Below are 115343 nucleotides of genomic sequence, written 5' to 3' on the forward strand. Positions count from 1 at the left end.
ACTTAATGATCAGTATACTACATTAATTCAGGATATAAATAATTGTAATTCTAAAATACAAAATCTTATAGATGAGAATAGCGATTTAAAAAATAAGATTTTACATATTGAAAATCAAAATACAGAGTTGAATTTGAAAAATGGTAAATTAGAGGAAGAAATTGAGGCATACGATACATTGCTAAAAGAGGAAAAGGATTCTATATTCAATGATAATAATGAAATGATAGAATTGGAAAAGGAGATTGAAATCTTAAAAGATACAATAAAAAGGCTTAACGAAGAAAATTCAAAACTAAAAAACGAAATTGAAAATTTTATTAAATTTCCTCAAAACCCTTAAAAATTTTGTATGGGATGATATCATAGTACTATCTCTTGTTTACAAAAAAATTCAGATAAGGAGATGCGTTTTATGAAACTAGGTAACAGCAAGACGAAAGAAAACTTGATGAAAGCTTTTGCAGGTGAATGTCAAGCAAGAAGTAGATATGAATTTGGTGCTAAGATTGCAAAGAAGGAAGGATATCCCACCATTGAAAATACTTTTAAACTTATCGCTAGCCAAGAAGTTGCTCATTCCAAAATATTTTATAGATATTTATCTGAATTTTCGGGAAATCAAATATCTATAAGCGGTGCTTCTTATCCTGTAGATATATACAATTCCACCCTTGAGTACTTAAAGGTGTCTCATAAAAATGAGATGGAGGAGCATGACACTATTTATAAGAGTTTTGCAGATACAGCAAAAGAGGAAGGGTTTATCGAAATATATGATTCGTTTAGTATGATTGCCGAAATTGAAAAAACACATGCTGATAAATTTATGAAAATCCATGAGCAATTGAAGACAGGAAGTTTTCTTAAAAGACCACAGAAGGTTAAATGGTTTTGTACTAACTGTGGATATATCCATGAAGGAGAAGAAGCCCCAGAGGTTTGTCCCGTATGTAATCATCCTAAGGGATATTACTTACCATTTAGTGAATTTTTTTAAGAGCGTAATTCAGGGGAGTATGAGGATCGACATTCGTACTCCCTAAGGTTTTAAATTGCTAAATGTTATGAGTATGTGAGTATTTCTGATTTTAGAATTTATAATTTCTCTTATTTGCAATCTTATTTTATCCAATTCGTCTATAGAGAAATTTCCATCTAGGCTAACAGTTAAATATACTTCTGTAAATTTGCCTAATTTTGAAATGAAGATATCGTGAATTTTTAAATATGAAAGATGGTATTTAATAGATGTGGCAAGACTCTTTTCAGATTTATGATGAAGTCGTTTGTAGGATAAGATGTTTATCTGATTTATTAAAAGTTGTATTGGTTGGATAGCAAAAAATCCAGATAATAGAAGTACTAATATTGCATCCGATATGGGTAAGAGAGGAGTAAGAAATGGAATGGTTTTAAATAATACAAATGCTATGGCAGTTCCAGCACTTATTAAACAATCTAAAGTGGCTCCTACAGCTTCAGCTCGTAAAACATCTGAACAGTTTCCGATTTTCCTATTATAGATTTTGTATATTACAAATAGCATGAAACACGAAATAGTCATTATTATTCCATTGACCATTATAAAGTTTAGGTTTATTTCTGGAATCAAAGTTTGATCCTTCAAGAAAGATGCAATAGTATCTACTCCGGAGAATATGGACGCTACTAGTAATACTATTATGAGAATTGATCTAAACAATACATATAAAGTTTCTTTACTATATTGTCCCAATGGATATTGCTTTATTTTTGATTTTGATAAATCTTTCGAAATCTTTATTGCTATTATCGTAGATACAAATTGAATAAATGAGAATAGCCCGTCTATTAATACTGTTTTCGAATTTGAAAATACAAACATTACTATTCCTGCTATAGACATTACCAAATTGAAAATATTTCCTATTCTTAATGCCCTTTGCTCTATTAATAAGTCCACTTTATCACCTTAATTTTTACCTATAGTATAGGAAAATTATACCATATGGAATATATGCTCACAACAATACAAACTTAAAAAGTGTACTTAAGATTTAATTTTTGTGATAGAATATTTTGAGTATTAGGGATTTCAAAATGGAGGTAATTCATTGTTTGTTATTAAGGATAGAAATTTTTACAAAAAAGTTTTGACTATAGCTGTTCCTATTACAATTCAAAGTCTTATAACTTTTGCTATAAATGTGATGGATACAATAATGGTTGGTAGCTTAGGAGAGATTCCATTGTCTGCTTCATCGTTGTCTGGACAAATATTTTTCGTAACTACTGTTTTATGTTTTGGAGTTGGTGGAGGAGGGGCAGTTCTAACTTCACAATTTTGGGGAAAGAATGATGCTGAATCTATATCTAAAACTTTGTCTATTGTAATAAAATTAAATTTCATTATAGGATTGGTGTTTATGAGTTTATCCATATTTACACCAAAACAATTACTCATGTTTTACACGAATGATATCTCTGTAATAGAGTTGGGTACTCATTATCTCAGAACTGTTGCTATCATGTATCCATTATTTTGTATAACGACGTCTATATCTGTAATTTTTAGAACGATTTCACAGATAAAGATATCAGTTTTCGCAAATAGTGTTGCGTTTATATTAAATGTATTTTTTAATTGGATATTTATTTTTGGGAAATTGGGTGCTCCTGCTCTCGGATTAACTGGAGCTGCAATTGGAACAATCATTTCTAGATTTGTTGAGTGTTTGATAGTAGTTTCTTATTTGTTTTTGTTCGATAAAAAAATAAAATTTCGAATAAAAGATTTACTCTCTTTTGATAAAGACATATTCGGTAAATACGTAAAGAGTGGAATTAATGTTTTTATAAGTGATTCAATTTTAGTATTTGGTCTTACTGGATTAACGATGATCTTGGGAAGATTGGGACCAGAAATGATAGCAGCTAATAGTATTTGCAGTATCATAATTCAGCTAGCTACTATTTCAATTGCTGGAATTGCTAATTCAGGTCTTATTATAATAGGAAATACTATAGGAAGTGGAAAGTTAAATTTGGCTAAATTACAATCAAAAACATTTTTGTTAATTGCAGCAATTACGGGAATTGTATCAGCCATAATAATAGTTTTGGTAAAACCTATTGCTATAGATTTTTATAATGTTAGCCAATATACGAAGGATATTGCTTATCAACTTATGGATGGTGCAGCATTTATAATTATTTTTCAAGTTCCATCGACTATTCTTACAAAAGGTATTTTACGAGGTGGTGGAGATACTAAATTTCTATTATTTGCTGATGTAATCTTTTTGTGGATTTTGTCTATTCCACTTGGAATACTTGCAGCATTTGTATTGAAGCTTTCACCAGCGCTTATATATATATGTTTGAAATTTGATGAGATAGTTAAATATGTATTATGTGGATTTAGAATGTTCAGTGATAAATGGGTAAAAGATATAACAGTTTCTTAACATAGATTAAAAAAGAGGGTATACTTATGAAGATTATATGTGGGATATTTAAAAATTTTATTAAGATTGGTCTTATAATAAGTATTATATTTCTGATAAATAGTTTTTTAATTTATTCCAATGCCATCAGGGAAATATCCTTAAAAGAAAAAATTTCGGAGATAAAATCCAAAGATAGTTATGTTGAAGTAAATAATATTTCTGATCATATGAAGAAATATATTGTAAACGTTGAAGATAAGAGGTTTTATTCTCATAACGGAATCGATGTAATGTCGATTATTGCATCCATGATTAGTAATATAAATGTTGGATATTATAAATACGGAGGGAGTACTATAACTCAACAACTTGCGAAGAATATGTATTTCTCAAGTGATAAGAAGCTTACTCGAAAGATTGCCGAAATGTTTTTATCATTTAAACTAGAGAGAGAATATTCAAAGGATGATATACTTGAGTTGTATTTGAATATAATTTATTTTGGAAATGGTTATTATGGAATATCGAAAGCGAGTCAAGGATATTTTGGAGTTTCACCAAATGATTTAACTGAATATCAATCATCACTTCTTGCTGGAATTCCTCAAGCACCTAGCTTATATAATTTAAATGATAAAAATAACGAGTTTATGAAGCAAAGGTATAAAGACGTTTTAAGGATATTGCTTAGAAACGATGTTATTACTCAGATCCAAGTTGATGAATTTAATAAAATGTATTTAGCACCATAAATTTTTGTGGTGCTGCTTTTTTATAAAGAAGGAAAAGGAATTTGGATATAGAAGAAATAACACAAGTGATAAGGATAATTTTTACGACTTACATAAGGAGAAATGAAAAGATGAGTTTTAATAATTTGTATAAAATAAAATCTGGTGTTATTGTTGATGTTGATAATTATACAAATGAGCACTTAAGTGATCCAATCTTTGTTGAATATTTAATAAAGTTTTCCGAGAAAGGTGGTGCAAGTGCATTTCTATCTAAAAATTTCCAAAATCTCAACATTTTAAAGAAATGTACTTCTCTTCCTATATTTGCTGAAGTTGAAGAGAATTTCAACGATATTTTTATACGAAAAACATATGATGATTTTAAATCTATAATTGAATTGAAACCAAATTTTATTGTTGTTGAGCTATCAAACTTCGAAGAAGATTATGATGAATTAAGGAGTCTTTTATACAAAATAAAGTTTAGTTTTAGTGGTCAGATAGTTGGGAAAATTTTAAATAAGTCTCATGCTATACAAGCTTATAAATTAGGATTTGATGCTCTTATAATTGAAATATTTGGTGAATGTATAGATGATGAATTCATACATGAAATTTGTTCTGATGTAAATATTCCAACTATTGCGAGTCTAAATTCTGTTAGCCCTGATAAGGGAAAGAAGTTAATGGAATTGGGAATACATTCTTTCATATTAGGAGAAGATGTAACTAACCCAAGTAAAATAATAAAACAGTTAACAATGTAAATCAAAAAAAACTATACTTTAAAAACTTAAAGTATAGTTTTTAGTTTTTTATATAACACACAGTTAAAATCTTTAAAACCTTTTTTCTATAAATGTATTGCGTAATTCTATCTAATAGGTATATCATTTCATCGAATGATATATCCAAATTCATATGTATATTTGAATTTATTATTGGTTTAGATTTCCTAAAATCTAATTTATTATTTGAAAAATATGCATCTGATAAATTAATTTTAGAAATTATTTTGTTAAGGTCAATCATTTGTTCTGAATATATAAAATTTATAAATTTTGGGTAAAGATCAAATAGTGAAGGATTGTAAAAGACAAAATCATTTATCTTTATACCACAAAACTTTTTATATCCAAGAGTGTATTCGTCAGCTGGAATATTTTTGAAGTATACTTTTACTTCAGAATTTTTATTTAACTTTGCAGCAGAAAATATCATATTTTCAATTTCATTATTTTTGTGCAAGGATGTTTGGATACTTTTACAATTTTTAGTATTCTTTATAATTCGAAATTCTGATCGATCATTTTCCATGATAGAAATCTCCAAATTTAAAATTGCTCTATACATGTTTATTTTTGTTTATGAAAAGTATGTAATTAATAACTAATTTTTAGGATTAGACAATTCTATTATTTTGGAAATTATGAGGTCACAGAATATAAAATATAGACCATTACAATTTGTATTAAAATTTCTAAACATTTTTTGATTTTCTATATGTATAAAAATTGAACAGTTATCATGGATGTTTTTCGTAACATTGTCTGAAATTATTATAATAGTCTTATTTGGGAAGTTTTCAAATACATATTCGATATCTCCTCCATCGACTTGATAATCCAAGTACAGTATCAAGTTAAGTTCCTTATATCTAGAAATTTGTTTTGAGGAAGATGTACATTTACAATTGATATTTAAATTATCCAAATTTTGTAATAGATATTTTGCAACTAATCTTGATGATTGTGAAAATAGTACGAGTATATTTTGATATTTAAAAATTAATTTTGATATTTCTGAAATTTTATCTTCATCAAGTTTATTTATAGAATTTGTATAACTGTCCAAAGTATTTCTGAATAAGAAGTTTGATGATTTAGAATAGTTTCTTGATATTTCTTTAATTACAGAACTTAAATTTTCAAAATTATCAACGTTTAATTTTTTACAAAATTTATTAATTGAATATTCTGAAATCTTTAATTTTGAACTCAATTCCTTTATGTTTAGATCACATACAGAAGTTACATTTGAAGATATAAAATTGAATATAATCATCTCTTTATCAGATAAAGAATGTATAAAATCATTGAACATTTCCTTAAATAAGCTCAAGGGTATATCACTTCCTTAACATAACTGTTGTATAAAATGAATTTTAAAAAACTAAAAAGATATAATAAAATATTTAAAACTTACGATAAGTAAACCGAGCAGTTTGTTTTTGTACAAGTAGTTTATTCTTTGTATTATAGGAGATTTTTATTATGGATAAATTAGGTAAATCTAATAATAACATAGCTAAAAGCATAATTAGTGGTACTTTATTACTTACAGGAATTGCAGTTGGGTTACTTAGTGCAAGCATTGTGGTTCGGGCTGATGAATCATCTGATGCAAGGGATCAAAACAACGTTCGTAATGTATCAACAACTTCTTCAAATACTAGCAAAAACTCTTCACAAGATATTAATGAAATGATGATTCCACTAAGTGATATAGAGACAGAAGATGATTTAGTAAATTTGGTTACTGAAAATGGAACACAAGTTATACTTGATGAGTCAACTGGAAAAATGTATTTAGCATATCTAAACGAAGATAATTATATCGAAGTTGTTGAAATTAGTGAAGAGGAATTATCAAGTTTGGTTCAACAAGTTAATTTAATCTCTCATGAAGGTGAAGAAGTTGATGAACAAGATAGCATTGGGATTCCTCAAGAATATTGGAGAACAACTAATAAAGATCAAAATAAGAGTAATATCAAAAAGTTAGATAGCGAAGATGGAAGAAAGGCAGTAGAAGATGCTAGGGAGTACGTACGAAGTCAGAAGAAATAATATTGTTGTAAAAATTTTAGAAATACTTTAAAATGTTTTGTGAGGTTTGTGATTAACCACTTTTGATAGGTGGTTAATTTTGTTTTTGAAGAAAAGATTTCATAAGTATTGTTAATTCTCAGGGGACTTTATGAAAATTAAAATTAGGATTGAGAAAAATATCTATATTTGTATATAATTGACTCATTAATGGGAGTACTATTAAGAGCAATCTACAGGAGTGTGTTTGGTTAAATGAATTTAAAGGTTTTGGAAACTCTTGAATTTGATAAGGTTAAGCAAGGTATGTTCAAATATTCTATTACGCATAATTGTAAATCTATGATTCAAAAACTTGCTCCATTTACAACTGTTGATGATGTAAATCGAAATTTAAATGATACCGAAGAGGCAGTATATTTTGTGAAGGAATTTCAATTTCCAGATTTTACTGGATTGAGTGACGTATCATCGTTAATCCAAAAAATAAATAAGAGTGGGATGGTTACTACAAAAGAAATATATAAAATTGGTACAACTCTTAAATGTATTAGGGTTCTGAAAGATTATCTGAAAAGGGGAACACTGAATTATTTAAACTTCTATTTTGAAAATATACATACATTTAAAACGCTAGAAGACTCAATACTTAAAGTCGTAGAAGAAGATGGCGAGAGCGTAAGTGATTTTGCTAGTCAGGATTTGTTTAATATCAGAAAAGAGCTTAAGAGTAAAAGAGCGGAAATAAAAAGGAATCTTTCTGGAATTTTAAAAACTTATTCAAGTTATTTACAAGATAATGTTTTTACAGTTCGAGGGGATAGATATTGTATTCCTGTTAAAGCGGAATTTAAATCGCAAGTTAAGGGAATCGTACATAATCAAAGTTCATCGGGATCAACATACTTTATTGAACCTTTAGTTTTAGTCAATTTAAATAATGAGATAAATGAATTAATCGAAAATGAAAAAGATGAGATTCGAAGAATATTAAGGGTGCTTTGCTTGAAGATTAAAGATAATTTCGAATACATAGATGTAAGTTTGAAAAATGTTTATGAATTGGAATTTATATTTTGTAAGGCTGGTTATGCTACTGAAACTGAAAGTGTACGTCCAATTATAAGTGAAAGTAGCGATATTTGTTTAATATCTGCAAGGCATCCTTTAATTGAAAAATCTAAGGTCGTTCCTTTGACTCTAAATTTTTCAAATGATAGAGATGCTATAATTATAACTGGTCCCAATACTGGAGGTAAAACCGTAACTCTCAAAACGCTAGGTCTTGTACATGTGATGGCACTTAGTGGTATGTTTATTCCTGCATATGAAGGTAGTAAAGTTATGTTTTTGAATGAGATATTCGTAGATATTGGGGATGAGCAGAGTATCGAAAAGAGTTTGTCTACGTTTTCATCTCATATCAAAAACATGGTTAATATAATTGAAAATCTAAAACAGAAAAATCTGATTTTATTAGATGAGGTTGGTTCTGGAACTGATCCAGAGGAAGGTTCTGCTCTTGCGATTTCCATGATTGAGTATTTTATAAATATGAAATGTAAGGTTATGGGTACGACTCATTATAGTCAGCTTAAAACTTATGCAATAAATTCTAAAAACATAGAAAACGCTTCTATGGAATTTGATATTGATACTTTGAAGCCTACTTATAAACTGAATGTCGGAATCCCGGGTAAGTCTAATGCTTTTATAATTTCCAAGTCTTTGGGAATGAGAGCTGAGATTATAGATAATGCTAGTAATTATTTATCTGGAGACACTATAAAAATGGATGCAATTATTAAATCACTTGAGGAAAAAGCATCTGAGGCTTTGAAAAATAATAGAGAGATTGAAATTTTAAGAGAGGAAAATAAAATCTTAAATGAAAAGTTGAAGAAGCGTCTTGATAATATCGAAAAAGAGAAAATTAAGATTATCGATTCTGCTCGTTTAGAATCAGAAAAAATAGTTTCTGATGCGAAAAAACAAATAGACTATATTCTGAAAACTGTAAATGAGCTCGAGATAAATGGGATTAGCTCAAAAGGGATAAAGGATTTGGAGGCAGCAAGAAGAGAAATTAAGAGAAAAGCTGATGAAGACAATAGGATAAGAGAAGAAAAACGTAAGCTGAATTTAAATAAGAGCAATTCAAGACTTAGGGAAGGGAGTATCGCCTTTTTAGGTAGTATTGGGCAAAATGTTACCTTGTTGAATGATCCAGATTCAAAGGGGGAGGTTAGTATCCAGGCTGGAAATATAAAATTGAACATAAATGTAAATGAATTAAATTTGATAAGTGATGGAAAGGTAAATAAAATTTCTCGTGATAAAAAGGATATTAAACTAAGGATTAACTCAATGCCAATGTCTTTGGATTTGAGAGGATTAGACACTTTAGATGCAGTTGATAAGGTTGATAAATATCTTGATGATGCTTTTGTATATGGGATGGGAGAGGTTTCGATTATTCACGGCAAAGGAACAGGTGCATTGAGAAAGGCTGTATCGGATTTGTTAAGGACGCATGTACATGTAAAGTCGTATAGACTTGGAGAATATGGAGAAGGCGGTCATGGTGTAACGATTGTTAAAATTAAGTAAGTTTACGTAAATATTTGTTGAGTCGTTAAATTGTAATTTGGAAATTTTAAAATTACAAAAATAGGCACGGATCTAGCGATGATTCCATGCCTATTAAATGTTTAATCAATATTTATATACGCTCTTAAACTTATTAAAGCAATAGAAAGCTATAAGAACACTCAAAAACTCAGATACAGGTGTTGCTATCCAAACTCCAATTACTCCAAATAGGTTTGGGAATACGAGTAAAGATACCAATAGTAAACCTAGAGTTCTGAGAAACGAAAGTACTGCAGATATAATTCCATTATTTAATGCTGTAAACATTGCTGAGGCGAATATGTTTATTCCCATAAATAAAAATGCAAACGAAAAAACTGAAAAACCTCTATAAGCCAGATCGAACACGTCTGCATTGTCTTTAGCGAATATTCCAATTATAGGTTTTGAGAGAATAAAAGATGAGGCAAATATCAAAACTGATACCAATGCTATGGTACGCAGACTAATTTTATATATTTTCTTAAGGTTCTCTATATCTTCTTTCCCAAAATTAAAACTTATTATTGGAGAGACTCCTGTAGAATATCCAATGTATATCGATGCCAATATGGATTGAGTATAGGAGATTATTGTGGTTGCGGACACTCCATCTACACCGGCAATACGAATCACAATATTGTTCATAGCTATTGTTGCTATACTGAGCGACAACATTGTAACCATTTCTGAAACCCCGTTAGAAACAGTTTTTGTAATAACTTGAAGTTTGAACTTTGGTTTTGTAATATATAGAATTCCTTTACGATTTGAAAAGAAAAATATCAATCCGATCAGGGTTGGGAAAGAATATCCGATCCCTGTTGCAATTGCAGCTCCAGATAAACCAAGATTTAGTTTAGCGATCAAAATATAATCTAAAATTAAATTTATTATACCGCCTGAAAGGGAAGAAATCATACCAACTTTTGGTTTACCCTCAACGATGAAGAACATGTTGAATAATATTCCAAGCACACAAAATGGAATGATTATAAGTATCGGTATCGCATACGCTTCACAGAATTTATATATTACATCGTTTGCTCCTAGCATGTACAAAATAGGTTTTCTAAATATTAAGGATACAATAGATACGATGGAGGCTAAAATGATTGTGGTTAATATCAACAAGCTAAAATTCTCTTTTGCTTGTCTATGTTTTCCTTCTCCGATAGTTTTTGAAATTAATGCACTTCCCCCAGTTCCGAACATCGTTCCTACAGCAATGGATATCATTAAAAGTGGCATAACAATATTTACTGCTGATAGAGCGTTGGTTCCTACAAAGTTCGATACGAATATTCCATCAATTGTGGAGTATATACTCATGAAAACGTTTGATATAATAGTTGGCAATGTGAACTTAAGAAGTTTAGTGTAGCTAATTTTTATCTCCAACGATTTGTCCAAAATATACACCTCAAAATTTATTGTTATAGTGCACTATGATAACAGTATGATTTTGAAATGTCAAATTTTAAATGCGAAAAGTGTTGAAATTATAGAAAATAAATTATATAATGCTCGTAATAGGTTCTTTAATGTGATACAGAGATATCATAAGGATGTTGTTGATTGTCGATAGCTTGTATAGTTTTGGATTTATTGACTCCGTATCCTTGTGATATGGAGTTTTTGTTATTTAAAGGAGGAGATCATAGTTGAACGAATCTCAAATTCTTGATGAAAAGGCAATTTCACGAGGAATAACTCGTATAAGCCACGAGATAATAGAACGGAACAAAGGTGTTGAAGACATTGTTTTGATGGGAATAAGGACAAGAGGTATATATATTGCGAGAAGAATACGAAATGAAATTATAAAAATTGAAGGTAAGTCAATTGACATAGGGGAACTTGATATAAGTCTTTATCGGGATGACTTAGAAAGAGCAAACGATGAACCTGTTATAAGAAATCCAAAATTTGATTTTAACATAAAGGATAAAGTAGTAATTTTAGTAGATGATGTGTTGTATACGGGAAGGACATCTAGAGGAGCACTGGATGCTATAATGGATATTGATAGACCTAGAGCAATTCAATTGGCAGTATTAATTGATAGAGGGCACAGGGAGTTGCCGATACGAGCGGATTATGTTGGCAAAAATGTTCCTACCTCTAGGAATGAAATCGTATCTGTGAAATTATCCGAGGTAGATTCAGAAAATTCTGTTACCATAGTAAAAAAATGATTAATCTTAAACCTTTTAAGTCAGCACGGTGATGCTGAAAAAGGAGAAATTCGTTTCTCCTAAATTTCATAATTTTTAGGAGGAGTATATCTTTATGAAAAATATATTTTTGTCATTACAGCATCTGTTTGCCATGTTTGGAGCCACAGTTCTTGTTCCGATTCTTACGAACTTTGATCCATCTGTGGCTTTGTTTTGTGCAGGAGTCGGAACATTGATTTTCTACCTATGTACAAAAGGTAAAGTGCCGGTATTTTTAGGATCAAGCTTTGCATTTATACCAGTGGTTATCACTGCTACTAATAGTTCTAATGGAGATATTGGATTTGCTCAAGGTGGGATAATAGTTGCTGGAATTGTGTATGTGGTAATTTCATTTTTGGTAAAATACATTGGGGTGGACAGGATAATAAAATATTTTCCGCCTCACATAACTGGGTCTATGATTATAGTAATAGGTCTTAACTTAATGCCAACAGCATTTGATATGGCAAAGAATAATATCACAATAGCAAGTATAACACTTGCTACATTAATTTTGATTAATGTAATATTTAAAGGATTTACAAAGCAACTTGCGATTTTGATAGCTATAATTGTAGGATATGTATTGAGCTTAATCGTTGGACAAGTTAATCTAGATTCGATTGCGAATGCAAGCTTATTTCAAATGCCAAAATTCTCAATGCCTAAATTTAATTTGGAGTCTATACTTATAATTGTGCCGGTTGTTGTGGCAGTACTCATGGAGCATATAGGAGATATGACTACAAGCAGTGCTGTAGTTGGGAAAAATTTTATGTTAGATCCTGGATTAAATAGAACTTTATTGGGAGATGGATTAGCAACTATAGTATCTGGTCTTATAGGAGGACCTGCTAACACAACATATGGAGAAAATACTGCCGTTCTTGCAATTACCAAAAATTATAATCCTCATCTTCTGAGAATGACTGCTATGTATGCTATTCTGATTTCTTACATAGGAATATTTGGTGAATTTCTTCGAAGTATACCTCAATCCGTAATGGGAGGAATAAGCATTGCCATGTTTTCGATGATAATTTTTATAGGATTCAAAACTATAAAGAATAAAAATTGTACAATCAATGTGAAGAATATTGTAATGGCTGTGATTGTAATCTTGATTGGGGTGGGAAGTTCATATTTATCGAATAAAGGAATAAACATTGGAATTCCTATAACGCAAAATGTTTATATAACAGGACTTAGTTTATCTGCGGTTTTAGGAATTATTCTCAATAGGATATTGAATAAAGAAGATTTTAAAAAATGACAAAGTAGCAAGGAGTTATATCCTTGCTACTTATTTTTAGTTTTCAAATTTTTATAAACAGACAAGCCTTTTTTTAAAATACATATAGACTTTTTAATAACTTCTTCAGATACGCAATATGAAATCCTCACCTGCGATTTACCCAGAGTACTATCAAAATAAAATCCGTTAGCTGGGGCCATCATGATTGTTTCACCATTCAAGCTAAAATCCTTAAGTAACCATTTACAAAAATCCTCCGAGTCATCAACGGGTAAAGAAATAATTATATAGAAAGCACCTTCTGGCTTATGAAACTCTACGCCATCAATTGTATTTAGTAAATCGCAAACAACATCTCGTCTTTTTCTATACTCGTCTCTTAAGGAATTTATATATGATATTGGTAGTTTCAATAAATTTATTGCTGCATGTTGTTCTATAGATGAAATACTCAATCTTGCCTGACACAATTTTAAAATCTCTGACATCAATTCTTTATTTTTGGATGCGATCATACCTATCCTGGAACCACAAACGCTATACCTTTTAGATAAACTATCGATAAGAATTAGGTTATTTCTAATTTTTTCTATAGAAAATATTGATTTGTATTCTATATTATCATAAACGAGTTCTCTGTATACCTCATCTGAAATTACATAAATCTCATTTTCGTAAACGACCTCAGCAATCATTTCCAATTCTCTAAAAGAGTAAACTGCACCAGTAGGGTTCGAAGGATTCGAATATAGGATAGCTTTAGTTCTGCTAGTCACAGATTTCAAAATGGATTCTTTATTTTGAATGTGAAACCTGTTTTCAATTGAAGTTTCAAACGGCACCAATTTGACACCACATGAATTAGCAATTGTATTGTAGTTGCTATAATAAGGTTCTGGAACTATTATCTCATCGCCTTCATCACACACGGCTAAAAACACAAAGAACAGTGCCTCACTTCCACCGTTTGTTATTAGGATTTCGTCATAATCATAGTCAATATGGTGAGTTTTTAGAAAATATGAAAAAGCATATCTGAGCTCACTCACACCTTCAGAATTTTCATATGCTAGTATTTCTTTATCATAATTCTTGAGAGCATCGAAATACTTTTGGGGAGTTTTTATATCAGGTTGTCCAATATTTAAGTGATAGACTTTTATACCTTTTGTTTTTGCTTCATTTGCAAAAGGAGTTAATTTTCTTATTGAAGAGGTTTGAGTATTTTTAATTCTATCCGAAACTAACAAATTATCACATCCATTTTGAATTAATTATGTAGAAATTATAAAGCAAATAATCACAAATATCCATAATAAAAAAAGTAAAACCAGAATTATTAAAAATATTTAAAAAAAATTAAATTGATGGTAAAGTATTATTATACAATTTACGAAAAGTTAAAAAATCATTGTTTAAATTCTTTTAACGTTAAGAGGTGAAATAGTTGAAAAAGATTTTTAAAGCCCTATCTTTGGTATTGTGTTTTACCTTTTTCATGGTACCAACTTCTTATTCTGCACATGAGCATGGAGGATACTCTCATGATAGTAGCGTTGGATTAGATAGGAGCAATTGGATGTCTGGTTTAAAGGATACACTTACTATAAATGAGATATCTATACCAGGTACAGGTAATTCAATGTCTTATGGAGATTATACAGATTTTACTCTCACGCAAAGTATGAATTTAGAAACTCAGCTGGCTTCAGGTATTAGATTCATAGATTTGAATTTAAAACATACGGGAGATACTAATTTAGAAGTTTACGCAGGTTTGGTATATCTGGGCGTTAGTTTTATTGATGTAATGAAAAAGATTGATCAGTTCTTAGTGAAAAATCCAGAAGAAGTCGTACTTGTTAAAGTTTCTGAGCACAGTAGTGATTCAGGAAATTTTGGATACGCTGTTAAAACAAGTATTGAAGATGCTGGCTTAAGTGATAGAGTTTTTGACGGGACTAAAAGTAGTAATCCAACTTTGGGAGAGGCGAGAGGGAAGATAATTATTTTTTCTGATTATGATGGAACTAAGTGGAAAACTATACCTTATAGACAGAATTCTAAAATTCAGGATAGCAATTATTTAACTACAAATTGGGATTTGTATTCCAAGTGGGAAAAGGTTAAACAACATTTACAGAGCACCAATAAAAGCCATAGTAAAGGAACTAGGTATGTGAACTATTTGACAGGATCTGGTGGATCGTTTCCTTATTTTGTAGCAAGTGGTCATGTGAGTTCAGATACTGGAGCTAGTAGACTTGCAACTATTTTTACGGAGCCGGGGTTTTCAAATAAGTATCCTGATTTTCCGAGAGTAAATAGATTTGGAGTTTTCGCTACTATAGCATTCGAGGGTATAAATATATTGACTACAAATTATATTCTACAAAAAGAATTGGATTTTGTTGGAATTGTTGTTGCAGATTTTCCAGGTGCAGCTCTGATTCGAGGGATAATAGATCTTAACTTTAAACAAAAATCTGAAAGTTCTAACGGCAATAATACGAATTCTGGTTCGACTAATTCCGGATGGGGATTCACTTATGGAAGCTCATCTAATGGAATTGGTTCTTCATCAAGCTCATCAAATAAAAATGAAAATGGTCAAGTGACAGGAAGTGGATTTGGGTTTTCGTGGTCTAATTAATGAGTCTATGTTGTTTTACAAATTAGTTTCAAATAGAAGTGTGAGAAACCGCATGTATGGATTATACATTTTGTATTGTTCGTTATCTTGATTGAGTACATTGCTAGAAATAAAGAAATTATTTTAAGAATTCAATTATTTTATTGAGTTCTTTTTTTTTTTTTCTAGTCATAAGATTTTTAATAAATGTAATTTGAGGAGACCATTATGGGAAATTTTGTTGGGGCAATAAAGAATGTTATGATTGATAAATTAGATATGCCTAGAGAAATTATTAAGAATTCTTATAGGATCGTTATAGAAGGAGATGAATTTGTAACAATTGAAAATCATAGAGGGATTTTAAAGTTTGATGATAATCAGGTAGTCATTAAAATAGATGAAGGTATTCTCGTTATGGATGGTAGAAAATTCACTATAGTATATATATCTGGAAATACATTGAAGATAAAGGGAATATTTAGGGGGGTTAACTATGGACAATTATGATATTTCACCATTTATAAATGGGAAAATGAAATTGAGAATTGTGTGTAGAACTCCTGAACAATTATTGAATATTTTTTGGAAAAGAAATATAAAAGTGATTGATGTGAATCGGGAAAATTTATATAGTTTGCTTCTGGTTATCAATTCTGAATATTTTGAGGAGATAAAGAGAGTTTGTAATGAAACCGGTAGTAAATTGTCCGTAGTTAGCGTTGGTAAAATCCTAAAACTGTTTTCAAATATAAAGGTTTATTTAACTTTATTTATAGGTTTAGCATTATCATTCGGAATTATAGTTGGATTATCATTTTTCATTTGGAGGATAGAGATAAAAGGAGACAAGCATATATCTCCATATGAAATTAGGAAAATTATAACTGACATGGGAATAGCTAAGGGAACGTTGAAGTCCCAAATAGATGTAAATGAGCTTGAAGAACAAATCATAGAGAAAAACAAAAATGTATTGTGGTCTAAAGCAAGAATATATGGTTCAACTTTGAAAATTGAAGTTGTTGAAAGTTTTAAACCTCCAGTAATCGAAATTGATAGTTCTTTTGGTACTATCGTGGCATCGAAAGATGGTGAGGTAGTAAGGGTATATACTCAGTCTGGAACTGCAATTGTTGAAAAGGGAAAGATCGTAAAAAGAGGAGATGTTCTTATCGAGGGATACCAAGGAAAAGAGGGAAATATATACGAAGTTCCCCCTATCGGAAGCGTTATTGCAAAAACTTTTTTGGAATTTGAAGAAGTAGTTGAATTACAGGGGACAAAAAATGTAAATACTAAGAATAGAGTTGATGAATATTACCTAGAGATTTTTGGACGAAAATTATATTTAAAGAAATACAAGGACGAATTCCAAAATTTTGAAAGAATTAATTATGATGGTAAATTTATTAAAAAGAATATATACTATGAGGTGGATAAGTCACCGTATGTTCTCGACCCTGAAAGTGTTAAGAAGAACTTAGTAGATTATTATACGAAATATGTAAATCAGAATTTGAAGTATACAGATTCCATTGTAGGTGTTGTAGTAAAGGATGAAATTGTAGACAATAAATTGATTTTAAAACTTTCGTTTGCTATAGAAGAAGATATTGGAATTAAAATTAAGAAAGAAGATCAAATTAATTAAGGGTAAAGTTCTGATTGCTATAAATTTATATTTAGGAGTGATTTATTGAAATTAAAAAAAATTACTAATATTTTTTCAAGATATAAAAGTTATGGTTTGCTATTATTTATAATGCTTATTGTGATTATTACTGTCTTGTCTTCTACTCTTGAGAGAAAATATGATTTAAAGTTAGGGCAAATATCTCAGTACACCATAAAAGCTCCTAGAGAAACGCAAGATAAATTTTCTACAGAAAATAGAGTAAAGGCAGCTAGAGAGGAAGTTGCTGCACAGTTTAATCACAAAAGGGAAGTTCGTTATGAAGTTGCAGAGAGCATACAAAAATTGTTTAAAGAATTCTACGAACTTAAAGATTATTCTATAATTGCTGATTCTGTATTTTCGGATTTAAATAGAAATTATGGAATATCATTGGAGATAAGTGATTATAGGAAAATTCTATCCTTGGATAATGATACATTGATTTTGTATGAAAGGTATTTAATCAATGTAGTGAATAAGGTTTATGAACTTAAGATTGAAGAAGGAAATTTGAGCGATCTTGAAAATGTAAAGTCATTTGTTAAGGAAGAGGTAAGCAAGAATATAGAACAAGAAGGCTTTAGTAATATTTCCATGAATATTATTTTGCCCATGATAAAACCAAATTTCTTCTATGACCAAGAAAAGACGGAACAAAAACGTGAAGAGGCTGCGAAAAATGTTTCACCCGTTATAGTTAAGAAGGATCAAGTTATAATTGAGGCTGGAGATACGGTAACAGAGAGTCATATATCTATACTAGACAGTTTAGGGATCTTAAAAACGTCAAATACAAATTGGAAATTAAATTTTGCCATATTGTTACTTGTTATTCTAACATTTATAATTGAGTGGTTGTATTACAAGAGATACCAGAGAGAATGTGTGAGTAATATAAATCTTTTAAGTGTTGTTATGATTGTGAAATTCTTGATACTCATCTTATTTAGAGTTATAGGAGATGAGTATATATACATAGTACCATTCGCTCTAGGGCCATTGGCAGTAACGGCTCTGATAAATAATAAAGTATCTCTTATCACTAATCTTATGACTCTCATTTTAATTGGAATAATAATCAAGTTTAATACAGTTATAATATTCATATGTTTGTTTGATATAATTTTGGGAACGTTGTTCTTGAAAAGGCTAAAAAGTAGGATTCATTTCATAAAGTTATCTTTATGGTTCGGAGTAACCAATGTGGTAGTACTGATTACTACATCAGTTATAGTTGGGAATATAAATTCTCTTATGATTGTAAATATAATGAACTCTTTGTTAAGTGCTGTTTTATCTTCCATATTGGCGGCAGGTATACTTCCTGTTTTTGAAAATCTATTTAATATAGTAACCTCTATGAAATTATTAGAGATGATTAACCCAGAGCATCCTTTGCTTAAGAAACTTGTAGTTGAGGCACCAGGAACTTACAATCATAGTTTAATGGTTGCAAATTTAGCAGAAGCGGCTAGTGATGCGATAGGTGCGAATTCTTTGTTAACTAGGGTATCTGCTTATTATCATGACATTGGGAAAACTGGGAGGCCATATTTTTTTAGGGAGAATCAGGTAGGGGGTAAAAATCCTCATGATAGACTCGATCCTTTAACAAGTGCAAATATAATTTTTTCCCATGTTAAGTATGGGATTCAATTGGCTAGGGAATATAAATTGCCAAAATTTGTTGAACATGCTATAGAAGGTCATCATGCTAATACATTGGTAAAATATTTCTATTTGACTATGAAGAATAATTCTCCCAATCCAGATGAAGTTAATGAAAAACAGTTTAGGTATGGAGGAGAGTTACCTAAGACAAAAGAAGTAACCATACTCATGTTTGCTGATAGTGTGGAGGCTACAGTCAGGTCTTTGAGTGAGCCTACTCAGGAAAATATTAAAAAAGTTATAGAGAATATAGTTGATGATAAAATTAGGGATGGACAATTAAAAAATAGTCCTATATCATTTAGGGATATAGAAATTATAAAAGAGTCTTTTCTAAAAACGTTGAAGGGAATATATCATGAGCGTATAGAGTATCCGAAAGAAGAAAATAAAGGTGAGAGTTAAAAACAAAAGGTTTTATTATGGGTATTGTATTAGAGAATAATCAAAATATGATTTGTTTGTCTGATGATTTTATGGATTACATAATTAGTGTTGCTCAGAAGATTTTAAAAATTGAGCGTGTAGATGTAGATTATGAAGTTTTTATTTCTATGGTTGATAATTGCAGTATTAGGAAGATTAATTTTAAATATAGAGGGATAGATAGTGACACAGATTGTTTGTCTTTCCCGATTTTGGATTATTGTGAAGGTAAAGTTTTCAAAGAGCAATATTCAAACTTCCAATTTCCAGAACACTATTTGGAGGATGGGAAATTGATTTTAGGGGATATTATAATATCTCTTGAGAAAGCTAAATCTCAGAGTATAGAATTTAATCATAGTTTTAAAAGAGAAGTTATTTATTTAGTTATACATTCTTTGTTGCATTTATTAGGTTATGACCATGTAGATGATAAAGATAGATTTACTATGAGAGAAGCGGAGAAAAATATAATTAGAGAGATTGGGATATATAGAAGTAGCTAAGGGAGGGAGATATTATTAAGGTAAAAAAGATAGTTGATAGTTTTAACAATGCTATATCGGGTATTTTGTATTCTGTGAGAACTCAATTGAATATGAAGATACATTTAATTATTGCACTTTTAGTTATGGGGGCATCGTTATTTTATGATATAACTAAGGTAGAACTTATAATATTGTCTTTTACTATAGTCTTGGTGATATTTGCTGAACTTGTAAACACTGCAGTAGAAGTTTCCATTGATGCAACTACAAATTATTATCATCCCCTAGCTAAGATTGCAAAAAATATTTCAGCAGGAGCTGTTTTAGTTACAGCACTGAATGCGATTTTTATAGGATACTTGATCTTTTGGGATAAAATAAATAATCTCGGATTTCAGGTTATAACGAAAATAAAACAAAGTGATCCATATATGTCATTTATAATTTTGGTTATGGTAGGGATAGTTACTGTCATAATCAAGGCTATATATGGAGAAGGTACTCCCTTAAGGGGAGGTATGCCGAGTGGTCATAGTACAATTTCATTTTCAATAGCAACTATAATATCCTTTGTTGCAAGCGAGCCGATTGCTATTGGACTTAGTTTTTTGATGGCCATAATTGTTGCACAAAGTCGTGTTGATACAGGGGTACATAGTCTGAAGGAAGTTTTAGTAGGAGCGATTTTGGGAACAGGATTGACAGTTTTGATATTGAGGATTTTTTTATAAATTATTGATACGGGAGGTAGTTATGATGATAAACAGTGATTCTTTTGTTAATCTTATAAATGGTGCTATTGAGACAAGGAAGCAGTCTTATTCGCCTTATTCTAATTTTAAAGTTGGAGCTAGTATTTTGGTAGATGATGGTAAGATTTTTGTAGGATGTAATATAGAGAATGCGTCTTATGGTGCATCGAATTGTGCAGAAAGGACTGCGATATTTAAGGCAGTTTCTGAAGGATATAAATCTATTTATGCGATATGTGTTGTGGGTTCATTTGATGAATACACCTATCCTTGTGGTATCTGTAGACAAGTGATGTTAGAGTTTGCCAATCATAATGATATTCCTGTCATAATAGCTAAAGATAGAGAAAATTATTTAGTACATAAATTAAGTGAAATTATTCCATTTAGTTTTGGTAAAAAAGATTTATAATTGAGAGGTTATATAATGCATAGATCGGGTTTTGTAGGTATAATTGGTAGACCGAATGTTGGTAAATCTACTCTGCTGAATTCTTTTTTTAATCAGAAGTTAAGTATAGTTTCAAGCAAGCCTCAAACGACGAGAAGTAATATTATTGGTATTTTGGATGATGATGATTATCAATTAATTTTTACAGATACTCCTGGGTATCATAGACCAAGACATAAGCTTGGTGAATACATGATAAAATCAATTTCGGATGGATTGAAAGAAGTAGATGTTGTAGTGTTTGTTGCCGATTATAGAAAAGAGGTTTTGAATTCTGAAATTGAGATGTTTAAGAAAATACAAGGTAGAAAAGCTTCAAAGATATTTGTCCTTAACAAAATTGATGAAATGAGACCTGAGGACGTGTTCTTAGCCCTTAAGAAATATAGCAATATTATAAAATGTGATGAATACATACCGGTATCGGCTTTGAAAAGAAAGAATTTAGATAAATTATTGAAAATGATATTAAAATACGTACCTGAAGGACCCAAATATTATGAACAAAATCAAATTGCTGTTAACCATGAGAGGTTTTTTGTATCTGAGATTATAAGGGAGAAAATTTTAAAAATTATACGAGATGAAATACCTCACGGTATTGGTGTTGAAATCACTTCTATGAAATATGATGATCAAAAAAGGAAGTACAATATTGAGGGTAATATTTTTTGTGAAAAGGACAGTCATAAATTGATCATTATTGGTAAAGATGGACATATGTTAAAGAAAATCTCTACTTACTCTAGATATGATATTGAGAGATTCTTAAATAGTAGAGTGTATATAAGATTATGGGTAAAGGTTCGGAGAAATTGGAGAGATGATAATAATCATCTTAAGAGTTTGGGTTATAATTAGAGAGAAGCTTGTTAAGCTTCTCTTCTTTTATTGTTATTGTGAAATTTGGAGTTTGATTAATGAAAGATATTTTTTTAGATGTGAATAGATTATTTTTGGAATTTAGAGATAAAAATTATGCAGATTTTATGACTGGATATATGAAAAATAAATTTAAGTTTCTAGGAGTTAAAAGTTATAATAGAAGAAAGGTATTTAAACATATATTTCCTAGATTGGAAAATGATAATAAAATTTTTGTAGGATTTGTTTTAGAATCTTTCGAAATGTGTTTTAGAGAGTTTCATTATCTTGCTATTGATTATTTAATTAGAATGAAAAGATGTCTTGTTGAAGATGATATTACGTTTATAGAGAAGGTCATAATTCTAAAGCCTTGGTGGGATACTGTAGACTTATTAGCCAGTAATCTGGTAGGATATATTTGTGAAAAATATCCAAAGATTATTCCTAAACATATATCAAATTGGATCAATCATAAAAATATTTGGTTGAAGAGAAGTAGCATAATTTTTCAATTGAGATATAAGCAAAATACCGATTTAGAGTTTTTTGAGAAGGCGATAAAAGATAATTCTCAAAGTGAAGATTTTTTTATCAAAAAGGCTATTGGATGGGCTCTAAGAGAGTATGCAAAGACAGATGAAGATTGGGTTAGAAATTTTGTGAATAGGAATCATCTTAGTAATTTAAGTGTAAAAGAAGCAATGAAATACATAGGGAATGGGGTGAATTTTCATAAATAATTTTATGAAGATAGCATTTGGAGTTTATTAATGTAAAAGGTTTTGTTTTAAAAGAGCAAACTTACAAAGAAAATGACAAGATTGTATGGATTTTATGTGAAGATATAGGTAAGATATCAGTGATGGCTAAGAATTCAAAAAAAATTACAAATTCTTTATTTGCTATTACGCAACCATTCAGTCTCGTACAATTAAATCTTAAAAAAGGAAAAAATTTTTATTACATATTGGATGGTACTTTGATAAAGAGCTTGAATTTCATCGGTAATAGAGGTAGTATTTTTTATATTTCCTATTTCTTTGAATTGCTTGATATTGCATTTTATGAGAAGGATGCAATTAATGAAAAGTTTTTTGAATTTCTAGTTAAGATTTTTTTATCTTTGGAAGTAGAAAATGTTAATAAAGATTTGATTATGCGTGTTTTGGAATTACGAATTCTCAAAAATGTAGGTTGTAGTTTGGAGTTTAAGTATTGTTATCATTGTGGCGAGGCAATTACAGGAAGTGTAGTTTATTTTGATTTTTCGCTTCAAAGTGTGGTTTGTTGTTCCTGTAGGAAATTAAAGGAGTCTAAGATTGAAAACAGAATTATAAGTATAATGAGATTTTTATGTACAGTTAATATAATCGGTATTACAAAGTTAAAAATATCTGACGAAGATGTGGAGACTATATTTAAGATTAATAAGGTCCTGATTGAGCAAAATCTTATTAGGATACCGAATAGTATAAAAATTTTGGGGAGGTTATTAGATCTATGAGTGATAATGTGTTATTGCAAAATATTGAGATATTAAGGGAAAAATTTAAGATATCTTATAGGGAGGCTAAGGAAGCATTAGATGTTAATAATAATGATGTTATAGAGGCGTTGATATTTTTAGAAGACAAATATGGCGAGATAGGAAGTTGTCCATTTTCATTTTATATAAGTTGCGTGAAAAATAAATTGTGTAAATTATATGAGAAAGGCAGTAAATGTCGTATTTTGATAAGTATAAAGAAAAATGTAGTAGCTGATATTCCACTTACAGCCGCTGTAATTTCATCGTTTGCTATTATTATATATCCTATTTTTGCGTTGGTTGAAGTAGGGTTTATTTTGTTGCTCGATATAGATTTTAAGATAATTGATGAACGTGGAGAAATATATGATGTGAATAATACTGTGAAGAGCAAAATAGGTCAAGTCTTTACAATGTCTAAGGATAAAATAGGCAATGTTATATCAAATGATATGAAATTTAGTATAATCGATATGAAAGCCAGGGCAACAGAGTTTGGTAAAAAGGCTATTGACAACATTAATGATATCATTGAAAATAAAATATCAAAGAGCATAAGCAATAGGGTTTCTGATTATGCGAAGTTTGTGTATGATGTCGATAAGGATGAGGTTAATCAGGAATATAATTTTTATCATAATGGAGATTCAAATCTAACTGATGATGTTATCACAAAATCAGAAAATGAAATCACCAAGGAAGATCCTGTAAATGAGTTTAAAGATGACATAGCTGACTGAAGATTTAAGACTCTCTAAGTTTATTTGTATATCAATAAATTATTATAATTTATATACAATATTTGTGATATAATGTATAATTAGGTAGGTTTTAGTCAAACATTACAATTATGCGCAGCATTATAATTTTTATTTGTTAGGAATAAGAGGAGTGAGTTTAATGTCTAAAAAGTATGTGTACCTTTTTAGTGAAGGTGATTCTTCTATGAGGAATCTTCTTGGTGGTAAGGGCGTTAATCTTTGTGAAATGACAAAAATAGGCGTTCCTGTTCCTCAAGGGTTTATAGTCAGTACAGAAGCATGTAATCAATATTATGAAGATAACAAGAGATTGTCAGCTACTATTGAACAGCAAATTAATGAGACAATGTCTAAGCTAGAGTCTATAACTGGTAAACAGTTTGGTGGAAAGAAAAATCCTTTATTGGTTTCTGTTAGATCAGGTGCTAGGGTTTCTATGCCTGGTATGATGGATACAATTTTGAATTTGGGACTGAATGATGAAGTTGTAGAGACCATGTCTAGGGATACTAACAATGAAAGATTTGCATACGATTCTTACAGAAGGTTTATTCAGATGTTTTCTGACGTTGTTATGGGTATGGAAAAGAGAAGCTTTGAACATCTTCTTGAAAAGATGAAAGAAAAGAAGGGTGTAAAACTTGATACGGAATTGAATGCAAGTGACTTAAAAGAATTAGTTCGGCAATTTAAGGATCATTACAGAAAAGAAAAAGGAGAAGATTTTCCTAGTGATCCTAAAAAACAGTTAATTGAAGCAGTTGTTGCCGTATTTAGATCATGGAATAATCCAAGAGCTATAGTTTATAGAAGGATGAATGATTATCCTTCGAGTTGGGGAACAGCAGTTAACGTTCAAGAAATGGTGTTTGGGAATAAAGGTGATCAGTCAGGTACTGGTGTTGCTTTTTCAAGGAATCCATCTACGGGAGAAAATAAAATTTTTGCAGAATATTTGATGAATGCACAAGGTGAAGATGTCGTTGCAGGAATTAGAACTCCGGAACCTATTGAGACATTGGAACAACGAAATCCTGCTATTTATAAAGAGTTTATAGATATAGTAGAAAAACTAGAAAAACATTACAAAGATATGCAAGATATGGAGTTTACTATCGAAGAAGGTAAACTGTATTTTCTTCAAACCAGAAATGGTAAGAGAACTGCACAAGCAGCATTAAAGATTGCTGTTGATCTAGTAGATGAAAAGCTAATCGATAAAGAAGATGCAATTTTGAAAGTTGAGCCTAAGCAGTTAGATACATTATTACATCCCACTTTTGACCCTGAAGTTATTAAAAAATCTGTAGTTATAACAAAAGGTCTTCCAGCATCTCCTGGAGCGGCCACAGGTAGAATAGCTTTTACAGCTCATGAGGCAAAAGAAAGAGCTGCTTCTGGTGAACAGGTTGTTTTAGTAAGACTTGAGACTTCACCGGAAGATATTGAAGGAATGGTAGCAGCACAAGGTGTTCTTACAGTAAGGGGCGGTATGACATCACATGCGGCAGTTGTTGCAAGAGGTATGGGAACTTGTTGTGTTGCTGGGTGTGGAGATGTAAAAATAGATGAACAGTCTAAGATATTAGAAGTCGGAGGGAAAAAATATACTTCGAATGATTATATTTCAATAGATGGTTCTACAGGGAATGTTTATGGAGAACAAATAAAGACTGTTGCACCAGAGATAAGTGGATATTTTGAAACTTTTATGAAGTGGGCAGATGATGTTAGGAAACTTAAAGTTAGAACAAATGCAGATACACCTAAGGATGCAGAGCAAGCAATTAAATTTGGTGCTGAAGGTATAGGACTGTGTAGAACTGAGCACATGTTTTTTGAAGCTGACAGAATTTCTGTGGTTAGAGAAATGATTGTTTCTAAAACTGAAGAGCAAAGGAGAGCAGCTCTTGACAAGTTGTTGCCAATGCAAAGAAAGGACTTCGAAGGATTATATGAAGCTATGAAGGGTTATCCAGTTACAGTTAGATTTTTAGATCCTCCGCTTCATGAATTTTTACCACATAAAGATGAAGAAATAGAAGATCTTGCAAAGGACATGGGTATATCTTTTGAAGAGTTAAAAAATACGGTTGAGAGTTTGCATGAATTTAATCCAATGATGGGACATAGAGGTTGTAGGTTGAGTGTTTCATACCCTGAAATTGCTGAGATGCAAACACGTGCTGTTATAGAGGCTGCAATAAACGTAAATAAGAAAGGGTTTAAGGTAATTCCAGAAATAATGATACCTCTAGTAGGAGAAATAAAAGAGCTTAAGTATGTTAAGGAAGTTGTTACTAGGACAGCAGAGGAAGTTATGAAGGAAAAAGGGGTTATATTAAAGTATATGGTAGGTACTATGATTGAGATTCCTAGGGCGGCTCTTACTGCTGATGAAATTGCCAAAGAGGCTGAGTTTTTCTCGTTTGGTACGAATGATTTAACACAAATGACTTTTGGATTCTCACGTGATGATGCTTCTGGATTTTTGTCAGATTATTATGATAAGCAGATTTATGAATCGGATCCTTTTTCTAGAATTGATGAAAATGGTGTAGGTAAGTTAGTTGAAATTGCGGTTGAAAAGGGGAAAAGTACTAGAGAAGATATAAAACTTGGAATATGTGGGGAACATGGAGGAGATCCAGCATCAATAGAATTTTGTCATAATATAGGACTTGATTATGTTTCATGTTCACCGTTTAGGGTTCCAGTTGCAAGGCTTGCAGCAGCTCAGGCTCAAGTAAAAAATAGAAAATAATCATCTTTAAGGCTGACTTTATAAAAAGTCAGCTGTTTTAATTTTTTAAAATATGTTAAAAGTAGATATCAAATATTTTTCAAATTTATTTGAGAATACAAATTGACTATACATTGATATACATGTTTTAGATAAAAGATTTTCGCAAATTAATTTTTGATCTGGAGATAGAGAATCAATATTTTTAAAATAATACTGTGATACTTTCCAGAATTTTTGAGGGAACGAAAGGTATGAAATTAGATATAGAAAATCATCTATAGAAATGGGATTAAATTTATTGTAATATTTAATTAATTTGGTAAATAAGTCAAAGTTCCAATCTATATTAGATCTTCGTAAATATCTACGCATAAAATATCCCAAATCTGACATGGAAAAATTTACGCAAGATTTATCGAAATCTATTGGAATTATATTTTTTTCAGTCATTATTATATTTTTGTTTACATAATCTCCATGGCAAACACTAATGCTTAAATTGTTAAAATTTATTACTGATGAGTATTTTATAGATATATTTGAAAGACATTTTGCGATATTAAAATTTAAAAGAAAGATGTTTGAAAACTTATCATTTAGAGAATTTGCTTTATTTAACATTTTAATAAAGTTCTTATTGTGATTATTTAACTTTTGTTTTATATTCACGAAATTGTTTCTGGTTTTAGCCCCTTTGATTAATGATATTTTACTTGAGTATTTATGTATTCTTGAAAGTAGAATAACTGATTCTATACATTTACTTAAATTATTGTAATCGAGTTTTTTACCTTCAATCCATTTTGTTAATGTAAATAGTTTATTATAAAATTCTAAAAATGGATGATTTGTTTTGGACATTATAAATTGAGGTACTTTAAATCCATATATATTTAGCCATTTTAAATAAGAATAAATAAATAGTAATTCCTCGATTTTTAAATAACTTTGTTTTAAACAGAAAAAATTGTCGAATGAGCTTACTTTATACACTATTCGAGTATTTTTTGAAAATTTTTCCTTTATTTTGTAGATATTAAAATTTTTAATTCCAAAATTATGTAAAATATGTTTTAAATCTACACTTTCATACATAGTTAATACCTTCAAAAATTAAGTATATAATTAGAATATTTTAAAAATTATTATATTATACATTATTTTTTAAAATATAATTTAACTTAAGAAGGAAATTTAAGTTAAATATAGAATATTATCATGTGGATGTGTGGTATAAGTGTAATTTTTATGTAGAATTGTGAAAGAAAATCGGTTCTCATGGATTTTGTTAAAGTTATTAATAAGGTATAATATTGTTTAAAATTGGAAAAATTAAAAAACAATTTGTATTTTGTTGCGTATTAGGTGTTATTTTAAAAGGTGATCTATGGAAAATGAAAATTTCTGATGAGGTAGTAAAACAAGTTCGTGATAATAGCGATATAGTGGAAGTGTTGGATAGATATTTAACTTTAAAAAGAAGTGGAGATAATTATTTAGCTTTATGTCCATTCCACAGTGAGAAGACACCATCGTTTGTTGTGTCAAGTAAGAAGCAAATCTTTAAGTGTTTTGGGTGTGGAGAAAGTGGCAATGTTATATCCTTTGTTATGAAGTATAGAGGTCTTGATTTTGTGGAATCTATTAAATTTTTAGCCTCTGATTTAGGAATTGTGATTGCTGATGGTGAAAAATTTGATAATTTAAAGAAATATTATGATATCTTGGTTGATGCGGCTAGGTACTTTTATATAAATCTTAAGAAAAATGCAAATATCGTGAATTATTTAAAAAATAGAGGATTAGACCGATCTATTATAACTAAATTTGGTATTGGTTATTCTCTTGATTCTTTCAATTCTTTAAATAAATATTTGGTTGATAGAGGGTACAGAATCGAAGATTTACTTAATATTGGTTTGGTTGGAAGTAAAAAAGGAAGCTATTATGATAAATTTATGAATAGAGTGATGTTTCCAATTTTTAGTTATTCGGGGAAAGTTATTGGATTTGGTGCGAGAGTTATTGATAACAGGTTACCTAAATATTTGAATTCTAAGGATAGTATTGTTTTTAAGAAGGGTGACAATTTATACGCAATGAATTTTTTGCTGAAATCTAGTAATACTTTTGATAGTATAATAATTGTTGAAGGTTATATGGATTGTATATCTTTACATAGTAATGGATTTACAAACGTGGTTGCTTCTATGGGAACCGCACTTACTTTGGAACAAGTTAAGCTTTTGGTTAAGTATACGAATAGAGTTTATCTTTGTTTTGATAATGATGATGCTGGTAAGGAGGCTGTTGCAAGGAGTTTCAATGTATTAAAAGATTTTTTTAACGATGGATTAGAAGTTTATGTTGTTGAGCTCAATGATGCTAAAGACCCTGATGAATTCTTAAAGAAGTATGGGAAGCTTGAATTTTTATCTATGATTAATTCAAGCAAGATGTTAATAGAGTATTTATTAGAATTTTATAAGCAGAAAATTGGGATTGAGGATAATAGTCATAAAAAGAGATATTTAAAAGTTGCTATAGGTATAATTGAACAGTTAGATATAGTCGACAGGGAGTATTACATTAAATTATTAGCAAGTAATCTCAAGATTAGGGAAGATATTGTTATTAAGTATTTTGATAACGAATATTATAATCATACTAATCAAGGTAATTATTTTGAGTTAGAAGATAAATTTATTGAAAAAGCTCATATTAAAGCAGAAAAGCAGTTATTGAATTTAATGCTAAAAAGAGAATATTTAACATATATCTTAAATAGTAATGTAGACGAGAGTTTGTTTTCGCTAGATGTGCATAAAAGTGTTTTCAGAGCAATATTGGAATTTAATTCCGATGAAAGTCAAATTTTAACATATTTAGAAAAAAAACTAAATACTTATGAAGAGATTAAAGTAATAATATATTTTAAAGAAAGCAGCTTGATTTACGATAATAACAATATTACTGACCAAATTGATGACTTTATAAAAATTTTGAGGAAAAATGTAATAAGTGATTTTAAGGAAAGGATTACACATATAATTGAAAAATACGAATCTAATGCTGATGAAAATAAGTTTGTTGAATATTTAAGTATACTTAATACGGTTTCAAAATTGGAAATAGAAGAAAAATTATCTGAAGCTATGGATTTTATTAAAGTTTTGAGGTGTGATTGTAGGAAGGAGGACATTCTGTGAAGGATAATAGTTATGTTATGTCTGTCTTAAAAGGATTGTTAACCAAAGGTAAAGAGTCAGGCGGATTATTATCCAAGGATATAATGGATGAATTGGAGGATGTAGATTTAACTCCTGAGCATGTCGAAAAGTTATACATTACTCTTGATAAGATGGGGATAGAGGTTGTAGATAATTTTTCTAATGAGTTTGTTGAAGATTTAGATTTGAGTTCTGTGATACCTGAGGGTATTGTTATGGACGATCCTGTTAGGATGTACTTGAAAGAAATAGGTAGTGTTCAACTTCTTACGTCCGAGGAGGAAATAGTTTTAGCTAAGAAAATAAAACGTAATGATGGTACCTCTAAGGTTGCCAAGAGAAAATTGGCAGAAGCAAATTTAAGGTTAGTTGTTAGTATAGCTAAGAGATATGTGGGAAGAGGAATGCTTTTTTTGGATTTAATACAGGAGGGTAATCTAGGTTTAATTAAGGCAGTTGAGAAATTTGATCATACAAAAGGATTTAAATTTAGTACCTATGCGACGTGGTGGATAAGGCAGTCTATAACTAGGGCTATTGCTGATCAGGCAAGGACAATTAGGATACCTGTTCACATGGTTGAAACTATAAATAAATATACTAGAGTTTCACGACAGTTGCTTCAAGAATTAGGTAGAGATCCTCTACCAGAGGAAATTGCGAAAGAAATGAATATGTCGGAGAGTAAGGTTAGAGATATAAGGAAAATAGCACAAGAACCGGTATCTTTGGAGACTCCGATAGGTGAAGAGGAAGATAGCCATTTAGGTGATTTTATACCTGATGACGATGCACCGGCACCGGCAGAGGTTGCAACATTCACTTTGTTGAAAGAACAATTAATGAATGTTCTTGATACTCTTAGCATGCGAGAAAAAAATGTACTGAAGCTTAGATTTGGATTGGATGATGGTCGGGCAAGAACCTTAGAAGAAGTAGGGAAAGAATTTAAGGTAACTAGGGAAAGGATACGGCAAATTGAAGCAAAAGCCTTGAGAAAGCTTAGACATCCAAGCAGGAGCAAGAAGTTAAAGGATTATCTAGAGTAGCTGCCAGGGCTACTCTTTTGTGATTGGAGAGAATTAACCGATGAAATTAAGCAACAGAATAAAACACATAGTCAAAATGTGCAAATACAACGATATTATACTTGACATGTGCTGTGATCACGGATACATAGCAATAAGTTTGTTGAGGAAGAATAAATGTAAAAAATGCTATGCCGTTGATATAAACAAACTTCCACTAAATAAAGCTAAAACAAATATAAAAAACAACAACCTAGAGAATTACATAGAATGCGTTGAATCCAATGGTTTTGAATTTATAAAAAACAAAGAAGATGCTAATGATCTAGCAGCAGTTATAGCAGGTGTAGGAGGGGATACCATTACTAGTATTTTAGGGAATAAGCCAAATGTAATTAAAAACATGAACTACATATTAATACAACCAAACTCGTGTTCAAGGAATATACGCAGACATGTATACTCCATGAGTATACATGTTGAACAGGAGGATATCGTGTTTAGCAATGGAGCATACTACGAGTATATACTAATTTTTCCAAAACAACAAGGAATTTTGAGTGAAGAATATCAAAATTTTTTGTTAGAATTTGAATATGAAATCCCTGTATGTGTTATTGATAATACAGGGGGGATTTATAACGATTTTATAAATTGGAAAATAATGAGATATGAAAAGGCATTATTTCAAATGATAAATAGTGATTTTATGGGTTATAAAATTTCAAAATTTAAAAAAAAAATTTCTATGCTTAGAAGGTATATAAAATGATAGTTAAAGATTTTTTAGATAAGTTAAATACTTATATTCCTCGAGATTTATCCTTGTCTTTTGATAATGTTGGACTTCTGGTAGGTAATGAGGATAATTTTATAAATAAAATTTATGTTTGCCTAGATGTGACAGAAAAAATAATTGATAAAGCAATACATAGTAATATTGATACTATAATTACGCATCATCCTATTATATTTTCTCCTATTAAATCGATTACGAACAAAAATATAATTGGTAAGAAACTGATAAAATGTATTGAAAATAATATAACTGTTATATCGTATCACACGAATTTAGATGCTGTAACATTTGGAATGAATGAAAAATTAGTTGAAATTTTAGATTTAAAATATAAACGTGTTCATGTGCTTAATGTTAATGATGTAGATAAAAAAAGTGGTATAGGTAGGATTGTTTATTTGGAAGAAGAAATGTATATTTTACATATCATTGATAAAATAAAGAAGATATTTAATATTGAAATAGTTAGATTTGCTGATTGTGGTAAAGATATGGTGAAAAAGATATGTGTCATAAATGGTTCTGGAAATAGTTTAATTAAAGATTGTTATAATGAAAATATAGATTTAATAATAACGGGAGATACAACTTATCATACTGCGTTTGATTCTATAGAGAATGGTATTAGTATAATTGATCTTGGACATTTTAATTCCGAGAATTTAGTATATAAAGAGGTGATGAAGAGATTTTTGAAATTTGTAATTACAGACAAGATTGCTGTCCATTATGATTCATTATTAACAGATGTATATAAATATGTATAACATTTCAGGATATGTAGGAGAAAAGATAATGAAATTAAGAGTTAATAAGGTTTTTTATTTATCGGGTTCTATTTTAATAATTGTTTTAGCAGGGTTAATGATTTTTAATCTGAGCATATATAAGCCTAATTTTGATTTGGGTGCTTTGATTTCATATGAATCTCAATATTTAAATTTTAATGAAAGTTCAGGATATATTTTTATTGAGCCAAAAAGAAACTCAAATACAGATAAAGGTGTTGTTTTTTATCCTGGTGCTATGGTAGAAGAAAAATCATATATACCATTGTTGGTTGAGCTTTCTAAAGGTGGGTACGGGGTTTATATTGTGAAATCTTTATTCCATTTACCAATTTTAAACCAAAATGCTGCTGAAAGTATAATTGCAGAAGGTAGATTTGACGATTATATTTTAATTGGGCATTCCTTAGGAGGAGCATCGTTACTTAAGTACCTTTCTAAGGAAACGGAGCTTTCTAAAAAAATTAAAAATGTAGTTTTGTTGGCTTCTTATAGCGATGGAAGTCATGTTTTTGATAACGATATTAACGTATTATCTATGGTAGGTAGTAATGATAAAGTTATAAATATTGAGGAATATGAAAATGATAAGCAGAATTTACCTAGTGGAACTAAATATATTACCATAGATGGAGGTAACCATGCTTATTATGGTAACTATGGAAATCAAAGGAAAGATGGCGAAGCAACCATATCTATAGAACAGCAACAATATGTTGTGTTAAGTGAAATTGAAAAATTTATAAATGAATCTAGGTAAAACCTAGATTCATTTTTTTGTTTTCTATACAATATATTTTTAGACGAGCGTGTTTTTATTGGGAGAAAAAATTATGACCAGACAGTATGGTATCATAAAAATAATCGGATTAATAGGAACAGGAATCTTTATAAAAATTTTATTGGATGTGGTGAATATGAATTCAAATAACGAAGACAATAATGATTTAATTAGTAATGAAAATTTTGTTTCTGCTAGATCTGCTAGCGTTGCCAATAGAACTGAAATAAAAGATATTATATATAAAGTTTATAAAAATATACTAAATACTAATGTTAGTTCTAGTGTTTCAAACTCATGGGCTAATAAATTGTCAACTAAGCAATCAACTTTATATGATTTTCTAGTTTCTGTTATTACTCCTAAGATAAATCAACTAAATACGACTTCACTAGTTCAGTATCTATATCCAAGTATTTTGGGTAGAAGTGCTACTACAAGCGAATCCTCGAAACTTGTGTCTACTTTTAATGAGGAATTGAGAAAATATGGATCTAAGGAACGTGCTTTAAAAAAGATGATAACTTATTTTGTCAAGATGAGTTCTATTGTAAGTTACTGCAATAAATTGGATGTTAAGCCAATATAAATATTTGATTTAAATTAATTTATTTGTTAGAATATACTGGGAGTAGATCAGACAATCGCTGCTTAAGTTTATTAAGGAGAGGAAAGTCCGAGCTCCATAGGGCAGGGTGCTTGGTAACACCAAGTGGAGGCGACTCTAAGGAAAGTGCAACAGAAATAAACCGCCTATTTTATAGGTAAGGATGGAAAGGCGAGGTAAGAGCTCACCAGCAGTATGGTGACATACTGGCTATGTAAACCCCACCTGGAGCAAGACTGAATAGGATAGCGTTAAGGTTGCCCGCCTTGCTATCGGGTATGTCGCTTGAGTCCATTGGTGACAATGGACCTAGATAGATGATTGTCTAATACAGAACTCGGCTTATAGATTTACTCCTTAAGAATTTTGTTGTTTCTTATGAAAGAAAGGATACATTTGATTTGAAATGTATCCTTTTTTAGTAAGATAACTCTCTTTTATAAACCCTCAGAATTTCCTCTTTCTCATTTTCAAGTCTCGTCTTTATTCCGTTGTATAATGAAACTATGCCAGGATTTGAACTATTAGGAGAATACGATTTGGCAATTATCTTTAAACGTTCAGCGTAAACATTTTCTATGATTGTTTCTATATTTGTTGCTAATGGTATCTTTTTGAAAATGTTTATAGCTCCACCAGATCCATGTTGAACAGATGTGGACCATATCATGTTTGAGGTTGAGTTAAAATCTAGCAGTACACTTATATCCATATTGTTCTTCTTTGCTGAATTTAGAAATGCATCAAAGTAGCTGCGTTTTATAAAAATTCTTTGTAATTCATAAAAAGTGTTGTAATAATCTTGAGCTATTTGTTTCCATTTCTCTATGAAGTTATTTTCGAATTTGTTATTATCTTGCTTTTTTGCCTCCATTAGCATGGTATATATATCATTATTTTTATCTTTTATAAAATCTAAGAAATCATCAACACTTCCCATTTTGCTAGAAAGTTGCCAAACTCCAAATGATGCTCCACCTTTATCGTTTGGATTAAGTCCAACTGCTCCTGGGTTTCCATTAGATTCTTCACGAGCTGATATATAACCTAGCTGTGAGTTATTCATGTCATCTTGTATTATGTCTAGGTAACTTGGGACGTATCCAGTGAGGAGGGTATTACTATTCATGTAATATAAAACTTTATAAAAGCCGTTTACCAATTCAATAACTTCAATTAGAGTCCCATCCGGTATCATCGTTTCCGTTCTTGCACTCATCTTTGGATGACTTCTTAAATTCACAGCCGTTCTTGTAATTCCAATTATCTTTCTGAAATTCATGTTCTTATTGTATATAATATTTCCATTTTTAGAGATCACTATTGAATTATCAGTACTATGTGCTATTTTCACAGAATCACGAATGGTTTTGCCTTTTCCATAAAATTCATTATTTGAATATATAAAATAGTTTTGGTTATCCCAAATAACATCATCATGGAATTTAACAGTTCCTCCACTTTCAGCTGCTAAAGATATTGCACTTATTAAATTATTTTTTGTAAATGTACCGAGGAGTGAGTCATTTTTGTAAACAATTAAAACGTGTTCTTCAACTTCATTAGAGTCTATTCTTTTGGCAATTATACCCAAATCGATTATGTCAACTATTCCATCGTTATTTAGGTCGTATTCTTTTTCATCAGATCCGAAAAAAATAGATATCTTTTCTAAATCTAAAGAATTTATTACCCCATCATTGTTAATATCAAAATTTTGAGCATATGTAATATCAATTTTACAGAGAATCAAATTGAAAGCTATTATAAGTACAAATACTCTTTGCATCATATTTAGTAACATATTAACCCCCTTGGATATGAAAGACAATTACATACATTAACTTTATTATCTACAGAAAGTTAAAAAAAATTTAAATTATTATTACTAAAACATCAAAAAAATGTAAACAGATAAAAAATCTGTATTAGATGTAGCTTTCAGAGTGATTATTCAATAGAGATTGATTATTTTTCCATAGATCTTCAGACAGATCTACAAAGTATGTTTGTGGATTTTCAAGTCTTATTATTTCAGGCCAAAATCTTGATAATTCTCTATTTTTTATAGATTGTATTTCCATAACATTTGGAGAATTGTAAACACATATCCCTTTATCAAATATCTTTTTGTGAAGTTTAATAGCATAGAAGTCCTTCACAACTTTTTTCTTCCAAGTAAACGTTGGATCAAATAGAGTAAGAGGTTTCGTTTCATCAATCGTTTCATCAAAATTTGTTATAAGGTCAGCTATCGCAAAATTATTTGACGAATCAAAAATCCTAAAGACTGTTTTAAATCCTGAAATAGTTATTTTATCACTATTTTCACTAATTTTGATTTTAGGTATTACCGAATTATTTTCATCGTATATGGCAGAGAGTTTATATACTCCACCTAAAATAGGGGAACTTTTTGATGTTATAAGACGCTCGCCTACTCCAAAAATATCTACTTCAGCACCTTCAGATAACACGTTTGAGATTATGTACTCGTCTAGAGAATTTGAAACTATTATTTTTGATAATCCGAATCCTTCGCTTCTTAAAATCCTTCTGACCTCTTTTGTTAAATATGTAATGTCTCCACTGTCAATTCTTACCCCAACTTTTGACGGATCTAAGGAAAATTCTTTGAAGACTTTTATTGCATTTGGAAGACCTGATTTTAAAACGTTGTAAGTATCAATTAAGAATGTACAATTATTGGGCGAATGAGTAGTCCATGTCTTAAAAGCTTCGTATTCATTTTCAAACATTTGGACCCAGCTATGAGCCATTGTTCCAAAACAAGGAATCTTAAAATATTTTTCGACAAGAGTACAAGACGTACCCACGCAACCTCCTATTATTGAAGCTCTTGCACCGAATATAGCTCCATCATATCCTTGAGCTCTCCTTGCACCAAATTCAATAACATCTCTGCCATTTGCAGCAGTACAAATTCTACTTGCTTTGGTTGCTATTAAAATTTGGTGATTTAAAGTGAGAAGAAGCATAGTTTCTATTAATAAACATTGAACAATTGGTCCTCTAACAGTTAAAATAGGTTCTTTTGGGAATATAGGATATCCTTCTTCTATAGCAAATATATCGCATGAGAATTTAAAATTTTTTAAATAGTCTAAAAATTTTTCATCAAATAGGTTCTTCTCTTTTAGGAATCTTATATCATCTTCGTTAAAGTTTAGATTTTCTATGTATTCTATAACTTGTTCAAGTCCTGCCATTATACAATATCCACCATTATCAGGAATACTTCTAAAAAATACATCAAAACAAGCAATAGTATCGTTCTTATTATCAAGTATAAAACTATTAGACATTGTAAGCTCGTAGAAGTCAATTAAAAGAGAAAGATTTCTTTTATTCTTATAAAGCATAGAAAACACACTCCCTAAAATATCACAAGTAATATGGTAATTGTAATTATAAAAATTTTCAATAAAAAAGTATTATATTTATTAAAAAATGTTTAAAATTTGATATTTTTGGAATAATTTTAAAAAATATGAAAGTTAGAGGGTGGTAGAATGTTTGATGAATATCAGAATAGGGCTATTTTATGTAATGATGACAAAGTATTATTAATTGCATCTCCTGGCAGTGGGAAAACGACAGTTATTATACAGAGACTTATAAAATTAATCAATGATGGTGTAAGAGCAGATAATGTTCTATTAATAACATTCACTAAAAAGGCATGTCAAAACATGAAATTTAGATTTTCTAAGGAGAAAGATGCAAATGTTTTGCCACACTTTTATACTTTTCACGGTTTGTTTTACAGTATTTTTAAAGATAATATACGTAGCGATATAAATATTATAAATGATGAATTGGTAGAGGATTTTTTAAAGAAATATATGAAAAATTATATGGATACACTTAGTACACATAAGATTAGCCTTGTTATGAATGAAATAAGCAGATTTAATAGTAGTGGTAAATCTATAAATGATTTTGATAGTAGAGTACCCAAGGATTTTCTAAAGGGTGTAATTTGTGAGTACAAAGATTTTAAATCACAAAGTAAGTTAATTGATTTTGATGATTTGTCTTGTGAAGTATTGAAATTATTTGAAGAGAGAGAAGATATTCTTGATACATATAGGAAGAAATTTAAATATATTTTGGTAGATGAGTTCCAAGATTGTGATGATGTGCAGTTTGAAATATTGAAGATGCTTAGTCGTGAGTCGAAACTTTTTTGTGTAGGTGATGAAGATCAAAGTATTTATAAATTTAGGGGTGCTAACCCTAATATAATGTTGAATTTTTGTAATGAATTCGAGAATGGTAAGAAATATTATCTCAAATATAATTATAGGTCTAAGCATTCTATAGTTAGTTTTTCACGTAATGTAATTTCAAACAATAAAATAAGAAATGAAAAGCAATTTATTGGAAAAAAAATAGAAGAAGGTGAGGTTATTTGTAAGCGATTTTTAAAAGATACGGAGCAGGGAAATTATATAGTTGATGACATTAAATATATTATGAACAATGGTGGAGAATTGAGTGATTTTGCAGTACTTTATAGAAATCATAGCGATTCTTTTAGCGTATTAAGCGAATTTATAAAAGGAAATATAAAAATCAATTTTCTAGATAGGAATTTTAGTATATTTGATCAATTTTATATAAAAGATATGATAAATTTGCTTTTATTTATAGATGACCCTAGTATTGGTAATTTTGAAAAAATATATGACAAGATAGTATTTTTATTTAGTAGAAGAGTGTTTAATATTATAAATAAATATGATTATAATGCAAATATTTTTAGTGTTACTAATGCTAATATAGATAAATTATCCACTGGAGACAAGAGAAATATATATAATTTGGAGAAAGTCATATCCAAAATAAGAAGATATAGTTTAGAGAAGAAAATTAGAAAAGGTTTGGATAAATTAGGTTGGTTTATCTATATAAACAATGTTATTTCTTCCCAATCTCTTGATCCAAAGGAAGTAGAGTACTTCATTAGATATTTTTATAATTTAATGTTAAACTTTGATTCAATATCTCAGTTTAATAAAGACCTAAGTTCTATTGAATCAATTCATGGAGTGAACTTTGGTACAATTCATTCATCGAAAGGAATGGAATTTAAATGTGTGTATATGATAAATGCTCAAAACGTAGATGACAGTACAACTATAAGTAACATAAGTGTTTCTTATGATGAAGAGGAAGAGCGTAGGATATTTTATGTTGGAATAACGAGGGCTATAGATAAATTGAGAATTTTATCTCCTTATTTTATAAATGGTAAGTTCAATAGTGATCCATTAAAGTTTATAAATGAGGGATTATTGAATCCTGGCTATGGTAAATTTGAATTTAATGGTAAGAGTGAAACAAAGAGAGTTTTCAAAAATAAGATCTTATTTTATCGTGATGGCAAGAGGAAACGGATAAATATTAAAGAGTATTTAAATACAACTTAAAGTTTTTGGGAGGGCATTTAATTTATTAAAGTGCCTTTTTGTTTTTGAAAAAAATAGATAGTAAAAATTTTTTAAAAAAAGTGTTATAATTGTTGTTGAGATTTTGATGAGGATGTGTTTAATTAATGGACAAACTGATTGTTTATGTGGATGGTAAATATGTTAATGAGGATGAAGCTAAGATTTCGGTGTTCGACAGGGGAATACTTTATGGCGATGGTTTTTTTGAAGGAATAAGAATTTATAATGGTAAAGTATTTATGGGGAGTCAACATATAGATAGGTTTTTTTGTGCAGCTAAATATGTTATGATGCCTATGAGATATACTAAACAGGAAATTCTAGATATTATTAAATATCTTATAAAAGTAAATTCCATAAAAGATGGTTACATAAGGCTTGTTATGACTAGAGGTTCATACAATTTGGGAATTATGCCTCCAAACGAAAATGAGGCAAAACCCAAACTTATTTGTATAGCCTCTAATATCACTCTTTATAATAAGGAATTCTATGACGAAGGAATTAACGTTATAGTTTCTTCGTTTACTAGGGTTAGTCCATCTATGTTAGATCCACAGTGTAAGTCTGTAAACTATCTATTGAATGTTTTGGCTAAGATGGAGGCAGGTCAAAGAAATGCAGAGGAAGCTATATTCCTAAATAGTATGGGGATTGTTACCGAATGTACAGGAGATAATATTTTTATAATAAAGCACAATAAGGTATATACGCCACCAATTTCTGTTGGAATACTAAATGGGATTACTAAAATTTTAGTATTGGATATTTTGAGGAAATTAGGATACGAGGTTTATGAACAGGAATTTACACGCTTTAACGTTTATAATGCGGATGAATGTTTCTTAACAGGTACTGCAGCAGAGGTCATAGGAGTGCGTTCTGTGGATGAAAGACTGATAGGTAGTGGGAAAGTTGGAGATATGACTAAGATCTTGATGAAAGAATTTAAAAATTACATAAATGAAGTATGTCATTAGGAGAGATTAAAAAACGAAAAGGTTTTTATAAAATTATTCAAGTAAAGATCTTAAAAAATGATTCTCAAATTTTAGTTTGAGAATCATTTTATTAAATCACCTAATGTAGGTGATTTAATAATCGTGGTTTTATAATTATGTAAATTTTAACACAAACATGGTTTTATAATTAATTATTATTTAACGTATTAATTGTTAAAAATGCTATAACGCAGTCTACTACCAGGACCGAATGGTCCACCACCACTGCCACCTAATGAACCTAAAAATACTTGACCTGGACCTTGATTACTTGTCAATATAACAGGGTTTCCATTTTTTAATCCATCATGCAACTTTAATAACGTTGCAGCTGGTGATTGATTTGTTACATCTACACGTGTTGGTCTACCATTATTATTAGATCTAAGACCACTAACTACAGTTGGTCTAGGCGGCACGTTACCTAAAACTGCATACGACGTAACCGCGGGTGTAACCGCACCTAGTAGTGCAACAGTCGAAGTAATTTTCATTTTACTAAACCTAAATATCTCTCTTTCACCTCCTCCAATATTGACATACTAAAAATTGTATCAAAAAAAAAAAAAAATTCAAGAAAATTTTAAATTTTTCGAAAAAATTTATTTTTATCTTCTAAAGAAATATATTTAAAAAGTCTTGAAAATATATCATAATAACAATCGTTATACAAAAATATTTTGGAGGAATTTTTATGGACAACAAAGGCTCTGAAGTAATTTCGGAGTATGCTAAGAAGAAAAGTTTAGAGGAGTATTTGATACAGAATCAAAAATATTTATATAGAGTAGCTATCGTTTACGTTAAGAATAAGGACGATGCTTTTGAGGTTATACAAAATACAATTTACAAATCTCTATCTTCAATTAAGTCTCTTAAGGATTTTAATTCTTTGAAACCTTGGGTAACCAAAATACTCGTAAATAATTGTATTGATTTTATAAATCAAAGTAAGAGAAAGATGTATGACGATGAATTGCTAGAACAGGAAGATAACAAGACAAGCATCTTAGATAAAATTATTTTAAGACAAGCTCTAAACAAATTACCTCCAAATCTTAAAATCATTATTGTTTTAAGATTCTTTGAGGATTTTAAAATTAAGGATATTTCAAAAATTTTAGATATGAAGGAAAGTACGGTCAAAACTAATTTATATAAAGCTCTTAAGTTGCTAAAAATTAATCTTAAGGAGGATTTTTACAATGTATGATGATAAAGATCTGCAAGATTTAAAGCATGAATATTTACATCAAGATTATCCAGAAGATCTCAACAGTCATGTCATATCGTGTATAGTTAATTTTCAAGAATCAAATACCGTAAGAAAAATTAACAAAAATATGATTTATATAAACGTAGTTTTGGCTGCATGTTTAGTCTTCGGAATATTTTCTGTATTTAAAAAAACAAACAAGGAATTATTATTGACTGAGGAATATCAATTTGAAAATGGGACAAGAGTTCTTGATGAATCTGGAAAATTCGATTTGCACAATGGGGAATACGCAGTTATTGAAAATGAATTTATAATTTCGATATATCCAAAAAACAAAACTCTGACTATTGAAGATGATATATTTAATATTCATAAAATGGAAAAACGAATTGTTAGTTTGAAAGATATCATATCTGATAATGTCAGGAGTTCTACCGATATAAATCAATATGTTAAAGAAATATTGTTTGATGAAAACAGCAAATTTTATATTGATGATGAGGGATTTTATATTTTGATTGGAGAAAATAAATATTATAAAGTAGATAAAAATTTGGAAAACCAAATATTGAAGGAAGATTTTAAATAAAGACTCAATAAATTTTGTTTATTGAGTCTTTATTTTATATATATTTTTTGCTCAATATGTTAGAATGACACTTAGTTGAATTTTATTTACAAAGGGGGATAATTAATTTTATGAAAAATGATTTACAGAAAAGATATGGATTCTGGACGGCTATTGCCATGGTAATGGGAATTGTAATAGGAAGCGGTGTGTTTTTCAAAGCAGAGAAAGTCTTGGAATCTACTTATGGGAATATGTCACTTGGTGTTCTCTCTTGGATTATTGGTGGCGGAATAATGGTTGTATGTGTTTATGCTTTTGCAATTCTTGCAAGTAAGTACTCGAAAGTTAATGGAATTGTTGATTATGCAGAAGCTTCACTTGGGAAATCTTATGGTTATATTGTGGGTTGGTTCATGACCATAATATACTATCCTGCTCTTACTGCTATTGTGGCTTGGATTTCTGCAAGATATAGTGCTGCTCTTTTTGGAATTGGTGATCCAGGGAAAAATATTGTAGTTTATATTATTGCTGTTATTTATATGATTGCGATATATGCTTTGAATTTTACTGCTCCTATTTTGGCTGGGAAATTTCAAGTCTCAACGACATTCATAAAATTAATTCCTCTTGTTCTTATGGCCGTTGTAGGAGTAATCTCAGGAGTATTAAATGGACAAATCATTGATAATTTTGGTTATGTAACGAGTTCTATTGTAAGTTCGAACCCACTATTAACTGCTGTTGTTGCAACAGCATTTGCATATGAAGGATGGATTATTGCAACAACAATAAATGCTGAATTAAAAAATCCGAAAAAAAATTTGCCAAGAGCTCTATTGATAGGAAGTATGGCAGTGGTTGTGATTTATATTTTGTATTTTATTGGAATTTCCGGTTCTATGCCTATATCAGAATTCTTAGAAGGCGGAGAGGAATCTGTAACGAGAGCGTTTTTTAGGATTTTAGGTAATTTGGGTGGTAGTACTCTATTTGCATTTATTATAATAGCTTGCATAGGTACGCTGAATGGATTAACATTGGCATGCATAAGAGGGTTTTATTCAATTTCAGTGAGGAATATGGGTCCTAGCCCTAAGTTTTTTTCACAGGTAGATAAAAATACAAAAATTCCTGTTAATTCTGGGATTGTAACATTTATTATTTCATTGATTTGGCTTGTCCTTTGGTATGGAAACTATAGTAATTGGTGGGGAATGTTCTTAGACTTTTCTGAGCTTCCCGTTATAACTACATACGCTTTGTATATTCCAATATTTATTTGTATGATGAAATCAATGAAGGATTTGAATTTCTTTAAAAGGTTCATAGTTCCACTGTTGGCTATAATAGGTTCAATTTTTATGATATTTGCAACCTTTGTATCTCATGGATCTTTTTCAGTTTTCGTATACATTATAGTGTTTACTATTATAATGTTTATAGGAATTGCGCTAAATAAATCTTCAAAAAATAGTTAAAGAGAGTTTGATAAACTCTCTTTTTTATTAACTCATTATTCCGATTTCTGAAATTATCCTATTGAACTCAAAACTATCGCACATACTCTTTACTATATTGGATACAGACTTTTTTTCACTTTTTGTTTTCCCTAAATCTTTTTCGTATTCATTTATCCAATATTTTAACCCATCTGTGTCGGCATTTCTATTAAACATAACTTCATAGATCTTCAGTATCTTATCTTCAGAATCTTTAGAAGCATTTACGAACTCGTCAGTTTCCAAAAGATTTAAAATAAAATTCCTTCCTCCAATTTTGTGTAATGAAAGCTGTTCCATCCAGAATTCAAATCCTTTTTCATCAATTTCAGATCTATTAAAGGCTTTTCTATACGCATTTTTAACGTAGTTACGTAATTTGTCTAAATTAACATTAACTACAGATGTGGAAAATTCATTTATAACAAAATTATATAACTTGCCATCTTTATCCTGTATAATAATTTTTAAATTATCATATACCTTTTGTGAAGATAGATTAATTAAAGTTAGTTCGTTATTTTTGATTTCGAATTTTATATTAGAGTCAGAGATTTTTGCATTTGATACAATTAAATCATCAGGTAATAGGAGTTTTGCATTTATATTATTTTCATTTTTTACAACATTAACATCAGCATAGCTAAAATTTTTATTCACAGTTGAAAAGGTATTCAATTTAAATATGTGAACTTGATATTTTTCATCTACGACAGTTAAAATTAAATCCTCGTACTTAGTGTCCTCTTTTAGTTCAAGTAGAGTCACTTCACCATCCACAGTATCTGATACTATATTTTTGTCAGATATTGATGCATTTATTACAATGATGTCTTCAGGTAAAATAACTTCACCAATGTAATTTTTTTTGTAAGAAGAAACTTTAACGTCCAAAGTTTCTAATTGACTAGCAGGTATATGAAAATTATTTAAGTGTGTTTCGAAAATGTTATCATTTTTATCAACGATGGTCAAAATTAGGTTTGAGTATGTCTTTCCATTCTTGAGATTGCTAAGAACTATTTGGCCATCTGCAATACTTGCATTTACGGATGAATCGGATACACTAACAGATTTTATTTCATCTATGATTTGATTTTCAGGAAGATATGCGTATGCTATAAGTTTTCCTTTACTTAGAGCTATTGACACGTTTGAATATCCTAAAAATTTTGAGCTCGGAGTTTTAAAACTATCTACTGTTAAGTTATACGTGTTTCCACTGCCATCTTTTAGTGTTAAACTTAAGTCTCCATAGCTAGTGTTTGGTTTAAGACCGTAAAGTTCAAGATTTCTGTGAAATAACTTCGAATTCATAGGATTTCCAGAAATTTCAGAATCTACAAGTTCATAATCTTTATCAAGGGCAAATTGTATAGCCACCATATCTTTTCCGTAAGAAAAGAATTTTATATTCGAGTTGTCTAAATTTTTTAAGCTTGTCATGGTGTCGCTTTTGCTTATAGCATAAACTTTACAGCCTACGCTAAAACTCGTTGTTGTTATAATGCAAATGCTAGCTGTCGTTAATAGTTTTAGAAAAGGAACTTTCATAAAATCGTCACTAACTCCTTCAAATCTTAAAAAAATATATTATGTAACTTAAATGAAATAAAAATTTAAAAAAGATTACAATTAAGATTATATATTATCATAAAATGCATTGTCAATTAGTAAATACCTAGATAAAATACCATTCTTTATGTAAATTTTTTTCGAAAAAAATGAATGGAAGCATTTTGAAAAATACTTCCATTCATTCTCGAATTATCATTTTTTCAATCCAAGTTTTTGTAAAATTGATTTAAATTCTTGACTATCAGTCATATCATCAATCACCTCTTTTAATGCTTTCCTTTCATTGCCCTCTTTAATCAATTCCTTTCTATATTCATATACCCAATAGTTGAAACCTTGAGCATCTGGTTCTCTTTGAAATATTCCATGATACAATTTTTTGATTTTATCTTCGACAGTTGGTGCAATATTTAGAAATTCATTTTCAGATAATAGATTTATGAAAAAATCTTCTAGTTCTATTTTGTAACTAGAGAGCATGTTTGTCCAATAATTTAAACCTTGTTGGTCAATTTCTCTTTCAAAAATATTTGTGTAAACAGTTTTTAGATAATTGGAAATAGCTTCAGTGTTTCCAAATGTTGTTGAGTTGTTAAAATTATTATTAGATTGACCTATATTGGTTTGTGAATTTGGATTATAGGAAAAACTATTTATTTTATAGATATGTTTTTGTTTGCCATTACTGTTGTAAAGCTCTAATTCTATATACAAATTATTATAGATCACATTATCTCTTAGACCATAAATCAAAATTTTACCATCAACATAAGCTTCGTCCAAATGATCAGGTTCGTTTTCCAAATCAACATCATCAACAAAAAATCCATCAGTGTTTATGTTTACTATGGCTGCATTCTTACCTTTGTAAGTTGTATATTCGGATATAGAAATATTACCTTTGAAAATTTTATTACTAGCACTTGTGGATTTTGAGATTATAGCTATTGGAGTTCCGAGTATGAGTATAAGAATTAATGATCTCTTCAAAATACTTTTGATTAAATTTTTATACATGAAGTTCCTCCAAATATGATTATAAAGATTTTAAAAATTTACTATTAGTGTATAATTCATTTTATAGTAGTTATTTCAAAATTACAAATTAATACAAAACATTTAAGGATAATTTATATGCAGTTTAGGAGGGGAACCATATTTTTAATGAATCTATAGAAGCTGAAAAGATTTTTGAAATTGATAATCCATGTATAATTGATGTTAGATCCGAGAAAGAATTTAAGGATGGAACTATATTCAATGCTGTGAACATTCCTGTTTTAAATGATAAAGAGAGGGAAGAAGTCGGATATGTTTATGTAAATAAGAGTGTTTACGAAGCGAAGAAGTTGGGGCTTAAGTATGTTGGGTATAAACTTGAAAGCATTTTTGAAAGGATATCAGAAGAATTTTCGCAGAACAAAAATATAATTTTATTTTGTGCAAGGGGAGGGATGAGGAGTTTAAGCTTACATAATTTGTTAAGATCGATTGGAATTAAAAATTATAAACTTGATAAGGGATACAAGGGGTATAGGAAATTTCTAAGACATAAATTTCCAGAAATATTAAATAGGATAAACTTTGTAGTTATAAATGGAAAAACAGGAATTGGGAAAACAAAAATTCTAAATGCCCTGAGTAAGGAGGGCTATCCCGTTATAGATCTTGAGCATGCGGCTAATCATAGATCTTCCCTTTTAGGAGGAGTAAATTTAGGTTACCAAAATTCTCAAAAGCAATTCGAGACTATTGTCTTTCATAAAATTATGGATATAGTTAATGATAAAAGGTTTCTTGGACACGAAAAGATAAATGTTTTAATTGAGGGTGAAAGTAAACGGATAGGTAAGATAATTATGCCTGAATATATTTTTAATTCGATGAATATGGGAATGCACGTACTTGTAGACATTCCTGAAGATATTAGGGTTGAAAATTTAATGGAAGATTATTTTGAGATTGATAAAATTTCTCTTAATTCGGGAGAATATTCGATAGATAACAAAATTTTAGATGATTTCCGAGATAAAATGAATTCAATATCAAGATATTGCTCTAAAGATGATTTTCAAAATTATGTGAATCTATTTAATGAGAATAGGTATAGTGAATTAGCGTATGAATTAATGAAAAATTATTACGATCCTAAATATGCAAAGTCAATGAGTAAGCATAAATTCGATTTTAGTATAAATGTAAATTCTATGGATGATTTTTTGAATGAAATTAAAAACATATATGACAATCTGTGAGTTCTGAGGATTACGGATAAAAAACTTATATGTGAGAATACTACTCATAAGAATTCATTGTAAAAATTTAAGAGGTATTTTCATGAAAAAGTTGATTAGTGGAGTATTTTTAGTAACATATATCCTGCTTTGTGGAATTTCTACTGAGGGGAAAATATTTGTCAAAAGTGATGAATTGACGGATATTATTTTGTTTAGTGATTTTGATTATGATAATTTAAGGGATTACTTTTTGAAGCAAATGGGAGTTGACATAAAATATGTCAGCATTTTCAGTGAGGATAAATTAGAGGTAACACAGGAAAATTTTAAGGAAGTATTGAATGATTTTGAAAATACTCTTATATACGAATATAGAGATATATTTGGCAAAAAAATATCTAGTAGTAGGAAAATATACATAATTTCTAGGGAAGAATTTCAAAAGAGTATTTCAATAAGTCAAAAATACACCATAAAGAATGTTTCGGTTGATACAGTCTACAATGATGTAACATTGGGTAAGATTATAGTTGGAAAAGTGTTTACAGAGCCAAAGCTCCAGGACAATAAAGATTGTTATATTATAAAATTTGACCGTAACAACATCATATCTTGGGGAAAAATGTTTGAAGATTCAAAAATAAACAAATTTAACAAAATAATAAATGTATCTCCTGATGAGTATTGCCTTATAGCTTCCGCATATAGAAATTCAGAATGGACGGACGGATTCGTTATGAAATTTAATGGGCGGGGAGATGTAATTTGGAGAGAATTTTATGGGTCATCTCATATTGACGATTTTAAAGATGTAATATCCGTAAATGACGGTGAATTAATTGTTTTAGCAGAAGTAAGTAATAACGATGGTGATGTAGAGGCTACTATTACAATAAACAATCCTCTCAATAAGGATTTGGTTGTTTTAAAATATGGAAAAGACGGGAAAATCATTTGGCAAAATAGTGTGACAAATAAAAATGAATTAACAGCTCTTAAGGTCATAGATGATGAAAGCAGTTTTTTGGTATTTGGAGAAGTTTTTGAAGATAATGAAGTTAAAAGTATCGTTGTATCAGGATTTGATATGAATGGTAAGAGAAAGTTCTCGACCATTATAGAAGATTTTAGTGTAGACATATTAAATGAATTTATTTTTCAATAGTAGCTAATTTTATATATTGTTCAAACTAATTTAGATAAATATCGTTTGTTATCAGGATTTTATGTATTTGTGATATCTTACGTTTGATATGTTGGTTTACAATTTGTATATTTGTTTAAAGAATAGGATTATATAGTAAGTTAAAATAATGACATACTTAACAAAAAATACATAATTTTTTAATAAAATATCAATAAAAATTTGTTATACTTACTTCTGTAAATTAGAATGACTGGGATATTGATTTTGCATTATTTAGTTTAGTATTGAGAATTGTGTAGAAAATTGTATGGAAAGAAGGAATTAAAGTGATTAAAAGAAGAACAGTTACTGTGGATGGTAATGGAGCTGCTGCTTATGTAGCGTATGCGTTTACCGAAGTTGCTGCTATATATCCAATCTCACCTTCAAGTGGTGTGGGTGAGAATATAGATGAAATGGCCTCACAAGGTAGAAAAAATATCTTTGGTAGAGTTGTAGATGTTGTGGAGATGCAATCAGAGGCAGGTGCTTCAGGTACTGTGCATGGACTTTTACAGGGAGGTACATTAACTTCGACTTATACTGCTTCCCAAGGATTGTTATTGATGATTCCTAATATGTATAAAATTGCTGGTGAATTATTACCAGGCGTATTTTATGTTACTGCTAGGGCTATAGCGTCCCAGGCTTTATCCATTTTTGGAGATCATCAAGATGTTATGGCTACTAGACAAACAGGTGTTGCTTTATTAGCTGTTAGCAGTGTTCAAGAAGTTATGGATTTAGCTCCCATAGCTCATCTATCAGCTATAAAGGGTCGAGTGCCTTTTGTGGTTTTTTATGACGGGTACAGGACTTCGCATGAAGTGCAAAAAATCGAAGCTTTTGAGTATGAAGATTTGAAGGAAATGATCGATTTTGATGCCTTGGATGAGTTTAAAAATAGAGGACTAAGTCCTGCTAGTCCAGTAACAAGAGGTACCGCACAGAATCCAGATATTTATTTTCAAGCTAGAGAAGCCTCAAATACCTTTTATAATAATTTGCCAAAAATTGTTGAAGAGTATATGAATAAAGTAAATTCACTCATTGGTACTAACTATAAATTGTTTAATTACTATGGTGATTCGAATGCAGAAAGAATTATAGTTTGTATGGGGTCATCTTCCGAGACAGCACAGGAGACAGTAGATTACTTGATTTCGAAGGGTGAAAAAGTAGGTGTTCTTATAGTCCATCTATATAGACCGTTTAGTGTAGAACATTTGATAAGAGAAATACCAACTAGTGTAAAAAAGATTGCTGTGCTTGACAGAACTAAGGAGCCAGGTTCTGAAGGAGAGCCGCTTTATAAAGATGTTGTGGCTGCTTTCTATGGGATGGACAGACACCCTGTTATAGTGGGTGGAAGGTATGGATTAGCTTCTAAGGAGGTAACCCCTACTCATTTGGCTTCCGTTTTTGAAATGTTGAAATCTCAAAAACCTATCAATGGGTTTACAGTTGGTATAGTTGATGATGTTACTAACACTAGCATAGATTCAGTAGATGATATTATTGTAGAAGATTCATCGTTGATAAATTGTAAATTCTTTGGGCTTGGTTCAGATGGTACAGTTGGTGCCAATAAGATGGCTATTAAGATAATAGGTGATAACACTAAAAAGTATGTTCAGGCCTACTTTGAGTACGATTCTAAAAAATCAGGTGGAATAACAATTTCTCATTTGAGATTTGGAGATAACAGAATAAGGTCGACTTATGGAATAGCTAAAGCAGATTTTGTCGCTTGTCATAATCAAGCTTACATAAAAAAGTATGATACTATTGTTTCAAGTGTAAAAAATGGAGGTACTTTCTTACTTAATACTCTTTGGACTAGTGAGGAGTTGGAAGATAAGATACCTGCTCATGTTAAGAGGATTATAGCTAATAATAATATAAAGTTTTACACTATAAATGCTGTGAAAATAGCTAGAGACTTGGGTCTTGGCGGAAGAATAAATATGATCATGCAATCTGCGTTCTTTAAACTTGCGAACATAATACCTATTGAAGATGCTGTAAAATATCTTAAGGAGTCTGCTGAAAAGGCTTATGGTAAAAAAGGTGAAAAGATTGTGAAAATGAATTTTGATGCCATAGATGCTGGAATAAATGCACTAGTTGAGATTGAAATTCCTGAGAGTTGGAAGACTGCTGAGGATAGTGAGAAGCAGGAAGAATATCATTTGGGAATTGAGAAAACGGATTTCGTGAAAAATATACTCGAACCTGTTAATAGTCTCAAGGGTAATACTTTACCTGTTAGCGTATTTAGAGGTAGAGAAGATGGTACGTTTGACCATGGTACGTCTAAGTTTGAAAAAAGAGGAATTGCTGTAACAGTGCCTAGATGGAATCCTGAAACGTGTATACAGTGTAATATGTGTGCGTTCGTTTGTCCTCATGCAGTTATAAGACCTTTTTTAGTTACCAATAGTGAAAAAGATAATGCTCCTAATGGTTATTTATCTGCTGATGCTAAGGGTATAAAAACCGATCAGAAACTGTATTTTTCTATGCAAGTGTCTATAGAAGATTGTACGGGATGTGGTAACTGCGTGGATGTCTGTCCTTCTAAACCTAAATCATTAGAAATGGTTTCTACTGATGATGAACGTGCTCTTTGTAAGCAAGAGCATTATGATTATTCTTTTGATCCATCAAAAGTTTCTGTTAAAAAGAATCCGCTTCCACTTACTACGGTTAAAGCTAGTCAATTCCAAGAGCCGTTGATGGAATTTAGTGGAGCTTGTGCTGGATGTGGAGAGACTCCATATTCAAAACTTGTTACTCAGTTGTTTGGTCCAAGGATGGTAATTGCTAATGCAACAGGTTGCTCTTCGATCTGGGGTGGCTCTGTTCCTGCAATGCCGTATACAAAAAATAGTGAAGGACGTGGACCGGCTTGGGCAAATTCTTTATTTGAAGATGCTGCAGAATTTGGATATGGTTTGTACTTATCATCTAAAAATAAGCGTGAACAAAATGTTAGATTAGCTGAGAGTTTGATTAATGATGCTAATGTATCTGATGAGTTAAAGGGATTTTTGAAGGAGTGGTGTGATAACTTTAATAATGGTGATGTCACAGTTGAGTTGTATAAAAAAATAGTTCCCTTACTTGAAAAAGAATCTAATAATAGCATTGTTAATGAGCTATTAAACAATAAGGAATATTTTATAAAAACTTCGAACTGGATATTTGGAGGAGATGGTTGGGCATATGATATTGGTTTTGGAGGATTAGATCATGTTATAGCTCAAAATCAGGATATAAACATATTAGTTTTTGATACTGAAACTTATTCAAATACTGGTGGACAGTCTTCTAAATCCACTCCGTTTGGGGCTATAGCTAAATTTGCAGCTCAAGGCAAAAGAGTTAAGAAGAAAAATTTAGCTGCGATGGCTATGAGTTATGGATATGTTTATGTTGCTCAGATTTCCTTAAGTGCCGATTTCAATCAAGCATTGAGAGCTATAAGAGAGGCTGAGGCTTATCCAGGACCTTCGATTATAATTGCATATAGTCAGTGTATAAGTCATGGAATTTTGACTGGTATGGGTACTGCTCAAAAACAAGCTAAGAAAGCTATAGAGGCAGGGTATTGGACATTGTTTAGATATAATCCTGAACTCAAGAATCATGATAAGAATCCGTTTATTTTGGATTCTAAGGAGCCTACACAGGACTTTAAAGAATATATAAAGAGTGAGGTTAGATTTAATGCTTTATCTAAAGTAGCTCCGGATAGGGTGGATGAAATTTTTGATCAGGCAGCTAAGAATGCTGATGAAAATGCTACTTATTATAGAAAGCTTGCTGGCTTAGATAAAGAGTGATTTATAAATGTGAGTTATATTTTCAACTCACATTTACTTTTTATAGGAGATTGTATTAAATGCTTTATAAATTTTTGATAAGTTTGTTTGCAATAATTTTTATATTAAGTTTTCGTATTTATGATGAAAATAAAATAACTAAATCGGAGTATTTGGCACGTACCATTTATGAAGATAAGATTTTGAATAAGGTTTTGAATATGAGTTTGGATGAAAAGATAGGTCAATTATTTATAACTGGTATTGATGGAGTTGATTCATTGACTGATGAAGATATTTATATTATAAGAAATTTGAAAATTGGAGGATTAATATTTTTTAGTAAGAACATCATTACAGTTAACCAAACTATAAATTTGATAAATGAAATTAAAGATATAAGCAATAGAGATCATGGAGTACCTTTATTTACATCTATTGATCAAGAAGGTGGGACAGTTACACGATTACCCAATGAAATAATTAAATTTGAAAAAGCACGTACTGTAGGAGAAAAGAATGATAAAAATTATGCATATAACAGTGCTAAACTCATGGGAAGTATACTCGTTAACATGGGATTTAATATGAATTTTGCTCCAATCCTTGATGTTTATACAAATCCTAATAATAAAGTAATTGGATCGAGGGCATTTTCTTCAAATAAAGAAATTGTAGCAGATATGGCTATACAAACAATTAATGGATTTAAGGATGCTGGAATTATTAGTGTTGGAAAGCATTATCCAGGACATGGCGATACAGACGAAGATTCACATTATGAGTTGACGATTTTGGAACACAGTTATGATAGATTAAGGGAAATTGAATTATATCCATTCGAACAAGCTATAAATAACGGTATCGATGCGATTTTGGTATCTCATTTATTATATAAAAATATAGATGATGATATTGCCACTCTTTCAAATAAATTCTTGTCTGAAATTTTAAAGAAGGAGTTGAAATTTAAAGGAGTTGTTATTACTGATGATATGATAATGAAAGGTATTACTAATGTTGTTTCAGTACCTGAAGCATCTGTTAAGGCTATAAAGGCTGGAGTTGATATAGTATTAATTAGTTCTGGATATAAAGATATTATTCCTTCAATAGAGATGGTAAAAGATGCAGTCAGGAATGGGGAAATATTGCAAGACAACATAGATAAAAAAGTATACAATATTTTAAAAATGAAAAATAACTATGGATTGAATAATGACAAAATATTTAGTATGAATGTTTCTTGGGTGAATAAGCAAATAACAGATTTGTTGAGCAAAAATTAATAAAATAAATAAATAATTTACATATTGTTAAATATATGTTAAAATTACAGGGTATCGAGATGGTTTTTAAAAGAGGTGATTTTATGGCAGTTAAAAGAGAGTGGACGGATTATGAAAAAAAGAGTCTTTTAAAACATATAACGGAGTTAAAAGGAAGGGGAATGACAGTTAAAGATGCTGCTCAAGAATTTACCAGGATTAATCCCCATATAACTCCAGGGCAAGCCAGAGTTTATTATTATAAATTGATAAGTGAGACGGAGAATTTCAAAAAGAAGTATACACAGAGAGTTTGGACTCAGGAGGAGGATGACATCCTACTCGAGTTTATTTTGCAAAATAGAGATAGGAGAAAAATAGAGATGTTTGATATTTTGTCACAAAAGTTAGATAGACATCCTAAAGCAATAGCTTCTCGCTATTATTTTATAAAAAATAGTAGTAATATTCACAGTTCAAACTCTAAAAATTATTTTGAAACTTTGAGTAAGTTTAAGTTTTATCAGTTCAAGAATTTATTATCTAAGATTAGTAAGATTCATGAGATTTATGAGAAGGCTGTAGAGTTGGAATCTATTTTACAAAAAGAGAAAATTATAGCTGAACTTAATAGAGAACTACAAGAGGCTAGATTAAAAATTCAGATATTGGAACAAAAAATATTGGCTTCGTGAAAAAATGTAGAATAGCTTTAGGGACTTTACTGGAAGTTTTGTATTTGTGAAAAAAACTTAATTGACTAATGAATGTATATGTAATAGAATTATCAATATAAGAGAGTATAAGTTTTGTATGGGAGATGTTGATTTGATGAAAAAAGTTGATATTTGTGAATCTAATTTTGCTTTAGGCACTGATAAGGTTAAGGATGAACTGGAAAAGTCTTCTGGTTATGAAGTTGAGGTGCATGGATGTTTAGGTCGTTGTGGAGAGTGTTTTGAAACTCCATTTGTATTGTTAGATGGAGACTTTGTTTCAGCTGATTCTTGTGACGAGTTGTTAAATAAGGTAAAAAAGTAGCATATTTGACGTGTTTTGGGGAATCATAGACTATACGTCGTGATTTTGAAGATGGAGGTGTAGTCCTTTTAGGGAGTTGTTATGGTTGATAAAGACAATGAAAGAGAAGTTTTCGACAATAATGACGGTGTGGAAAATGTTACAGAAGAACCTGTATTTGTTGAATTTGAAGATGAAAATCATAATGTCGTAAGATGCGAAGTGATTGATGGTTTTGAATTCAAGGGAAAAAACTATTGTGTGGTACGTAATGATGAGGATGGTTCACATTATGTTTTTAGGCTTACTGATGAAGATGAGTTGGTCGTTCCAGAAGAGAAAGAATTTAATGAAGTTGCTGCGTATTACGATAGTATAATAGAAGAAGATTAGTTTTTTAGTGTCCTTTATTCTAGAATTTAAGGGCACTTTTTTGTTTATGATTAAAGGGGGTTATACTATTTTGAAGTTTGCTATTTTTGATGTAGATTTAACACTTACATCTAAGGATACATTTATAGAATTTTATAAATTCTTGTGTCAAGAAGATAAAAGATTCCTGATTTATTTAGGAAATATTTTATATTCAGGGTTAATGTACGGTTTGAATTTTTATGATGAAAGGAAAGCCAAAGAAAGATATTTATCATTCTTAAAAGGAGTATCCTTTGATGCCGTAGATGAGATTGGAAAAAAGTTTTTTGAAAGTTGGGTTTTAAAGAAATTAATTTTTAAAGATGGATTATTAGAAATACAAAAATGTAAAAAATTAGGATTTAAAACTATTTTGATTTCTGCATCTCCAGAATTTTATCTAAATAATTTTAGTAAAATGCATTGCGTTGATTATGTTTTAGCTACAAGATACGAGGTTAAGAACGGGCTTTATACAGGGAAAATGATTGGACGTAATAATAAAGGGCAGGAGAAGGTTTTGAGATTTTATGAATTTTTAAATAAAAATGGAATAGTGGATTTTGATCATGATAGTTCGAGAATGTATTCTGACTCCATGAATGATTTGCCTTTATTTAATTTAGTGGGTAATCGATTTTTGATTAATAGTAGATATAGAGCTAGTGATATTTTAAATTTACGTTGGGAATAATCGTGATTTCAATGGGGAAGAAGTTTTTAATTGATAATGATATTTTAGATATGGAAGATTTTCATAAACATCATTTTGTTAATTCAAATAATGTTTATGAGGTTATACGAGTCATAGATTTTAGAATTTTGTTTTGGGACGAGCATTTCAATAGGTTAAAAAATTCTATCAAATTGTTCAATTACTGTAATGTTGAAATTGAAGATTTGCTTGAAAAGGTAAATAGTATCATCGATATAAATTCTATGAAATTGGGAAATTTGAAAATAGAGATAATATTTATTGAAAATAAATACAAGCTACTTATTTATCCTATTGATTTTTTTTATCCAAGTTCTCAAATTGGAGTTAGAGTTTCTACATATGAAATTGAAAGAAGTAATCCTAATATAAAAACTTATGATTATGATTTTAAATCCAAAATCCAGAAAATTATTAATGATAAAAAAGTTTATGAGGTTTTATTAGTTAATAAATATGGATTTATTACTGAAGGAAGTAAGAGTAATGTTTATTTCATAAAGGGAAATTACTTTTTTACAGCTCCTGATAAATTTGTACTAGCCGGTGTGACTAGATTTAAGGTCAATGAAATAATAAGAGATTTTGGATTTATGCTGAGAGAAGAATGTGTTAGTGAAAATGAATTGTTTGAATTTGAAGGAATGTTCCTGACTAGTACTTCATCAAATATTTTACCTATTGTAGATGTCAATGGTGTAGCTATAAATTCGTTATCAAATGATAATCTCAAGAGTTTGATTTTTGATTTTGAGGAGCGTTTAAAAAATAAATAAAATAATATTAATGGACTATTTGTGAAATACTAAAAGCAAATAGTCTTTATTTTTTAAAGTTGTTTTTTGTATTTAGATAGAATGGTGTTACCAATTCTTAATAAAGGAGAACAGGAATTTGATGTTACAGAGTAAGCTTTTAATCTTTAAATTAGGTAATGGAAAGTATGCCTGCAACACAATCTATGTAGACAGAATAGTAAAATATGAAAATTTAACTCACCCACCTTTGGAAAGACCTACATTGGAGGGATTGTATAATTACGAAGGTGAAATTATAAAAGTTTATAATTTATCAAAAAAATTAGGAATACGGAGTGAAGTTGATAGGACACATAAAAAAATAATAATTGTTAAAAATAAAAACGTATTAGTCGGCATCGTTGTAGATGAGGTATTGGAAGTATTTAATTATGATGAGGAAAATAATAGAGGACAAGAGTTAGAAGGATTATATAAATTAAATCAGCTAGATTTTAAATATATAAAGGACATGATACTCATTAATAATGAAATTGTAATGTATCTTTCAATAATCAAGATAGTTGAAGATGAATTAGAAGAGAGTTAGCTTATGAATATTAATGTAGGTATTGGTGATTTGGCTATTAACAAAGCTCCAGTTATTTTAGAAACTAGAGGTCTTGGATCTTGTGTAGGGGTTACTTTGTATGATAGGCAAAATAAGATAGGTGCCTTAGCTCACATAATGTTACCGTGTTTTTCTAATACGATGAAAGAGAATGTTGCAGAGAACATGAAGTTCAGATATGCTGATTATGCTTTGCCGTATATGTTAAACAAAATGATCTTTATGGGCAGTAATAAAATGGGTATAGTGGCTAAGATAATTGGAGGAGCTTCAATGTTTAAAAGAAAGTCCAGTACTCTTAATATTGGAGAAAAGAATGTTGAAGAGGTAAGAAAATTTCTTAAGAGCAATTTTGTAAAAATACAAGCAGAAGAAGTTGGTGGAGATATGGGAAGAACTATATTTTTCGATTTGAATAGCGGAGTTGTTACTATGAAAATTTACGGTAAGGTTCGGCAAGAAGTTGAAATTTAAAGATAGCATAACTAAAACTAGGATTGTAATTTTTGACGAATCTCCATTAATGAGAAGAGTAATAACAGATATATTTTCTAACGATGTGGGAATTGACATAGTAGGAATATTTAAAAGCTATGCTGATATGGAAAAGTTCTTAAATAAAACAGATAGCAAGATAGATTGCATTATTATAAATTTGATTTCGTATAGAGACAATCTTATAAATGTACTCTTGGATATTAATCAATATGGATCAAACATTATATTTCTGTCAAATATCGATTCAGATAAAGTTGATTTCATAAAGCAGATATTAAATGCTGAAAATATAAAATTTATAAATTATCTTGGACATTTGGATCTGGAAGGAATTTCTAGTGTGAAAGAAGAGATAAGAAAAGAAGTATACAAAATAAAAAATAAGAGAATAAAGAGAGCTTTATTTGGGACAGACAGAGCCATCGCTATTGCTTCTTCAACAGGGGGACCTAAGATTTTAGAATACATTTTTAGCAAGTTAGACAAAAGGGTCAGTATACCAATTTTTATTGTTCAGCATATGCCCGATGGATGTACGAAACAATTTGTAGAGAGGCTTGCAGATATTTGTGATTTTAATTTTCTAGAAGGAAAGAATGGTGAAATCGTAAAATCAGATGTTGTGTATGTCGCTCCAAGTGGTTACCATATGAGAATTGATCACGGTAAAAAAATATGTTTGGATCAGAGTGAACTTGTGAATAACGTTAGGCCGTCTGCAGATGTTCTATTTTGTTCTGCTTCTAAAGTTTATAAAGAAGGTCTTCTAGGAATAGTTTTAACAGGTATGGGAAGAGATGCTTCTCATGGAGTTGAATGTGTGAAACATATGGGAGGTCGTACTGTGGCTCAGGATGAAAATAGTTGCACAGTATTTGGTATGCCCAAATCAGCTATTGAGACTGGTAAGATAGATAAGGTTCTGTCAATAGATAAAATAATATTTGAGATGATGAGGCATTCAGGAGGGCATTGATATATTTAAACTGAATATTGAGGTAAGGTATGTTTAACATTAAGGAGCTTTATGACTTTGTATACAGAGAATTTAAAATAAAGTTAGATGCTTATAAAGAGGTACAGATGCATAGGAGAATTGAATTTTTTATATCTAAGACCGAAGCAAAAGATGTTAAAGAATTCATTGAGCTGTGCAAAAGAAATAGTGCCTTAAAGAACCAGTTTTTAGATTTAATTACAATAAATGTAACCGAATTTTTTAGAAACCCAGAAATATTTTTGCAAATTAAAGATATTTTCAGAAATACGTTGCCTGAAAGAGATACGTACATGATTTGGAGTAGTGCTTGTTCCAATGGTTCAGAGCCTTACTCCGTAGCGATGATTCTTAATGATGCAGAAATATATAATTACAAAATCATAGCAACAGATATTGATAAAAACATGCTAGATTATGCTCGAAGAGGAATTTACAAAGAGGACGAAATTAATGAAGTACCAAGCTATTATTTATCGAAATATTTTGAAAAGTTTGGAGACGAGTATCGAATAAAAAATTCGATAAAGAGTGATGTCATGTTTCGCAAGCATGATTTAATATTGGATGAATTTCCAATTGGATTAGATTTTATATTATGTAGGAATGTTATTATATATTTTAAGAAAGAGGAGAAAATGAAAATACACAGTAGGTTTTATGATTCTTTGAATAATGAAGGTGTTGTTTTCATAGGTGCGACTGAAAATATATATGATTATAATCAGATTGGATTTATCAAATTAGGAACATTCTTTTATCAAAAGGTGGTGAAATGATTTGGATGTTTCACAATACTTGTCGATGTTTTTAGAGGAATCTCTAGATAATTTAACGAAATTGAATGACAGTTTGTTGGAGCTTGAGCAAGATCCAGATAATTTAGAAGTTGTCAATGCAATTTTTAGGGTTAGTCATACCATTAAGGGGATGTCAGCTACCATGGGGTATATGAACATGTCTGAGCTTACCCATAAAATGGAGGATGTTTTATCAAAGTTTAGGGATGGAACGCTTAAAGTTAACAGAGATGTTGTGACTGTGCTTTTTAAATGTTTAGATACTCTTGAATCGATGGTAAATAACATAAGTGATGGAAATTCGGATGACATGGACATAAATGAGATAATGGATTCCCTAACATCAATCACTGATCCTAAAGAAGACGATACCTCTCATGATAAATTTGATGAATTACAATTGACGGTAGAAGAGAAATTAAAATTGGAAGATCATCATATCAACATAATAAATAAAGAGAAAAAGCCTTATACGGTTTATGAAATAAGGATAGTTCTATCGGAGACAGTTTTATTGAAAACAGCTAGGATCTTTATATTCTTTAGAGAGATAGAGAAATTTGGCGAGATAATACATACTCTTCCATCTATACAGGATATTGAAACGGAGAATTTTGATTTAGAAGTAAATATTGTCTATATAACGACTTCGACACGAAACGAATTGGAGTCAGTTATGAGAACTATTTCTGAAATTAATAAGGTTTCTATAAAAGAGATAAATTCGGAAAACGTAAGGAAGGCTTATGGAGAAGAGGTTTTCATAAATTTAGAAGAAGTAAAAGAGAATATAAGGAATAAGCTCAAAGACGAAGAGGATGATAATTTAAGAAATGAATCTGAACCAAAAAATAACAGTAAGGTTAATGGCGAAAATGTAAATAAAGTTCAAATAAATGCAAATAATAAGCAAGTAGCAAAAGACCAAAAGAAACAAATGTTTTCGCCTAAAAAGGGTACCCAATCTGTAAGGGTAGATTTAGAGAGATTGGATATGTTTATGAATATGGTATCAGAGCTTGTAATTCACAGAACTAGGCTTGAACAAATAAGCAATACATATAATTTACCGGAGCTCAATGAGATATTAGAGCAAATTGCAAGATCTACGTCTGAGTTACAAGATTTAGTTATGAAAATTAGAATGCTACCATTGGAAGTTGTTTTTAGTAGATTTCCAAGAATGATAAGGGATCTATCACTTGAACTCGATAAGGATATACAATTTTTGATTGAAGGTGCAAGTACTGAACTTGACAGAACGGTGATTGATGAAATAGGGGAACCTCTCATACATCTGCTTAGGAATGCTGTTGACCATGGCATAGAAACGAAAGAAGAGAGAATAAAGAGCGGTAAGGCATCTGTAGGAGAGATAAAGTTATATGCTTATCAAGAAGGAACAAAGGCAGTTATAAAAATAAGTGATGATGGGAAAGGTATAAACGTAGATAAGGTAAAAGCAAAAGCTGAGAAGATAGGAATAAATACGGATGGTATGTCTGACTCTGATATAAAAAATCTCATATTCCTGGAAGGGTTTAGTACTAATGAGAAGGTTACGGACATTTCAGGAAGGGGAGTCGGCATGGATGTAGTTAAAACTAAGATATCATCACTTGGTGGGACTATAGATCTGCATAGTAAATTTGGAGAGGGATCTACTTTTATAATAAAGTTACCTTTAACTCTTCAGATAATAAAGGCTCTTCTTGTAAAAGTTAATGGTGAGACTATGGCTATATCTCTGGGATTTATTGATAGTGTTGTCAATTGGAGAGAAGATTTGATAAAAAGGAGTAATAATAAAGAGGTTATATCGTATAGGGATGAAATTATTCCTTTAATAAGGATGTCCGATAAATTTAATTTAGATTCGTATGAGAGGCGTGGTGATGAGCAAAGTAGTTATATAATAGTTGCTAAAGTTGGTGAAAAGATAGCAGCACTTTTGGTGGATGATCTTCTAGGTCAACAAGAGATTGTTATAAAAAATTTGGGTAGGAGTTTACAAGGTCTTAAAGAGTATATAGGAGCTACCATATTGGGAGATGGACTAGTTACTCTTATAGTTGATGTTGCAACAATTATATCTTAAATGAATGTGGAGGAGAAAGTTTTATGATTGAGTATTCTGTAGAGCAGTTGGATATCATAAAGGAAATATCTAACATAGCTTTAGGAAATTCAGCAACATCGTTATCTCAATTACTTAATGCCAAGGTCAGTATGTCAGTTCCAAATGTAAATATTGAAGAAATAGGAAGTTTTATAAATAACATTGAAGAGACTGAAGTGATAGGTGAGATTTTAATAATTAAGGGTGAGATTGAAGGAAGTATATTAATTTTGTTTGACATTGATACTGCAAAAAAGATAGCTAGTAAAATTGGTAGTGAGAGATTAATAATTCGTGATGAATTAGATGATATAAGAATCTCTTTCATAGAAGAAGTGTGCAATATAGTTGGTTCTACTTATATAAGAAATATAGCTGATTGTTTGAATTTGAAAATAGAGATTGAAAACAGTAGCCTACTTTATGATAATTTGACAGCGATATTGTCTTATACGTTTATGGAAGAAGAGCAATTTTATAATGAGATAATTAACATTCAGACAGATTTTAAATATGAATTAGATTCTGAATATACGAATTTGTATTTCTATTTTGTTCCTAGAAAGGGAAATATTGATAAGGTACTTAACGAAAAATTGTAAATAGTGGGAGGAATTATATACATGAGTAGGATTTTGATAGTAGATGATGCTGCATTTATGAGAATGATGCTTAAGGATATATTGGAGAAAAATGGATATCAGGTTATCGGAGAGGCAAGTAATGGATTAAGGGCTATCGAATTGTATAAGAAAGATAAACCAGATATAGTTACAATGGATATAACTATGCCGGAGATGGATGGGATTGAAGCATTAAAAGAGATTATGAATTTCGATCCTAAGGCTAATATAATTATGTGTAGTGCTATGGGTCAACAAGGTATGGTTATGGATGCTATTAAATCTGGAGCAAAGGATTTTATAGTTAAACCATTTCAAGCAGAGAGAGTTATTGAGTCAGTCAAAAAAGTATTAGGATAGAATTTTTAAACATGCAGTTAGTAGTGTTTAAAATCAAGGAAGAGTTTTTTGGTGTAGAAGCATCTAAGGTTTTAAGTATAAATGACGTGATGAGCATTACCAAAGTTCCTAATGCACCTAAGCACATTAAGGGGTTAATAAATCTTAGGGGTATTATAATTTCTTTGCTAGATATTTCCATACTTTTGAATTTTCCCGATTGTGATTTAAATGATGTTAATTATGAGAGTAGCAGTATAATAATACTGGATGTTGAGTGTGAGGAAGTTGGTATAATAGTAGACAAAGTTGACGAGGTTTTAGATATAGATCAAAGTCTTATAAAAAAGTCGGTAGATAATAGATTACCATTTGTTAAAGGTGTATTGGAATTGAATCATAAGTTGATTACATTAATGGATATTGACAAGTTTGTTTCAATTGGTTAGTGGGGTGAATAATCTGTGGCAGGAAATGTACTAAGTCAAGAAGAGATAGATAGGTTACTTAAATCAATAGAGTCAGAAGAGAATTCAGGAGATGGTAGTAACAGAGGCCATCAAATTCAGAAAAATGTAAAAATATATGATTTTAAGCGTCCTAAGAAATTTACTAAGGAGCATATGAAATCATTAGTTATAATACATGACAACTTCACTAAATATATTTCAAGTTATTTTGTTTCTGTATTTGGTGTTCAGGTTAAGGTTGAGATAATGTCAACAGAGCAAATAACATTCCACGAATTTGTATTTTCTATGCCAAACCCAACTACTATAATATCTTTTGAAATGAAGCCATTGGTTGGAAATATTTACATGAGTCTAGAAACATCATTGTCCACATTATTATTGAATTCTTTATTAGGATCAAATGATAGGAAAAAACTTAGTTCATTAAGAGAATTTAGTGATATAGATAAAAAAATATTAACTCAAGTTTCTAATGAAATACTAAATATTTTAAAAGGATCATGGGAAGATATTATAAAGGTAGAACCAAGATTTGTTAACTTAGAAACTAATTCGCTTACGATTCAATCGCTGGGACCAAATGAGCCTATATTGTTTGTAACTTTCAAGATTGAAATTGATGGAAATGCATATTTCATGAATATTTGTTTACCGTATATATCTATTGAAAAAATAGGTGACAAATTAAACAAAGATTATTTGGTAAAAACGAATACTGTAGAAGAAGCTGAAAATATAAAAAAATTAATTAGAAAAGAATTGAATGCTGTAAAGATCGAATTGGAAGCAGTTTTGGATAGGAAGATTATAAGTGTTCAGGATTTTTTATCTCTTCAAAATAATGATATCTTGGTCTTGAACAAAAAATTCAATAGCCCAGTTGAGATATATATAGAAGATAAACTAATATTTAGTGGAGCATTAGGTTTGGTTGGAGAGAATAAAGGGGTGAAAATTCTAGATGTTTATTATAGTGAGGAGGTTATAAATAGTGAAGGATGATGAAAAAATAGAAGATAGTAGTGAAACTAAATCATCTTCAGAAGAGTTAGTTGACAATTTAGGTCCTTTTTCTGATGAAGAAAAGGATTTGTTAGGTGAAATAGGAAATATATGTATGGGTAATGCGTCAACTAGTTTTTCAAAATTATTGCAGAAACCTGTTACGATAACCACTCCAAAAGTCGAAGTTGTGAGTGTGAGTGATGTTATAAACGAGTTTAGTAATCCTCACATAGCTCTTAAAGTTAAGTTTTTGAGTGGTATTGATGGAGATAACGTTTTAATAATGGATATACAAGACGCCATTATAATAGCTGATGTCATGATGGGTGGAGATGGTAAGAATGTAGAAACTAGAGACAACCTGAATGAAATTGAAGTGAGTGCCGTATCTGAAGCCATGAATCAGATGGTTGCTTCGTCAGCTACTTCCATGTCTACTATGTTTCAAAGAACTATTGATATATCGACTCCAGAGACAATTATAAGTTATGAAGAGAATAGTAGCAATAGGCTTTTTTTAGATTATGGAAGAGAAGATATTGTAAAGATTAAATTTAATATGAGTGTTGGAGATCTTATTAGTAGTAAAATTGTGCAAATCTTAAGTATTGAAACTGGAAAAAATATTATAAACACCATGCTTAATGATAAGAATGGATTTAGAGAAGGTTCAAAAGACCAAAAGTACGATGATGAAAGTTTGGATAATCAAAATTTAAATATTGAGAATGATAATGTCAAGATGAAAAAAAATTACAATGTTAGTGAGGCAGTTTTAATGCCCTTGAGTCAAGGATCAGGTCCTAAAGAATCCAGTAATATAGATTTAATCCTAGATGTTCCTTTGGAGATATCTGTTGTACTTGGTAGAACTAAGAAAAATGTAGGGGATATTTTAAATTTGGGAACCGGTTCATTGGTTGAATTGGAAAAGTTAGCTGAGGAGCCAGTTGATATTCTTGTAAATGGTAAGCAAATAGCTACTGGAGAGGTTGTAGTTGTTAATGAAAATTTTGGGGTTAGGATAACAGCCATATTAAGTAGTACGGAACGGGTTAAAAACTTAAATTTTTAGATATTTAGTTTTTAACTTTTTTTATACGAAGATTTAGGTTTGGAGGGTAATTATATTGAAAGATAAAGTTAATGATATATTTATCAATCAGATTAAGTTACTTGATATTTTGCAAAGACATTTAGAAGAACAAAGGAAGTTTGCAAAAAATAACCAATTGTTTGAATTAGATAATATATCTGCAAAAATAAATAAGGTCTGTAAGAAAATTGCTGAGATTGAGATGAATCTAAGAGGTCTATTGAAAAATCAATCCGTTAAAGAGTTTGTTATGGAGAATAAAGATCACGATGAGCTCTATAGTAGTTATATATTTTTGGTTTCTCAAATTGAGAGATTGAGTTTAATAAAAAATGATAACCAATTCATTATACAAAGATCTTTAAACTTTATAAATAAACTGTTGTTTTCTATAAACAATAATTCTAATCAATATAATGTTTATACCAGAAAAACAAATCATTAATTTGATAATTTTTTAAGGAAGGATGTTTTATGGCAGGATTATTTAATACGTTAAGTATATCAAAACGTGGAATAAATGTTATGCAATCTGGTCTCAACACAACCTCACATAACATAAGCAATGCGTCTAGGTCAGATTATACTAGGCAAAGATTAAGAATTCAAGCATCTAAGCCTTTGACATCCATAGGAAGTGCTGGTCAAATTGGCACAGGTGCTCAAGTTGAAATGATAGAACGAGTCAGGGATACGTTCTTAGATTATCAGATTAGAAATGAAAACTCATCACTAGCTGATGCGAATGTAAGGCAAAATGTTTTATCCGAAATAGAAAAGATAGTAAATGAAAGTGGAGATAAAGGTCTTAGCAAAATGTTTGATGGTTTTTTTGATAGTTGGCAGGAACTTGCTAAGAATCCATCTGATATTAATGCCAGAACTATTGTTTTACAAGAGGCAGATGGTATATCGAAAGAATTAAATAGAATCTATAAAAATTTAAATGAATCTAAAATGGACATAAACGATACAATGAAAAATTCTGTTGTTGAACTAAATTCTATTTTAGATGAGCTCAATGATTTAAATCAAAAAATTCAAGAAATATCTCTTATGGGTAATAGTCCAAATGACTTTTTAGATAGAAGAGATCTTCTCCTCGATGAACTAAGTGGAAAATTTAATATAAATGTCGACAATAAGAAAAATAATGGAATAGAAATTACTTCAAAAGATATAAATCTTGGGAATATAGTCAGTAGTAAAAACCCTGAAGAGGATGTAAGATTTACTTTTGTCGAATCGATAGAAACTAATCAAGGAAATTTTCCTAAAGATGTTACGATAATTTACTATAAAAATAACGACACAAGTGACGAAAATAATAAAGTAGAATTAGTTGTAAGTGATATGACTAAAGAAAATTTTGAATCCATTCAGAAAAATAGAATCATTTTATCAAATCATGAGGGGCTAGCACTTAATTTAAAGGGTGCGGCAATAACATCAAATCAAGTTGACAATTCTGATTTTTCTTCTTTGAGTTTAAGTTCTGGCGAACTTGGCGGTCTTCAAAAATCTCATTTGAAATTAGATTCAGTTATAAATCAAATTAATCAATTAGCTAAGGCACTTGTGTTTTCTGTCAATGCTGTTCATAGTGGTCAAAGTTCTGCAACTACTGGAGGAGCATTTAATCATGATACGTTGCCATTCTTTGTTAATTCTACAATTGCACAATACGATAAAGACGGAATCTTATTGAATGCTTTGGATGTTGCAAATGGTGAAATTGAAATAAACGCTGGAAACATTTCCATAAATAGTGAAATTCTACAATCTCCTTTGAAGTTGAAGGTTAGAGAAAATGATCATATGTTTGAGGACGGTACGAAAAACAATATTGATGGACAAGGTAATGGAGATAGAGCTTTTGCAATCGCCTCTATAAGGGAGAACCTATTTAATATTTCAGAGATAGGCAAAACGATTAATAGTAGACAGGACTTTTTCGATTTGAATAAAGGCGGAAGTGAATTTATGAATAATGGTCTCTCAATTAAGAATGTGGATGCAGGTATAAGTATAGAGTCTAAATATAAAAATATCGTTACTAAAATTGGAATTGAAACTCAGGAGGCAGAAAGGGAGGCAGATAATTTTGAAACTCTAGTTTACAATCTTGAAATTTCAAGAATGAGTGTATCAGGAGTTTCTTTAGATGAAGAAATGAGTAATCTCATAACTTTTCAACATGCGTATAACGCAAGTGCTAAAGTTATTTCTACTGTTGATAAATTGCTGGATGTTATTATAAACGGACTTATGAATTAGGAGTGTGATGAAATTGAGAATTACAAATGGTATGATTCATAAAAATTTTAACCACCACCTTCATAAAAATCTAACTAAGATGAGTGAAGTGGACGAACAATTGAATACTGGAAAAGAAATAAATAGAATTTCTGATGATCCTGCAAAGGCTGCTAAGATAATGCGATTAAAGAAAGATATAGCAAAGAAGGAGCAGTATAACAAAAATATAGTTGATGTCACTAATCATTTAGATGTTACGGATAAGGCTTTGGGACAAGTTGGTGATGGTTTTCAGAGAGTTAGAGAGCTTTTAGTAAATGCAGGAAATGCGACTTATGGTTCAGAGGAAAGGCTTGCACTTAAAGAGGAAATATCACAATTGTCTAATAAGATTGCTGATGTTATGAATACGACATTTGGTGGAAAGTATATTTTCGGAGGAGAGAGAATAGACCAAAAGCCAATTAATAATTCTGAGGATTTGGTAACTGGTAATGTAACGTTATCTTATAACGGTCAAAATGGACAAACAATAACTAACGTTGAATTAGATCAAATAAAGAAGTCGTTGGAAATTGAAATATCTTCTGGAGTTAAAATCGATTATGGGGTTAATGCAACTGAGGTTTTTGAATTTAAAGATAAAAATGGAAATGATATTAACTTAATGGATGTATTTGATAAGATTTTAGAAAATTTAGATTCAACCGATCAGGATGCTTACAAAGAATTAATAACAGATAATTTAAGTCAGATAGATAGTGCAATTCAAAATATATTGTCCATTAGAGGTGAAATTGGTTCAAAGCAAAACAGGATGGAGGATGCTCTCGAAAGAAATGAGGAAGAACAATTCAATATAAAAGAAATTTTATCGAACATAGAAGATATAGATTTCGCTGAAAAGACTATCGAATATGTCACTGCTTCAACGATCTATACGGCTTCTCTTCAGGCAAGTTCTAAGATTATGCAACCTTCACTACTTGACTATTTAAGGTGAAGTTAATTGTATATATTTTTTAAACAAGACCATAATAACATTAAAAGAATTTTTAAATTGTTTTAAATTCAGGAGGAATCTGTTAAATGGTAGAACAAAGTGTTTTAAAAACTGGAAATATTGTTTTTGAGAAAGGGTTGCCAGGGTTTGATGGATTTAGGAATTTTGAGTTAACAGCTATGGAGCAAATGGGATTTTTTAATTTGAATTGCTCGGAAGAAGAAGCAATCTCTTTGTTATTAGTAGATCCGTATATGTATTTTCCAAATTATGAAGTAGAGATTGATGATTCTGTCATAGATAGATTGAATATAAAGGATGCTAATGATGTTTTGATATTGAGTGTTGTCACATTGAATAGTGACGTTGAAAAAATTACTCTTAATTTAAGAGCTCCTATAATTGTGAATATAAATACAGGTGATTCCGAACAAATCATTTTAAATAGAGAGGATTATCTTGTTCGACAGTCGTTAATCGTCAAAAGAGGGTGATTTTAAATGTTAGTTATTTCTCGAAAACGTGAAGAGAGTTTAGTGATAGGAGACAATATAGAAGTTAAGATTGTTAAAATTGAGGAAAACTCGGTTAAGATTGCTATTGATGCTCCTAGAGATTTGAAGATATTAAGAAAAGAACTTATACAAGATATAAAAGCACAAAATAAGAAATCCATTTCTGGAAATATGATGGATGCTATTTCAAAAATTGAAAGCTTGAACAAACATAAATGAATTTTGAAAATTATTATTTGAAAAATAGGTAGGTAAGTTATGTTGAATGCAAGGGATACTTATAAAAATAATAGTGTTAACACGGCGTCTAAAGAAAAACTTTTAATTATGTTGGTCGATGGGGCTGTTAAGTTTTGTAAAATAGCAAAGCTTGCCTTCAAGACCAACAACATAAAAGAAATTCATACAAATTTGGTAAAGGCACAAGATATTTTTTACGAACTTATTATAACTCTAGATACTGATAAGGGTGGTGTTTGGGCAGAAAATTTGAGGAGTATATACACATTTGTTATAGACAGACTTTCAAGATGTAATATTGAGAAGAACGAAGCTATATTGGATGAGGTTCTTCCAATTGTACAAGATATAAGTAATATGTGGAATGAAGTTTATGAGAAAGTACAAAAATCAAAACAATGAAAATGGTAAATTAAATTTTTGACTAAGGAGGATGGGAAATGGCATCGATACAAATGACGGGTATGGCATCAGGATTAGATACTAAATCGATAGTTGAAAGTATGCTACAGGTTGAAAGAAGCAAAGTGGACAAGATTAATCAGAATAAACAAATATTGGAATGGAGACAGGAGCTCTATAGAGAAATGATAACCGATATTAAAAAGTTTTCTAATAAGTATTTTGACCCTTTAAATAAGAAGACTTATGTGATGGGTTCTAATTCTATGTCTGGAATTAAAGCAATGACAGAGCCGAGCAATTCCTCTATAGGCGTTAGCGTTAATGGGAATAGTCAGATTGGTAATTTTGAACTTAATGTGAGTCAAATTGCTAAGCCTGCTACGGTCAAAGGAACAAATGTTATTAACCAAGCAACTGTTAGTGGTGGTCTTAAAATTCCAATCATAGTAGATGATAGTAACAATGAGATAACTATAAATGGCGAAAAGATAAAAATAGATTCTAAGGCTTTCGAAAATAAACAAGCTCTCGTTAAAGAAATAAATTCAAAGATTCAAAGTAATGATGGATTGAAAGATAAATATCAAGTAACCGTCAATGAGGATAATGAAATAGAGGTTTTTGGAAAGGTCGTTATAGACGATTCAAATTCAAAATTGGCAATTACTGTAGGAAGCGTGCAGTATGATTTGGAATTGTCTAAACAGAGTTATACTGCGGATGAACTTGCAAATGAAATTAATTCTAAGCTTAAAAAAGCTACTGGAAGTGATGGGAATAAGTTTGATAACTCTGATGTTATTGCCAAAGTTGTAGATGGACAAGTAGTTTTAGAGGGTGGTAACCTAAACAAAGATTTTAAATTTGATATTCCAAATGTTTCTATAGGGAATGTTAATTCAGTTGGAAACTCAAATAAGTTGGAGTACACGAGTAGTTTTGTAAGTGGGAAGAATTCAGAACTTGTTATAAGCGTTAGGGGAAGTACTCCTGTGATTGTGGATTTATCAGATGTTAGTACAGATGGTACTAATGACGAAGTCTTGAAAAGAATTTCCGATAAAATAAATGAAAAATCTGAAATTGTAAAATCAGATGTTATTGATGGTAAACTTGTATTAAAGTCTAGCAGTAAAGAGCAAATTGTGATTAGTGGAAATGCTGCTAATTCTATAGGGATAAGCCGTAGTCTCGATATCAATCTTGATGTTAACAAGGAAAAGATGGAGAGTTTGTTGAAGTTCGATTCTCCAGATAACAAAAAGGTAGAATTTGAAATTAACGGTCAAGTTTTTAAATATGATTTTGATTCCACAAAAGATGAAGATGGATATTCAGGAGCAAAGAATTTAACTATAAAGCAAATCTTTACAGACATATCTAACAAAGCAGGAGTTAACATATCTTATAATTCTATATCGAGAACTTTTTCACTGGAATCTAAAGATACGGGAAAAGACATAAGCATTGGTGGCTCAGATGTAAGTGGTAATTTTTTAAATTCGTTATTTGGGACAAGTTCTATTAATGCTACAGGTGAGGACGCAATAGTAGAACTTTCGGATAGTGATGGCAATAGGAACACCTATGAGTTTTCATCAAATAATTTTACTTTATCAGGTATGACGTTTAATGTTAAGACCATGCCTACTGAGCCTTTAAAGGTTTCTGTCGTGAGTGATACGGATAGCGTTGTTGATCTTATGAAAGATTTTGTTAACGATTTCAACGAGATAATGGATAATTTGAATACAAAGTCCAAGGAAAAAAAGAATTCGAAGTATACTCCTTTAACAGAATCACAAAAAGAGGAAATGAGTGAAAAGGAAATTGAGCTTTGGGAAAAGAAAGCTAAAGAAGGTTTAATGGGAAATGAATCAGAGCTAGAGAGCTTTATGTATCAGCTTAGAAATGCAATTTTCACACCGGTTCAAGGTATGTCAATGAATTTAAAAGATATAGGATTTGATACCTCCAATGATTATAAGGAAGGAGGAAAAATTAAATTTGACGAAAATAAATTTAGGAATGCTATCAATAGTGATCCTCAAAAAGTCTCTGACATTTTTACTAAAATATCGAACAGTGGATACGAAAATTATGATCCTAATTTAACTACAGAACAAAGAAAAGCTAAAGATGCAGACCAAGGAATATTTAGAAGAGTTAATGATGTACTAAATGATTTTGTGAGAACGACAAGAAACAATAAAGGGAAGAAAGGTATATTTATAGAAATCGCAGGAATAGAAGGGGATTCTACATTGACACTCAACAATATTTCCAAAGCTATGCAAGAGTATGACAAAAGAATAGATAGTTTAAATGACTTGATTTCAAGGAGAGAAGAACGATATTATCAACAATTCACAAGGTTAGAGACTGCATTGTCAAAATTACAATCTCAGCTAACGCTCTTTTCTTAATATGTATTGAGATTTTTGAGATTCTAGGTTAGGGGTGAATTTTCATGGAAGAATTTGTTCGTGGTCAATTAGAATTGTTTAAGGATTTAACTATTAGTCTTATTGATGCTGTGAATTTTGGAGATACGGAATTAGTTTTGGATTTACTTCAACAAAGACAAGAAATACTTAGTGAACTTGAGGGATGTGATAAAGAAATATTTATGAGATATTCTCGAAAATTAGAAATTTTAAAAATGGATTTACTACTAGAGTCTTTAATGAAAAACAAAATTAACGATATATATAATGAAATCAAAAATTTAAGTTTAGAGAGAAAAACAATACGAGCTTATAACAATACGAATTATGATCAGTACTCAGTATTTACACACGAAATTTAGTTTTATTTCGAAATATTTTAGAATTAAAAATTTTGTATAAATGAGGTGTTGTATTTATGATGAGGGGAATGTATTCTGGAATTAGTGGTATGAAGGCTCAACAATCTAAATTGGATGTGATCGGAAATAATTTAGCGAATGTTAGCACTACTGCATTTAAGGGTTCTAGAGTTGTATTTAAAGATGCTTTGTATCAAAATACTTCAAGTGCTTCTGGAGCTTCTGCTAATCTTGGTGGAGTGAATGCCAAGCAGGTCGGACTCGGTTCTGCTATTAGTAGCATTGACAGAGTGACTAGTCAAGGAATGATGCAATCGACTGGTAGAGCTTTAGATATTGCGATGGATGGAGAAGGATTTTTCATAGTTTCAAAAGGACCTGTAGCTCATGAGGATGATGATATATCCTTAGATACAGATGGTACTATTAAGGATGCGGGTGATAGAGAAATATTTTACACGAGAGATGGATCGCTCTCTTTAGATGCTGACGGTTATCTTGTAACTTCAAATGGTGAAAGGGTTCTTGGATACTCTATTGGTGAGGGAATGAAGGATGATGGTACAATAGAATTTGTAGACTATGATGATCCTGACTTGGAAGCTGATGATGGTCTTAGGACTTTAAGAATTCCAGATTATGTTGAAGATGGAGGTAATCAGAAGAAAGTCATGTCTTACTCTATTGGTAAGAATGGTTTAATAACAGCAGTAGTTGAGGGTGGAGACGTTACGGTTCTTGGACAAGTAGCGGTTGCCGGTTTTAAAAATACAGCAGGACTAGAAGCTGTGGGGAATAATTTGTATTTGAACTCTTCAAATTCAGGTACACCTGTTATCTCTTCAGGATTTGGGGACACGGATGTAAGAACATACGGTGAAGTAGTACAGGGAATGCTTGAAATGTCAAATGTTGATATAGCTGAACAGTTTACAGATCTTATCGTAACCAGTAGAGCATTCCAAGCTTCATCAAAAATCATCTCTACCAGTGATGAGATACTTCAAGATGTTATAAATTTAAAAAGGTAAATTTCAAAGTGAAGTCTTGAGTCCATAGCATTAAAGGAATGTATTTTATACATTCCTTTTGTTTTTTTATCTATCTACAAAGTAGGGCAAATAACGCAATTAAACCGAGTGAAGATCCACAACCTCCACCCCATCCAAACAAACTATTTCCATTGCAACAACAATTTGGAGTATAGTAGCAATTGTAATCATAAGGATATCCTAATCTATTCATTGGATTAAAGAAATATCCTGAGTTAGAACAACAACACATAATTAATTCACTCCCATAAACTTTAGTATTAAATTTTTATAATTTAGTTTATGGAATAAGAAAAAAATTTGCTACATGGATTTAAAGTTTTTATTTAATATAGGAGCTATGAAAATTTGCTCATTATTTTCGAATACTTTTAAAGTGCCTAAATATTCTAATGATTCAATTTCTTCTATTTGGGCTTCCCTTATATTTTCATTTAAAGTTATTGCAGTTTTGAGATCAGATCCTATGGTTGAAGGAATTATTATATCCTCACCGATAAATCCTTGTACTTCAACTCCATCGTTTGTCGTCTCGTTTATTAAAATATCGTTTTTTGAAAAGAGTTTCCTAAATTCAAAATTTTCCTTTGTGTAATTGTAGAGCCATTCGCTTGATTTCCATCTAGGGGTGCAGTTGAGAACAACAACGATTATCTCGTTATTATTTCCCATATCAAATGAAGATACTAAACATTTACCAGCCTGACCTGTATACCCTGTTTTTGTACCGGTTGCCTGTGGAACCATATATAGAATTTTGTTTATATTTTGATATGTTCTTGAGAAACCAGTATCCCAATATTCTTTTGTTTTAGATAGCTCATTAAAGAAATCTATTTGCTTTGTTTTGGATGTTAGTATAGCCAAATCGTAAGCAGTTGAATAATGATTTTGACTATCTAAGCCATGAGGAGATTCAAAATGAGAATCTAGAAGTCCAATCTCTTTTGCATATTCGTTCATTAATTTGCAAAATTCCTCTACAGATCCAGCAATTCCTTCAGAAATTGCAATAGCCGCATCGTTTCCGGATTTGAACATAAGACCGTAAAGCAATTCTCTTAGAGAGATTTCTTCATCTTTTTTATATCCAACCTTTGATCCTCTTATTGAAGAAGCCTGTGGTGAGATTTTGAACTTTGTATTTAGATCCCCGTATTTTAGAGCTACAAGCGAGGTTAAAATTTTTGTTGTACTGGCCATGGGTAAAATGTCATATGCATTTTTTTCGAATAAAACTCTGTTTGTTCTTGAATCAATTACTATAGCGGCCCTTGCATTTAGATCATAGGATTTTTCAATCTTTGCAAGAGGCATTAGAGTTTTAAACAATGATGCCGAAATGAAAAATAACGATAATGATGTAGTTACGCATAATCTAAATAAATTTTTTATGTACAAATTCAAGTCAATACACCACCCAATTTTTATTTAAAATACATTAGTATATTATGATTACATAGTGAAAAAACTATTCTATATTAAAGATACATTTTTTAGAAATCAAAATTTAAGCGTTCTCAATGGAGATTATCATATGATTTATTTTACTTTAACCTTATTAATTATTTTTTTAATCTTAATGATTAATGTTGAGATAAAGTTTGTGTTCAATTACTCTGAAGATGATATGAGGTTTAGGGTATATATATTTAAATTTGATATAACGAGATTCATAAGAACTAAAAAAAAGAAATTAAACCACGTTGATGGAAATTTGGAATCAAAAGCTCTAAAAAGCAAGCTTAATTTTGAAATATCAATAACTCTATTAATAGAAATTTTAAATAAGATCAAACTTTTAAAGCGTAAACCCAGATTTAAAATTAAAAATTATACAGAATTTGGATTTGAAGACGCAGATGTTACCGCAATTTTATATGGATATTTATTTATAATACATGGCATCATCTTAAAATTAATATCCTCTTATGTTGATTTAAATATTTTAAGTGTGAGAATAACACCGAAGTACAATTGTAATTTTTTAAAGTTTTATTTTGAGGGTATATTAAAAATTAGAATGGCTAAAATTATATATATAAGTTTTTTATTTATTACTTTAGGGAGGAAATTAAATGGATCAACATCCAATCGAAAATTTAATGAAAAATACACTTGAAAATATAAAAGAGATGATTGATGTAAATAAAATTATTGGAGATGCTGTGTACACACAAGATGGCACCACAATAATTCCCATATCTAAGGTTGGATTTGGTTTTGCTGCAGGTGGCTCAGATCTGAATTTACATAGTAAAGATTTTGAAAATGATAAATTTAATCCATTTGGTGGAGGTGCAGGAGCAGGTATTTCGATAAAGCCAGTGGCGTTTTTGGTTGTAAGAGAGGATACCATAAGATTACTTCCAATAGATCACAGTAACTCATATGAAAAGATAATTGATTCAATTCCTCAATTAGTCGATACCTTTAAGAGTCTTATCACTAAGCAAGATCCCAATATAACAGAAAGCTTTTAGGTAGTAGAAAATAAAAACATAGCTTTTTAAGTGTAATTTAAAAAGCTATGTTTTTTGTTATAACTGCAGTTCTTTAATAAATAAAAAATACATAAATATATAGAGTATAATTATTAAAAAACCGATTAAAAGCATTACGAAAGTTGAATTTATTTTTTATTTTTGAGGTACTATATAATTATAAGTTGGGAAATAATGGATGAAGAAGTAGTGATTCAAAATTGTAGTAAAGGTGTCTTAACAGTCTAGGAGGTTAATAATGGCAAGATTAAGCAAACAAATCAAAAATGAACTTGTAGCTTATGTAAATGATCGTGAAAAGGGTAAAAAAGCAGGTCAAGCTATTATGGAATTTTATAATATGAATGAGGAAGAACTAAAAAAATATCAAGACGGTGTTCCAGTTGAAGAATTTATCCAAAAGTTATATATAGCGTATAGAAATGAATATTTTTTGAAAAGTGTTTCTAACAATAAAAAATCCAAATCTGCACCCATTGAATTAGATAAAGAGCAATTATTTAGTGAGCTTGGAGAAACTATAAATCGCATGAATGAATTGTACACTAAGATGAAAAAAATATTAAATGTTTAATATTTATGGAAGGACATGTTAAATGTGAATTGTTTAACATGTTTTTAATTTATACAAGTATATTAAAAGATTAGAGTTTGTTATATAATTATGATCAGCAATAAAATAAAGAATTTTAAAGCCTAGAAAGGAGTTTTGATATGAATTTGTATATTGCTTCTGATCATGCTGGATATGAGTTTAAAACTAAAATAATTGAATTTATGTCAGAAAAATTTAATGATTATAATATCTTTGATTGCGGTACTTATTCTGAAGATGCTGTTCATTACCCTGAATATGCTGAGAAAGTTTGTGTAAATGTACTTTCAAACGATTCTTCATTAGGAATTTTGATATGTGGAACTGGCATAGGAATGAGTATTTGTGCTAATAAAATTAGTGGTATAAGAGCAGCACTTTGCAATGATACCCTTAGTTCAAAACTTTCAAGAGAACATAATGATGCCAATGTACTTGTTTTAGGAGCGAAAATTATAGGTTTCGCCTTGGGCATGGACATTATAACAAATTTTTTAAATTCAAAATTTGAAGGTGGTAGGCATAATGAAAGGTTAAATTTAATTACGGATATAGAAAACAGAAGATAAGGAATATTAAATTCAAAAATGTACAAACTATATTTGTAGCAATTTAAGGGGGATTTAGAGGATGGCAACTTTTGAAAAAAAAGATTATGGGAATATAGCAAAGAAGGCAAGCACACTCCTGAAGGAGGGAGTAGGCATTACTCAAATTTTAAATATTACAAACCTAGATTTCACAAAATTAAAGGGTATTAAATATAGAAATAAATGATTTTGATGTTTGGATTACTATACATTGTGATAGTAGTCCAATTTTTATATTGTGGTCTACATACAAGCATTGGAATTGAACTATTATGATTTAAAATATTTGAATTATACTAAAAATATTCATAATAATTTTTATGTAATTTTTATTGAATTTAGGTATTTTTATTTGTATTATATAATCTAGTAAAATGAATACTTGTACAGTTGATTTATTTATTTTTAAGCTTGATTAAAGGATGAGGGTTTTGAATGAGTGTTAAATTTATTAATATAGGTTTTGGCAATATAGTATCTGCTAATAGACTCGTTGCGATAGTCAGTCCCGAATCAGCTCCTATTAAAAGGATAGTTACGGAAGCTAGAAATAGAGGAATGCTGATAGATGCTACATATGGAAGGAGAACGAGGGCAGTTATAGTTACTGATAGTGATCATGTTATACTTTCTGCTGTTCAACCTGATACTGTGGCAAATAGGTTGTATGTTAAGGAAAATGGTGTTAAAGAACAATTGGTAGAAGAGGAAGAATGATTATTTTATGGTTAATGTGTGTAACAAAGGAATGCTTATTGTAATTTCTGGACCTTCTGGAGCTGGAAAGGGAAGTGTTTGTAAGGAGCTTATGAAAAAATACGATTATAATATTTCTGTATCTGCCACTACTAGATTGCCTAGAGAAGGTGAAGTAAATGGAGTTAACTATTATTTTTTAGATAGGAAGAGTTTTGAAGATAAGTTATGCAAGGATGAGTTTTTAGAGTATGCCAATGTGTACGGTAATTATTATGGTACTCCTAAAAAAAATGTAGAAAATGAATTGAATAAAGGAAATAAAATTATTTTGGAAATAGACATTCAAGGAACTCTTCAAGTGCAGAAGATATATAAAAATGCAATTTACATATTTTTGTTGCCACCATCCATAAGTGAGCTTAAAAATAGAATATTGAAGAGGGGAAGTGAAACTGAGTCATCATTTAATTTGAGATTCTCTTCCGTGAATGAGGAGCTTAAGTACATAAATAGTTATGATTACGTTGTTATAAATGATGATTTGGATAGTGCTGTTGATAAGGTGCATAGCATAATAAATACGGAAATGAGTAGAATAAGTAGAATGAATTTAGATAAATTTTTCGAATATTATGTTTTTTGAATTGGAGGTATTTTGTGAAAGATTCAATAGTTGAACCTTCTGTAAGTGAGCTTTTGAAGAAGGTTAGTGATAAGTTTTCTCTTGTAATATTATCGGCACGGGTTGCACGTATGGATATAGATAAAGATAAAGATATTAAAAGAGATAAACATATTAATTATTTGACTCAATCAGTCAGACATATATACGAAGATAAGGTTCAATATAAAATGATTGATATAGATAGTAATTGATTCTATAGTTTTGTGGTTTGTATACTTAGGTGATCTTATTCATCTAAGTATTTTGTTTATGCTAAATTCTAGAGGAGAATTTAATGAAAAAGTATGCAAAAATAATTATTCAATCATTGAGTGATAAACTCGATAAATTTTTTACATATTTAATTCCAAATGAAATTTTAAGTGATGTTCATTTAGGAAGTGTTGTCAAGATTCCTTTTGGAAATAACAATAAGATAGTATTCGGATTTGTATTTGAACTACTCGATGAGAACGAGGGTTTAGAAAGTGGTATTAATTATTTAGATAAAATAAAAATTATAAAATCTGTAGATAGTAGATTTTATTTGTTACCTGAATTTTTATATTTAATCAAATACATAAAGGATAAATATCTTTGTTCCTATTATGAAGCTGTAAGTTTGTTCGTTCCAAGTAAATTTTTAGATAGTGCGAGTCTTAAAATTAAGGGTTACATTTATTTTGATACTCGTATAGAAATTCCACGTAAATTTAATAAAGAGCCATATACTTCAATATTAAAATTTATTTCTGATAATCAAAATGTCTACGATAAAAAAGAAATTAGTAGAATTAATAATTTTTCTAAAAGTTCCATATCAACTCTTATCAAACATGGAATATTAAAGATTAAATCTGAAGAGCTAATCATATCTCCTTATAATAAATCCTATAATTATGAAAAAAAATATCTTAACTATGAACAAAAAAAGGTTTATAATGAAATCATAGAATCCGATGATAGTGTGTTTTTGGTACATGGAGTTACTGGAAGTGGTAAGACGGAATTATATCTTTCTTTATTTGAGTATTTTGTAGCAAATGGTGGAGATTGTATAATCCTTGTTCCAGAAATATCATTAACTCCTCAGATGATTGAAAGAGTCAAGGGAAGATTTAATGATAATGTGGTAGTTTATCATAGTAAGTTAAGTTTGAATGAGAGATATTCAGAATGGAAACGTGTGCTTTCAGGAAAAGTAAATGTGGCTATTGGCACACGTTCCGCACTGTTTTTACCTTTTAGGAATTTGATGTGCATTGTAATAGATGAAGAGCATGAGGTTACATATAAATCAGAGAGTGACCCTAAATATTTGGCTAGAGATGTTGCGATTAAATATTCTAAGATAAAGCCAGGGTTGAAAATTGTTTTAGGATCTGCTACACCGAGTATAGAGTCTTATTATAAATCTCAAAATGGAGAGTATAGACTTTTGGAAGTTAAACAGCGGGTTAATTTTAGAAAATTGCCTGAGGTTAGAATTGTAAATATGAAGGAAGAATTAAAACAGGGTAACAGATCTATTTTTAGTAGAGAGTTATATTCAAAGATAAATGACAGATTGTTTAAACGAGAACAAGTGATTTTGTTCATAAACAAAAGGGGATTTGCTAATTTTGTTTCCTGCAGATCGTGTGGATACGTATATAAATGTAAGTTTTGTGATATAACTCTTACGTATCATGGGGCTAATGAATGTTTGATCTGCCATTATTGTGGGTATACTGAAAGAAATCATAGTAATTGTATTAATTGTAACAGTAGTTATGTTAAATATTTTGGGGTAGGAACAGAGAAAGTTGAATTTATATCTAAAAGAGTTTTTTCCAATTCTAACGTCAAAATTTTGAGAATGGACTTCGATACTACTCGTGCAAGGAATTCGTATGATGCGATTTATGAGAAAATTAAAGGTAGAGAGGCAGATATAATAATAGGTACGCAAATGATTGCCAAGGGATTCGATTTTGAAAATATAACTCTTGTTGGAATATTGGCTGCGGATATGAGTATGAATATTCCTGATTATAGAGCCTATGAGAGAACTTTTCATTTATTGCATCAAGTAGCAGGAAGGGCAGGAAGAGGAGATAAGCCTGGAGAAGTAATTGTTCAAACTTATGACCCTGATAGTTACGTAATCAAATATTTAGAAAAAGGTGATTATAAATCATTTTACAGTGAGGAAATCAAAATGCGAAAGCTTCTTGACTATCCTCCATTTACGGATATGTTGAATATATTGTTTCAATGTAAGGATGTAGATTTTTTTGACAATGTTATTATAGGTTTGTGTAGGAAGTTAAGAGATTCATTTTCTCATGTTTATAGTATTTTGGGACCATCGTCTTGTATAGTTTCGAAAATAAATGAATACCATAGGTGGCAGATAATAATGAAGGGAAAATATAATTTTGATTATTATACCGATGTAAAGGAAATGGTATATGAAGATTTGAGACGTTGTAAGTTTTCGCATAAGGTTAGTTTTGATGTAAATCCTTATTCTGTATTTTAAATGGGAGGAAATTTTGAAATGGCATTAAGAGAAATTAGGATCGATGGCGATGAGGTATTGAGGAAAATAAGCAAGAAAGTTGATAAAATAGATGATAATTTAAAAATATTGATTGATGATATGTTTGAGACTATGTATCATGCTGATGGTGTAGGGCTTGCGGCACCCCAAGTAGGAGTACTAAAAAGAGTTATAGTTATTGATATAGAGGTAATAAAGAAGGTTATGATAAATCCTGAAATAGTTTACGAGAGCAAAGAGGAATTTCAAGATGGTCATGAGGGATGTTTAAGTGTTCCGGGTGTAGAAGATGTTGTTAGAAGACCGAACATTCTGAGAGTTAGATATATGGATATTGATGGAAATTTAATAGAGGAAGAGGCTAGAGATTTATACGCTAGGGTGATTTGTCATGAGGTTGATCATTTAAATGGGATATTGTTCACGGACAAGGCTCTAGATAAGCAATAGGAGGGGAGTTTATGTCTGAACGTAAGTTACGAGTAGTTTTTATGGGAACTCCAGATTTTTCCGTACCTACCTTAAAAATGTTAATTCAAAATTATGATGTGTTAGCTGTCGTTACCCAGACAGATAAGCCAAACGGAAGAGGGCACAATATTAAATTTTCACCAGTTAAGGAAGTTGCTTTAGAAAATGATCTATTAATATATCAGCCTAAAAAGATAAGAGGTAATGATGAGTTTTTGATGAGTATGAGAGGTTTAGATCCAGATGTAATTGTTGTAGTAGCATATGGTAAAATATTACCTAAGGAAATTATAAATTTGCCGAGATATGGGTGTATAAATTCTCATGCTTCTTTACTTCCAAGACATAGAGGAGCATCGCCTATAAATTTTGCCATTATAAGTGGAGATACTGAGAGTGGAATTACTACTATGTTTATGGATGAGGGTTTGGATACGGGCGATATAATTGAAAAGTATGAGACTACTATAGGCGACACTATGACAGCAGGAGAATTGCATGATGAACTCAAAGAGTTGAGTGCTTATGCTATTAGAGATACTCTTTTAAAGATAGAAAAAGAAGAATTTACTAGAAAGAAACAAAATGATTTAGTTAGTACGTATGCTCCACTTCTCAGTAAGGAAGTTGGGCGTATAGATTTTTCAAAATCAGCCAAAGAAATTGTGAATCTCATAAGAGGATTAAATCCTTGGCCTATTGCATATTGTTTATATAAAGAAAAGAAAATGAAAATATACGAAGCTGTTGATTGTAGAATAGATGATAAATATGATGGATATAAATTTGGTGATATATTGAATATAGATGACGAAGGAATATTGGTTAAATGTGGAGATGGTGGTATAATTATAAGGGTTATACAGTTTGAAAATAAAAAAGCTATGTATGTTAAATCTTTTCTAAATGGTAATACTATAGAAAAATTAAATTTAAGTTAAAAGGAGTGATTTGTTTTGTTTTTTTATGATTCAACAATGATTCTATTACTACCTGCAATCATCGTTACTATTTTTGCACAGTATAAAATTTCCCAATCATATAAAAAATACTCAAAGATAAATACGGGAAATGGAATGACTGGAGAACAAATTGCGTCAAATATATTAAGAGCTAATGGGATATATGATGTTGACATCGAACTAGTAAATGGTCATATGACAGATCATTATGATCCAGTTTCGAAGAAATTGAGACTTTCGAGGGATGTGTTTTTTGGAACTTCAATTGCTTCAGTTGGTATTGCAGCACATGAAGTTGGTCATGCTGTTCAACATAATATTGGTTATATACCTCTCATACTTAGAAATAGGATAGTTCCTGCTGTGAATTTTGGTGCTAGCTTTTCTTGGATATTGTTTTTTATGGGATTTATATTTAGTGTGAGACCGCTTTTATTGTCCGGTATTGTATTATTTTCTATTACAGTTTTGTTTCAACTTATTACCTTGCCTGTTGAGATAGATGCATCTAATAGGGCGATAAGGTCTATTGTTGATATGAATTTATTGGATAAACAAGAAGTTTCAGGAGCTAAAAATGTGTTGCTCTGTGCTGCATTAACGTATGTAGCAGCTGCTTTAATGTCAGTTATGAGTTTATTGAGATTGATTGTTTTGTCATCGAGGAGAGATTAAAATTAGTGGTTAAAAATTCGAGGTATTTAAGTGTTATTATACTGAATGATATTTTCAATAATGGATCTTACTCAAACATTACTTTAAAAAAGTATCTAGAGAATAGTGGATTAAATGTAAATGATAAAGGCTTAGTTACAGAGATTGTTTATGGAACACTACGATATAAGTTATCCATTGATAATTTTATTGCCAGCTTGGTAAGGAAAGTTGATGATAACGATATATCCACGATCATTTTAAGAAGTGCTATATATCAACTTGAGTATCTTGATAAAATTCCTGTTTATGCTATTTTAAATGAAAGTGTAGAGTTATCAAAAGTTTTGTGTAAGAGTAAAAGTAAATTTATAAATGGTGTCTTGAGGAATTATTTGAGAAATAGAGATAATATTAGATTTGATAAGAATACTCTGGAACATGAGTATTCTTTTGCTACATGGATGATAAATTTACTTAAGAAAAATTATCCCAATAGGTATATAAATCTAATGGATATGTTAAATAGAAAAATTGATACATGTTATAGAGTCAATCATTTGAAGGGTTCTAAAAAAGAGATTATACATAAATTTAATGAGTTTGATATTGAAGATTTACATAATTTTAAAAGTGCTTTTCGAATTAGGAATTTATCAAATGTAACTAATACATATTTGTATACACAGGGTTTATTAAGTATACAGGATTTAAGTTCTCAACTTGCTTGTGAAATCATGGAGTCATGTAAAAATGATATTGTTATTGACTTGTGTGCTTCTCCAGGAGGAAAGTCTTGTTATATAGCTGAATTGATGGGGGATGAAGGGAAAGTTATTTCTTGTGACATACATAGTCATAGAGTTGATTTGATAAAAAATAGTATTAAGAGACTTGGATTGAGATCTGTAGAATGTGTTTTAAATGATGCAACTTTAACTAATGAGAAATTTTTAAATATTGCAGACAAAGTTATTTTAGATGTTCCATGTTCTGGAATTGGTGTTATAAATAAAAAACCTGAAATAAAATGGTTTAAAAATAGTTCGGGTTTGGAAGAAATTATAAATGTGCAGAGAAGGATAATTCATATATCTTCTTCGTATATAAAGCGAAATGGAGTTTTGGTGTATACCACGTGTACTTTGAATAGAGATGAAAATGAAAATATAATTAAAGAATTTTTAAATGAGCATAGAGAGTTCAAGATTGAGGATATAGATGAAAATGTCTTTTCTGGATTAGATTTTGAAAAGAAATCTGGTATGATTACGCTTTTTCCGAGTGATTTAAATAGTGGATTTTTTATTAGTAAGTTAAGGAGAATTTAGTTATAAGTTATATGGTTAATATTTTAGATCTTAAGAAAGATGAGCTTAGGCAGTATTTGTATGATAATAATTTTAAAAAATTTAAAGCAGATCAAATAAATGATTGGATATTTAATAAAAAAGTTTTTGATTTCTATAAAATGAGTAATTTGAGCAAATCCGAAAGAAAAGATATTTCTAACATCTTGTGTATATATATTCCAGAAATTGTTAAAGTACAGGAATCACATGATGGAACGATTAAATTTCTATTAAAATTAAAAGATAATAATTTAATTGAATGTGTTTTTATGGTACATGATTATGGAAATACGATTTGTATATCAACTCAGGTTGGTTGTAAAATGGGGTGTAGGTTTTGTGCATCTACTATTAATGGATTTGTTAGAAATTTAGAATTGTGTGAGCTTTTATCACAAGTATTAGTTGTTGAAAAGTATACTTCTAAAAAGGTCAATAGAGTAGTGCTTATGGGAACGGGTGAGCCATTGTATAATTATAAAAATGTGGTGAGTTTTATATATGAAATGAAAGATAAATTTGGTATGAGTAGTCGTAACATGACTCTTTCTACTTGTGGAATTGTTTCTAAAATCTATGATCTAGCTAACGAAAATATGAATATAAATCTTGCTATTTCATTACATGCTGTTAGTGATAAAAAGAGAAGAACTATTATGCCTGTTGCAAATTTGTATTCTATATCTGAATTGATAGATGCCTGCATATATTACTTTGCTACTACCAAAAGACGGATTTCTTTTGAGTACATATTGATAGATGGTGTTAATGATGAAGATCATGATGCAAATGCACTGGTGCGTTTGTGTAAAAAGGTGAAAGCTCATGTTAATATAATACCTATTAACGAGGTTAAAGAAAATAAATTTTCGCAGTCTAGGAGAATTAAGGAATTTTGCGATGTATTATCGACAAATAATATAAATGTTACTATTAGACAGAAAAAGGGAGCAGATATAGATGCAGCTTGTGGTCAACTTAGGCTAAGTTATAGTAAGTAGGAGGATACTCTATAATGTTCGGTGCTATGAGTGATATAGGTAATCTCAGAACTGTAAATGAGGATTGTTTGGATTACTATATTTGTGATAATTACCAGTTATATGTTGTTGCCGATGGCATGGGAGGACATAATGCTGGTGATGTTGCTAGCAAGATGTGTGTACATAAAATTAAGGAATACATTAACGAAAGGTATTCTAGCTATGAAGACATAAGGGAAATGCTAAGTGATGCAGTTAAGTTTGCTAATAGGGCTATTTATGTTAAGTCTTTAGACAATAAAAAATATAAAGGGATGGGAACTACTTTAACGTTGGCTTTTGTGTATAGCGGGAAAATTTATATTGTTAATGTTGGAGATAGTTGCTTTTTCGTTATAAAGGGTAATACAATTACTAAGATAACTAAAGATCATTCTTTGGTTCAGCAATTTGTAGATAATGGTATTTTAACTCAGGATGAGGCAAAAGATCATCCCAATAAGAACATTATAACGAGATCAGTAGGTATAAATCATACTGTAGAGGTAGATTTTTTTGTTATTGATAACGATGATAAGAGCTTTTATTTATTGTGTACTGATGGATTAGTAAATGATATTGATTATAGGGAAATTGTTCCATATATTACTGGTAATAGAGAAGGACTTTATGCAGTTTGTAGCGAATTAGTTGCTTTGGTTAAGGAAAGAGGTGGAAGGGACAACATATCTTTAATAATTTTTGGAGGCACTAATAATGATAGGTAAGGTAATAAGTGGGAGATATGAGATAATAGAAAAACTTGGCGAAGGTGGCATGGCTAATGTGTATAAGGCCAAGTGCAAAATTTTAAAGAGATTTGTCTCAATTAAGATATTAAAACAAGAATTAACGAATGATAGTGATTTTGTGCGTAAGTTTAAAGACGAGGCAATGGAAGTTGCGAAATTATCTAATAACAATATAGTGAGTGTTTATGACATAGGTACTGAAGATGATATGCATTATATTGTTATGGAATATGTAAATGGGAAAACTCTAAAACACTATATTAGTGATGCAGGATCGTTGTCTGTTAAGGTTGCATTAGACTTTAGTGTACAAATTTGTAATGCTTTAGAGGTTGCTCATAATGTAGATTTAATACATAGAGATGTGAAGTCGCAAAATATATTAGTTTCAAATTCTGGAGATATAAAAGTTACAGATTTTGGAATTGCAAAATCCTCTGATTCAGCAACAATAACTAATTCAGGTAAAATTCTAGGTTCTGCTTACTACATATCTCCTGAGCAGGCTAAGGGTAATTTTGTTGATTCCAGAAGTGATATATATTCTTTTGGTGTTGTTATGTATGAAATGTTTACGGGAAAGTTACCTTTTACTCATGGGACTCCGGTTAATGTTGCCTTACAGCATATACAGGTTCAACCAATAGAGCCGATTGAATTAAACGGTAAGTTACCTGTTGGTATAAATAATCTTATAATCAAATGCCTTCAAAAAAATCCTATTTTAAGGTATCAAGGCATCAAAGAAATAAAGAGAGATCTTATTAAATTACAAAGTGATAGAAATTTTACAGTGTCTAAGTGTAACGTAGATACAACTATGGTAATGGAAACAGTAAATTCAGATTCTATTCAGGAACAGAGTACTATTAAAGAGAGAAATTTGATGAAATCAATTGGTGTGATTATTATTTCATTTTTAATAGTAAGTGCTTCGGTTTTTGTATTTGGAAATATGAAAAGTATATTTTCTAAGGGTATTGAAGTCCCATTAGCATCTGGGAAATTGGGTGTTCAGTATAAACGTGAATTAGAATCTTTGGGGCTTAATTATGAATTATCAGGATACATAGAGAGCAATTTGGAGAAAAATTTTGTTGTAGATACCTATCCTAAAGTTGGAACTTTGGTTAATAAGGGAGATATTGTTAAAGTTATTTTAAGTAGTGGAATGGAAAAGGTTAAGGTTCCAGATTTGTTGAATAAAACCTTGGATCAGGCAAATACAATTTTGAAAAATCTCAATTTAAAATTAGGAAAAATTGAAGAGCGGTTTAGTGACGTTTATAGTGTTGGGAAAATAATGATGCAAACTCCAAGTTATAATTCTGAAGTTGATCAAGAACAATCTGTTGATGTAGTTATAAGTAGAGGTTCTGAAACAACATTTGTAGTTGTGCCTAATTTTATTGATCTTAGTATTGTTGAAGCTCAGAACAAGGCTAGTTTAAGTGGTATTACAATAGAACTGAATTCTGTAAGTACTGGTGACAAGGATAAACACGAGAAAATATTTGAACAATCGATACCTGAGAATATTGAGATTAAACCTAATGTTGTTGTTAAATTGAGCTATTACAATTATGATGAAAACGTAAAAGAATCTGGAAGTGACAGTGATTCTGAAAATGATGTTGAGGACGATAAGATTAAAGATATTGAAAATGTAGAAAATTCGGATTCTAATATTTTCAATAAGGATATTGCGAAAGATGAAAAAAATTTTGATGAAAGTGAAGAAGATAAAGATGTGATTGATGAAAATGAAGTTGATGAGATAAAAGATACTTCATCTGATTAAGAGTAGAATTGAATAATTGTGTTTGATAAATTTTTGATAGCTTTTTGAAATTTCATTTGAATTTTAAAGGCTATTTTAATTTTAGAGGTAAACTTAAATGAATTTTGTTAATGGAATTATAGTTAAAGCTATAGATGGTTTTTTTTATGTACTTTGTGGTAAAGATGAGTATTTTTGTAAATCAAGAAAAAAGTTTAGGTTTGTAGATATTGAGCCTAAAGTTGGGGATAATGTTTGTATAGGGATTGTCGATGATGAAAAAAAAGAGGGCGTTATTGAAAAAATTTATGATAGGATATCCGATTTTATTAGACCGCAATTAGCTAATATAACTCAAGTATTTATTGTAATTTCTTATAAGAATCCAAAAATGAATTTTGAAATGCTCAATAAACTAATAATAAATTTTGAAGTTTTAGGAATTAAACTTTGTGTTATTGTAAATAAATGTGATTTACATACTGAGAAAGATATTGATACATTGAAGGAAATTTTTTTAAATTTCCCTTACGAAATTATATTTGTAAGTGTTAAGCAAAATTTAAATATTGAACTCATTACAGAAAAAATACAAAATAATCTTTCGTGTTTTTGTGGACCATCTGGTGTTGGTAAATCTAGCATTATTAACTCTATATTGAATTATAATTTTATGGATGTATCTGATTTGAGCTCTAAAATCAAAAGAGGGCGTCATACCACAAGGTTTTCACAAATTATATATTTGGAATACCTGAATGGATATATTGTTGATACTCCAGGGTTTACTTCTGTTGATATACATAATGATATAACCAAGGATAATCTTAAGGATTATTTTATAGAGTTTAATGAATATAGAAATTGTAGATTTCGTGGATGTGCACATATTAATGAACTCGATTGTTCTGTTAAAGATGCTGTTAAGGCAATGAATATAAATAAGCTGAGATATGATTTATATATAAAAATCTATAATAAATTTAAGGAAAAGAGAAAATAAAGTGGAAGCTTTGATATTTGGAAATGGGAATTTTGAAAATAACAATATGGTATATGAAATTTTAAAGTCTAGAGAGACATTTGTAATAGGAGTGGATGGAGGATGTAATCATCTTATTGATAATAAAATAAAAATTGATTTAGCTATTGGAGATTTTGATTCTATTAAATATAAAGATGTCGTATATAACACTTCGAATACTTTGAAAACCAATATGAATATTAGCGACTTGGAATTTGCTATTGATTATTGTTTAGATAAAAATTTTAGTAAAGCATATCTATTTGGATTTACAGGAAAGAGATGTGATCATTTTTTACTTAATCTAAATTGTATGGTGAAAGGATTTAAAAACAATTTAGAAATATTAATGATTGATGAATTCAATATAATAACTTTAATTGAAGGTGAGAAGATTTTTGATAAGGGACGTTTTAGGTTTTTTTCAATTATTCCAATATACGATAATACTAGAATTTCTATAAGTGGTTCTAAATATGATCTTTATGATGAAAAGGTGGATTTGTTTAGTACTTTGACTCTATCTAACGAATGGAAAGAAGAAAAAGTAAAAATACATGTGGATAAATTAGTTTATGTTTGTTTAGTATTGTAAATTTATCATAAAACGTATAAGTTGTCATATATATAAACAAGTATAAGTTTTTTTATTTTTAATTTAGGGGAGCAGATTGTATGAAAATTATAGCAGTGAAATTACCTAAGTGTTTATCAAAAATTGTCAAAATATTTACGAGAAAATAAATCTTTATAATAAAGGGTGGTTCAAGTCACTCTTTATTATTTTTGTGAAATTTATCAAAAATTGAAAAAACAATTTTGTTATTTATCTTTATAATGATATGTAATAATAATCTTGAGAGTAAAGTACAATATCTGAGAATTTTTATGAAAAGATACTATTTAACTTTCAAAAAATGGAAATCATTTATAAATGTACTATTAAAAAGGAGTGTATTAAAGTGAAAAGGTTAATATTAAAAACGTTAAAGGCTACAGCTATAGCTTCTGTTTTTATATTTCCTATTTTTGCCCATGCAGAATCAGTTCCAAATACAAATAATAATACACGAAGATATATATGGAATGAAAGTAAGGCTATGCAATCGAAGCAATATATGGAAAAGATAAGTAATGTAAGAGATGAAAAGCTACGCAAAACTTTAGAAATAGAAAATACAGATGTGTATCTAGAGAATATGGATATGCTTTATAATTTATCGTTGAAATTAGGAAAAGTAGATGAAGTCGAAGAGATAATGACAGAATATGAAAAAGATCAAATTTTTTATGAATTGCTATTGTTAACGGAAAATGAAGAGTTAGCAACAATATATCGTGACGATCCAGAACTACATTTTAAATTTTATAGAGTGATAAGTTGATAATTGAATCGTAAAGCCTGTTAAATTTTTATTTAACAGGCTTTAATATTATAAGAACGAATAAGATTCAAAATATTAAATGGAATTTGAAAATGAGTTTTTGATAACTAAGTTTATTTTAAATGTGAGGATCAATAAAGTCATGTTAATAAAATCATTTTGATAAAATTAATGTTGTAATTATTTTTGTAAATGTGTTATCATTCTTGATGTTGGGTCTTAGGCTTTTATATAAGTTATAAGGAGTGATTTTTAATCTTGAAAATTAAGAAATCGATTTTGGCAGGTATTATTGTTTCAATTGTCTCTTATAATTATCTCTTGAATTATGATATGTTATCTAAAGTTGTGTTCTCTGTAGCACTAATAATAATATTAACAATGAATTTAAATCTGTTTACAAGTAAGGTAGCTGTCGTTTTGTGTTCAGATTCACATATGTATAAAAGAATTAAGGATATATCAATTATATTTTTGGGAAATGCATTGACTTGTATGTTTTTTGGATTTTTATTTTCGTTTATGAGTGAAACTCATGCAAGGGATGTCTGGGAAACTAAATTACAAACTGACGTATTCATTGCGTTTTATAAGGCAATACTTGTAGGGTTCTTAATGCAAATAGCAGCTACGTGTAAACATGATTTTGTTACTATAGGAGCTGTGCTATTGTTTTTAGGGATTTCAGGTGAACATAGTGTAGCAAATATAGCATACATGAGTATAGCTCGAGCATTTAGTTGGGAATCTTTAATTTATATATGTATTTCTATAATTGGGAATACTGTTGGTGCGATTATTATATACCTACTTAACAAGGAGAGTAAAGTATTAGATTTTAAAAAATGAAATTAGTGATTTTATGGATTGATGAAATTGGATTTTATGATTAGAGGGAGTAGATTGTTTAAATTAGTTCTACTCCTTTTTTGTTTTATTGATTTATTATATGGACTAAAAAATTTTCGAAATATCTTTGAAGAGTTTTATTTCAGTTTCTAGCATTACATGAGTATAAGTTTGAAGTGTAAAAGAAACATTTGAATGACCTAGCCTTTTTGAAAGTATTTTGTAATTTACGTTTTTATTTAGTAAAAGAGTTGCGTGAAGATGTCTTAAATCGTGAAATCTTATTAGTTTAATATTATTCTTTATTAGAAATTTTCTGAAACAGCTTGAAATGGTGTGGGTATTGATTGGGATTTCAGTATTGTATTGATTTGAGAAAACGTACTTGGAATTTCTCGATTTATAGAGTTTTTTAAGTAATTTTACGCTTTCCTTAAGAAGAACAATTTGTCTAATTCCTGCATTTGTTTTAGGTTCAGAAATTTCGGATAGGCCACTTGTGTATACGTAAGATTTGTTTATAGTTATTATATTTCGATCAAAATCTACACAGTCCCACGTAAGTGCTGCAACTTCTCCTCTCCGTAGACCGGTTTCCATAACGAAATATACTAAATTGTAGTATTTAAATTTTTTAAGTATGGGTAGATATTTTTTTATATCTTCTTCTGTCCAAAGATTTATTATTTTTCTCTTTATAGGAGGTAGGGTAACTTCATCAAAGATATTGGTTGATATAAATTTACTCAATTTAGCAAATTTAAAAATATATCTAAATATTTCGAGAATTTTTCTCTTGTAGGAGCTTGAGTACATTTTGATTTCGTATTCGATGAAATTTTGAATATCACGAGGTTTTATATCTCTTATATTTTTGTTAGCATAATCAAATCTGTCTAGAATTAATTTTACAGTATTTTTATAAGTCACCATGGTAGACAATTTTAACCCTTTAGAACGACATTTTTCTAAAAATAATAGTGAAATATCCTTAAATCGTCTACTGCTCTTTTTGAATGATGGTATTTTTTTACTTGCATCTCGGGCAGCTTCTATACACTCTTTCTTTGTTTTAAATCCTTGTTTTCTTTTATATTTCTTATTTCCATATTTATCTTTGCCAGTACAAATACAATATTCCCAGTTTTTATTATCTTTCTTTAAAATAGTCATTTTAGAGACATCCCTTCTAAGATTTTGTTAGTTATAAAATCTTTTTAATACCTTGTAATATAGTCGAGTGTACACGTTAAAATTTGAATAATCATGATTTGCAAAATAAAAGGATCTTAGACTAAATTTTTAATTAATCTAAGATCCTTATTAACGTTAGAAAATATATACATATGTACAAAACAGGTTGATGAGTAACGTATATGAATAGAGAGTGTCGTCCTAAAAATTCTAGTAGGAAGTTTTTTCTTGGTTTTAAATATTGCAATAAGTTTCTCTGCTTCAACTCTCTATTTAAAAAATATCCTGTGATAAATAGAAATGACCATGGTATGAGAGGAAAGTAATCTGTTGAATGGAATCCAGACATGGGGAATCCTAAATATGTACTTGCCATATTGCTGTACAAAATATTTGGAATTTTAACTATATTCCACATTTCAAATCCTAAAAATCCTCGATTTATATTTTTGGTTAGAATAAATAAGAGTAGACAAATACAAATTCCTTTAATTGGATAAACTTTAGATAATAGGTTTTCGATAGGTATGATCAATAACATACAAGATCCTATTAATGTAAGTATACCAAACCTTATACTATTTTCAGGAATTACAAATGAAGTAAAGACTGAAATTAGCATTCCTAAAATCAAAATATGTAATCCTCGTTTTAACTTTTGGCGAGAGAACGAATAACAGAATCCTGATATGAGTATAAAGGTCCAACATATAAATTGTTGCCATATGTATACACCTTTTGATTGATACCAACTCCAATTGAATCCAAATAAATACACTATATCCCATATTCCATGATAAATTACCATATTTAAAATAGCCATACCTCTTAACATGTCTATAACATGATATCTTTCAGAGATTATGAGATTCTCTTTTTTACGCATTTCTGTTAAATAGTATCCATCAAAATGAATTTGATAGAATTGATAATTGATTTTCTTGATGACAATTTTTCTCCCCATTTCTTGTGATTATTAAACATAATGATTTGTTCAATTTGTATGTGAACTATAACACATAATGCTTGATTAATCAAATACGAATTAATATTTTTGATATTAAATTGCGATGTATATGTAGTATTTAGCATTAAGTATGATGTATAATTGGATGGGTAAACGTATCTATGAGCAGTTAAATACCTTACTTAATTGAGCTATAAAAATTTTAGTTTTGATAAATAGTTTAAAATGGATAATAAATTTTGAGAGGTGATCATCATGAATATAGGTATTTTAGGTTCTGGAAAAATTGTAATTGAAATGCTTGATTTTATAAAAAGTATAAATGGAATAAAGATTGAAGCCATAATAGGCAGAGAAAAATCAAGGCATAAGCTTAATTTGATAGCTGAAGAAAATGATATAAATAAAATTTACACTAATTTCGATGATGCCATCAAGGATGAAAAAATAGATTTTATTTATGTTGCTTTGCCAAATAACTTGCATTATGAATATTGCAAAAAAGCTTTGCTAAATGGAAAAAATATCATATGTGAGAAACCATTTACAAGTAATAAAAATCAATTGAATGAATTAGTTGATATAGCTGAACAGAAAAAATTATTTTTATTTGAGGCAATTACGAATCAATATTTACCTAATTATATTAAGCTTAAAGAGATAATTAACGATATAGGTAATGTGAAGATTGTAAGTTGCAATTATTCTCAATATTCATCAAGGTACGACGATTTTAAGAATGGAGAAATTTCTCCTGCCTTTGATCGTATGTGTAGTGGTGGAGCTTTGATGGATTTAAATGTTTACAATATTTATTTTTTGGTTGGACTTTTTGGAAAGCCGAAATCGATTTCATATTTTCCGAATATTTATAAAAATATAGATACTTCTGGAATTGCTGTGCTCAATTATGAGAATTTTCAGGGAGTTTGTATAGGTGCTAAAGATTGTAAAAGTAGAAATTACATAAGTATTCAAGGAGAGAAGGGAACCATATATGTAGATACACCTAGTGGGGTTTGTGAAGTTGTTGAGGTGTTGTTTAATGATGGTAAGGAAATGAAATTTAAATTAAATGAGCACAAGCATAGAATGCAACATGAGTTCGAAGATTTTTTAAAAATTTACAACGATGGCAATTTTGATGAATGTAAGCAAGCCTTGAGGAAGAGTGTTGATGTCATGGAGTTACTTGATTCTGCAAGGGAGTTTGCTAAATTACAAATTTTAAAATAACGATTATTGAGTCATATTTAAATTGATGTATGGAAGTCAAGGCTAGTAGTTATTTAAAGTAATTTACTAGCTTTTTTCACCGTGAAAGGAGATTATATATTGTGAGAGACATTGTTTTAAATAATGGTGTAGAGATGCCTATATTGGGTTTCGGAACAGCAGGTGTAGATGATATAGAGATAATCAAAAATGCAATTAATACTGGATATAGACTTTTAGATAGTGCTAGGATGTACAAAAATGAAGAAATTATAGGAAATTTTATTTCAAAGAGGTACATAGATAGAGGTGAATTGTTTATAACAACGAAGCTGTGCAGGACAAGCAATAGCTATGAAAAGGCTAAATGCGATATAGATGATTCTTTAAAAAAATTAAAGGTTGATTATGTAGATCTATTATTGCTTCATGAACCTTATTTTGAATCTTATGAAATATACGAAGCTATTAAAGATGCTTATACTTTTGGGAAAGCTAGAGCTATAGGAGTTTCAAATTTTAATGATAAGTGTTATGGAGAATTTATTAAAAGGTTTGGTGTCATACCCTCGGTGAATCAAGTAGAGTGTCATATTTATTTTAATCGCAGAGAATTAAAATCTCAGATTGAAATTGAAGATACTAAGATGCAAGCATGGAGTCCTATTGTTTCAGGAAAGATGGAATTGTTTGAAGATAAAGTTATGAAATCTATTAGTGAGAAATACGGAAAGACAATTCCACAAATAGCTTTAAGATATTTGATACAAAATGGAGTTTCGGCAATTACAAAAACTTCATCAGCTATTAGGATGATGGAGAATTTTAATATTTTTGATTTCTCAATTTTGAGTGAGGATATTGAGTTGATAAATTCATTAAACAAAGATGTTTCTATAACTAATTGGTATAGAAGTGATTGGTTTTAGGTGGGAGGGGTTGTTCAAAAAATTTAATTTTATAGATCTATAAATTTAGAAAAGCCTAGAGAAATAAATCCTCTAAGCTTTTTGTTTTGTAATGATGTCATAATAGGTTGTTTAACAGAAAGTTAACTTGTGGTATATTATTTGGTAAGTTGATTGAAAAGGTGTATATATGAGTTTTTATGATGTTTTATATGTTTTAACCAATGTAGTTTTAGCACACATAATTAGCAGATTTATATATCTCTTTTATGAAAAGTGTAGAGTCAATAAATACATAGAGTTCTTAGTGTACTTTATATATTTCATATTTATAACTTTTGTTTTTATGTATTTTGGAAATCCCATAATCACTGTAATATTTAACTTGTTATCGATATTTCTATTTACACTATTGTATGATTATATAAACATCAGGAAAGGTATTATTGTAACTCTTATCATATATTTATTTTTGTTTTTGTTAGAAGTGAGCGTATTGTTATTAGCTAGTGTTAATGGAAGTTACTTTTCATATTTAGATGAAGGTTATAGAAATATTTTAGTTTTAACAATTACTCATGCTATAGCTTATATTGTTTATTTTTTTTTACTCAGTTTGAGGAGAATTTATATAAGGAAACTAGAGTTAATTATATCTAATAAATTATTTATTGTGTTTGGTATATACTCAGCCTTATCTATATTAATAATATTTATAAATTGTATTATTAACGATGATTTAATAACAACTGTATTGATTAATATAGTAATTGTGTTCTTGAATATGTTGATATTTGAGTATTGTGATTTTATGTTAAGATGTATTTATGAAAAAATATTTGGTAAGTTTTTATATGAAAGATTTTCTGTTTATAAAAAAGAGATAAGATCTTTTGAAAAAAATTCTAATTCAAGTGTACGTATATTTTCAGGTAATGAGATTATAGATTCTATATTAAACTCTAAAATTTGCATATTAGACAGTGATATTAGTTTGAAATTTGAAATTTCAATCAAGGATAATTTAAATATAAAGCCAAGTGATTTAATGGTTATTATTGGTAATTTAATGGATAATGCTATTTTGGGATTGGACTTAGTTTCGAGTAGCATGTACAGATACATGTATATGAAAATTAGATATATTAATGGGATGATAATATTTAGTGTAAAGAATTCCTTTAATAAGAACGCTTTCAATAAAAATCTTGGTATTGTTTTTGATGTTGACAAAGGGTATAACTATAGGTTATTCGTGTTGAGTATAAGTGAAATTGCGGAAAAATATAATGGAACAGTAGATTTTAAATGTAGTAAAAATAGTTTTAAAATAGATGTTTTAATTTATGATGTTTAAACTGGTACTAAAATTTAAATTTCCTTAATAATTATAAAACTGTGTCGCGTGATCTATATTTAAGGAGATGTTTTTAATGAAAAATATGAATCTAAATTCAATTTTAGTAAAATTCGGATCTATTGCTGCAAGTTTGGCACTTTTGGTGACTGTAGCTAATGTTAATTCTGTGTGTTTAGGATTTTTACATCAGCCAAAAATGCCAGAAGGTGCGAAAGATCTTCGTAAATTCTAACAATGAAATTTGTTAGTGATTTTACAGAGTTTCTTATTAGGAAGGATGTAATAAAAGAGGAAAAAAGAGAAATCTATGAATATGGATTCAATCAACTCATAGTATATGTATACAATTTTGCATCATTTATAATAATTGGACTAATATTGGGAATGTTATGGCAGAGTATAGCATTTAATGTGTTTTATATGATGATACGTCCATACGCTGGAGGTTATCATGCCAGAACTCCTAAAATGTGTTATGTATTTTCATTGTTCATGGTTTCTGCAGTTTTACTTTGGATGAAACTTGTTCCTGTAGGTATACTAGTCTATTCTTTGATTTATATTATTTCGAGTATAGCAATTATTAAATTATCACCTGTTGAAGATGAAAATAAGCCGTTAGATAATGTAGAAAGGGTCGTTTTTAGAAAAAGAGCAATTAACTCTTATATTATTTTAAGTGTATTAAGTTTGATTTTTTGGATCGTTGGATTTGTAGAACTCTCGATATGTGTAATATTAGCTTTATTTGTCTTAGCAATTATGTTGGTATTAGGTGAATTGAAGAATAGAAGTTAAAAGGGAGAGGGGTTTTTAAACCTCTCTTTTTCCTTTTTGTAAAAGGTATTTGGACTACATGCCTTGAAGAATTTATCTTTTTGTGTTTAATATTTAAAGGAGTTAAGATTCTGAGAAAGATGAAACGATAATTGAACTCTTTGGATTTTGTATAATGAAATGTTTTAATGAATATAAATTTTATGTAAAGGAGGGTTATTTATGAAATATGTAATTGGTGGAATAACTTTTGTTATTGGTTTACTTGCAAACTTCTTAACATTTACTCAGGCAGGAACAAAATTCATGATTAATAACTATGGGAAAGTATTTGGGCTCATAAACGATAATGTTATTTTGATTTTGTCAATAATATCTATACCCGTTGCTATATATAATTTGGTTAAAAATAAAGAAAGAATCTTGAGTATATTAGCTCTTGTAGCAAATATCATATTTGTAGTATATTTTGTATTTTTGTTCAAAATATTTTGATCTTGAATTTAGGATTGGATTTTGCTATTAAGGGTCATAGTATTTTTATAAAATATTACCAATAATTTTTGGAATCTCGTTTACAATTTTAACGTGAAAGTCTATTTGGCTTTCACGTTTTTTTAATTTAAATTTTTATAAAAATTGGTTTTTATGATATAATTTAGAATAGATATTTAAATAATTTTTAGAGTCAATTTTGTTTCATAGGACTAATTGATTTTGAGGTGATTATGAGCGGACATAGAAGTAGATCGAGGGAATTAGCTTTTCAAATTATTTTTGGTTTGAATTTTAAGAATAGCAAATTGATAGATTATAACGAAATAATAAATGATTTTGAAACACAATTTTCAGGAGAAGATTCCGTGATGGATGCAAAATTTCTTGATAAGGAATATTGCTTTGACGTTTTGAAGGGAATAGTATCAAATAAATGCGAAATTGATTCAGCTATAAGTGAGAATTTAAAAAAGTGGAAGCTTGAACGTTTGTCAAAAGTCGATTTGTCAATTCTCAGATTGGCTACATATGAAATGTGCTTTAACAATTTAGATCCTAGAATTACTATAAATGAAGCCATTAACATTAGCAAAAAGTATAGCAATGAAAATTCATATTCCTACATAAATGGAATTCTGAATTCTATAAAGAATACGAGGCTTGGAAGGGTATGTGAAAATGAAACTCAAACTGAAGAAGTTTAGTGTTACCTCTTTAACAAATTATATAAAGACGAGTTTAGAAACTGACATATTTCTGGCAAACGTAGATGTTGAGGGTGAGGTTTCTAATGTTAAGTATCATAGTAATGGAAATATTTATTTTTCCTTAAAGGATGATAGTTGTAAGATAAATTGTATAATGTTCAATCATGATAATGAGAATTTAGAATTTGAAATTAAGGATGGCGAAAAAGTAAGTGTAGGTGGGAAGATTTCGGTTTATCCAAGAGAAGGTAATTACCAAATTATATGTTATATAATTGAACGTCAGGGTTTAGGAGAACTGTATAAAGAATTTGAGGCCATACGTGATAAGCTTAAGAGTAAGGGGTATTTTGATGAAAGCAATAAGAAGCCTATACCTAAAGTTTGTTTCAATATCGGAGTTATAACATCTGCAACTGGGTCTGTTATACGGGATATTTTGAATGTACATAGTCGTAAAAATAAATTCGTTAACATAAAGGTTTTTAATTCTCTAGTTCAAGGGAATGAAGCGTACAAAGATATTATACAAGGAATTAGGTATTTTAACATTGAAAATAATGTTGATGTGATAATTATAGCAAGAGGTGGGGGCTCGTTTGAAGATTTGTGGGTCTTTAATAACGAGGTGCTAGCAGACGAAATTTACAAATCTAAGATACCAATCGTAAGTGGGGTTGGACATGAAACGGATTTTACTATTTGTGATTTTGTGAGTGATTTGAGAGTATCTACCCCAACTGCAGCTGCAGAGATATGTATACCAGATATTGAATCCACACTTATATCCATAGACGATTATAAAAATGACTTAGATATTAGTGTAAAAAAGCATTTAGAAATTCTAAAAAATAGAATTCTTGAGAATAAGATTAAAATTAATTCATATTCTCCAGTTAACTTTTTGCGAGATAAGAAAATAACATTAAACAATTTGTTTGTAAGGTTAAATAGCACATTCAAAAAGAATATTTCGGATTATAAAAATATGTTATCGAATTTTAAAATTTCACTAGAGAGAAATAATTTTAGCGAAATTTTGAATAAAGGATTTGTTCTTGTACGTAGTGAAAATTTGAATTTTATAAAATCTAAAGAGCATATAAAGGATTCTCAAAAAATAGCATTGATCTTTGGCGATGGTGAGGTTGAAGGAACTTTTATTTTGAAGGAGGGTAATGAAGGTGAGTGATTTAACATTTGAGCAAAAACTCGGTCTGCTTGATAAAATTGTTAAGGAACTTGATAAAGGTAATTTGTCACTCGAGGAAGTCTTTGAAAAATATAAGTCTGGGGTTGAACTTTGTAGTGAGTTGAGTGGATTTATAAATGAACTAGAAGGTAAAGTTGAGTATATAGAGTCGTCTTTTAAGGGAGATTAGTATGAATTTTGATTACTTAAAACAAGAGATAGATTATGAAATAGGAAAAATGTTTTCTGATAAAAGTGGATTGAATAAAGTTATATACGAATCTATGAGTTATAGTTTGAATCTTGGTGGAAAGAGAATTAGACCTATTTTGTTTTTGTATACATATTCCTTATTCAATGAAAATTATAGAGATTTTATACCATTCTCCTGTTGTATAGAAATGATACATACGTATTCTCTCATACACGATGACTTGCCAAGTATGGACAATGATATGTTGAGAAGAGGAGATTTGACTAATCACATAAAGTTCAGTGAGGCTATCGCATTGCTTGCAGGTGATGGACTGTTGACCGAAGCTTTCAAGAACATGATAGAATATTCCATAAAGCACGGTAAGAGAGTTTTGTATGCGACTTTTATAATTGCAAAAAGTATTGATTGCGATGGGATGATTGGCGGACAGGTTGTAGATATAACAACAAAATCGAAACAGCTAGACGAGAAAACCTTAAATTACATAAATGAAACTAAGACAGCTGCCTTAATAAAGGCATGTATACTAGCTGGTGCGTATATTGGTGGAGCTACAGAAGATGAAATTGAAAAACTTTCAAAGTATGGACACTACATCGGAATGGTGTTTCAGATAATTGATGATATTTTGGATAAAACTTCTAATACATCTACTCTTGGAAAAAGTGCAAATAGTGATCTGAAGAATAGTAAATTTACTTATGTTGATTTATATGGCATTGATGAATGCAAAAAGATATGTGAGGAATTTAATAACAGAGCTTTAAATATTCTCGATTCTATTGATAGAGATGTGTCTAATCTGGTTGAGTTTACGAAAATTATGTTGGATAGGAAATTTTAATAATGTATGACTAATAAGAAAAGGTTGGATTTAATTTTAGTTGACAGAGGTTTTTTTAATTCAAGGCAAGTGGCTCAGACTAATATCATGTGTGGGAATGTTTTAGTCGGCGGAACTAAAATTTTTAAACCCGGTGAGAAGGTAACTATTGATAGTGATGTTCAAATCATCAAGCGTAAAGAAAGTTTGTATGTTAGTCGAGGCGGCGAAAAACTCAAAAAGGCAATTGATGAGTTTAATATAAATTTGAACGGTAAAGTTTGTTTTGACATAGGGGCTTCTACTGGTGGATTTACGGATTGCATGTTGAACGAAGGTGCTAGGAGGGTATTTGCAATTGACGTTGGATATGGTCAACTTGCTTATAAGCTAAGAATTGATAATAGAGTTGTCGTTTTGGAAAGAACAAATGTTAGATATATTGATGAAAAAAAAATTGGTGAGGTTGGAGATTTTGCGTCAATAGATGTTTCGTTTATTTCGATTGAAAAAATATTAGTTAAGGTTAGAAGCTTTCTGAATAGTTCAGGGAGAATTGTTGCTTTAATAAAACCTCAATTCGAAGCAGGAAAAGGTAGAGTAAACAAAAAAGGAATTGTGAAAGATAGAGAGGTTCATTTTGAAGTTATACATAGAATTTTGAATTTTTTGGAGATAAATGATTTTGGGATATTGGGTTTGACATTTTCTCCAATACGTGGTGGAGATGGGAACATAGAGTTTCTTGTTTATATTAGTATTGAGCCCGTGGATTATGCTTTTGATGATAATTGCATTTGGGAAATTGTAAATTTGTCACATAAAAACCAAAGTTTTAATTAGGGAGGTTTTGTGTGTATGGTGTTTGGTATATCCGTTAATTCATCTAAGAAAGATTATGAAGATGTTTTGAAGAAATTGTGGTCGTTGTTAAAAAATAAGGTTCCGGATTGTAAGATAAAGGTATTTTTAGATGGTGAAGATTTGGAAAATGAAAAATACAATTTATCTTTTTTGTTTATTATCGGTGGTGATGGTACTATACTTCAAAATGTGCGTGTGCTTGGTGATCATCAAGTTTCTATAATTGGTATCAATTATGGAACTCTTGGGTTTCTGGCAAGTATAGAAATTGATGATATAAATATGGCCATAGATTTTTTAAACCAAGGAAAGTATTATGTTGAAAATCGAATAATGATTTGTGCTTCTGTAAATGAAAGTGACTACATTGGAGAGTATCCTGCGTTAAATGATATTGTTATAACCAAGCTTCCAATGTCTAGGCTTTTAAAATTTAAAATTTTTATTGATAATAATTATTATAGTACTTTTTCGGGTGATGGCCTTATAATTTCAACTCCGACGGGTTCGACGGCATATTCTTTGTCTGCTGGAGGTCCTATAATTTCTCCTGATATTGATTCCATCATTATAACTCCTATTTGTCCACATTCTTTAAATGCAAAAAGTTTAGTCATTGGATCTCAGAGCGTTATTAAGTTGGAGATTGATGGAATTGATGATAATTGTTATATGGTGGTTGATGGACAAAAACAAGAAGTTCTTTTAGGGAAACAGATACTTAAGATTTGTAAATATCATGAAAAATGTAAAATAATAAGATTTGATTTTTATGATTACTATAGTGTTTTGAGGAGAAAATTAATTAATAGAATTTAAAAAAAGATTGAGGATGGTATTTTATGTTGAAAAATAAACGCCACGAGAAGATATTAGACATTATAACTAACAGAGATATAGAGACTCAAGAAGAACTTGCGGATGAGCTCAGGGGAGCAGGATTTGATGTTACTCAGGCAACCGTTTCGAGAGATATCAAAATTCTAAAACTCATAAAGGTGTCAACTAGCTCTGGGACTTACAAGTATGGTGTTCTAAATAATACCAATATCAATGAAAACAAAAAAATAGAACGATACAGGAGCATAATAGCTAGTAGCATTTTATCTATGGAAACAATTGATAAGACTTTGGTAATTAGAACATTACCTGGAGCTGCTTCTGTTGTTGGTGAGGTAATAGATTCTTTGAATTTGGAAGAAGTTGCAGGTAATGTTGCTGGAGATAATACAATTTTTGTTTTGGTTAGGAGTGTTAGTTCGCTTGAAAGTATACAAAATAAAATAAATAAGCTTATAAAAAGCTAGGTGATTTTTAATGTTAAAGGAAATGAGTATAGAGAATTTTGCCTTAATAGATAAAATTAATTTGGAATTTAAAAAAGGCTTTACAGTTATATCTGGAGAGACAGGATCCGGAAAGTCTATTCTCATTGATGCTATTTGTTTTATATTGGGGTTTAAATTTAGCAGAGATATCATTAGAAATGGTGAAGATAAGACATCAGTTGAGGCGATTTTTGATATAGAACATGACAAAATCAATCGCATACTTGATGAAAATGGAATTAGTAAGGACGATTATTTGCTTATACGCCGTGAGGGATACAGAAATGGGAAGAGTTCTGTAAGGATAAACGGAAAAACTGTTACCAACAATATTTTAAAAATGATTTCTAGGTATCTGATGGATATTCACACACAGCATCAGAATTATGAGCTTCTAAACAATAGCAATCATATAAGTTATCTGGATAGATACATAGGAACTAATATATGTTTTGATAGATACATGAGTATTTATCATGAATGGTATTGTGTTAAATCGAAGATACAAGAGATACAAAATAACATATTAGATGAGAGCCATTTGGATTATGTTAAATTTCAAATTGATGAGCTAAGCAATGCTAATCTTCATAAAGGTGAAGATGATGAATTGGATTTAAAGATAAGGATTTTGAATAATAGCGAAAAGATAAATAATACATTAAACTTTGCTATGGACAATTTAAAATATAGTGAGCAGAGTTCTGTAAATACAATTTTGATGAATGTTATTAGATCGTTTAGAAACATAGACAGTACGCTAGAATCTCTAAAAGATATCACTGGAAAATTAGAAGGAATTTACTATGATTTAGAGAGCATTTTTGATGATATAAAATCAATCGGTAATAATGTAGATTTTGATTTGAATGAATTTGATAGTATAAATTCTAGAATATATCTAATAAATTCATTGAAAAGGAAATTTAATAAATCTACAGTTAAAGAACTTTTAGATTATGCTTCGGAACTTCAAAGTAATCTAGATGAAGTTTTAAATCAGGAATCAATTCTTGAAAGTCTTAGAGTTAAAGAGGACGTTTTATACAAAGATTTATCTTCTGAAGCGGATAATATAACGGGAATACGAAAAAGATATGCTCAGCAAATAGAAAATGAAATTATCTCAGAACTGAATTACATGGGAATGAGTAATGTGATTTTTAAAATTAACATTTCTAAAAGTTCAGAATTTAGTAAAATTGGAAATGATAGTGTAGAGTTTTTAATTTCAACAAATAAAGGTGAACCTCTAAAGAATCTTTCAAAGATTGTTTCTGGTGGAGAATTGTCGAGAATAATGTTGGCTTTGAAAATAGTTTTTATTGGGAATGAACCTATTTCAGGAATTATATTTGATGAAATTGACACCGGAGTGAGTGGTAAAATAGCTCGAAAGGTCGGTGAGAAGATGTATTGTTTATCTTCCAAATGTCAAGTTTTTTGTATAACACATCTTCCGCAGATTGCGAGTTTATCTGACAATCATTACATTGTAACTAAGAAAGTTAAAGGTGATAAAACATATTCGGATGTAAAAATTATAAATTATGAAGAAAAGATAAATGAGATAGCTAAGATGATCGGTGGAGATAAAATAACTGAGAGTGTGTTTATCAATGCTAAGGAACTTATTGGAAATAAAAAAATGTAGAATAAAATATTTGTAAAATGAAAAAATAAATCATGGGTGTGTGTGCCCATGATTTATTTTTTATAGTTTTTGAAAAGGAGGAATTAAAGTGCGGATGAAAAGAGCTCTTAAAATCTTCGCAGTATTTGCTCCTATATTAGTAGTATTTTTATATATTTCCTCTGTATTTATTAGTGTTCCAGAGGTAATTTTTTTAAGAGATGGAAGTAACTTAGAATCAAATAAGGGGATAATAAATTACACCTTAACAAAAATATATAATAACATTTCTGAATATGATGCCGAATTTTTAGGATTTAAGATTAAAACTGTCGAGGTTATGGCTATACCTAAAGAAATTCAAGTATATCCTGGTGGTAATGTTGTCGGTATAAAATTGCAAACAAATGGACCACTAGTTGTTGGATTTTCTGAAGTAGGAAATATAGAACAAAAACCTTACAGTCCATCTAAAGAAGGTGGAATAAATTTAGGGGATGTAATATTATCGGTTAACGATATTGAGATCAATTCATCGGAGTTTTTATCAGAAACTCTAAATTCATTAAATGAAGATGAGTTTAACATAAAGATAGAGAGAGACGATAAGATTTTATATAAGGTCATTAAGCCAGTTAAAACTGTGGATGGTGAAAATAGAATAGGATTGTGGGTTAGAGACTCTACAGCAGGTATTGGGACAGTTACGTTTGTTGATCCTGAGACAGGGGTATTTGGTGCTTTAGGTCATCCTATAACTGATGTAGATACTGGAGATATAATAAAAATAAGTAAAGGTAATATAGTTAACTCCTCTATAGTTAATGTAAAAAGGGGAGAAAAAGGTAATCCAGGTGAATTAAAAGGTGTGTTTATAAATGATGATATAAGAATGGGAAGTGTAACTCAAAATACTAAATATGGAATATTTGGTGAATATGATTTAGAAAATAGCTATGGTGAAAAACTTGGAATAGCATTAAAAGATGAAATAGAGGAAGGACCTGCAAAGATGATTTCTACAATAGATAATGGTAAACCTAAAATGTATGATATTGTAATAGAAAAACTCTTACAACAAGATAACCCTAGTTCAAAAAGTATGATTATAAAGGTCGTGGATGAAGAGCTTCTAAATAAGACGGGAGGAATTGTACAAGGTATGAGTGGAAGTCCGATTATACAAAATGATAAATTGGTTGGTGCTGTCACTCATGTATTGGTGAATAAACCTGATACAGGGTATGGAATATATATTGAATGGATGCTTAAGGAAAGTAAAATTTTTAATTAATAAAAGATGTGGTTAGGCTATGTTAACTTTAAGTTGTTAATGTAGCTCTATTTTTGTAAAAAAATATTAATTAGAAGGAAATTAATATCTTTTGTCGAACAAGTTAAATGAGAGAGGCTAGTTTTGGAGGAGCGGTAGACATTGGAAAATAATAAGATAAGAATTTTAATTGTCGATGATAGCGATGAGTTTTGTATAATTTTGAAGGATTATTTGGATAATCAGGAGAATTTTGATGTTGTAGGTGTTGCTAAGAATGGTATTGAAGCGTTGAAGTTTATAGAAGAGTATAAACCGGATCTGGTTGTACTTGATATAATAATGCCTCATTTGGATGGATTGGGTGTTTTGGAAAGATTAAATTTAAATAAAAATTTAGAGTTAGCTCCTAAAGTTATCGTGTTGTCGGCAGTTGGACAAGATAAGATAACGCAAAATGCTATAAGGTTGGGTGTAGATTACTATGTCTTGAAACCATTTGATATGGATGTGTTCATAAAGAGGATAATGCAAATGTTTAATATTTCCTCTGATCAAGGATATTTCTTCCAAAGAGATAGTGATGGGGTCAAGACTATGGTGCAAGATGTCGGGACTTATTTGAGACAATCAGAGAGTGTGGATTTAGAGAGTGAGATTACGAACATAATTCATGAGATAGGTGTTCCAGCACACATAAAGGGATATTTTTATTTGAGGGAAGCCATTTCTATGGTTGTAAATGATATTGAGTTGCTTTCTGCAGTCACTAAGGAATTGTATCCTTCCATTGCGAGGAAGTATAATACAACTTCCAGTAGGGTAGAGCGTGCAATTAGACATGCTATTGAAGTCGCTTGGGGACGTGGGAAAATTGATAGTATAAATAAGATTTTTGGGTATACAGTACATAATGAAAAAGGTAAACCTACAAATTCTGAGTTTATTGCTATGGTTGCAGATAGACTAAGACTTAAGAATAAGGTAGGATGATATGACTAAAGGGAGAGATTTTAAAATAATCTCTCCCTTATTTTGATTTTCATAAAACTATTTTCTTACTCTTTGAATTTTGGTTAAGCTTTTAGGTTGAGGTACATCTACAGGAACTAGATCTTGTCTATTAGATAAATTTCTGATATTCAATACTCTTAAATTCTCACGTACCTTTTTATCTTTTAGAGCTTGAACTATAACTAAATGTCCTTGGTTTATGTTCATGAAAGATGGTTTTTTAAATAATCGCTTTTTCTTGTAAATGCATTTAACTACATTTTTGCTACGTTCTGGTTTTATAACAACAGTGGCTGTAAGTATGTAAAAAAACCAGATATATCTTTTTATACTGAGTTTAACAGATAAAACATTTCCTTGTGTTTGAGTTAATCTGTCGCCATATTTTTTTAGGTAGGATTTCATATAATAGTTTGTTAAAGTATCTTTGAAGCCCATTCTCAAACTCCTTTTTAAAAAGTTATACATATATAGTATTATTTTATTTTTTACAATTCAATGTTTTTTATTATTTATTATGCTTAATTTATTTCTATTATGATGCTTTAACATAAGGTATGAATTTAAAAATATTGAATTAAAGGTAAAAAATATGTTAAAATAATGTCTGTGATCATAGTTTGGAAATTTAAGGAGTTCAAGATATGAAATACCTAGAAGGCAGAAATTTGTTTTTGTTTAGTTCAATCAATAGTTACTTGGGATATTTAGATGATATAGATGATGATAGATTTAATTTTGATATTGTAATTGGTAAGGTAAATGGATTTTTATCTGGAATACCCAAGGACTTTGTTAAAATTATTTTTGGTATTGTGAGTAAGTATGTTGTTAGCATGAACTTAAATCCATTTGGTAAAAGTGGGGATGCGAGTATTGCTGGTCATATAAAGAATATATGTGATGGAATAGTAACGGATTATCGAGTTAAGGATATTTTGAGTGCAATAGGTACAAACATGCAATACATAGTTTCTAGTAAAAGGTTTGATATAAACAATTATTTGGAAGTTGTTAATCTCATCGAGGAACTTGATTTTGTTTGTATAATTGAGATTTATTCGTATCTTTTATGCGAGGATATAGATAGTGTTTTGAATTTTGTATTAAACGAATTTGTAGAATCTTTATATTTGATTGGGTACGATGGTGAAGTTAATGGTGAAGAGATGCTGTCTTATGTTGAGTCGAAATTGAAATTATTCAGGAAGCTCTATGACGATGAGGATATTTATCTTGTGTCGAAGAGTCAAGAGTGTATAATTTATAGAGTTAACGATACGTTAAAAATGATTTATGTTTAAGGTTAGATGATGCGTGATGTTTTTCATGCGTCGTTTTTTTATGTTAAAAAATATATAATTGATATTGAATTTAATCAATTAATATTGTAAAATTTTTACATATTCTAGATATCCCAAATTGGTTTTTGGAAAGGATGTTTTTTTTTGGAAGTTTTTTGTGAAGAGCAAAATAACACTATTGTAGCATATCTTAACGGAGAGTTAGATCATCATTCAGCTGAATACACACGTGTGAAAATAGATTACTACATAGACACTTCCATTTCTAAAAATTTAGTTTTTGACTTTGAGAATGTTTCATTTATGGATAGCTCGGGTATAGGAATAATAATTGGTCGACATAAAAAAGTTTCTGCAAAGAACGGACAAGTATTTTTGATTAATTTGAATACTACGATTAGAAAAATAATTGAGTTGTCAGGTGTTAGCAAAGTTGTGAGAGTGTGTAGCGATTTAACAGAGGTTTTAAATAATGCTTAGGGGGATTTGTATGCAAAATAGTATGAGCTTAACTTTGAGTAGTAGATCTAGTAATGAAAGTTTTGCCAGAGTTGCTGTGGCTGCGTTTATTGCACAATTAGACCCAACACTTGAAGAAATAAGCGATATTAAGACAGCTGTATCTGAGGCTGTTACAAATGCTATAATACATGGGTATAATGAAGATGAAAATTCAGAAATTAATATAAAAGTTAGCATAGAAGATGGATCAAGAGATCTTCAAGGTAATGATAGTTACAGAATTGATATAAGCGTAATAGATAATGGATGTGGAATAGAGGATGTATCTCTTGCGAGAGAACCTTTGTATACTTCAAGACCTGACCTCGAGCGTTCTGGAATGGGATTTTCTGTTATGGAAAGTTTTATGGATGAGTTATTTGTAGAAAGTAATAGGAATCAAGGAACACATATTAAAATGGTAAAGTATATAAGAGCAAGGTGATTTTATGGCAGAAGAAAATGCTATCTCTACTAGTAATGTGTTACGTCATGAAGAGAATGAAGAGCTTCTTAAGCGTGTAAGAAATGGAGATAAAAAAGCAGAAGATTTACTTTTAGAAATTAATTTGCCATTGGTTGCATCGTTAAGTAAAAAGTTCTTAGGTAGAGGTTATGATTATGACGATATTTATCAGGTGGGAGCCCTTGGTCTTATAAAAGCTATTAAAAATTTTAACAGTGAATACAATGTTAAATTTTCTACATATGCAGTTCCCATGATTTTAGGAGAGATAAAAAGATTTTTAAGGGATGATGGGATCGTTAAAATAAGTAGGAATGTAAAAGGGATATCTAGAAAAATAATGTTTAAGCGAGATGAGCTTACGAAAGAGTTAAATAGAGAGCCGACGGTACATGAGCTTGCTGAGTATACAAAACTTAATGTTGACGATATCATTTTGGCAATCGATTCATGTTCAAGCACTCAGTATTTGTATGATACTGTACATCAAGATGATGGTTCACCAATATTGTTGATTGACAAAATTGAAGAAAAGGTTTCTGATGATTCAGTAATTTTAAATAAACTTATTTTAAAGGAAATGATAAACAAATTAGATGAAAAGAGTAGGCAAATCATAATGCTTAGATATTTTAAGGATAAAACTCAAATTCAAGTAGCCTCCTTACTTGGAATTAGTCAAGTTCAGGTTTCACGTATTGAAAAAAAGATATTAACAAAGTTAAAAGGTATACTAAAAGAGTATTAAAAAATTGGGATATTTAATGTGATATCCTAATTTTTTTGTTTATAATTTAAAATAATGTAGGGTTCTATGACCTTAGGTTGGTTACTATTCTTAGTAATTTTCAAGATTTTGAAATGGGCAATAGTAGTTTATATTATTGTGAAATTTGTAAAATTCATGGAAAGTTCTATAGGAATATTGAAGAGATAAATAAGAAATTAGGAGATCTTTCAGAGGGGCAATGCGAAAATATTAAATAGAAAAATTTTGAAAGGGTATTGTCCACTGAAATGTGTGTACAAACACCCTTTTTATTTTAATCTAATTTTAGATTTTCATTATTGAACGTCTTCATATCTATTTGTTTTAAAGATTTATCTACAATTAATGAAATTGTTAACCCACCATTTACATTAAGGCAAGTCCTTCCCATGTCAAGAACGGGATCTACTGCAAGTATTGGTCCGACGAATTCAAAGAATGGACTCAATCCAGTTCCAGATAGTACTGAAGACGCAACAGTATATCCTCCACCAGGTATTCCTGCAATACCAAATGAACTAACGGTTACAACAATAATTGCCATTAGGTAAAAGGCAAAATTTAATGGAGTAGAACTCATATTCGCAATTTTTATAACAACCATTGATCCAAACACGCCTGCACATCCAGCTTGTCCAGCAGTTGAACCAAGACCCATCACGAATGCCGAAGTAGAATCTGTAACTCCCATTGATTTTGTTAATGTTTCTACAGCAACTGGTAAAGTTCCTAAACTTGATCTTGAAGTAAAGGAAAGAAACAATGGAGCTACAACTTTCTTTAAATATGTTACAGGGCTAAATCCAAATACCCATAAAGCCAAAAGATGAACTATAAACATTGCAATCATTGCAATATAGAGAGCTATTATGAATGTCAGCACATCTAGAATAGATTTTAAACCACGTTGTGCTATAGAATTTGACATAAGTGGTATTACTGCATATGGTACTAGGCTAATTATCTTCATTGCAATACTTATAATTATTTTGTGAAGAGCCTCTATTAAATCTGTAAATGAAGCTATCTGAGTTTTATAAATTGATGACATCTTCTTGGCAGCAATTCCTATAAATGCTGAAAAAATAACTATAGCAATTATGTTTGTATTTACCATCGCTTCAATTGGATTTTTAGGAATTAAATTCTTCAATATGTCAACGAAGTTTTTAACTTTTGCGATTTGCGTTGTTGAGCCAATGGAATTTTCATTAACGCCTAATTTGAAAATACTTGCAACAACTATACCAGTTATTGATGCTATTAGGACGTTAACAATGTACGCAATGATCGTTTTTGATGTAAGCTTGCTAATACTTGACGTATTCTTTATAGAAATGATAGTATGAATTATTGAAACAACAATAAGAGGTATAACAATCATTCTTATTAAATCAATGAAGCCATTACCTAATAGAGAGTACCATTTTGTAGTTTCATTCACCCAGGTTATACTTAACGGGTCTTGAGGAGTCTTTGCCATCAGCTGAATGATTATACCTAGTACCACTCCAATAACGATTCCTATAATTGTTCTTACAGAAAAGCTGATATGTTTTTGCTTCAAGTAGATCATGAATAAAATCAGTAGTATTAATATTACCAAGAACGATAATGCTATCGGTGAACTAATCATCAAGAAATCGGTTAAAAAAGAATTATCCATTTCAGTAAGACCACCTAACCTTTTTAAATTTTATTTTACATAAAATCACTATGAAATTTGATCGCAAGGTTTAGTATAAACAATAGTCAAATTGACGTCAATATACTTTGTTTGTGTAAGGATTACAAAAAACAGAAAGATGAACATGTTGTTTTACATGTTCATCTTTTAACATAAAGAGAAGTTTCGATTACGAATTAGTATTAGTATAAATTTCTTTTTCAACATCTATAAAAATCTTAGCCAAAACTTCATAAGCCTTTCCCCAAGCATCTATAACTTCGGGAGTAGCAGCATCTCCTAGAACTTCCCTAAGTGCTAACAACAAATTTTTGCCTACTATAGGGTAATGTTCAGCTTTTACTTTGGCATTCACATGAGACTGACCTATCTTTTTAACAACAGGCATAATATTTTCAAGGTTATCTATATTTTGAGCTGAGGCTAAGATCGACATAGCTAATGCTTTGGCTTGTTCACCACTTTTCTGTCTGTCGTCATTAAATAATGGTCTAACCTCAGGATTATTTGTAAACATAAGTCTGTAAAAAGTCTTAGTTACTTCAATTCCACGTTCTTTTAGAACAGGAACTGTACTTTTAACTATATCTATAGTTCTTTGATCTAGCATAGTAAATCTCCAATCTTTAAAATTTGATAATATATATCAAGAACTATGATATCATACCTTAATAAAAATTTCAAATTTCAACAAATTTTAAATATCCCAATTTTAAATTAGTATGTGGATAAATAAAAAAGAAAAGGAGATGGTTGACGTGAATAATAAAAATTATATTCTAGAATGTTGTGTTGATAGTGTTGAATCAGTTATAAATGCTCATAATGGTGGAGCGAATAGGATTGAGCTCTGTGGGAATATATCAATTGGTGGAACGACACCAAGCTTATGCCTATTTAATGAAGTCAAGAAAAACTGTGATATAAAACTTCATATTCTTATAAGACCAAGGTTTGGAGATTTTTTGTATACGCAATATGAAAAACAAATCATAAAGGAAGAGGTAAAACTATTTAACGATTATGGAGCAGATGGAATTGTTGTGGGCTGTTTAAACGAAGAGGGATATTTAGATATTGAGTTTATGAAGGAAATTGTGGATTTATCAGGGAAAATGAAGATTGTTTTACATAGAGCTTTTGATATGTGCAAAGATCCATTTTTAACAATTGAGCAATGCATTTCAATAGGTATAGATACCATACTTACATCTGGTCAACAAAATAATTGTTTAAAAGGAATTGGTTTAATAAAGGAATTAAATCAGTCTTACGGAGATAAAATTAATATTATGGCTGGCTCAGGTATGAACTCGGATGTGGTAATACAATTTTTGAGTATGACTAACATTAGATGTTTTCATATGACAGGGAAAACTATAATTAAAAGTAATATGAAATATAGAAATTCTAGTGTCAGTATGGGTATTCCTAGTTTGAGTGAATATGAGATTTGGAGAACTGATGAAAATGAAATAAGTAAAGTTTCAAAAATTTTGTTAAATAAGTTTAATGACGAGGAGTTAAATTCATGAATATAAAAGTGCCGAATCTTAGAAAGGTTATAGAAGGTTTTAAAAATGGTAGTAGAAGTAGAAATAGGAATGTAGTCTATAGAATAGGGTATAAGCAATTTTTCTTAAAGAGAATTTTCTTCGGCTTCAAGAATTATGTAACTAATCCAAAAACTAAGCAAAAATTTAAGGATTTGGGGATTGCCATAAAAAATTTATTTACAAGATAGGAGTGTTTCAAACACTCCTTATTTTTTTAGGTATTTAATAAAAGATACTGTAGTCATTTGAACGAAATGAATTTGTTTGATTGCAGTTTTATGTATTTATTATACGAGTTTTCTAAATTCTAGTGGTGTAAGGTCAGTAAATTTTTTAAACATCATTGAATAGTAACTTGAGTTGTTAAATCCTACTGCAATTGCAATATCAATTATTGACATTGAAGGATCTTTTAAGAGTTCTTTACTCTTTTCAACTCTAAACTTACATAAGAAATTTGAAAACGTCATGCTCGTTTCCCTTTTAAATAAATTGCAAAAATAACATTTATGGATATTTAGCATTTTCGAAATCGTGTCTAAGGTAATTGGCTCAGTATAATTTGAGTTTACATATTCTACAGTTTTACGTACGTTTAGATTTAAAAACTTTTCTGAAAAATCCAATGTATAAGATTTAGATTCCTTAATAATTAGTAACAAAAAATCTATTAAGTATTTGATACAATGTCTAGGTCTATATGGATAGGGACTCAAGTTTTGTTTATCTGTGGAAGTGGAAAATGGACCTAAGATAAAGTAATGATTTAATATTTCATTTAGGTATATGTGTACAATTGCTATTTCCTTATTTGTATCTAGGATTACAAGTTGAATCGTTTTTGAATTTACGTAATTCTGAAGTCTACGTATACGATTTAGAATAAAGTCTATTTCGTTAGGGAATAAAGAAGATTTGTTATAACAAAATTCAGTATTTGATATTTTGTCTTTAGATAAGCACGCAATTTCTATTCCAGTTGATAATTCAAAATCCTCAAGCCATGATTTCAAAATACAGTTTTTATTCATTATAAAAATCCTCCATAAAAATTACATTAATATACTTAAAATTATATTAACACAATTAATATTGAGAATCATTATTAATGATATAATTTTCAGAGAAATTAAGTTCAATTTGATAATGATTCCAGGAAATTTGATTATTATGTGTTTGAATTTGGAGGAGAAATGTTAAGAAAGTTTTTGTGTAGTATTACATTTGGATTAATAGGTCTAATGGTTTCTTGTTCTCACTCTTCGAGCGTAGATACTAGCACTTCACAGGAA

At 29.8% G+C, this 115343-nt stretch carries 123 protein-coding genes and 1 other RNA gene (2 of these 124 running past the window's edge); 105 read left to right on the forward strand and 19 right to left on the reverse strand.

Annotation, left to right across the window (positions count from 1 at the left end; all coding sequences use genetic code 11):
* Both AALI31_RS02915 and rbr read left to right on the forward strand, forming a co-directional pair.
* Nucleotides 1-343 carry the 3' portion of a cell division protein ZapA gene (locus AALI31_RS02915; protein ID WP_489885032.1) on the forward strand. 191 nt of this gene lie to the left of the window's left edge, so only the last 343 of its 534 coding nucleotides appear in the window; its start codon lies beyond the left edge, outside the window; the stop codon is at nt 341-343.
* A 72-nt stretch (nt 344-415) separates the two neighbouring features.
* Nucleotides 416-1000, forward strand: coding sequence for a rubrerythrin (gene rbr / locus AALI31_RS02920; RefSeq protein WP_489885033.1), 585 nt, complete (start codon nt 416-418; stop codon nt 998-1000).
* A 42-nt stretch (nt 1001-1042) separates the two neighbouring features.
* Here rbr and AALI31_RS02925 read toward each other — a convergent pair whose 3' ends face one another.
* Nucleotides 1043-1945 (reverse strand): cation efflux transmembrane domain-containing protein, encoded by a 903-nt coding sequence (locus AALI31_RS02925; RefSeq protein ID WP_489885034.1) that lies wholly within the window; start codon nt 1943-1945, stop codon nt 1043-1045.
* A 151-nt stretch (nt 1946-2096) separates the two neighbouring features.
* Here AALI31_RS02925 and AALI31_RS02930 point away from each other — a divergent pair, with 151 nt between their 5' ends.
* From AALI31_RS02930 to AALI31_RS02940, 3 genes are read left to right on the forward strand one after another with little or no spacing between them, the layout of a single operon-like run.
* Nucleotides 2097-3449, forward strand: coding sequence for an MATE family efflux transporter (locus tag AALI31_RS02930; protein WP_489885035.1), 1353 nt, complete (start codon nt 2097-2099; stop codon nt 3447-3449).
* Between the two features lie 26 nt (nt 3450-3475).
* Complete coding sequence (locus AALI31_RS02935) at nt 3476-4183, forward strand: transglycosylase domain-containing protein (RefSeq protein ID WP_489885036.1); 708 nt, start codon at nt 3476-3478, stop codon at nt 4181-4183.
* A 41-nt stretch (nt 4184-4224) separates the two neighbouring features.
* Nucleotides 4225-4932, forward strand: coding sequence for a beta/alpha barrel domain-containing protein (locus AALI31_RS02940; protein ID WP_489885037.1), 708 nt, complete (start codon nt 4225-4227; stop codon nt 4930-4932).
* Between the two features lie 40 nt (nt 4933-4972).
* Here AALI31_RS02940 and AALI31_RS02945 read toward each other — a convergent pair whose 3' ends face one another.
* Nucleotides 4973-5482, reverse strand: coding sequence for a hypothetical protein (locus AALI31_RS02945; RefSeq protein ID WP_489885038.1), 510 nt, complete (start codon nt 5480-5482; stop codon nt 4973-4975).
* A gap of 72 nt (nt 5483-5554) precedes the next feature.
* Nucleotides 5555-6286: a MurR/RpiR family transcriptional regulator gene (locus AALI31_RS02950; RefSeq protein WP_489885039.1), complete on the reverse strand. Its 732-nt coding sequence runs from the start codon at nt 6284-6286 to the stop codon at nt 5555-5557.
* 152 nt (nt 6287-6438) lie between these two features.
* Here AALI31_RS02950 and AALI31_RS02955 point away from each other — a divergent pair, with 152 nt between their 5' ends.
* Complete coding sequence (locus tag AALI31_RS02955; protein ID WP_489885040.1) at nt 6439-7014, forward strand: hypothetical protein; 576 nt, start codon at nt 6439-6441, stop codon at nt 7012-7014.
* A 234-nt stretch (nt 7015-7248) separates the two neighbouring features.
* The gene (locus AALI31_RS02960) at nt 7249-9603 is read left to right on the forward strand and encodes an endonuclease MutS2 (RefSeq protein WP_489885041.1); all 2355 of its coding nucleotides are present in this window, start codon (nt 7249-7251) and stop codon (nt 9601-9603) included.
* Nucleotides 9604-9708: 105 nt separating this feature from the next.
* Here the strand turns inward: AALI31_RS02960 and AALI31_RS02965 are convergent, their stop codons facing one another.
* Nucleotides 9709-11037, reverse strand: a complete 1329-nt coding sequence (locus AALI31_RS02965) for an MATE family efflux transporter (protein ID WP_489885042.1) — start codon at nt 11035-11037, stop codon at nt 9709-9711.
* Nucleotides 11038-11288: 251 nt separating this feature from the next.
* On the opposite strand from AALI31_RS02965, the gene pyrR reads away from it, so the two are divergent.
* Together pyrR and AALI31_RS02975 are read left to right on the forward strand one after the other, a co-directional pair.
* Complete coding sequence (gene pyrR / locus AALI31_RS02970; protein ID WP_489885043.1) at nt 11289-11822, forward strand: bifunctional pyr operon transcriptional regulator/uracil phosphoribosyltransferase PyrR; 534 nt, start codon at nt 11289-11291, stop codon at nt 11820-11822.
* A gap of 94 nt (nt 11823-11916) precedes the next feature.
* Nucleotides 11917-13119 (forward strand): uracil-xanthine permease family protein, encoded by a 1203-nt coding sequence (locus AALI31_RS02975; RefSeq protein WP_489885044.1) that lies wholly within the window; start codon nt 11917-11919, stop codon nt 13117-13119.
* A gap of 26 nt (nt 13120-13145) precedes the next feature.
* Here the strand turns inward: AALI31_RS02975 and AALI31_RS02980 are convergent, their stop codons facing one another.
* Nucleotides 13146-14351: a pyridoxal phosphate-dependent aminotransferase gene (locus AALI31_RS02980; RefSeq protein ID WP_489885045.1), complete on the reverse strand. Its 1206-nt coding sequence runs from the start codon at nt 14349-14351 to the stop codon at nt 13146-13148.
* Between the two features lie 197 nt (nt 14352-14548).
* Here AALI31_RS02980 and AALI31_RS02985 point away from each other — a divergent pair, with 197 nt between their 5' ends.
* From AALI31_RS02985 to ppdK, 12 genes are all read left to right on the forward strand, one after another.
* Nucleotides 14549-15754: a phosphatidylinositol-specific phospholipase C domain-containing protein gene (locus AALI31_RS02985; protein ID WP_489885046.1), complete on the forward strand. Its 1206-nt coding sequence runs from the start codon at nt 14549-14551 to the stop codon at nt 15752-15754.
* A gap of 207 nt (nt 15755-15961) precedes the next feature.
* A complete protein-coding gene (yqfC, locus tag AALI31_RS02990; RefSeq protein ID WP_489885047.1) occupies nt 15962-16243 on the forward strand; it encodes a sporulation protein YqfC in 282 nt (93 codons plus the stop codon).
* Nucleotides 16230-17387 (forward strand): sporulation protein YqfD, encoded by a 1158-nt coding sequence (locus tag AALI31_RS02995; protein ID WP_489885048.1) that lies wholly within the window; start codon nt 16230-16232, stop codon nt 17385-17387. The genes yqfC and AALI31_RS02995 overlap by 14 nt, the downstream gene beginning before the upstream one ends.
* A 45-nt stretch (nt 17388-17432) precedes the next feature.
* Nucleotides 17433-19487 carry an HD family phosphohydrolase gene (locus AALI31_RS03000; RefSeq protein WP_489885049.1) on the forward strand — a complete coding sequence of 685 codons (2055 nt, stop codon included), beginning with the start codon at nt 17433-17435 and terminating at the stop codon, nt 19485-19487.
* A gap of 17 nt (nt 19488-19504) precedes the next feature.
* Nucleotides 19505-20014, forward strand: a complete 510-nt coding sequence (gene ybeY / locus AALI31_RS03005; RefSeq protein WP_489885050.1) for an rRNA maturation RNase YbeY — start codon at nt 19505-19507, stop codon at nt 20012-20014.
* A gap of 14 nt (nt 20015-20028) precedes the next feature.
* On the forward strand, nt 20029-20727 hold the full coding sequence (locus AALI31_RS03010) for a diacylglycerol kinase (RefSeq protein ID WP_489885359.1): 699 nt from the start codon (nt 20029-20031) through the stop codon (nt 20725-20727).
* A gap of 25 nt (nt 20728-20752) precedes the next feature.
* Nucleotides 20753-21160, forward strand: coding sequence for a cytidine deaminase (locus tag AALI31_RS03015; protein ID WP_489885360.1), 408 nt, complete (start codon nt 20753-20755; stop codon nt 21158-21160).
* Nucleotides 21161-21175: 15 nt separating this feature from the next.
* Nucleotides 21176-22060: a GTPase Era gene (gene era / locus AALI31_RS03020; protein WP_489885051.1), complete on the forward strand. Its 885-nt coding sequence runs from the start codon at nt 21176-21178 to the stop codon at nt 22058-22060.
* A 59-nt stretch (nt 22061-22119) separates the two neighbouring features.
* Entirely contained in the window at nt 22120-22806 is a 687-nt protein-coding gene (locus AALI31_RS03025; RefSeq protein ID WP_489885052.1) for a DNA alkylation repair protein, read from the forward strand.
* A 17-nt stretch (nt 22807-22823) separates the two neighbouring features.
* Nucleotides 22824-23570, forward strand: a complete 747-nt coding sequence (gene recO / locus AALI31_RS03030) for a DNA repair protein RecO (RefSeq protein ID WP_489885053.1) — start codon at nt 22824-22826, stop codon at nt 23568-23570.
* Nucleotides 23567-24334, forward strand: coding sequence for a DUF4342 domain-containing protein (locus tag AALI31_RS03035; protein WP_489885054.1), 768 nt, complete (start codon nt 23567-23569; stop codon nt 24332-24334). Before recO ends, AALI31_RS03035 begins: the two co-directional genes overlap by 4 nt.
* A gap of 160 nt (nt 24335-24494) precedes the next feature.
* Nucleotides 24495-27119 (forward strand): pyruvate, phosphate dikinase, encoded by a 2625-nt coding sequence (gene ppdK / locus AALI31_RS03040; protein WP_489885055.1) that lies wholly within the window; start codon nt 24495-24497, stop codon nt 27117-27119.
* Nucleotides 27120-27164: 45 nt separating this feature from the next.
* Here ppdK and AALI31_RS03045 read toward each other — a convergent pair whose 3' ends face one another.
* On the reverse strand, nt 27165-28196 hold the full coding sequence (locus AALI31_RS03045) for a phosphotransferase (protein ID WP_489885056.1): 1032 nt from the start codon (nt 28194-28196) through the stop codon (nt 27165-27167).
* Nucleotides 28197-28495: 299 nt separating this feature from the next.
* Here AALI31_RS03045 and dnaG point away from each other — a divergent pair, with 299 nt between their 5' ends.
* From dnaG to rnpB, 7 genes are all read left to right on the forward strand, one after another.
* On the forward strand, nt 28496-30310 hold the full coding sequence (gene dnaG, locus AALI31_RS03050) for a DNA primase (RefSeq protein ID WP_489885057.1): 1815 nt from the start codon (nt 28496-28498) through the stop codon (nt 30308-30310).
* Nucleotides 30307-31380 (forward strand): RNA polymerase sigma factor RpoD, encoded by a 1074-nt coding sequence (gene rpoD / locus AALI31_RS03055; protein WP_489885058.1) that lies wholly within the window; start codon nt 30307-30309, stop codon nt 31378-31380. Before dnaG ends, rpoD begins: the two co-directional genes overlap by 4 nt.
* Before the next feature lie 40 nt (nt 31381-31420).
* Nucleotides 31421-32131, forward strand: a complete 711-nt coding sequence (locus AALI31_RS03060; protein ID WP_489885059.1) for a tRNA (adenine(22)-N(1))-methyltransferase — start codon at nt 31421-31423, stop codon at nt 32129-32131.
* The gene (locus AALI31_RS03065; protein WP_489885060.1) at nt 32128-32925 is read left to right on the forward strand and encodes a Nif3-like dinuclear metal center hexameric protein; all 798 of its coding nucleotides are present in this window, start codon (nt 32128-32130) and stop codon (nt 32923-32925) included. Before AALI31_RS03060 ends, AALI31_RS03065 begins: the two co-directional genes overlap by 4 nt.
* Before the next feature lie 28 nt (nt 32926-32953).
* A complete protein-coding gene (locus tag AALI31_RS03070; RefSeq protein ID WP_489885061.1) occupies nt 32954-33706 on the forward strand; it encodes an alpha/beta hydrolase in 753 nt (250 codons plus the stop codon).
* 73 nt (nt 33707-33779) lie between these two features.
* Nucleotides 33780-34316, forward strand: a complete 537-nt coding sequence (locus tag AALI31_RS03075; protein ID WP_489885062.1) for a hypothetical protein — start codon at nt 33780-33782, stop codon at nt 34314-34316.
* Between the two features lie 39 nt (nt 34317-34355).
* An RNA gene (gene rnpB / locus AALI31_RS03080) (RNase P RNA component class A) lies at nt 34356-34695 on the forward strand.
* Between the two features lie 57 nt (nt 34696-34752).
* Here rnpB and AALI31_RS03085 read toward each other — a convergent pair.
* Together AALI31_RS03085 and AALI31_RS03090 are read right to left on the reverse strand one after the other, a co-directional pair.
* Nucleotides 34753-36138, reverse strand: coding sequence for a VgrG-related protein (locus AALI31_RS03085; protein WP_489885063.1), 1386 nt, complete (start codon nt 36136-36138; stop codon nt 34753-34755).
* Between the two features lie 124 nt (nt 36139-36262).
* A complete protein-coding gene (locus AALI31_RS03090) occupies nt 36263-37717 on the reverse strand; it encodes a nicotinate phosphoribosyltransferase (RefSeq protein WP_489885064.1) in 1455 nt (484 codons plus the stop codon).
* A 150-nt stretch (nt 37718-37867) separates the two neighbouring features.
* Between AALI31_RS03090 and AALI31_RS03095 the strand changes: the two genes are divergently transcribed.
* A complete protein-coding gene (locus AALI31_RS03095) occupies nt 37868-39790 on the forward strand; it encodes an ATP-dependent helicase (protein WP_489885065.1) in 1923 nt (640 codons plus the stop codon).
* 125 nt (nt 39791-39915) lie between these two features.
* The gene (ilvE, locus tag AALI31_RS03100; protein WP_489885066.1) at nt 39916-40791 is read left to right on the forward strand and encodes a branched-chain-amino-acid transaminase; all 876 of its coding nucleotides are present in this window, start codon (nt 39916-39918) and stop codon (nt 40789-40791) included.
* A gap of 188 nt (nt 40792-40979) precedes the next feature.
* Here the strand turns inward: ilvE and AALI31_RS03105 are convergent, their stop codons facing one another.
* Entirely contained in the window at nt 40980-41306 is a 327-nt protein-coding gene (locus AALI31_RS03105; RefSeq protein ID WP_489885067.1) for a hypothetical protein, read from the reverse strand.
* A gap of 200 nt (nt 41307-41506) precedes the next feature.
* Here AALI31_RS03105 and AALI31_RS03110 point away from each other — a divergent pair, with 200 nt between their 5' ends.
* The 3 genes from AALI31_RS03110 (at nt 41507) to AALI31_RS03120 (ending at nt 44083) form a co-directional block, all read left to right on the forward strand.
* Nucleotides 41507-42025, forward strand: a complete 519-nt coding sequence (locus AALI31_RS03110; RefSeq protein ID WP_489885068.1) for an RNA polymerase sigma factor — start codon at nt 41507-41509, stop codon at nt 42023-42025.
* Entirely contained in the window at nt 42018-42620 is a 603-nt protein-coding gene (locus tag AALI31_RS03115) for a hypothetical protein (RefSeq protein WP_489885069.1), read from the forward strand. Before AALI31_RS03110 ends, AALI31_RS03115 begins: the two co-directional genes overlap by 8 nt.
* Nucleotides 42621-42730: 110 nt before the next feature.
* Complete coding sequence (locus AALI31_RS03120) at nt 42731-44083, forward strand: APC family permease (protein WP_489885070.1); 1353 nt, start codon at nt 42731-42733, stop codon at nt 44081-44083.
* A 27-nt stretch (nt 44084-44110) separates the two neighbouring features.
* On the opposite strand, the gene AALI31_RS03125 is transcribed toward AALI31_RS03120, so the two are convergent.
* Nucleotides 44111-45658 (reverse strand): hypothetical protein, encoded by a 1548-nt coding sequence (locus tag AALI31_RS03125; RefSeq protein ID WP_489885071.1) that lies wholly within the window; start codon nt 45656-45658, stop codon nt 44111-44113.
* Between the two features lie 216 nt (nt 45659-45874).
* Nucleotides 45875-46699, reverse strand: coding sequence for a DUF4214 domain-containing protein (locus AALI31_RS03130; protein WP_489885072.1), 825 nt, complete (start codon nt 46697-46699; stop codon nt 45875-45877).
* A 155-nt stretch (nt 46700-46854) separates the two neighbouring features.
* On the opposite strand from AALI31_RS03130, the gene mnmH reads away from it, so the two are divergent.
* From mnmH to AALI31_RS03270, 28 genes are all read left to right on the forward strand, one after another.
* Nucleotides 46855-47937 (forward strand): tRNA 2-selenouridine(34) synthase MnmH, encoded by a 1083-nt coding sequence (gene mnmH / locus AALI31_RS03135; RefSeq protein WP_489885361.1) that lies wholly within the window; start codon nt 46855-46857, stop codon nt 47935-47937.
* An 82-nt stretch (nt 47938-48019) separates the two neighbouring features.
* Entirely contained in the window at nt 48020-49084 is a 1065-nt protein-coding gene (locus AALI31_RS03140; RefSeq protein ID WP_489885073.1) for a hypothetical protein, read from the forward strand.
* Nucleotides 49085-49392: 308 nt separating this feature from the next.
* Nucleotides 49393-52953: a pyruvate:ferredoxin (flavodoxin) oxidoreductase gene (gene nifJ / locus AALI31_RS03145; RefSeq protein ID WP_489885074.1), complete on the forward strand. Its 3561-nt coding sequence runs from the start codon at nt 49393-49395 to the stop codon at nt 52951-52953.
* 59 nt (nt 52954-53012) lie between these two features.
* The gene (gene nagZ, locus AALI31_RS03150; protein ID WP_489885075.1) at nt 53013-54221 is read left to right on the forward strand and encodes a beta-N-acetylhexosaminidase; all 1209 of its coding nucleotides are present in this window, start codon (nt 53013-53015) and stop codon (nt 54219-54221) included.
* Nucleotides 54222-54304: 83 nt separating this feature from the next.
* Nucleotides 54305-54895 (forward strand): hypothetical protein, encoded by a 591-nt coding sequence (locus AALI31_RS03155; RefSeq protein ID WP_489885076.1) that lies wholly within the window; start codon nt 54305-54307, stop codon nt 54893-54895.
* A 61-nt stretch (nt 54896-54956) separates the two neighbouring features.
* Nucleotides 54957-55241, forward strand: a complete 285-nt coding sequence (locus AALI31_RS03160) for a DUF1450 domain-containing protein (protein WP_489885077.1) — start codon at nt 54957-54959, stop codon at nt 55239-55241.
* A gap of 81 nt (nt 55242-55322) precedes the next feature.
* A complete protein-coding gene (locus AALI31_RS03165; protein ID WP_489885078.1) occupies nt 55323-55613 on the forward strand; it encodes a DUF1292 domain-containing protein in 291 nt (96 codons plus the stop codon).
* Nucleotides 55614-55683: 70 nt separating this feature from the next.
* On the forward strand, nt 55684-56328 hold the full coding sequence (locus AALI31_RS03170) for an HAD family hydrolase (protein ID WP_489885079.1): 645 nt from the start codon (nt 55684-55686) through the stop codon (nt 56326-56328).
* 11 nt (nt 56329-56339) lie between these two features.
* Nucleotides 56340-57125 carry an aminotransferase class IV gene (locus tag AALI31_RS03175; protein ID WP_489885080.1) on the forward strand — a complete coding sequence of 262 codons (786 nt, stop codon included), beginning with the start codon at nt 56340-56342 and terminating at the stop codon, nt 57123-57125.
* A gap of 121 nt (nt 57126-57246) precedes the next feature.
* A complete protein-coding gene (locus AALI31_RS03180) occupies nt 57247-57696 on the forward strand; it encodes a chemotaxis protein CheW (RefSeq protein ID WP_489885081.1) in 450 nt (149 codons plus the stop codon).
* 3 nt (nt 57697-57699) lie between these two features.
* A complete protein-coding gene (locus AALI31_RS03185; protein ID WP_489885082.1) occupies nt 57700-58191 on the forward strand; it encodes a chemotaxis protein CheD in 492 nt (163 codons plus the stop codon).
* Complete coding sequence (locus tag AALI31_RS03190; RefSeq protein ID WP_489885083.1) at nt 58181-59191, forward strand: CheB methylesterase domain-containing protein; 1011 nt, start codon at nt 58181-58183, stop codon at nt 59189-59191. Before AALI31_RS03185 ends, AALI31_RS03190 begins: the two co-directional genes overlap by 11 nt.
* 29 nt (nt 59192-59220) lie before the next feature.
* Nucleotides 59221-59991, forward strand: coding sequence for a CheR family methyltransferase (locus AALI31_RS03195; RefSeq protein ID WP_489885084.1), 771 nt, complete (start codon nt 59221-59223; stop codon nt 59989-59991).
* A gap of 1 nt (nt 59992) precedes the next feature.
* Complete coding sequence (locus AALI31_RS03200) at nt 59993-62110, forward strand: chemotaxis protein CheW (RefSeq protein ID WP_489885085.1); 2118 nt, start codon at nt 59993-59995, stop codon at nt 62108-62110.
* 23 nt (nt 62111-62133) lie between these two features.
* Entirely contained in the window at nt 62134-62733 is a 600-nt protein-coding gene (locus AALI31_RS03205) for a chemotaxis protein CheC (RefSeq protein WP_489885086.1), read from the forward strand.
* 21 nt (nt 62734-62754) lie between these two features.
* Complete coding sequence (locus tag AALI31_RS03210) at nt 62755-63114, forward strand: response regulator (protein WP_489885087.1); 360 nt, start codon at nt 62755-62757, stop codon at nt 63112-63114.
* 11 nt (nt 63115-63125) lie between these two features.
* Nucleotides 63126-63542, forward strand: coding sequence for a chemotaxis protein CheW (locus AALI31_RS03215; protein WP_489885088.1), 417 nt, complete (start codon nt 63126-63128; stop codon nt 63540-63542).
* 15 nt (nt 63543-63557) lie between these two features.
* Nucleotides 63558-64568, forward strand: a complete 1011-nt coding sequence (fliM, locus tag AALI31_RS03220; protein WP_489885089.1) for a flagellar motor switch protein FliM — start codon at nt 63558-63560, stop codon at nt 64566-64568.
* Nucleotides 64558-65646, forward strand: a complete 1089-nt coding sequence (gene fliY, locus AALI31_RS03225; RefSeq protein ID WP_489885090.1) for a flagellar motor switch phosphatase FliY — start codon at nt 64558-64560, stop codon at nt 65644-65646. Before fliM ends, fliY begins: the two co-directional genes overlap by 11 nt.
* Before the next feature lie 55 nt (nt 65647-65701).
* Entirely contained in the window at nt 65702-66112 is a 411-nt protein-coding gene (gene flgN / locus AALI31_RS03230) for a flagellar export chaperone FlgN (RefSeq protein WP_489885091.1), read from the forward strand.
* Nucleotides 66113-66141: 29 nt separating this feature from the next.
* Nucleotides 66142-67944, forward strand: coding sequence for a flagellar hook-associated protein FlgK (gene flgK, locus AALI31_RS03235; RefSeq protein WP_489885092.1), 1803 nt, complete (start codon nt 66142-66144; stop codon nt 67942-67944).
* Between the two features lie 7 nt (nt 67945-67951).
* Complete coding sequence (gene flgL / locus AALI31_RS03240) at nt 67952-68929, forward strand: flagellar hook-associated protein FlgL (RefSeq protein WP_489885093.1); 978 nt, start codon at nt 67952-67954, stop codon at nt 68927-68929.
* A gap of 86 nt (nt 68930-69015) precedes the next feature.
* Nucleotides 69016-69423, forward strand: coding sequence for a flagellar assembly protein FliW (locus tag AALI31_RS03245; protein ID WP_489885094.1), 408 nt, complete (start codon nt 69016-69018; stop codon nt 69421-69423).
* A gap of 6 nt (nt 69424-69429) precedes the next feature.
* Complete coding sequence (gene csrA, locus AALI31_RS03250) at nt 69430-69663, forward strand: carbon storage regulator CsrA (RefSeq protein WP_489885095.1); 234 nt, start codon at nt 69430-69432, stop codon at nt 69661-69663.
* A 39-nt stretch (nt 69664-69702) separates the two neighbouring features.
* A complete protein-coding gene (fliS, locus tag AALI31_RS03255; RefSeq protein ID WP_489885096.1) occupies nt 69703-70086 on the forward strand; it encodes a flagellar export chaperone FliS in 384 nt (127 codons plus the stop codon).
* A 38-nt stretch (nt 70087-70124) separates the two neighbouring features.
* On the forward strand, nt 70125-72515 hold the full coding sequence (fliD, locus tag AALI31_RS03260) for a flagellar filament capping protein FliD (protein WP_489885097.1): 2391 nt from the start codon (nt 70125-70127) through the stop codon (nt 72513-72515).
* Between the two features lie 44 nt (nt 72516-72559).
* Nucleotides 72560-72898, forward strand: a complete 339-nt coding sequence (fliT, locus tag AALI31_RS03265) for a flagellar protein FliT (RefSeq protein WP_489885098.1) — start codon at nt 72560-72562, stop codon at nt 72896-72898.
* 56 nt (nt 72899-72954) lie between these two features.
* Complete coding sequence (locus AALI31_RS03270; RefSeq protein WP_489885099.1) at nt 72955-73929, forward strand: flagellar hook-basal body complex protein; 975 nt, start codon at nt 72955-72957, stop codon at nt 73927-73929.
* Between the two features lie 70 nt (nt 73930-73999).
* Here AALI31_RS03270 and AALI31_RS03275 read toward each other — a convergent pair whose 3' ends face one another.
* A complete protein-coding gene (locus AALI31_RS03275; protein ID WP_489885100.1) occupies nt 74000-74182 on the reverse strand; it encodes a hypothetical protein in 183 nt (60 codons plus the stop codon).
* A gap of 71 nt (nt 74183-74253) precedes the next feature.
* Nucleotides 74254-75294, reverse strand: coding sequence for a D-alanyl-D-alanine carboxypeptidase (locus AALI31_RS03280; protein WP_489885362.1), 1041 nt, complete (start codon nt 75292-75294; stop codon nt 74254-74256).
* A gap of 193 nt (nt 75295-75487) precedes the next feature.
* Between AALI31_RS03280 and AALI31_RS03285 the strand changes: the two genes are divergently transcribed.
* The 20 genes from AALI31_RS03285 to AALI31_RS03380 all read left to right on the forward strand — a co-directional run bounded on the left by AALI31_RS03285 (nt 75488) and on the right by AALI31_RS03380 (nt 91798).
* Nucleotides 75488-76072: a DUF2953 domain-containing protein gene (locus tag AALI31_RS03285; RefSeq protein WP_489885101.1), complete on the forward strand. Its 585-nt coding sequence runs from the start codon at nt 75488-75490 to the stop codon at nt 76070-76072.
* Nucleotides 76029-76433 carry a GerW family sporulation protein gene (ytfJ, locus tag AALI31_RS03290; protein WP_489885102.1) on the forward strand — a complete coding sequence of 135 codons (405 nt, stop codon included), beginning with the start codon at nt 76029-76031 and terminating at the stop codon, nt 76431-76433. The genes AALI31_RS03285 and ytfJ overlap by 44 nt, the downstream gene beginning before the upstream one ends.
* A gap of 259 nt (nt 76434-76692) precedes the next feature.
* Complete coding sequence (locus AALI31_RS03295; RefSeq protein WP_489885103.1) at nt 76693-77028, forward strand: hypothetical protein; 336 nt, start codon at nt 76693-76695, stop codon at nt 77026-77028.
* 140 nt (nt 77029-77168) lie between these two features.
* The gene (gene rpiB / locus AALI31_RS03300; RefSeq protein ID WP_489885104.1) at nt 77169-77618 is read left to right on the forward strand and encodes a ribose 5-phosphate isomerase B; all 450 of its coding nucleotides are present in this window, start codon (nt 77169-77171) and stop codon (nt 77616-77618) included.
* A 61-nt stretch (nt 77619-77679) separates the two neighbouring features.
* A complete protein-coding gene (locus AALI31_RS03305) occupies nt 77680-77826 on the forward strand; it encodes a hypothetical protein (RefSeq protein ID WP_489885105.1) in 147 nt (48 codons plus the stop codon).
* A gap of 248 nt (nt 77827-78074) precedes the next feature.
* Complete coding sequence (remA, locus tag AALI31_RS03310; protein WP_489885106.1) at nt 78075-78356, forward strand: extracellular matrix/biofilm regulator RemA; 282 nt, start codon at nt 78075-78077, stop codon at nt 78354-78356.
* A 7-nt stretch (nt 78357-78363) separates the two neighbouring features.
* Nucleotides 78364-78981 carry a guanylate kinase gene (gmk, locus tag AALI31_RS03315; RefSeq protein WP_489885107.1) on the forward strand — a complete coding sequence of 206 codons (618 nt, stop codon included), beginning with the start codon at nt 78364-78366 and terminating at the stop codon, nt 78979-78981.
* Between the two features lie 14 nt (nt 78982-78995).
* Nucleotides 78996-79214 (forward strand): DNA-directed RNA polymerase subunit omega, encoded by a 219-nt coding sequence (rpoZ, locus tag AALI31_RS03320; protein WP_489885108.1) that lies wholly within the window; start codon nt 78996-78998, stop codon nt 79212-79214.
* A gap of 83 nt (nt 79215-79297) precedes the next feature.
* Nucleotides 79298-81526 (forward strand): replication restart helicase PriA, encoded by a 2229-nt coding sequence (gene priA, locus AALI31_RS03325; RefSeq protein WP_489885109.1) that lies wholly within the window; start codon nt 79298-79300, stop codon nt 81524-81526.
* Nucleotides 81527-81544: 18 nt separating this feature from the next.
* Nucleotides 81545-81997, forward strand: a complete 453-nt coding sequence (gene def, locus AALI31_RS03330; RefSeq protein ID WP_489885110.1) for a peptide deformylase — start codon at nt 81545-81547, stop codon at nt 81995-81997.
* Between the two features lie 11 nt (nt 81998-82008).
* Nucleotides 82009-82959: a methionyl-tRNA formyltransferase gene (gene fmt, locus AALI31_RS03335; RefSeq protein WP_489885111.1), complete on the forward strand. Its 951-nt coding sequence runs from the start codon at nt 82009-82011 to the stop codon at nt 82957-82959.
* A 15-nt stretch (nt 82960-82974) separates the two neighbouring features.
* A complete protein-coding gene (locus AALI31_RS03340) occupies nt 82975-83655 on the forward strand; it encodes a zinc metallopeptidase (RefSeq protein WP_489885112.1) in 681 nt (226 codons plus the stop codon).
* Between the two features lie 5 nt (nt 83656-83660).
* Nucleotides 83661-84965 (forward strand): 16S rRNA (cytosine(967)-C(5))-methyltransferase RsmB, encoded by a 1305-nt coding sequence (rsmB, locus tag AALI31_RS03345; protein ID WP_489885113.1) that lies wholly within the window; start codon nt 83661-83663, stop codon nt 84963-84965.
* A gap of 11 nt (nt 84966-84976) precedes the next feature.
* Nucleotides 84977-85987, forward strand: coding sequence for a dual-specificity RNA methyltransferase RlmN (gene rlmN, locus AALI31_RS03350; protein WP_489885114.1), 1011 nt, complete (start codon nt 84977-84979; stop codon nt 85985-85987).
* A 14-nt stretch (nt 85988-86001) separates the two neighbouring features.
* Complete coding sequence (locus AALI31_RS03355) at nt 86002-86736, forward strand: Stp1/IreP family PP2C-type Ser/Thr phosphatase (RefSeq protein WP_489885115.1); 735 nt, start codon at nt 86002-86004, stop codon at nt 86734-86736.
* Entirely contained in the window at nt 86726-88561 is a 1836-nt protein-coding gene (pknB, locus tag AALI31_RS03360) for a Stk1 family PASTA domain-containing Ser/Thr kinase (protein WP_489885116.1), read from the forward strand. The genes AALI31_RS03355 and pknB overlap by 11 nt, the downstream gene beginning before the upstream one ends.
* A 97-nt stretch (nt 88562-88658) precedes the next feature.
* Nucleotides 88659-89543: a ribosome small subunit-dependent GTPase A gene (gene rsgA, locus AALI31_RS03365; RefSeq protein ID WP_489885117.1), complete on the forward strand. Its 885-nt coding sequence runs from the start codon at nt 88659-88661 to the stop codon at nt 89541-89543.
* Between the two features lies 1 nt (nt 89544).
* Nucleotides 89545-90159, forward strand: coding sequence for a thiamine diphosphokinase (locus tag AALI31_RS03370; RefSeq protein ID WP_489885118.1), 615 nt, complete (start codon nt 89545-89547; stop codon nt 90157-90159).
* 367 nt (nt 90160-90526) lie between these two features.
* Complete coding sequence (locus AALI31_RS03375; RefSeq protein WP_489885119.1) at nt 90527-90949, forward strand: hypothetical protein; 423 nt, start codon at nt 90527-90529, stop codon at nt 90947-90949.
* Nucleotides 90950-91207: 258 nt separating this feature from the next.
* Complete coding sequence (locus tag AALI31_RS03380) at nt 91208-91798, forward strand: formate/nitrite transporter family protein (RefSeq protein ID WP_489885120.1); 591 nt, start codon at nt 91208-91210, stop codon at nt 91796-91798.
* 105 nt (nt 91799-91903) lie between these two features.
* On the opposite strand, the gene AALI31_RS03385 is transcribed toward AALI31_RS03380, so the two are convergent.
* Both AALI31_RS03385 and AALI31_RS03390 read right to left on the reverse strand, forming a co-directional pair.
* Entirely contained in the window at nt 91904-92971 is a 1068-nt protein-coding gene (locus AALI31_RS03385) for a site-specific integrase (protein ID WP_489885121.1), read from the reverse strand.
* A 133-nt stretch (nt 92972-93104) separates the two neighbouring features.
* Nucleotides 93105-93878 carry a heparan-alpha-glucosaminide N-acetyltransferase gene (locus tag AALI31_RS03390; protein WP_489885122.1) on the reverse strand — a complete coding sequence of 258 codons (774 nt, stop codon included), beginning with the start codon at nt 93876-93878 and terminating at the stop codon, nt 93105-93107.
* A gap of 336 nt (nt 93879-94214) precedes the next feature.
* On the opposite strand from AALI31_RS03390, the gene AALI31_RS03395 reads away from it, so the two are divergent.
* The 16 genes from AALI31_RS03395 to spo0A all read left to right on the forward strand — a co-directional run bounded on the left by AALI31_RS03395 (nt 94215) and on the right by spo0A (nt 107747).
* The gene (locus AALI31_RS03395; protein WP_489885123.1) at nt 94215-95195 is read left to right on the forward strand and encodes a Gfo/Idh/MocA family protein; all 981 of its coding nucleotides are present in this window, start codon (nt 94215-94217) and stop codon (nt 95193-95195) included.
* 101 nt (nt 95196-95296) lie between these two features.
* Nucleotides 95297-96103, forward strand: coding sequence for an aldo/keto reductase (locus AALI31_RS03400; protein WP_489885124.1), 807 nt, complete (start codon nt 95297-95299; stop codon nt 96101-96103).
* A gap of 451 nt (nt 96104-96554) precedes the next feature.
* Nucleotides 96555-97439, forward strand: coding sequence for a GHKL domain-containing protein (locus AALI31_RS03405; RefSeq protein ID WP_489885125.1), 885 nt, complete (start codon nt 96555-96557; stop codon nt 97437-97439).
* Between the two features lie 76 nt (nt 97440-97515).
* Nucleotides 97516-97674, forward strand: a complete 159-nt coding sequence (locus AALI31_RS03410; RefSeq protein ID WP_489885126.1) for a cyclic lactone autoinducer peptide — start codon at nt 97516-97518, stop codon at nt 97672-97674.
* A gap of 2 nt (nt 97675-97676) precedes the next feature.
* Nucleotides 97677-98240 (forward strand): accessory gene regulator B family protein, encoded by a 564-nt coding sequence (locus AALI31_RS03415; protein ID WP_489885127.1) that lies wholly within the window; start codon nt 97677-97679, stop codon nt 98238-98240.
* A gap of 201 nt (nt 98241-98441) precedes the next feature.
* Nucleotides 98442-98714: a hypothetical protein gene (locus AALI31_RS03420; RefSeq protein ID WP_489885128.1), complete on the forward strand. Its 273-nt coding sequence runs from the start codon at nt 98442-98444 to the stop codon at nt 98712-98714.
* A 233-nt stretch (nt 98715-98947) separates the two neighbouring features.
* Nucleotides 98948-99421, forward strand: coding sequence for a transcription antitermination factor NusB (nusB, locus tag AALI31_RS03425; protein WP_489885129.1), 474 nt, complete (start codon nt 98948-98950; stop codon nt 99419-99421).
* Nucleotides 99396-100616 (forward strand): exodeoxyribonuclease VII large subunit, encoded by a 1221-nt coding sequence (xseA, locus tag AALI31_RS03430; RefSeq protein ID WP_489885130.1) that lies wholly within the window; start codon nt 99396-99398, stop codon nt 100614-100616. The genes nusB and xseA overlap by 26 nt, the downstream gene beginning before the upstream one ends.
* Nucleotides 100603-100806 (forward strand): exodeoxyribonuclease VII small subunit, encoded by a 204-nt coding sequence (xseB, locus tag AALI31_RS03435; protein WP_489885131.1) that lies wholly within the window; start codon nt 100603-100605, stop codon nt 100804-100806. Before xseA ends, xseB begins: the two co-directional genes overlap by 14 nt.
* Before the next feature lies 1 nt (nt 100807).
* Nucleotides 100808-101677 (forward strand): polyprenyl synthetase family protein, encoded by an 870-nt coding sequence (locus AALI31_RS03440; RefSeq protein WP_489885132.1) that lies wholly within the window; start codon nt 100808-100810, stop codon nt 101675-101677.
* A gap of 6 nt (nt 101678-101683) precedes the next feature.
* Nucleotides 101684-102499, forward strand: a complete 816-nt coding sequence (locus tag AALI31_RS03445) for a TlyA family RNA methyltransferase (RefSeq protein ID WP_489885133.1) — start codon at nt 101684-101686, stop codon at nt 102497-102499.
* Nucleotides 102500-102514: 15 nt separating this feature from the next.
* Nucleotides 102515-103339, forward strand: a complete 825-nt coding sequence (locus AALI31_RS03450) for an NAD(+)/NADH kinase (RefSeq protein ID WP_489885134.1) — start codon at nt 102515-102517, stop codon at nt 103337-103339.
* A 26-nt stretch (nt 103340-103365) separates the two neighbouring features.
* The gene (argR, locus tag AALI31_RS03455; protein ID WP_489885363.1) at nt 103366-103827 is read left to right on the forward strand and encodes an arginine repressor; all 462 of its coding nucleotides are present in this window, start codon (nt 103366-103368) and stop codon (nt 103825-103827) included.
* A gap of 10 nt (nt 103828-103837) precedes the next feature.
* Nucleotides 103838-105502: a DNA repair protein RecN gene (recN, locus tag AALI31_RS03460; protein WP_489885135.1), complete on the forward strand. Its 1665-nt coding sequence runs from the start codon at nt 103838-103840 to the stop codon at nt 105500-105502.
* 94 nt (nt 105503-105596) lie between these two features.
* Entirely contained in the window at nt 105597-106775 is a 1179-nt protein-coding gene (spoIVB, locus tag AALI31_RS03465) for a SpoIVB peptidase (RefSeq protein ID WP_489885136.1), read from the forward strand.
* A gap of 141 nt (nt 106776-106916) precedes the next feature.
* Complete coding sequence (gene spo0A, locus AALI31_RS03470; RefSeq protein WP_489885137.1) at nt 106917-107747, forward strand: sporulation transcription factor Spo0A; 831 nt, start codon at nt 106917-106919, stop codon at nt 107745-107747.
* Between the two features lie 57 nt (nt 107748-107804).
* Here the strand turns inward: spo0A and AALI31_RS03475 are convergent, their stop codons facing one another.
* Complete coding sequence (locus tag AALI31_RS03475) at nt 107805-108206, reverse strand: hypothetical protein (RefSeq protein WP_489885138.1); 402 nt, start codon at nt 108204-108206, stop codon at nt 107805-107807.
* A gap of 206 nt (nt 108207-108412) precedes the next feature.
* Here AALI31_RS03475 and AALI31_RS03480 point away from each other — a divergent pair, with 206 nt between their 5' ends.
* From AALI31_RS03480 to AALI31_RS03500, 5 genes are all read left to right on the forward strand, one after another.
* Nucleotides 108413-109072, forward strand: a complete 660-nt coding sequence (locus AALI31_RS03480) for a macrolide ABC transporter permease (RefSeq protein WP_489885139.1) — start codon at nt 108413-108415, stop codon at nt 109070-109072.
* A 144-nt stretch (nt 109073-109216) separates the two neighbouring features.
* Nucleotides 109217-109552, forward strand: a complete 336-nt coding sequence (gene spoIIAA / locus AALI31_RS03485) for an anti-sigma F factor antagonist (RefSeq protein ID WP_489885140.1) — start codon at nt 109217-109219, stop codon at nt 109550-109552.
* A gap of 10 nt (nt 109553-109562) precedes the next feature.
* Nucleotides 109563-110018: an anti-sigma F factor gene (spoIIAB, locus tag AALI31_RS03490; RefSeq protein WP_489885141.1), complete on the forward strand. Its 456-nt coding sequence runs from the start codon at nt 109563-109565 to the stop codon at nt 110016-110018.
* A gap of 4 nt (nt 110019-110022) precedes the next feature.
* Nucleotides 110023-110787, forward strand: coding sequence for an RNA polymerase sporulation sigma factor SigF (gene sigF / locus AALI31_RS03495; RefSeq protein ID WP_489885142.1), 765 nt, complete (start codon nt 110023-110025; stop codon nt 110785-110787).
* Nucleotides 110788-110900: 113 nt separating this feature from the next.
* The gene (locus tag AALI31_RS03500; RefSeq protein ID WP_489885143.1) at nt 110901-111026 is read left to right on the forward strand and encodes a hypothetical protein; all 126 of its coding nucleotides are present in this window, start codon (nt 110901-110903) and stop codon (nt 111024-111026) included.
* 56 nt (nt 111027-111082) lie between these two features.
* Here the strand turns inward: AALI31_RS03500 and AALI31_RS03505 are convergent, their stop codons facing one another.
* Both AALI31_RS03505 and AALI31_RS03510 read right to left on the reverse strand, forming a co-directional pair.
* On the reverse strand, nt 111083-112474 hold the full coding sequence (locus tag AALI31_RS03505; RefSeq protein WP_489885144.1) for a cation:dicarboxylate symporter family transporter: 1392 nt from the start codon (nt 112472-112474) through the stop codon (nt 111083-111085).
* A 190-nt stretch (nt 112475-112664) separates the two neighbouring features.
* Nucleotides 112665-113105 carry a globin domain-containing protein gene (locus AALI31_RS03510; RefSeq protein WP_489885145.1) on the reverse strand — a complete coding sequence of 147 codons (441 nt, stop codon included), beginning with the start codon at nt 113103-113105 and terminating at the stop codon, nt 112665-112667.
* A gap of 148 nt (nt 113106-113253) precedes the next feature.
* Between AALI31_RS03510 and AALI31_RS03515 the strand changes: the two genes are divergently transcribed.
* Both AALI31_RS03515 and AALI31_RS03520 read left to right on the forward strand, forming a co-directional pair.
* On the forward strand, nt 113254-114030 hold the full coding sequence (locus tag AALI31_RS03515) for a copper homeostasis protein CutC (protein ID WP_489885146.1): 777 nt from the start codon (nt 113254-113256) through the stop codon (nt 114028-114030).
* Nucleotides 114027-114239, forward strand: coding sequence for a hypothetical protein (locus AALI31_RS03520; RefSeq protein ID WP_489885147.1), 213 nt, complete (start codon nt 114027-114029; stop codon nt 114237-114239). The genes AALI31_RS03515 and AALI31_RS03520 overlap by 4 nt, the downstream gene beginning before the upstream one ends.
* 99 nt (nt 114240-114338) lie before the next feature.
* On the opposite strand, the gene AALI31_RS03525 is transcribed toward AALI31_RS03520, so the two are convergent.
* A complete protein-coding gene (locus tag AALI31_RS03525; RefSeq protein WP_489885148.1) occupies nt 114339-115082 on the reverse strand; it encodes a helix-turn-helix domain-containing protein in 744 nt (247 codons plus the stop codon).
* Nucleotides 115083-115244: 162 nt separating this feature from the next.
* Between AALI31_RS03525 and AALI31_RS03530 the strand changes: the two genes are divergently transcribed.
* Nucleotides 115245-115343, forward strand: the 5' end (the start) of a protein-coding gene (locus AALI31_RS03530; protein WP_489885149.1) for an ABC transporter substrate-binding protein. It continues 819 nt past the right edge of the window; 99 of the gene's 918 nt are visible here — the first part of the coding sequence; its start codon is at nt 115245-115247; its stop codon lies beyond the right edge, outside the window.

The organism is Anisomitus miae (SeqCode), assembly GCF_054906395.1.

What these genes read in the sequence shown, in the direction of transcription:
- gmk (WP_489885107.1), top strand. Translation starts at nt 78,364, where the DNA reads ATGGTTAATGTGTGTAACAAAGGAATGCTTATTGTAATTTCTGGACCT.
- AALI31_RS03205 (WP_489885086.1), top strand. Translation starts at nt 62,134, where the DNA reads ATGATTGAGTATTCTGTAGAGCAGTTGGATATCATAAAGGAAATATCT.
- priA (WP_489885109.1), top strand. Translation starts at nt 79,298, where the DNA reads ATGAAAAAGTATGCAAAAATAATTATTCAATCATTGAGTGATAAACTC.
- spoIIAB (WP_489885141.1), top strand. Translation starts at nt 109,563, where the DNA reads ATGCAAAATAGTATGAGCTTAACTTTGAGTAGTAGATCTAGTAATGAA.
- AALI31_RS03070 (WP_489885061.1), top strand. Translation starts at nt 32,954, where the DNA reads ATGAAATTAAGAGTTAATAAGGTTTTTTATTTATCGGGTTCTATTTTA.
- ybeY (WP_489885050.1), top strand. Translation starts at nt 19,505, where the DNA reads ATGGGTATTGTATTAGAGAATAATCAAAATATGATTTGTTTGTCTGAT.
- fliT (WP_489885098.1), top strand. Translation starts at nt 72,560, where the DNA reads ATGGAAGAATTTGTTCGTGGTCAATTAGAATTGTTTAAGGATTTAACT.
- csrA (WP_489885095.1), top strand. Translation starts at nt 69,430, where the DNA reads ATGTTAGTTATTTCTCGAAAACGTGAAGAGAGTTTAGTGATAGGAGAC.
- fliD (WP_489885097.1), top strand. Translation starts at nt 70,125, where the DNA reads ATGGCATCGATACAAATGACGGGTATGGCATCAGGATTAGATACTAAA.
- AALI31_RS03045 (WP_489885056.1), bottom strand. Translation starts at nt 28,196, where the DNA reads ATGTATGAAAGTGTAGATTTAAAACATATTTTACATAATTTTGGAATT.
- AALI31_RS03075 (WP_489885062.1), top strand. Translation starts at nt 33,780, where the DNA reads ATGACCAGACAGTATGGTATCATAAAAATAATCGGATTAATAGGAACA.
- AALI31_RS03215 (WP_489885088.1), top strand. Translation starts at nt 63,126, where the DNA reads ATGCAGTTAGTAGTGTTTAAAATCAAGGAAGAGTTTTTTGGTGTAGAA.
- AALI31_RS03035 (WP_489885054.1), top strand. Translation starts at nt 23,567, where the DNA reads ATGAGTGATAATGTGTTATTGCAAAATATTGAGATATTAAGGGAAAAA.
- AALI31_RS03140 (WP_489885073.1), top strand. Translation starts at nt 48,020, where the DNA reads ATGAAAAAGTTGATTAGTGGAGTATTTTTAGTAACATATATCCTGCTT.
- AALI31_RS03155 (WP_489885076.1), top strand. Translation starts at nt 54,305, where the DNA reads ATGGCAGTTAAAAGAGAGTGGACGGATTATGAAAAAAAGAGTCTTTTA.
- recN (WP_489885135.1), top strand. Translation starts at nt 103,838, where the DNA reads ATGTTAAAGGAAATGAGTATAGAGAATTTTGCCTTAATAGATAAAATT.
- AALI31_RS03475 (WP_489885138.1), bottom strand. Translation starts at nt 108,206, where the DNA reads ATGGGCTTCAAAGATACTTTAACAAACTATTATATGAAATCCTACCTA.
- AALI31_RS03270 (WP_489885099.1), top strand. Translation starts at nt 72,955, where the DNA reads ATGATGAGGGGAATGTATTCTGGAATTAGTGGTATGAAGGCTCAACAA.
- xseA (WP_489885130.1), top strand. Translation starts at nt 99,396, where the DNA reads ATGAAACTCAAACTGAAGAAGTTTAGTGTTACCTCTTTAACAAATTAT.
- AALI31_RS03445 (WP_489885133.1), top strand. Translation starts at nt 101,684, where the DNA reads ATGACTAATAAGAAAAGGTTGGATTTAATTTTAGTTGACAGAGGTTTT.
- AALI31_RS03295 (WP_489885103.1), top strand. Translation starts at nt 76,693, where the DNA reads ATGGCAAGATTAAGCAAACAAATCAAAAATGAACTTGTAGCTTATGTA.
- AALI31_RS02935 (WP_489885036.1), top strand. Translation starts at nt 3,476, where the DNA reads ATGAAGATTATATGTGGGATATTTAAAAATTTTATTAAGATTGGTCTT.
- AALI31_RS03065 (WP_489885060.1), top strand. Translation starts at nt 32,128, where the DNA reads ATGATAGTTAAAGATTTTTTAGATAAGTTAAATACTTATATTCCTCGA.
- AALI31_RS03025 (WP_489885052.1), top strand. Translation starts at nt 22,120, where the DNA reads ATGAAAGATATTTTTTTAGATGTGAATAGATTATTTTTGGAATTTAGA.
- AALI31_RS03285 (WP_489885101.1), top strand. Translation starts at nt 75,488, where the DNA reads ATGATTTATTTTACTTTAACCTTATTAATTATTTTTTTAATCTTAATG.
- AALI31_RS03060 (WP_489885059.1), top strand. Translation starts at nt 31,421, where the DNA reads ATGAAATTAAGCAACAGAATAAAACACATAGTCAAAATGTGCAAATAC.
- ytfJ (WP_489885102.1), top strand. Translation starts at nt 76,029, where the DNA reads ATGGATCAACATCCAATCGAAAATTTAATGAAAAATACACTTGAAAAT.
- AALI31_RS03185 (WP_489885082.1), top strand. Translation starts at nt 57,700, where the DNA reads ATGAATATTAATGTAGGTATTGGTGATTTGGCTATTAACAAAGCTCCA.
- nusB (WP_489885129.1), top strand. Translation starts at nt 98,948, where the DNA reads ATGAGCGGACATAGAAGTAGATCGAGGGAATTAGCTTTTCAAATTATT.
- AALI31_RS03210 (WP_489885087.1), top strand. Translation starts at nt 62,755, where the DNA reads ATGAGTAGGATTTTGATAGTAGATGATGCTGCATTTATGAGAATGATG.
- AALI31_RS03175 (WP_489885080.1), top strand. Translation starts at nt 56,340, where the DNA reads ATGGGGAAGAAGTTTTTAATTGATAATGATATTTTAGATATGGAAGAT.
- AALI31_RS03355 (WP_489885115.1), top strand. Translation starts at nt 86,002, where the DNA reads ATGTTCGGTGCTATGAGTGATATAGGTAATCTCAGAACTGTAAATGAG.
- AALI31_RS02955 (WP_489885040.1), top strand. Translation starts at nt 6,439, where the DNA reads ATGGATAAATTAGGTAAATCTAATAATAACATAGCTAAAAGCATAATT.
- rlmN (WP_489885114.1), top strand. Translation starts at nt 84,977, where the DNA reads ATGGTTAATATTTTAGATCTTAAGAAAGATGAGCTTAGGCAGTATTTG.
- fliS (WP_489885096.1), top strand. Translation starts at nt 69,703, where the DNA reads ATGTTGAATGCAAGGGATACTTATAAAAATAATAGTGTTAACACGGCG.
- flgK (WP_489885092.1), top strand. Translation starts at nt 66,142, where the DNA reads ATGGCAGGATTATTTAATACGTTAAGTATATCAAAACGTGGAATAAAT.
- AALI31_RS03015 (WP_489885360.1), top strand. Translation starts at nt 20,753, where the DNA reads ATGATAAACAGTGATTCTTTTGTTAATCTTATAAATGGTGCTATTGAG.
- AALI31_RS03165 (WP_489885078.1), top strand. Translation starts at nt 55,323, where the DNA reads ATGGTTGATAAAGACAATGAAAGAGAAGTTTTCGACAATAATGACGGT.
- AALI31_RS03385 (WP_489885121.1), bottom strand. Translation starts at nt 92,971, where the DNA reads ATGACTATTTTAAAGAAAGATAATAAAAACTGGGAATATTGTATTTGT.
- AALI31_RS03305 (WP_489885105.1), top strand. Translation starts at nt 77,680, where the DNA reads ATGGCAACTTTTGAAAAAAAAGATTATGGGAATATAGCAAAGAAGGCA.
- xseB (WP_489885131.1), top strand. Translation starts at nt 100,603, where the DNA reads ATGAAGGTGAGTGATTTAACATTTGAGCAAAAACTCGGTCTGCTTGAT.
- AALI31_RS02945 (WP_489885038.1), bottom strand. Translation starts at nt 5,482, where the DNA reads ATGGAAAATGATCGATCAGAATTTCGAATTATAAAGAATACTAAAAAT.
- AALI31_RS03395 (WP_489885123.1), top strand. Translation starts at nt 94,215, where the DNA reads ATGAATATAGGTATTTTAGGTTCTGGAAAAATTGTAATTGAAATGCTT.
- AALI31_RS03120 (WP_489885070.1), top strand. Translation starts at nt 42,731, where the DNA reads ATGAAAAATGATTTACAGAAAAGATATGGATTCTGGACGGCTATTGCC.
- AALI31_RS03095 (WP_489885065.1), top strand. Translation starts at nt 37,868, where the DNA reads ATGTTTGATGAATATCAGAATAGGGCTATTTTATGTAATGATGACAAA.
- era (WP_489885051.1), top strand. Translation starts at nt 21,176, where the DNA reads ATGCATAGATCGGGTTTTGTAGGTATAATTGGTAGACCGAATGTTGGT.
- pknB (WP_489885116.1), top strand. Translation starts at nt 86,726, where the DNA reads ATGATAGGTAAGGTAATAAGTGGGAGATATGAGATAATAGAAAAACTT.
- AALI31_RS03390 (WP_489885122.1), bottom strand. Translation starts at nt 93,878, where the DNA reads ATGCGTAAAAAAGAGAATCTCATAATCTCTGAAAGATATCATGTTATA.
- AALI31_RS03505 (WP_489885144.1), bottom strand. Translation starts at nt 112,474, where the DNA reads ATGGATAATTCTTTTTTAACCGATTTCTTGATGATTAGTTCACCGATA.
- AALI31_RS03110 (WP_489885068.1), top strand. Translation starts at nt 41,507, where the DNA reads ATGGACAACAAAGGCTCTGAAGTAATTTCGGAGTATGCTAAGAAGAAA.
- AALI31_RS03510 (WP_489885145.1), bottom strand. Translation starts at nt 113,105, where the DNA reads ATGCTAGATCAAAGAACTATAGATATAGTTAAAAGTACAGTTCCTGTT.
- yqfC (WP_489885047.1), top strand. Translation starts at nt 15,962, where the DNA reads ATGGGAAATTTTGTTGGGGCAATAAAGAATGTTATGATTGATAAATTA.
- AALI31_RS03245 (WP_489885094.1), top strand. Translation starts at nt 69,016, where the DNA reads ATGGTAGAACAAAGTGTTTTAAAAACTGGAAATATTGTTTTTGAGAAA.
- AALI31_RS03415 (WP_489885127.1), top strand. Translation starts at nt 97,677, where the DNA reads ATGAAATTTGTTAGTGATTTTACAGAGTTTCTTATTAGGAAGGATGTA.
- AALI31_RS03480 (WP_489885139.1), top strand. Translation starts at nt 108,413, where the DNA reads ATGAAATACCTAGAAGGCAGAAATTTGTTTTTGTTTAGTTCAATCAAT.
- AALI31_RS03275 (WP_489885100.1), bottom strand. Translation starts at nt 74,182, where the DNA reads ATGTGTTGTTGTTCTAACTCAGGATATTTCTTTAATCCAATGAATAGA.
- def (WP_489885110.1), top strand. Translation starts at nt 81,545, where the DNA reads ATGGCATTAAGAGAAATTAGGATCGATGGCGATGAGGTATTGAGGAAA.
- AALI31_RS03410 (WP_489885126.1), top strand. Translation starts at nt 97,516, where the DNA reads ATGAAAAATATGAATCTAAATTCAATTTTAGTAAAATTCGGATCTATT.
- flgL (WP_489885093.1), top strand. Translation starts at nt 67,952, where the DNA reads ATGAAATTGAGAATTACAAATGGTATGATTCATAAAAATTTTAACCAC.
- AALI31_RS03500 (WP_489885143.1), top strand. Translation starts at nt 110,901, where the DNA reads ATGGGCAATAGTAGTTTATATTATTGTGAAATTTGTAAAATTCATGGA.
- AALI31_RS03450 (WP_489885134.1), top strand. Translation starts at nt 102,515, where the DNA reads ATGGTGTTTGGTATATCCGTTAATTCATCTAAGAAAGATTATGAAGAT.
- remA (WP_489885106.1), top strand. Translation starts at nt 78,075, where the DNA reads ATGAGTGTTAAATTTATTAATATAGGTTTTGGCAATATAGTATCTGCT.
- rbr (WP_489885033.1), top strand. Translation starts at nt 416, where the DNA reads ATGAAACTAGGTAACAGCAAGACGAAAGAAAACTTGATGAAAGCTTTT.
- rpiB (WP_489885104.1), top strand. Translation starts at nt 77,169, where the DNA reads ATGAATTTGTATATTGCTTCTGATCATGCTGGATATGAGTTTAAAACT.
- AALI31_RS03125 (WP_489885071.1), bottom strand. Translation starts at nt 45,658, where the DNA reads ATGAAAGTTCCTTTTCTAAAACTATTAACGACAGCTAGCATTTGCATT.
- ilvE (WP_489885066.1), top strand. Translation starts at nt 39,916, where the DNA reads ATGGACAAACTGATTGTTTATGTGGATGGTAAATATGTTAATGAGGAT.
- AALI31_RS03195 (WP_489885084.1), top strand. Translation starts at nt 59,221, where the DNA reads ATGTTTAACATTAAGGAGCTTTATGACTTTGTATACAGAGAATTTAAA.
- AALI31_RS02960 (WP_489885041.1), top strand. Translation starts at nt 7,249, where the DNA reads ATGAATTTAAAGGTTTTGGAAACTCTTGAATTTGATAAGGTTAAGCAA.
- AALI31_RS03105 (WP_489885067.1), bottom strand. Translation starts at nt 41,306, where the DNA reads ATGAAAATTACTTCGACTGTTGCACTACTAGGTGCGGTTACACCCGCG.
- AALI31_RS02995 (WP_489885048.1), top strand. Translation starts at nt 16,230, where the DNA reads ATGGACAATTATGATATTTCACCATTTATAAATGGGAAAATGAAATTG.
- AALI31_RS03525 (WP_489885148.1), bottom strand. Translation starts at nt 115,082, where the DNA reads ATGAATAAAAACTGTATTTTGAAATCATGGCTTGAGGATTTTGAATTA.
- AALI31_RS03180 (WP_489885081.1), top strand. Translation starts at nt 57,247, where the DNA reads ATGTTACAGAGTAAGCTTTTAATCTTTAAATTAGGTAATGGAAAGTAT.
- AALI31_RS03440 (WP_489885132.1), top strand. Translation starts at nt 100,808, where the DNA reads ATGAATTTTGATTACTTAAAACAAGAGATAGATTATGAAATAGGAAAA.
- AALI31_RS02975 (WP_489885044.1), top strand. Translation starts at nt 11,917, where the DNA reads ATGAAAAATATATTTTTGTCATTACAGCATCTGTTTGCCATGTTTGGA.
- AALI31_RS03520 (WP_489885147.1), top strand. Translation starts at nt 114,027, where the DNA reads ATGAATATAAAAGTGCCGAATCTTAGAAAGGTTATAGAAGGTTTTAAA.
- sigF (WP_489885142.1), top strand. Translation starts at nt 110,023, where the DNA reads ATGGCAGAAGAAAATGCTATCTCTACTAGTAATGTGTTACGTCATGAA.
- AALI31_RS03115 (WP_489885069.1), top strand. Translation starts at nt 42,018, where the DNA reads ATGTATGATGATAAAGATCTGCAAGATTTAAAGCATGAATATTTACAT.
- rsgA (WP_489885117.1), top strand. Translation starts at nt 88,659, where the DNA reads ATGAATTTTGTTAATGGAATTATAGTTAAAGCTATAGATGGTTTTTTT.
- nagZ (WP_489885075.1), top strand. Translation starts at nt 53,013, where the DNA reads ATGCTTTATAAATTTTTGATAAGTTTGTTTGCAATAATTTTTATATTA.
- spoIVB (WP_489885136.1), top strand. Translation starts at nt 105,597, where the DNA reads ATGAAAAGAGCTCTTAAAATCTTCGCAGTATTTGCTCCTATATTAGTA.
- ppdK (WP_489885055.1), top strand. Translation starts at nt 24,495, where the DNA reads ATGTCTAAAAAGTATGTGTACCTTTTTAGTGAAGGTGATTCTTCTATG.
- fmt (WP_489885111.1), top strand. Translation starts at nt 82,009, where the DNA reads ATGTCTGAACGTAAGTTACGAGTAGTTTTTATGGGAACTCCAGATTTT.
- dnaG (WP_489885057.1), top strand. Translation starts at nt 28,496, where the DNA reads ATGAAAATTTCTGATGAGGTAGTAAAACAAGTTCGTGATAATAGCGAT.
- AALI31_RS03420 (WP_489885128.1), top strand. Translation starts at nt 98,442, where the DNA reads ATGAAATATGTAATTGGTGGAATAACTTTTGTTATTGGTTTACTTGCA.
- AALI31_RS03085 (WP_489885063.1), bottom strand. Translation starts at nt 36,138, where the DNA reads ATGTTACTAAATATGATGCAAAGAGTATTTGTACTTATAATAGCTTTC.
- AALI31_RS03130 (WP_489885072.1), bottom strand. Translation starts at nt 46,699, where the DNA reads ATGTATAAAAATTTAATCAAAAGTATTTTGAAGAGATCATTAATTCTT.
- AALI31_RS03090 (WP_489885064.1), bottom strand. Translation starts at nt 37,717, where the DNA reads ATGCTTTATAAGAATAAAAGAAATCTTTCTCTTTTAATTGACTTCTAC.